Consider the following 115,343-nt stretch of genomic DNA (forward strand, 5'->3'; position numbering starts at 1 on the left):
AGACATCACCACCCCGCTGAAAAACTGTTAATGTTTATTGAACCGCCGTATGCCGAACGGCACGTACGGTGGTGTGAGAGGACAGTAAGGGAAATAATCCCTTACTTCCTACTCGATTACGCGTGCTATACTAAGCATCGTGTCTACAATCAAAATTGCTACATTTATTTAAAATATGTTGACTATGAGAAAGCTGTTCGCCTTACTGGTTGTTGTTATTGCTAATTCGCAATTGTTTGCCCAATCTTGGCAGCCTATCATTCCCAATAAAATAGCCGATAAATATATCCCTGCGCATTACCAGGATATAGGTGGCCTTTTAGGCTACCGCATGAATGTGAATTTAGAGAAAAGGCTGCTGCAGATTGATTCGGCAACGTTATTATCCGGTTTCAGGAAACGACCCGGCTCGCAAACCTGGATTGGCGAACATGTCGGCAAGTTCCTGTTCTCGGCATCAAAAACTTATGCTTACACACACGATGCGCCGATAAAGCATTTAATGGACGATATGGTGCGCAAATATATTGTTTGCCAAATGCCTGACGGGTACCTGGGTACCTACCTGTTAAAAGACCGCTGGACCGAATGGGATGTTTGGGCGCATAAATATGCCATCATCGGCCTGCTTAACTATTATGCGGTAACCGGCTATAAACCAGCTTTGCAAACTGCGGAAAGAGCCGCCGATTTAATTTTCCGCACTTTTGGCAATGAGCCCGGTAAACGCGATTTAATGATAGCAGGCGAACATAACGGCCTGGCACCGGGTAGTATCCTTGAGCCTATGGTTGATTTGTACCGCTACACCGGCAACAAGCGCTATCTCGATTTTTGCAATTACATTTTCAGGGCCTTTGAGCAATCTTCCGGGCCGAAAATTGTCAGCCAGCTTGAGAAATATGGCGATGTAACCAAAGTGGGGGATGCCAAAGCCTATGAAATGTTATCCTGTTTTTTGGGGATACTGAAATATTATAAACTAACCGGGCAGGAGAAATACCTTACCCTTTTACAGACTGCCTGGAAAGATATCACCAAAAACAGGCTGTACATCACCGGCACATCAAGCGACAACGAAATCTTCAGGGAGCCGGGCATTTTACGGGCGGAGAATAAGGACAAGATGGGTGAGGGGTGTGTTACCGTTACCTGGACACAGTTTAACCTGCAACTGCTGCAAATAACCGGCGAGCCCAAATATGCGGAGGAAATGGAGCGGTCGGTATACAACCATTTATTGGCCGCAGAGAACCCGCAAACAGGCTGTGTAAGTTACTATACGGCATTGCAAGGCGCCAAGCCCTACCGTTGCGATCAGGGGTTCTCCTGCTGCCTGTCGAGCGTGCCGCGGGGGATTTCGCTTATTCCGGAAATGATGGGCGGAAAGATCAACGGCGCGTTTACCGTTTTAATGTATGAAAACGGCGAAGCTAAAGCCACTATTCGTACAAAAGATAATGCCAGCATCAATGTTACGTTAAAATCGGAAACTAAATTTCCGCTGGACGGGCGGGTTGATCTTAGTATAACCACATCAAGGGCGGCCATGTTTACCATAAATTTCCGCGTGCCGGAATGGGCCGAAAATTTTACCGCTAAAACAGGAGGCGAGGTATTCCGCGGAAAAAAAGGCCAATTATTGGCCATCAACAGAAAGTGGAGCCCGGGCGACCATCTTGCTATAACTTTTGATATGCCGTTGCAGGTTATTCCCGGGGGGATATCATATCCGAACTCCGTAGCATTTAAGCGCGGCCCGCAAATATTGGCTGTTGACCAGGGGCTAAATCCCGGACTGACAGCGCTAAATAATGTTGTATATACAAAAACTAATGAACCGTTAACTGATGCGAAAGCAATGTTGCCTTCAGACTGGGACTGGAAAGAGGCGTACGGCGTTGAAATGAAGGTTAACAATTCACTGCGCAAAGTTGTCATGGTGCCGTTTTCAGAGGCTGGGCAAAAATCTGCGGAGATTGCCGTTTGGGTGAATAAGTAGTGGATGCTTAACTGCGCAAGCGTTCCATTTTTGCACGTGGAACACCCGGAACGCTGTGAAACATGTTGATTATCAATTGATTCATATTTTGCCGTTATTTGTGTCGGCACCAACAACCGGTGATGTTGTGGTTTGCAGGATACCCTATGCCTGTCAATCCTTGTCCCGTTCTTCACAAAACAAACGAGGCCAAAGCGATGGGCGCCGCCTGTCACCATAAATGTTGATGGAATTGCGTGATAGTTTGAATTATGTAACTTTGCATTATGGGACCGACGGAAACAATGGAAGATTTTTATAAGAATAAATTGAATTGGCTGCCTGAAAACCTTGGTCAGGATATCGGGCATTTTAATATTTTCAGGAAAGAGGATTTTCAAAAGCACCACAAAGCACCCTTGAAATACAGCCGCCGCGATTTTTATAAAATCAGTCTGTTCAGGGGCAAAGCAATTTATCATTATGCCGATAAAAGTATAGAAGTGGATGGTACTTCGCTGCTGTTTTTTAACCCGCAGGTGCCCTATACAATTGAAGCTCTGACAGACGAAGGTACCGGGTATTTCTGCATTTTTAAAGAATCGTTTTTTACAGAGATGCTACGGAGCAACATGCATGATTTGCCCATGTTTGCCGTATCAGGCAGGCCGTCGTATTCATTAAATAATGTACAGCAGGAGTATGTAAGCGCAGTATTTGAGAAAATGCTGGATGAAATTAAATCAGACTATAAATTTAAATACGACCTGCTGCGTAACTATGTTACCGAGCTGATCCATTATGCCCTAAAGGTGTCGCCGATCGAAACGCTGTACCAGCATACCGATGCAAACTCGCGTTTAACTTCCGTTTTTACCGAGTTGCTGGAGCGGCAGTTTCCTATCGAGTCACCCTCGCAAAGATTTACCCTGCGATCAGCAAAAGATTATGCGGAACAGCTTGCCGTGCATGTTAACCACCTTAACAGGGCCATCAGGCAAACAACGGGCAAAACTACTACTGCACATATTTTTGAGCGACTTACCGGCGAGGCTATAGCGTTGCTAAAACATACCAACTGGAATATATCCGAAATAAGCTACTGCCTGGGTTTTGATGAGCCGGCGCATTTCAATAATTTTTTCAAAAAACAAACTTCAAATACGCCATCTATTTATCGGGTTGTTTGAATTTTGTAAGTATTGGTTTGAATGATGCAAGCGGTTGCCTTTTTGGCACTGTAATTTTGTTTTCATGAAAAACACCAATAATAATGAAAACAAAAAAGTATGGTTTATTACAGGCGCATCTAAAGGTCTTGGGTTAAGCCTTGTTAAACAACTGCTGGCCGACGGCCAAAAAGTGGCGGCAACATCAAGATATGTAGCCAGCCTGGTAAAAGCAACCGGCGAGACATCGGAGAATTTTTTGCCCCTGCATGTGAACCTGGCGGACGAAAACAGCGTTGCCGAAGCCATACAGGCAACTTATAACACATTTAACCGGATTGATGTGGTCATCAACAATGCTGGGTATGGTATAGGCGGCAGCATTGAAGAATTGACTGACGAGGAGGCCCGCGAGAGTTTTGATATCAATGTATTCGGTACGTTAAACGTAATCCGCGCGGTAATGCCTTTTATGCGGGCACAGCGTTGGGGGCATATCATCAACATTTCATCTATTGCAGGTATAGCATCCGGAACAGGCTGGGCGCTTTATGCAGCCACCAAATTTGCAGTGATTGGCTTATCGGAAGTTTTAGCAGAGGATGTTAAGGAATTTGGGATAAAAGTTACCGTGGTAGCTCCCGGTGCTTTCCGTACCAATTTTCTTGCTGCCGATTCACTGGTACTGACCCAAAGCCCGATTGACGCCTATCAGGATGTTAGAAACACCCATGCAAGATATTTGCAAATGGATGGCCAGCAAATTGGCGACCCTGAAAAAGCAGCCGCTGCAATGATTAAGATAGCGGATGATGAAAATCCTCCGCTCCACTTACTTTTGGGAGAAGACGCGTACAACCGGGCGATGGCCAAACTGCTTGTGCTTGATAAGGAATTCAGATTAAACGAAGAATTGTCAAAATCAATGGCTTACCAGGGCTAGTGTTATTTCACTCGAAAATTGACGGTTAGTCTTGAGTCGAAAGTCTTAAGTTATAAGTCAGAAAAAGCAAGAATTCGACTTAGGACTTCCGACCAAAGACTATTGACTTAACACTAGTACTATTTTAAAGAAGGTATTTAATACTTTTGCTTTCACTATGGTAATAAGTATTTTAGGCTGTGGCTGGTACGGTAAGGCGTTGGCAAAAACGTTGTTAGCAAACGGCTTTATTGTTAAAGGCTCGGCAACATCCGCAGAGAAAGCTGCGCTATTACCGGACGCTGGGATCTCGCCTTTCTTAATCGATTTTAAGGCTGATAGCCAAACGTACAATCCGGATTTTTTTAATTGCGATGTATTGATTGTATGCATCCCCCCAAAAACACGCCAGGGTGGTGGTGGCGATTATCTGCCTAAAATAGGGAGCATCATTAGTGCTGCTAAGAAGCAGGGGGGTAACAAGGTAATTTATATCAGCTCAACAGCCGTTTATGGCGATAACAATACGGAATTGACGGAGCTAAATCCGCCCGAACCGGATACCGAAAGTGGAAAAATACTACTTGAAGCCGAAAAGTTGTTTAGCGACCAGGCTGCTTTTAAAACAACCATTCTTCGTTTTGCTGGCCTTGTTGGTCCCGGAAGGCATCCTGGACGGTTTTTCGCAGGCAAAACAGACGTTCCAAACGGCCTGGCGCCGGTAAACCTGATACACTTAAACGATTGTATCGGTATTACAACAGCTATAATTGATCAAAATGCATTTGGCCGGGTGTTTAATGGCGTATCGCCACATCACCCGACCAAATCAGCTTTCTATCGCGAAGCATCACTGCAGGCGGGGCTTGCCGCCCCGGAATTTATCAATCAACTCGATAGTTGGAAGCTTATCGATAGCCTGAATGTTCCGGACATTTTGAGCTACAACTTTGTTGTGCCCGATTGGAACAGCTGCACCTTTGATTAATTATTGTGAGCTCCACATAAGCAAATAGTCGCCTCACCCCAAACCCCTCTCCAAAGGAGAGGGGCCTAAAAAAGAGATCCGATCAGCGAGCGAAGCCCAAGTCCTCTCCTTTGGAGAGGATTTAGGTGAGGCAAACCAAAAGTTTGCGCTTACCAATCCTTATTGAACTGACGTTAATTATTGAAAAGTTTTAACCTGCGCTTTTATTACCGAATCTTTTTGAGCATTGGTATACTTATGGTTAAAAATTGCGTTTTCCCAATCGCCATAGCCGGCATTTGGGATAACGATGTATTTGGTGCCAAATTTTTTCTTCAGTTGTTCGGTGACTTCGTTCCGGCTTTGTTCGGTAAAGGGCGCATCATACAGCGCGTCAAAATCGGGCAGGTTATCGCCGCAAAGCAACACAATTTCGTGTGTTTTTAATACTTCAAGCCGGCGTGTTTGTTTGCTGGATGTGGTCGTTTTTAAAATAAGATGGGTATCGTCGTTATAAGGCAAATTGTATAGTTTAAGATTTTTTGCTGTGCCTGCACGTTCATCTTCATCGCGGTTTGTAATATAGTAAACCGCCACGCCTTTTGACGCTGCATATTTTAAAAATGACGGCGCGCCCGGCACGGTATCACAAATGCCTTTCGCGGTCCACTGTTTCCATGTGGTTACTTCAAAGTCCTGGTTGTTGATTGCCCTGCCTGCTGTATAAGGACTGTTATCAAGCAAGGTTTCATCAATATCGGTAACTACGGCATAAGGTTTTGCATGGTGCTTTTTTAACGCCGCATCGAGCCGCAACCGGGCAATATTATAAGCCTGGAAACACAGCGCCTTGTATTCGGCCGCGCGTTGCTGGTAAAGTGATGCCCATACTTTGCCATTGTTTGCTATTGAGGCGGGTGCTGGTTGCCCGTTTTGAGCAAAAACGGAACAAAATGAAAGCATTAATAATGCTAGTGAGGTTAATTTTTTCATATGATTTGGTTAAGTATTTGTAAAGATATCATTTCCGAAACTGTTTAAGTCGTTTTATTGCTGTTTTTTAAGTTGACGTTGGTATAGATATTGTATTACATTGTAAGGCAAATTACTTAGCCGGGAGCATGAAAATATATCAGCAAACATTGCAATTGAAAGAACGCAGAAGGGGTTTTCATCTTATTACTTCCGAAATTACCCTGGCGCTGCCGCAAATAAGTGATTTAGCAGTTGGCGTTTGCCAGGTATTTATACAACACACATCGGCATCACTAACCATCAATGAGAACGCCGACCCGACTGTACGTCAGGATCTTGAGATGTATTTTAATAAGACCGTACGCGAGAACGACCCTGATTATCGGCATGACGACGAAGGCCCGGATGATATGCCAGCGCACCTGAAAGCGGCCTTGCTGGGCAGTTCGGTAACCATACCTATCCGTAACGGGCGTTTGGCTTTGGGTATCTGGCAGGGCATTTATCTTTGCGAGCACCGCAACAATGCCGAGCCGCGTAACCTGGTGGTTACCGCCTGGGGTACCGAAGACCAATCTATTGGGTAAAGTTTTTCGTAGTTTTGGTTATAACTACCACTATGAAAAAAATATTCGCCTTACTTCTTCTATTTATAACCACGCATAGCTATGCGCAGGATTCACTCAAAGCCTTCAACTATTCAAGAAATAATGTCACCTCCACCGGGATGACGGTTTTAGGCAGCTGGGCAATTGCCAATATCGGTGTTGGCGCTGCCGGCTGGGCAAACTCGAAAGGTGGTCAAAATAAATACTTCTACCAAATGACCACCATTTGGGGTGCAGCCAACCTGGGTGCTGCAATATTAGGATATACCGGCGCGAAAAATAATGAAGGTAAGCAGCTCACCGCTGCCGAAAGCCTGAAAGCCCAACAGAAAATAGAACGCATCTTTTTAATAAACGGCGGACTCGATTTGGCGTATATCGGCACAGGGATCATTCTTAAAAATCGCGGAGATAACCGCAATTCTGGCCAGTTAAAGGGTTATGGCTCATCGTTAATAATCCAGGGTGCGTTTTTATTGCTGTTTGACGGTACCATGTACAGCACTCACCGAAGCAATGGTAACAAACTGCGGCGGTTTCTGGAAAAGAATCCCATCGGCTTTAACGGCAAAAGTATCGGCATCAATTTACGCATGTAACACTCTGTGCCATTGTAATATTTGTGCTAATGCTTTCAACCTGTTGTAATTCGGTTAAATTTGAGTTATGAATGCAGCAGTTAAAACCTTCGTCGCGCTTGCGGTTATCTATTTACAGGTCAATATAGTAAACGCTCAGCAAGCTGCTATTGGTAAAACCGAAATTACCAAATGGCAATACGGCAAAAATGGAGCAGTATCACTTACTTATGATGATGGCTCTATTAACCAATTTAAGCACGCATTGCCTATAATGGAGCGGCTTAAATTGCCCGCAACATTTTTTGTGATAACCGGGGGCATTCCAGGTTCAAAATATTATGGAAAGTTTATCGGCAGACCGGTAAAAACCATCATTAAAGAATCGGCGACTATCCCAACAAACGAAAAAAATTTTTTTGAACGGTGCTCTGCAGGAGGGTACTTAGGTTATAAGGGAACCATTTCCTACGTTACCAAAGCTGTTGGTTTATATGATAACGTAAAAAGGCGTGAGCATGCTTTTAAAGTAATGGACACACTTTATCAAAAAGTTCGAAATGGCGATTTTCAGCCCGGTTACCAGCCCTGCGACGAGGTGCTGCAGGAGGATGGCCTTACCTGGGACGATTTAAGAAGCTACAGCGGCCGCGGATACGAAATCGCGAGTCATTCCATCACCCATGCGAGCATGCCGGGTTTGGATTCGGTTAATATCTCGTACGAGCTTGAAAAAAGTAAAGAGGAGATCAGGGATAAAATGGGGGTGAGGTCTACTTTCTCAACAGAGGTACCTTACGGTTACGAAGACGAACGGGTGATGAAAATTGCTTATAAAATTTACCCGGTGCTGCGTAACCGAATGCCTGAACCTTGGTTAAAGGAAATTGACCGGGCAAGCAAACAAACGCCCTGTACAACTACTAAAGACTATATCCAATGGCAGCGTGGGGCCACCACCAAAACACCGCTGTCGCTAATGGAATCGTGGGTTGATACTGCGGTTGCAAAAAATAACACCTGGCTCGTCCTTGTATTTCACGGCGTGGATAACCTCGGTTACGAAGCGTTGCCACACACCATGCTCGATGAATATTTTCAGTATATCAAAAACAATCAAAAAGATTTATGGATTGCTACCTTTGGCGATGTAGCAAGATACATGCGCCAAAAGGAATATACTAAATTGGAAGAAGGTAAGACGGGGGATAAGCTTATCATCAATCTTTCCTCTCCTCTTTACAGAGGCTTGTACGATTTACCCTTAACCCTCAAAACCTATGTATCGCCCGAATGGAAGCGCGTGTGGGTTTGGCAAGGCAAGCGCATGCAGCGTGTTGATGCAACAACGGATGACAAAGGCAGTTATGTTTTATACCAGGCGTATCCCTGGACTCCATTAACGCTGGCGGGAAAGGAGAATTGAGGCAGTTCATAGTTGATGGTTAATGGTTAATAGTTCATGGCCGGAGAGTATAAAAACCAAGAGTAAACCCTGGTTGCCAGCTTCTGTAGCTGCCATGAACTATCAACTATATGCCAATAAGAAACGCCATTGTATCCACATTATCCGCATAATCCCATAACGCGGGTTGTTGGCTTTTGCCGAAAGGCACCAGTTGATTTGTTAGATTCAGTTTGACATTACTCACTACACACTGAATGCTATCTGTTTGTTGCTGTAGAAGCCTTTCAGCCGATTCCACGTCATCGTAGTACTCATAAAATATAACCGCAAGTGGTGACGACAGCGAAGGATTTTCCTTCAATAATAAAAAGTTATTATCTAAATGCTGCTCGTTGCCTACCAGGTATATCGACCGGTTGTATCCATAATTGTTATTGTATTTATTATGATGGATAATTGGTTCGAATGTTTGTATCGACTCAAAAAAGAAATTGAAATTATAGCCTTTCGGTACCATCAGTTTTGACACGTTACGACAACCAAGGCCGAAGTAGTCAAAAATATCGTGCCCTAAGTTGTTAAGCTGTTCAGTGGTTTCGTCACCAGTTAGCACGGCCACGCTGTTCCTGTTTTTGCGGATGATATTAGGCACTTTGCCAAAGTAATAATCAAAATAGCGCGACGTGTTGTTGCTGCCAGTGGCAATAACCGCATCAAAGTTTTCGAGCCGTTCAACAAACTCGTATTGCTGGCTATATGCAGGTTCAATATCAGCCAGCATTTGTAAAATATGCTTTATCAATCGTGAATCCTGTGATGAGGCCTTTATTAGCGCAAAGTTTCCGGTTGCCAGCACGCACAAAACATCGTGGAAGCCAACTAAAGGTATATTTCCAGCTAATATCAGTCCAATTTTTTTTGCGGACCGGTTTTCAGTTAACTTATAGCTGTTAAGCCATTCCGTTAAATCTGCCCGGTTTAGCATTTTGCTGATGGATGTTATCGCCTGCAAAACGTTTTCGGGGGTAAACCATGCGTTATATTGTCTTTCGGTTTCTATGATTGCTTCCAGTTCCGGACCTGGGTTTGTTAGACTTTTGCCGAGCGTGCTAAATACTTCAATTAGCTTTGTTTTATCAAAATTTGACATATATATGGTAAGGATTTAAACCCTTAAAATCTTTTTTTGTTATATTTGCGAGCTTGTTAATAGCGGGCAAAGTTAATTGAGATTATAAGATTAAAGAAATATGGCGATTAAAATCACCGATGAATGTATAAATTGCGGAGCTTGCGAGCCTGAATGCCCTAATAACGCCATTTACGATGCCGGCGCTGCCTGGCGTTTTTCGGATGGGACGGGGCTGAAGGGGCTAATAGATTTTGGCGATGGCAATACACTTAACGCAGAGGAAACACAAGCTGCGTTATCTGATGATATCTATTATATAGTACCTGATAAATGTACCGAATGTGTTGGCTTTCACGACGAACCCCAGTGTGCTGCTGTTTGCCCTGTTGATTGCTGCGTGGACGACGAAGATATACGTGAAACCAAAGAAGAGTTACTTGCAAAAAAGGAATGGCTCCATATGGGAGAGTAACAAGTCTGTTACAAATATAAAAAGGGGACAGTTTAATAAACTTTCCCCTTTTTTTTGTATGTTGTAACAATAACCAATTAAACCCGTACTAAGCCTTTCTAATATGGAATACGGTATCTGTAATCTTTCTGTTATCCCCATGCGGGCCGAAGCAAGCGATAAAAGCGAGCAGGTGTCGCAGGTTTTATTTGGGGAAACCTTTGAGATTACCGAGTGGAAAGATAACTGGGTGAAAATTATTACTTCAATTGATGATTACCCGGGTTGGATAGGGCGACTGCAGTTCAATATGCTGGGCCATCTTGCTTATAAACGCATCAAACAAACACCGCCGCCGACAACGCACAGGGCCGTGACCCAAGCCTGGAAAATAAACAATAACAGCATTCTTTATCTCCCAATGGGTAGTTCACTTTCGTTTTTAGAAGGCACTACCTGTCGGATAGGTGATGAGAAATTTGAAATTATCGGCGAAATTGGCGAAACCGAAAATATGGCTATAACCGCCACTTCATTTTTAAACACCCCTTATTTATGGGGCGGGCGCACACATTTCGGCATTGATTGTTCTGGCTTTACCCAGGCGGTGTTCCGTTCGCAGGGATTTAATTTATTGCGCGACGCCCGGATGCAGGAGGGGCAGGGTTATGCCTTGAACTCATTGGATGATGCTAAACTGGGCGACCTTGCCTTTTTTGAAAATGCCGACGGCGCAATCGTGCACGTAGGTATTATGCTGAATAACGAAAAGATCATCCATGCTTCTGGCAAGGTGAAAATTGACGCTATTGACGAAAAGGGAATCTTTTCGGACGAGTTGAAACGCTACACCCACAAATTAACTACGGTTAAAAGAATATTTTAACTGCCGAAGTTAACTTCCCAAACAATTACTTTCTTATCATCGCTTACTGATAACAGCTGATTGCCATTCCAGGCAAGCTTGTTTATTGATAGCTGGTGGCTTGCATAGCCCTTTTCGCGGCTGATATTTTTATAAAGTTTAAAGTCATCGGCCCCCCAAATTTTGATGGTTTTATCCATGCTGCCGGTGGCAAAATAGGGTTGCTCCTTATGGAAGGCGATGCTATTCACCGCAAATAGATGGGCAGGGATGTTGTGTAAAAGTTTGTATGATACAGTATCCCATACTTTTACCTGTGCATCACGACCGCCGGATACTAAGTGAGTACTATCCGGCGAGTATTGTAGTGAAAAAACCGACATGGTGTGCCCATCTAACGTTTTCAGCAGCGAATAATCTTCCAAATCATAGATGTGAATGTGATTGTTCCGGCAGCCAAAGGCCACCTGTTTTTCATCAGGGGATATAGCGATACACCTTATCGTATCGTTCGAAACCTTTATGGTGTGCAGTAATTCAAAGGTCTCCATGCTCCAGACCGATACTGTGCCATCCTCAGAAGCAACCAGCAGTTCCCTTTTTTTATCTACCGACTTTATATCAAATATTGGTTTTTGATGATGTTTAAGCGCAGGCTGCAGTTGCTGCTTCATGAAATCAAATACAAGTACGTCGCCATTTCGCAATCCGGTAAATAACAGGGGAAGCCCCACCGGTCCATGTATCGCATAAATAGAGGCAGCTACCGGGAACATCACCTTTATAAATGAATTGTCTTTCAGGCTCCATTCAACAAGGCCTTTATCGTTGCCACCGGTAAATAGTATCCCGGGCTTTTGTGAAAGCTCGAGGGTAAATATCGGGTTGCCGTGGCCGGTAAGTTCAGCTGTTTTTTCTACGGTCATGATTTTAGTCGATAGACCATAGACCATAGTCCATAGCCGCCACATTTTACTATGGACTATGGACTATCGACTATGGACTTATTTATGTCTTCCTTCTAAATTTTTTGCAATCTGCTCAAGGCTTAGGCCTTTTTCGCGCAGTAGTACCAGCAGGTGGAATACAAGGTCGGATGATTCGTTTATCAAATCGGTTTCAGTTTCGGCGAGGGCTGCTATAACCGTTTCCACACCTTCTTCGCCAACTTTTTGGGCTATTTTGTTCAGTCCTTTATTCCGTAGCTTATTGATGTACGAACCTTCCTGCGGGTTTTCATACCTGTCGGCAACAATGGCTTCCAGTTGCAGTATAAAGTTCTGGTTGTATTCTGTTTTAAAACAGCTTCGCGACCCGGTATGGCAGGTGGGGCCATCTGCTTTTACCTTTATCAGCAAGGTGTCGTTATCGCAATCGATATCGATGCTTTTTACATGCAAAAAGTTATTGCTGGTTTCGCCTTTTGTCCACAAACGACTTTTCGAGCGCGAGTAAAACGTTACAATATTTTCCTGGACGGTTTTATCGTAGGCTTCCTGGTTCATGTAGCCAAGCATCAGCACTTCAAGGGTTTGCTCGTCCTGTATTATTACGGGTACTAACCCGTCTGACTTGTTGAAATCGATGTTCATTATAATTTAATTTCCTATAATACCCGTGCCTGTGTCCCCACAGGCAACATTTGTCCACTAATATTGGCTGTGAAGACACAGCCAATGGTTGAGTTGGTTATACTTCCCTCACCTCAATATTATTCGCCTTCAAAACCTTCTTTAAATCCGGTATCAATATCTCTCCATAGTGAAACACCGAAGCTGCTAACGCCGCATCAACATTGCTTTGTTTGAATACGTCTATAAAATCCTGCACGGAGCCGGCACCACCGGAAGCAATTACCGGAATGTTTACTGCGTTGTTTACTTCCTTTAAAAAGCGATTATCAAACCCGGCTTTGGTACCATCATGATCCATGGACGTTAGCAGTATTTCGCCCGCGCCACGGCTTTCGGCTTCCAATATCCAATCCAATGTTTCCTTTTCTGTTGGTAAACGGCCGCCGTTTAAGTGAACAATGTTTTTACCTGCAATTGCTCTTGTGTCAACAGCTATTACCACAAACTGAACACCAAATGCTTTTGCCAGTTCATCAATCAAAGCCGGATTACGAACCGCTGCGGAATTGATAGAAATTTTATCTGCCCCTGCATTTAAAAGCGCATCAGCATCAGCAATTTCATTTATACCACCGCCAATTGTAAACGGTATATTGATTTGGCGGGCAACTGACTTCACCAGTTCGACCATGGTTTTACGGCGTTCAACAGTCGCGGTGATATCTAAAAAAACCAGTTCATCCGCTCCCTGTTGCGAGTAATTCCACGCAAGCTCAACAGGGTCGCCTGCGTCACGCAAGTCGACGAAGTTAACGCCCTTAACTGTACGCCCATCCTTTACATCTAAACAGGGGATTATACGCTTCGTGAGCCCCCCCCGCCCCCTGAAGGGGGAGCTAAGAGTCTGTTTTATAATATCCAATACTTTTTCCAAATGATTAAATATTTCCTCATTTTTAAAACGGAGAAATATCATGCCATCTCTTTCGAGATTTATCTGTCGCTCTAAATCGTTTTTAATGATTTCAGGCAGATTGTGAATGTTTCCGTCAATTTCAATGACAAGTTTGTGTTGATGACAATAAAAGTCTGCAATGTAAATTCCTAATGGATGCTGCCTCCTAAATTTTGCCCCAAGTTGACTGCCCTTCAAATATCCCCAAAGCACCATTTCTGCTGGTGTCAAATTATTTCGAAGTGCTTCGGCGTTTTTAAATATCAAACTATTGGCACCCAAAAACATCTGTTTTTTCATTATCAAACTATAGTTCCCCCTTTAGGGGGTTAGGGGGCTCTTAGATTGATATCAGCGATTCGAGGTTCCAGTGTTTCACATCCTCAATAGTAATATGCCCCTCATAAATAGCTTTACCCACCACGCACGATTCAACCTTGATATTGCTCAATTGCTCAATATCATCCATCGAGCTTACACCGCCCGATGCAATAAGTTTAATGAAAGGGGAGTGGTCAAGCAGCTTTTCGTAAAGCTTTATGCCTGCGCCGCCGAGTTTGCCGTCTTTATCAATATCGGTACATAAAAAACGGAAAAAGCCAAGCTGAAGGCATTTATCAACGTAATCCATCAGCTTAATGGGCGAGCTTTCCATCCAGCCAGAGTATTTGATTACTTCATCCAACACATCGATAGCGATTACCACCTGGTCGGAACATTTATCCTTGCCACAAACTGCTTTGCTTAGTTCTGGTAAAAATGAAGGGTTAGTTAGTGCTTGTGTACCAACAATAACGCGGTGAACGCCGGAATCAATCAGCTCTTTAACTTTTTCGATACTGCGGATGCCGCCACCGTACTGAACCTTCATATCGGTTTTGTGAATTACGTCAAACAGGTACTCCTGGTTGCTGAAATCGTTTTTGGCGCCGTTAAGGTCGATGATGTGGATGAAGTTTGTACCATTCGATTGATATCTTTCTATCATCTCTTCCAGGGAAACATCATATTCTGTTACCTGGTTATAGTCGCCTTCACGCAGGCGCACAACCTTTTTGTTTAAAATATCAATTGCCGGGATAATGTACATGTCTTTTTAAATTTTAGAAAAGTTTTTTAGTAAGGTTTCACCATACGCGCCTGATTTTTCGGGATGGAATTGCACTCCATAAAAATTATCCCGCATAATTGATGCCGAAAATTTGTTTATGTAATTTGTTGACGATAAAGTGTATGTAACATTATACTCAATAAAGTATGAATGTACAAAGTAAAAATGTGAACCGTTAGGAATATTTTCAAAAAGTGCATTTCCCATTTCCGGAAAAACCTGGTTCCAACCGGTATGCGGTACTTTGAAATTAGTATCGCCTGCAAATTTCAAAGTCTTTATCGGGAATAAATCGAGCAACTTCGAATCGCCCTCTTCGGAATACGAGGTAAGTAACTGCATGCCCACACAAATGCCCAAAACAGGCTTTTTAAGCGCTTTGATCGACGGCACCAGCCCTGTGTGCTCCAATTTAGCCATTGCGGCACCAGCATGTCCAACGCCGGGAATTATGTAGCGGTCATATTGTTCAAAATCTTCTTCCTTATTTATCATTCCATACGGAATACCCAACCGCTCCAAAGCAGCAGTTAAGGAGAAGATGTTTCCGGCGCCGTATTGTATTATTCCAATGCCCCCCGGCCCCCTAAAGGGAGAGGTGTCTCGCAAATTACTTTCCTGCTTTATTTCATTCATGCTAATCAAAATTCCCCCTTTAGGGGGTTAGTGGGCCTCTACAGTATGCCTTTAGTGCTTGGTAAAACCATATTATTTACATCACGTTTTACAGCCATTTTTATTGCTTTAGCAAAGGCCTTAAATATAGCCTCAATTTTATGATGCTCGTTATCGCCTTCGGCTTTTATGTTCAGGTTGGCCTTTGCCGCATCGCTGAACGATTTAAAAAAGTGGAAGAACATTTCCGTCGGCATTTCGCCGATTTTTTCTCGTTTAAATTCTGCATCCCAAACAATCCAGTTGCGGCCGCCAAAATCAATAGCAACCTGTGCCAGGCAATCGTCCATCGGCAGGCAAAATCCATAGCGTTCAATGCCTTTTTTATTGCCTAAGGCTAATGCAAATACTTCACCAAGGGCAATGCCTGTATCCTCGATGGTGTGGTGTTCATCAATATGCAAATCGCCATTGGCAACAATTTCCAAATCAATATTTCCATGGCGGGCAATCTGGTCAAGCATATGGTCGAAAAAGTGGACGCCGGTTGATACCTTTGCGTCACCTTTGCCGTCCAGGTTTATTTTTATATAGATGTCAGTTTCTTTTGTGCTGCGGCGATGCTCAAACACGCGTTGGCCAAGCTTTAAAAACTCGTAAACCTTCTGCCAGTCGGTGGTTTGCAGCACAGCGGTTTGGTGTACAATTTCTTCTTCGTCCGCTTTAAACTCGTTGCCACCCATGTTCGAGCCATCGTTCAGCCAGATAGATTTTGCGCCGAGGTTATGCCCAAGCAACACATCGTTTTTACGGTCTCCAATGGTAAACGAGTTTTTTAAATCGTATTTTTCAGCATCAAAATACTGGGTAAGCATGCCGGTGCCGGGCTTACGGGTAGGCGCATTTTCAGCAGGAAAAGTCCGGTCGACGCAAATATTAGAAAATACAACACCTTCGTTAGCAAATGTTTTTATCACCATGTTTTGCACCGGCCAAAAGGAGTCTTCAGGATAGGATGCAGTACCTAAACCATCCTGGTTGGTAACCATCACTAGTTCAAAATCCAGCTCTTTGGCTATCTTAGGCAGGTATTGCAACGCACCAGGGTAAAAGGTAAGCTTCGCAAATGAATCAATTTGCTCGTCGGGCGTTTCCTCAATCATTGTACCATCTCGGTCAATAAACAGTATTTTTTGCGGCTTGCTCATTTAAAATTTTGTAAGGTTTCGAGTAATATGTTGTTTTCGGCAGGGGTACCAACGGTTATGCGCAGGCAACCCTCACAAAGTTCAACTTTTGAACGGTTTCGTACAATAATGCCCTGGTTAACCAAATAGTTATAAATGCCGTTGGCATCAGTTGTTTTTACCAGGATGAAGTTGGCATCCGACGGGTAAATATCAACTACAAAATCAAAGTGCTTCAAACCAAGCACCAGGTTATCTCTTTGTATCAAAGTCTCCTTAATCCAATTGTTTATTTGTTCAATATTTCCCAGCGCCTGTAATGCCAGCTGTTGCGATGCCTCGTTAATGTTATAAGGAGGTTTGACCTTATTCATTACCTCTATGATCTCTTCACTCGCAAATGCCATTCCCACGCGCAAACCTGCAAGCCCCCATGCTTTGGACAGCGTTTGCAACACAACAAGGTTTGCGTACTCTGTAAGCTCCTGTATAAATGTTTTTTGGCGACTGAAATTTATATAAGCTTCATCAACCACCACAATGCCGCTAAAGTTGGCCAGTAAGGTTTCAACATCTGTACGATCTATCGAATTACCGGTAGGGTTATTTGGCGAACAGATAAATATCAACTTGGTATGTTCATCAATCGCCTCAGCAATGCCTTCCAAATTCAATTGAAATTCTTCAGTAAGCGGTACATTCTTTACTGCGATATCATTGATATTGGCTGATACCTGGTACATACCATAAGTAGGCGGAACCAGGATAACGTTATCTACTCCTGGATTACAAAAGCTGCGGAAAAGGATATCTATCGCCTCATCGCTGCCGTTGCCCAAAAATATATTGCGCGGTGGCACGCCTTTTATTTGGCTTAAGCGCTTTTTAACTTCAAATTGTAACGGGTCGGGGTAACGGTTGTACTGCTGCTCCAACGGCGAGCCAAACGCATTTTCGTTGGCGTCAAGGAACACGCTGGCCTCGCCCTGGTACTCATCTCGTGCCGAGGAGTAGGGGGTGAGGTTTTTTATATTTTCTCTGAGTAGGCCCCCTAGCCCCCTAAAGGGGGAATTGCCATCGGCCGTACTGTAAAACTGTTTGTTTATTTCTTCACTCATGTTATAATATTCTTAAGGACATAACTCCCCTTTAGGGGGTTTGGGGGCTTATTCTTACACTCACTGCATTTTTATGGGCATGTAGTCCTTCTAATTCCGCCAATATTTCAACTGATGGCCCGATATTTTGCAACCCTTCTTTAGTTAGATATTGAAACGTTATTTTTTTTACAAATGAATCAACCGATACACCTGAATAGGCCCTTGCATACGAACTTGTCGGCAACGTATGGTTCGTACCGGATGCGTAATCCCCGGCACTCTCAGGCGTTAAGTTGCCGAGGAATACCGAGCCCGCATTGATAATGTTTGCGGTTATTCGCTGCCAGTTTGCAGTTGCTAATATCAAATGCTCCGGTGCGTATTGGTTGCTGAAATCCATAGCCTCATCCAAATTGCCTGTTACCACGATGTACGAGTTTTCAATGGCAACTTTTGCAATTTCGGCCCTTGGTAAAACGGCGAGTTGTTTATCAAGCTCGTTTAAAACTTCTTCCGCAATTTGTTTCGACGTACAAACCAAAATCGACTGGCTGTCCATGCCGTGCTCTGCTTGTGCCAGCAAATCGGCGGCAACAAAAACCGGGTTGGCGGTTTCATCGGCTATAACCAGCACCTCTGACGGCCCGGCTGGCATATCGATAGCGGTTGTTGTGTTCGACTGGATGATGGTTTTAGCCTTGGTTACAAACTGGTTGCCCGGCCCGAATATTTTATCCACCCTTGCAATGGTTTCAGTGCCGTAAGCCATGGCCGCAATAGCCTGTGAACCGCCTGCGAGAAAAATCTTTTCTATCCCCAGCAACAGCGCCACATAAGCTATAAACGCATTTACCTTACCATTTTTTTGCGGCGGCGAACAAACCACAATTTCGTGGCAGCCTGCTATCTGAGCCGGTATACCCAGCATTAAAAACGTGCTTGGTAATACTGCAGAGCCACCCGGGATATACAATCCCACCTTTTCAATCGGCCGCAATTCGCGCCAGCAGGTAACACCGGGCATGGTTTCAACCTCGTCCTCAGCTTTTATTTGTGCCTGGTGAAATTTGTAGATGTTATTATAAGCCACCTTTAACGCGGCTTTCTGTTCATCAGAAACTGACGAAGCAATTTCAGTTAGCTCGGCTTTATCCAGGTAAAGTTTTTCCAGTTCAACTTTGTCAAACTTATGGGCATAGTCAAACAAAGCACTATCACCGTTTTGCTGAACATGTGCAATTACATCTTCAACAATACCACGTATTTCATTGGCAGGGTCAATATTGCGTTGAACCAACTGCTGAATGTCGCTTTTACTTAAATCTGAATAGTTAAATACCTTCATAGCTCAGGCCCCCAAATCCCCTAAAGGGGAGTTATGTCCGCTTTGCCCCCAAACCCCCTAAAGGGGGCTTAAAAGCGCTTTTTGTTAGTTAATTATCTCACCCTTCCTTTTTGCTCCTCCGCTATTTAGCGGAGGCCGGGGGGCTTCGCCTACAATATTATCTTCTCAATCGGCATTACTACAATGCCCTGTGCGCCTGCTTGTTTTAGCTGGCTTATCCTGTCCCAAAAATCGCGTTCAGGGATTACGGTGTGTACCGCCACCCAATTTTCTTCGGCTAAAGGAACTACTGAAGGGCTTTTTACGCCCGGCAGCAATGCGATTATAGCAGCTAAATTATCCCTGTGCACATTTAATACCACGTATTTGGTTTCCTTAGCCCGTAATACGGATTGGATTCGTTGTATCAATTCCAATACCAAATCTTCGGTTTCGCTGCCTTTGCGACCGATAAGAACGGCTTCTGAGGACATTACATCGGCAAATGGCTTTAAACCATTACTTTTTAACGTTCCACCGGTTGATACCAGGTCGCAAATAGCATCGGCTAAGCCCAGTCCGGGCGATATTTCAACAGAGCCGGAAATGGTACGAATGTCTGACTGTATCCCATTTTCCTTCAGGAACTTGCCCAAAATAACAGGGTACGTAGTAGCTATTGATTTACCGTTTAGTCCGGCAAGACTTTGAATGTCGTCGTTATTAGGAACGGCAATTTTGAGCGAGCATTTGCCAAAGCCAAGGCGCTGCAGGTAGCTTACTTCAACTTCGGTTTCCTGTATCACGTTTTCGCCAACAATACCCAGGTCGGCAATGCCGTCCTGAACATATTCGGGGATATCATCATCACGCAGAAAAAGAATTTCCAGCGGGAAATTTGAAACGGGGGAGATAAGCGAGCTTTTGTAGTTTTCGAAACTTAAGCCACAATTTTTTAATAATTCAACGGATTTTTCGTTGAGCCGGCCAGATTTCTGGATAGCTATTTTGAGTGTTTTCACTGATTGGTTTTAAAGGAACTATAATAAAAATATAAACGGAGGGTTGTTATTTCGCGTAGAAACATACATTATCTAATCACCACATAGTGGTGATGGTGCAGGTGCAGATGATATAATGTATAACCGTTCATTTTTTTTTTGTATAGTAAAACGATAGATATTGCGTGCAAAGATAGGGAATGGATTATTAAATCAAAATTTTATTTCGATTTGCTTATTTCGGAATTGTTAGTGCAGAATTAAATTTTGACTATTCCTCAGAGATTTGACAATTTTTTGAATGTTGTCGAATCTAACCTACAAAGCGTGATCGGCATGTAAATCGCCGCCTTTCAATATTCTTTTAGAGCTCCAATCTTCATAGCCACTACTCCAAAATACGTCAGATTCCGGCAATCCTAGTGGTAGTAAAATAGCTGAGCACAAGTACAAACTGCCCGTGGAAATATACGTTTCGGCTAACGACGGCTGATGTCCGTAAACCCCGATCCGCAGCCAGCCATTCTCATCAAACAGATCTTTAGTATTGGTCACTTTTTCAATAACAGCAGTTAGCGCGCAGCGCACCTGTGCAGGGTTTAACTCTTTTGGCAACTGCTGGCGGTAAGCCATATTTGCCAAATGATGAAATGCCCCGGTACGGTAGGTTATCGAGCGGCCTATGATTGGGTAAGTACCATCGACTCCAATTAGACGTTCCTGAATCTGACTATAACGAAGATTGCGGCATAGAACCTGTTTTCTAATAGGTTCAAAGGCATCATCTTTAGTTGCAGCAATCTTTAAAACATCGTACAAATAAGGATGAATTACAAAGCTGTTGTAATAATCCCAGTGAAATTCTGCACCATCGCCGTACATTCCATCACCTTTATACCAAAGCTGATGCTGCTTAACGGCATAATCAATCCTTGCCATTTCAAAAGGCTGATTTATGGTGATAAAAAAAGCCTCAATTATTGCCGCAAACAACAGCCAGTTATTTTCGGGAGGTTTTATTTTCCGGGTTTTAAGTAAACATGCTACTACGTTTTGTTGTACTTTACTATCCAAAGCTTCCCACAATTTAGGACAGCGGATTAGGCCATAAGCAAAAAAAGAAGCATCTACCAATGGTTGCCCACCTTCATCGCCCCAGTTCATGTAATCTTTTGCGGCGGGATTGGTGGCGTTTTCAATTCCTTTTACCGCGAGTTTAAAATACCTGTTTTGCAGTTGGCTTTCCGCTTCATTAATATGTTCGGCATGTAGCCAAGGGGCAATGCCGCATAAAAGGCGACCAAAAGCCTCAAGATGTGTGTATTTTGCCCGGTCGTTTATTAACGATGACTCTTTAGCTTCAACGGGCATTTTTTGTTTGAGCTGATCGGCGGCAAGGGAGGTTAATACTGGTTCGGCTAATTTTTGAAGATAGTTTAGCCAAAGCTTACGGGTGGTGGTGTTAACGGGAATATCTTCGGTGGTGTTAGTAGGCAGAGCGGTGGTCAACAATGGTGAAATGCCGAGCATACCGGCATTTTGTATGAATCTTCTTCTTTTCATCTTTCGGAACTATTAAAAAAGAATTTGTTATTGCGAGTGAGGAACGAACGCGGCAATCTAGTCGCCGTTCATGTTGGCGAGATATGGCGACGAGATTGCTTCGTTCTTCGCAATGACAAAGTTTTATTGTTTTAATTATCAATAAGATAATTAATATTTATACTATTTTTCCTCACACAAATAAATATCGCCCTCTTTGGCGCTGCCAATCTTTACCAGTTTTTTGTTCTTCATAATATCCGATAGGCTTACCAGCTCGGTATTATATAGATTAGTGAACCAGATCAGGTAAAAACGCTTTTGCGCATAAAATCTCTGTACATCGCCTTTATTATCTTTATGGGGGATAACGGTAGACGACATCCGGGTGAAGAGATAAACAGCTTCGTCGGCATCAGTATAAATAGGGATGCCCGGCTTAAACATATTTTGATGATGGCGCAGGTACACTATAAATTCCGATTTGTTCCAATCATCATCACTGTAGCCGGGTACGCCATAATCGCATTCGTCATCATAGCGCTGGTAATCGGTCCGCACGGTATGGTACTCAAAAGCCAGCATCAAAAGTATAGCAACACCAGCCAAGGCATATTTTGCTTTCGATTTCACAAGCAGCAGTACATCGGGCACCCAGCTTGTACAGGCAATCAATAGCGGTATAAACATGGGCGACAGTAAACGACTGTTAATCCGTTCATACCGGGATATACTGGCCGATATCACTATAAAAAGACCATAAACAATGGCAAAGGCAATCACGATATTTTCGTAGCTGTTTATACGGCCTTTAAATGCCTTCCATAACAATATGCCGATCAGCGCCAGCAAAACTACTGCAGTAATCACAGCCGCGTATGGATAGGCTGCTTTGCTTAAGCTGCCCCAATCGCAAATTACGGTTCCGAAATAATATAGATTATCAACAAATGGGGTTATTGAAGGATACCGCGTGCCGGTGCTTAAGCCGGAGTTAATTCTGTTCATCAACAGGTTGCCGGCCAATAACGAAATACCTATTACACCAAATAGAAGGATATGTCCAACTTTCTTTTTAATCGTAAGCTGATTATTCAGCAACAGCATTAATCCGCCTGCGCCAATAACGGTTACACCGGCATAACGTGTAATACAGCTGACAGCGGCAATCAAGGCCACCCAAACCAGCGCCTTGGTACTGTGTGTTTGCAGGTAGCGCCAGTAAGCAATGATAAACAACAGTATTTCGAAAATAAACAAGGTTTCAGACCACAGGTAGGTGTAAATCTCCAACAAACCAGGGCTTAGGATAATGGCAATCAGTATCAGCCACTTGTAAATTCGCGAATGCGAAATAAACTTTTCCATTATCCAGCCGCTGGTGAATATTACGGCTGCAAAAAGCGCAGCGTTAATCATCGCCCCGGCCTCAATGGGGTCTACGCGTGTAATAAACTGGATAACTGCTAAAAAGAAGGGATAAAAAACCGGGAAAAACACCAGCGGACCTTTATTGAAAGTAATAATGGTGCCATGTGCCTGTAGGTTACTGGCGGTGCTGGCATACATAATGGAATCGGGCGATATGCCCACACCGCTATATTTTGTAAACAGGTAAATAACAACGAAACCAATAATGGCTGCTATTAATGAATCGAGATTGGTTAAATAGCGTTTGTTGAGCATTGTTGGAAAGTTGTAAAGTTGTAAAGTTAGTAAATCTAAGCAATCTGATAATTCCTTCAATCCTCCACTTCGTCTTTCGGACTACCTCAGTCAATCAAATCCAAAACCTCGCTAATCGGCTGGTCGCTGTTTATTAAAATGCCTTTTACACCGGCTGCGGTTCCTGCTTCTACATCACGGTCGCGGTCGCCAATAAAGTATGATTTTGCCGGGTCGAGGTTGTATTTTTCAATGCCCTGTAACAGCAGCCCTGGTTTTGGTTTGCGGCAATCACAGTCGCCGGTAAAATTGGGATGGTGCGGACAGTAGAAAAAGTCGGTTATTTCAACGCCGTGCGCGTGGTAAGTTTCTTTCAGACTAAGGTGCATTTTGGCAAGCTCATCTTCGGTGTACCAACCTTTGGCCAAGCCGCCCTGGTTAGTGGCCACCAACAACAAATAGCCCTTGTTCTGTAAAATTTTCAGGGCATCAAAATTATCAAGGATATGGAAATCTTCAATCCGGCGCACGTAGTCGCCCATTTCGCGGTTCAATACGCCATCACGGTCTAAAAAAACAGCTTTATTCTTTTGCAGCATTTAAATCAAATTTTTGCAAAGGTAACAAATCCTTAAATATGGTTTTTGCGATGGCATGCCCGTGAAAAACAAAAGGCACGATAACCGGAGTTATTATGCCTTTTTATGCCGAACGCACACTTGTTGCGCTGTTAAAATTTTACTTACTGGTAAAATTATAAGGTACTTTATTGAATCCACCACCCGAAATTACGGCTATCGACACCGAAATTATGTTACCGTGGGTATCATAGTTGTTTACCAGTGTAGTAAAGCTAAAGGTGCCTGTCATCTCTCTCTTTACCGAATCGATAGCGGTTACCACCACTGTACCGGAGCCGGGGGCAACGGCGCCATTTGGAACGTAAACAATAGCTCCGGCATCGTTTCTTTTCGGTGTTGAAAATGCTAACGCTACATTTGGTGTGCTATCAACAATATAAGTACCTAACGGAAATCCGCTGGTGTTGCTGCCACTAGCCTTTGTGAGTGACAGGGTTACCTTTCTGTTAAATGCAGTACCCTCGCAGGTAAAAGTTTTTGTTTTGGCAATTGAATTGTATACTAATGATGAGGCTACAGTATCGGTAAACCATGTACTGTCTTTTATGTTGGCTATCATTAAGTTGGTAGCGGTGGCGGTTGCTACAACTGTGTCTTTTTTACAATTTTCAAGAAATAAAATACCCGATAACAAAATAGCAATAAGTGAAATTTTCTTCATATATATTTATTTAGCAAAGGAACGACTTTTACCTAAATTTAATATAAAGTATTTCGTTTTTTACATTTTTTAACACTTCGGGCGTTTTAGGTCGTATTTATTAACATTTTGGGCGCCTCGCTGAACGGGGCGCCCAATGAGGTTTTCTACTTAAAATACGATAGTGGAATCTCTTTCCACATGCCATGAGAGAGCCCGCCGGTAAGCAATTCGTAAATTAAATACAGAGGCCAAAATATGTAGCTGAGTAACAGGTATATGATGTTATGGTTATAGTGCCAGTTTATCATTAGTGTGTAAATCCCCAACACTAAGTAAAGGATGCTTGAGTCTCTTCTTTTCATGATTTTAACAGAGTTTAAGTATAAATTCTTTTCAATATTAACAAATTAAGGTAACTATATGGCAAATTTGTTTGCATAAATAAAAGCAGGTTTAATTATAGGTTTACACATTGTTAATAACTATTACTGAACTCAGGTTAAGTTAAATTTGTTTGTTAAGCATAATTATATAACTTGGCATCCGGTATTCAAAAATATCATACTATAAAACCTATTTAAAAACAAAATGCCCTTACAAGGGTTTACTTAAAAAAAACAAAACTTATCATGGCAACAACAAGTGGTATTACTGCGTATTCAGTAAAAACAAAAACTAAAAATGTACCAATGATCGATCCTGTAATTGATATTAAATCAGGAAGGTACATCGCAACAGGAAAAGACGCCGAAGGCAACAAAATGGCTGCAATTATGGGTAAGGCAACTGCCGAAGAGCACATAAAAGCAGGCAATGCTAAAAAAGGTTCTGGCTGGTAGTCGGTACTGTTGTACGTATTAAAATCATTGGTTTTATATAAATCTGATGATACAAAAATGCCTGGCATAAGTTTTATGTTTAACAAAACGTAATTGCTTATGCCAGGCGTTTGCTTTTAAGCTCAAAAAAGATAGCGGGCAGATCGAAATGATTTCAATCAATAGTATTTAAAGGACACTATCATTATCCATGCCTTTTATTTGTTCCTTGTAAGCATTTGGCAACAAGGTGTTTTTGAAAGGTTTCTCCAACCCCGCCCACTTTAGCATTTTATACAAAACTACCGCCGGGCTTATCCATTTGGTACTTCCAATCGGCAGCAATGCTTTGACTTCGGCAGGCACAAGTATTACCTGTACCTGTTTTAGTATCGCATATCTTAACATGCCCAGATGTTTTTTATATTGTTGGTATAAGTCTATAGTAAATTTGCTGCTGATAAGGTTTTGCTCAAGGTGTTCTGCCCGCATTATACAATACTCGTCGTAGTTTCCGGGCAGTCCGGCTAAATTCATCCTGTTGCCCACCCGATAAAACACCTGGAAAACTTCCTTTTTTTCTGCGATATCAAGCTTGCGCTCCAGTAACTCAAACGACCGGATAGAGTAGTCGATCAGCAAGAATAAAACATCGCGATAGGCCCAATCAGGAATTTGGGCACCTCGATTTTTTTCAACGCCTTTGTGTATGGCAGCAATCTGGTCTATGGAGTTTAAGGCTGTTTTCTCGCCTGAAAAAATGATCTGCCGTGAATAGGTGACGGTCGAAAACAGGCGGCCAAGCGGATCAGCAGGTAACCGTCCCGTAAAATACAGCCAGTCCACCGCTTTATTCAGTGCGAACTCCGCGGCCGCCCCGGCGAAAATAAACAACACGGTATCGGCCTTTCCCCATATCTTCCGTACTATTGAATCTTTATCAACAAAAGAACGTTCCATTTTAATTTAAAAGTTTTTCATGCTTAGCCTTAAATTCTCAATCACAATTACCAGGCCTATGCCAAGCGTATATGCCAGCAAATCAGTAAACGAAAAAGAAGTACCCAACATTATTTTAGCAAGTTTTGAATGTTGCATCCCCAGCAAGGTTACCAAATGAAAATATTGCGAAATCTCCACCAGGTAGGAGAATAATAAAACTCCCAGAGCTGTACTGACAATGGGTGTATTAATAAAACTTTTTATAAAGCAGTAAATAAGGATTACTACCAGAAAATCACCGCCATAGGGGCGTATAATGGCGTCGTGAAAATCGGCTCCGATTATAAATTCAATGGAAAATAACAATAACATCAGGACGAAATACCAGTGGTTAAACCTAAACTTATCTAACATATAAAAGTACTTTGAAATGCAAAGTAATCGAAAATAGTTTACATTTACAACAGCAGGCAGCGAGATTCCCGATTTAGTTACATGCACACCGAACACCATATTCTTGACAAAACACTCATTTTTTACTACCTTTGTGTCATTCCAGCCCGTTTTGATATATAACTTTTCGGCTTACAACCACACTTGGTGGTTAGGCAACGGGTGTTTCTATTCTAAAATTTTAATATATATGGCAAAGTCACAGGCGACCTTCATGAAGAAGCAACTCGAAAAAAACAGGCAGAAGAAAAAAGAAGATAAAGAGCAACGTAAGCTTGACCGCCAGCAGAACGCAGGCAGTAGCGATTTAGACAGTATGATGGCTTACGTAAACGAATTTGGCGAGATTGTTTCGACCCCGCCTGACAATTTTAAAAAACCACAGGAATAAAATTCCTGCTTTATATGTAGATTAGTAATTCATTACTAATCTGCATGAAAAAAGCCCTGCTTCTCTTATTTTTGATCGTCTTCCAATCAGCTTATTCCCAGGATATTGTTGGTAATTCCATTGTTTTGGGGCACACAGATAGCATCCAATCAAAAATACTTAACGAGAAACGCACCATCTGGGTGCATTTGCCTGCCGGGGCGGCCAGCAAAAACAACACTTCGCGTTATCCCGTAGTTTATGTGCTTGACGGTTCTGAGCATTTTGCTTCTGTATCGGGTATTATTCAATACCTGAGCGAAGCAAATGGTAATATGTTTTGCCCGGATATGATAGTGGTGGGTATAAACAACACAGACCGCACGCGTGACCTTACGCCAACCTATGGCGCGTTCGACTACGAAAACAAGCCAACAAATTCCTTCAAAACCTCCGGCGGTGGAGAGAAGTTCACAGCATTTATCGAAAAAGAGCTGATGCCATATATCGAAGCGAAATATCCCACCGCGCCGTTCAGGATGCTGATTGGACACTCATTCGGCGGGCTTACTGCTGTAAATATCCTGGTAAATCATACCGAACTTTTTAACGCCTACACTATTGTTGATCCGAGTATGTGGTGGGACAGGTACAAGTTGTTAAAACAGGCGCACGATGTTTTAAAACAAAAAAACTTTACAGGTAGATATGTTTTTATGGGGATAGCCAACACCATGCCCCCCGGCGATGACACGTTACATGCCCATCACGATACTTCAGCAAAAATAAATCATATCCGTTCGATATTAAACCTGGCCGATGAATTCAAAGCCAATCCTGGCAATGGCCTAACTTTCAACTATAAATTTTATAATGATGACAACCATAACTCATCGCCGCTGATAACGGAATATGATGCCTTCCGGTTTCTATTCAGTTATTATAAACTGCCAAAGGAAACTGATGAGGCACTATTTGATGCAAACGCCAAAATTGATGTGGCGGCAGTTATTGAAAATCATTATGCTGATGTTTCCGGGCGTATGGGCTACAGGGTGATGCCGCCGGAAACCATATTGGATGCCATGGGCCACGATTATATCGAAGTGAATTTGCCGGACAGGGCTCTGGCGGTATTCTCGCTGAACGTTAAATATTACCCCAATAGTGCAGGGGCGTATGCCGCGATCGGCGATTATTACAGCGCGCAAAAGAACAAAATGAAGGCTGCGGAGTTTTACAATAAGTCGTTAACGATCATCGAAAATAAGACCACGAGAGATAAGTTGATCAAGCTTAAGGATTTAAAATAATTGTCAAATTAATGGCTGCCAAACATATCAAAATTCTAAAAAATGCGAAAACCATACTCCTTATCGACTGCCCGGATAAAAGTGTGCCGATGGCGCTATTGAAAGCTGGTTTTATGGTGATAGGATATTCGCCGGATAAGTACACATTGATATCTTAAAAAATTGATTATGCTGAAGACAATCTCGTTTTCAACGACCTTGAAGGCACACCAGGCGAAGTTGAAATTGTAAACATTTTCGAGCCTGAAGCTGAGCATGCGGATATCATTGAGCGGCATATGTTACCTTTAAAAGCTAAAGCGGTTTGGCTGCAACCACCCGTAACTTCATCAAAAACAGCTAAGCTGGCAAAAAAACACGACTTAATATTTGTGAAAGGTTATGATATCGCTTCAGCAGCCGCTGAATTGTCCATTAATAATTGAGCTCTCTCAACAAAAAAGGATGCAGCCATTGGCCGCACCCCTCCTAATTAACTATAAACTGACTGCTTTATTCATCTTTTATATTGAAGTGAGGCTTTCCGCATTTTTAAACGCTCATGTCGACGTGCTTTGTTCGTTCAACCGCTAACCATGTTGACAATGCCGCGCTATCTGAATTATCGGCTGTAAACCGGGCGCTTATGAGGTGTCCCAGTAGCTGCCGGTATGGTGTGGCGCTTATTTTTCCGCCGACACTGCTCGAATGTGAAAAGGTGCCGGTCGGGCCAATTACACCCTGGGTGCCGTTGGTGCTTTGTACCTTAACTCCGTCATCGTCCCCGCACGATGAGGCGAGCAACACGATGGCTGCCAGCAGTAAAAATAAATTATCGATCCTTTTCATGAGCGCAAATGTTAAATAATGGTTTTCTGATGCTTCGTTGTTCAAAAACGGAAACCTTTCAACATCCCAAAATTCAACAAACAGCGATCAATAGCATTCAGGACAAATACCTGAATCAGCAAGTAAATACACCTGATTTTGTATGCGTATTATTTACTATTATGATGCGTATTTCTACGCTGTTTGAATGTATTACCTCAATAACTTCTTGTTTTAAGCTACAGGTGATTTAAATGCATGTGTAAGGGGGGACTAAATTTGTTATTTGTAAAATATTGAATTCGCCCAAGTCACGGTCCCTGAAAATTGTCCGAATAAGTTTATATTGCAGCCTTAATCTAAAGCCGAATGATCACTAATCACAACCCCGAAATCAATCCGAAAGCTTTTTTAAGAATGATTACCATAATTTATGGCGCGTTATTGGTCGGCCAAACCTTATTTGCCGTTGTGGTCTATTCAATAGCTATTAACCCTGTTCTGAATTTGAAACCCGTTAATGACATATTTTTTTATTTAGTGCCGGTATTCGTTATAGCCATGGGGTTTACCGGGAGTTTATTATACAAGAAAAGGATTGAGAATGCGAGGGGTGCGGCGACTGTTAAAGAAAAGATTGCGGGCTACCAGACTGCGGTAATAACAAGACTTGCGCCGTCTGAAGGAGCCACATTGTTTGCCATTGTTATTTTTATGCAAGGGTGGAACTTGTATTACCTGGCAATTGCAGCCCTTAATATTATCTATTTTTTAGTTCTTAGGCCGAGCCGGGCAAAAATAGAAGAAGATTTGAACTTGAGCTACGACGAAAAGGTACAGATCTAAACAAAAAATGCTTACCGGTATTTATGGTAAGCATTTTTTTGTAACTGTTTCGCACTTTAGATTTTCCTGTAATGCGGGTTTAACATCCGCAATGCCATTTTTGGCTTGTGCATATTGGCAATAGCATCTGCCCGGTATTTTTCATAAAAAGCGTTCGTCATTAAGTTAACCTGGTAAGGGTAGTTTTTGCGGTTGATAGCGTATTTGGTTAATCTGCTTACAAATGCCTCGCTAAAATCCCCTGGCTTATAGTTCTCCAAATCGGCGTTTTTTGCCTTCTTTTCATCTATCCAGAGACCGCAGTATTTAGGATCTTTCCATTTATCGAGTTGTTTTTGAGTCGGCCTGCTGGGGGGAGGTGGGGGCGGCAGGTAGTAAAAAGTAATGGTTTGCTGGTCTTGTTGCGATGCACTCATTTGCCTGAAAATTGGCTCCAGTTTTTCCCGGTCTTCTTCCGTGATTTTATCGGGGTGCTTTATTGCGCGGTCTGCATTTTCTTCATATTTGGCTGTAATGGCCATGTATTCTTTTAGTTTTTCTTCAGAAACGCCGTCTTTGGTATACGGATAGTCGCTAAACCTTAGCCTGGGCGGTACTTTGGTTCTGACTTTACTGCCAGGTGCCGCAGTGTCGGTAGGTTTGTTTTTTGCGGCGGGTTTAGTCGCAGGTGGTGTTTGCAATGCTTCAGTTTTAGTACAAAACAAAATGAAAGCGATTGCCAATACCGGGACAATGGCAAGCCTGGCAAGCATTGCTGCTGCTGTTGAGGTGGTTTTAGTCATCATAATTAAGCGTTTTTTGGTTACAGAATAATTGAATTGGCTGGTGATGGTTAAGCTTTTACCATAGCCCAGTTTGCTGAATAGCAATTGCTGGTAGTCCGTAATGCTGTTATTTCCTGCAAGTACTGCAGCGTCGGCTATAAACTCGTGGTTGAGCTGTACGGCCTTGCGGTATAGCGGTATAAAAGGTTAAACCAGCAGAAAATTTGCAACAGCTCTATAAAAATTACATCTGCCGAGTGGCGCTGGCAGGCGTGAGCCAATTCGTGTTTTAAAACACTATCTTCTATTTGCTTGTTGGCATACTCATCTTTATTTAAAAAAATATAGTTTAAAAATGTGTGTGGGGTAAGTTTTTCGTTAACCAAAACCAGCCGGGTACTCAAATAATCAACCTGGGTATTACGCCGCACAGACAAACTGATTGTAATTAGATTCCGGGCAAAACGATAAAGCAGCAGTAAACATACAATAGCATATATTGTAACTAAGCAATAAAGCGGGTAGTTAACGTAGTGGGGAACCGCATTAACAACAGGTACATTGGCATAAACCGGTGTTTGCGTCTGGACGCCGTTAGCCGGCAGGAATTGCAGTTTTTCTGTAACCGGTTGTATTGCCGGGATTACTTGCGGCACCCTTTTAACCGCAATAAATGGAGTTGCCAGCGAAAATACTAAACTCGCTAAGAGGTAAAACCTGTTGAATTTATAGGTGGTTTTATTCTTAAGCAGCAGGTGGTATGCGAGCAGCAGCATGGCCGAGCATAATGTGAAGTTTATAAGGTAGGTTATCATGATTTTTTCTTTTTAAGCTGGTTATCGATAATTTTTTTCAGGTCCTCCAGTTCTGTATCAGTTAGGTTGGTTTCTGTAGTAAAAAACGAGGCAAACTGCATGGCAGAACTGCCGAAAAAGTCTTTTATCAAACTGTTGACGTGTTTTGAAAAGTAGTCGGATTTTTTTACCAGCGGATAGTATTGCCTGGAGTTGCCCATTAATTTATAGCCTACAAAACCCTTGTTCTGCATCCGCTTTAGTAAAGTCGCCAGTGTTGTAGTTGCGGGTTTAGGGTCGGGGAAGCTTTCGATGATGTCTTTCATATACAGCTCCTGCTTATCCCAAATAAGTTCCATTAATTGCTCTTCGGCTGCGGTAAGTTTCATTTATGTTCTATAAGTTTAGAGTTTACTCTACAAATGTAGAGTAATGAATTGAATTTGCAACAAAAACGCAAAAAATATTTTTAACGCCCGGATATGCACTTTAAATCTTTGCTTTATTTTTTTGGCATGGTGTTAGTGCATTTTATTTAACAATTTTAATTTACCATGTGGAAGCAAACCGACAATAAGCTTTATAAATCTTTCCAATTCAAAGATTTCATTACAGCCTTTTCATTTATGACAAAGGTGGCCCTGCTTGCTGAAAAAAGCAACCATCACCCAACCTGGACAAATACTTATAACAAAGTAGAAATTTGGTTGTCGACCCATGATGCCGGCGATATCGTTACCGACAAAGACAAACTGCTTGCGGAAGAGATAGACGCAGTGGTGTAAGTGAATTTGAAATCTTTAATTATCACTAACTCAATCAACTTAATCTAGCCTAATCAACCTATCAACATATCGTCAACTTTTCCACAATCCTGCTAAACACCGGGCAATGCATTAACTTTACCCACCTATTAAAAAGGAGCAAACCGTTTGGCAAAAGACAATAGTAAAGAGACGCCCTTAATGCAGCAGTACAACCAGATAAAGGTAAAGTACCCCGGTGCATTATTGTTGTTTCGTGTGGGAGATTTTTATGAGACTTTTGGCGAAGACGCCATCAAGGCAGCCGGTATTTTGGGTATCGTGCTTACACGTCGTGCAAATGGGGCGGCGACACATATTGAGCTGGCGGGTTTTCCGCACCACTCGCTGGATACTTACCTACCCAAACTGGTGAGGGCCGGGCAGCGGGTAGCCATTTGCGACCAGCTAGAAGACCCCAAAGCCACCAAAACTATTGTTAAGCGTGGCGTTACTGAATTGGTTACTCCTGGTGTGGCCATCAGCGACAATATCCTAAATCAAAAAAGCAATAATTACCTCGCTTCTTTATACTTCGAGAAAAACAGCCTGGGTATCGCCTTAATCGATATTTCGACGGGCGAGTTTTTAACCGCCCAGGGCAATAGTGACTATATCGATAAGCTGTTGCAAAGTTTCGCGCCATCCGAGGTCATCTATCCAAAAAGCCGGCAGCGCGATTTTAAAGACACCTATGGCGACCGCTTTTATACCTACACACTTGACGAGTGGCCATACAGCGGGGATTATGCGCAGGAGGTATTGCTAAAGCATTTCGGCGTAAAATCATTAAAGGGTTTCGGTATTGACAAGTTGAACCTCGGTATTATAGCCGCAGGTGTTGCGCTGCATTATTTAAATGAAACCGAACATCGCAACCTGCAGCATATCTCGGCCATCGGCAGGATAGAAGAAGACCGCTACCTTTGGCTCGACAGATACAGCGTACGCAACCTTGAACTGGTTGGCTCAGCAAACGAAAATGCATTAACGCTGGTTGACGTGCTCGACCATACCTGTTCGCCAATGGGAGCACGCCTGCTACGCCGCTGGATTGTAATGCCGTTAAAAGAATTGAAACCAATAAACGACCGACTTGGCGTTGTTGAATATTTGATCGAGCAGGAAGACTTGCGCGAATCACTCAAACAAAATATAAGGCTGATTGGTGATTTAGAGCGACTAATATCAAAAATTGGCCTGCATAAAGCTAATCCGCGCGAGGTTTGCCAGCTTAAAAAAGCCTTGCTGGCCATTGATGTAATTAAAAAAATTGGCGAAACATCGGTTAGCCTGCCGCTGCAGGCAATTGCAGCTCAATTAAATCCATGCACGCTCATTAGTGATAAAATTGAGAAGGAGTTAAATCCAGAGCCTCCAGTTATGCTGGTGAAAGGCAGCGTGATGAGTGACGGGATAAATGAAGAATTGGACAGGCTTCGTAAAATTGCTTTTGGCGGAAAGGGTTATTTGCTGGAGATACAAAAGCGCGAGGCCGAACAAACCGGCATACCCTCGCTTAAAGTATCGTTTAATAACGTATTTGGCTATTACCTTGAGGTTACCCACAGCCACCGTGATAAGGTGCCCGCTGAATGGATACGCAAACAAACACTGGTAAATGCCGAGCGGTACATTACGCCCGAGTTAAAGGAATACGAGGAGCAAATATTAGGCGCGGAAGAAAAAATACTGGCCCTGGAAACCAGGCTGTATAACGACCTGCTTTACTCGCTTGCAGAGTACATCAAGCCTATACAACTGAATGCACAATTGGTGGCCCGTTTGGATGTGCTGCTAAACTTTGCTACTATTTCCATTAAAAACTATTATGTTAAGCCGGAGATGAACGATAGCCGGGTTATCGATATAAAAGGTGGCCGCCACCCGGTTATTGAAAAGAATTTGCCGTTGGGCGAGGAATATATCACCAATGATGTGTTCCTCGATTCGGAAACCCAGCAGATAATTATTATTACCGGGCCAAACATGGCCGGTAAATCGGCATTGCTAAGGCAAACCGGGCTGATAGTGCTGATGGCACAGATGGGCTGTTTCGTGCCTGCGAAAGCCGCTTCGATTGGTTTGGTTGATAAGATATTTACACGCGTTGGCGCATCTGATAACCTGTCGTCCGGCGAATCGACCTTTATGGTGGAGATGAACGAAACCGCAAGTATCCTGAATAACCTGTCGGACCGCAGCCTGATTTTGCTTGATGAAATTGGCCGCGGAACATCTACTTATGATGGTATTTCCATCGCCTGGTCAATTGCTGAATTTTTGCATAACCAACCAACGGCAAGGGCTAAAACCTTGTTTGCTACCCACTACCACGAACTGAACGAGTTGAGCAACTCATTTAACCGCATCAAAAACTTTAACGTATCGGTAAAAGAAGTTGGCCACCAGATTATATTTTTACGTAAGCTGGTGCCCGGCGGCAGCGAACATAGCTTTGGTATCCACGTGGCCAAGCTTGCGGGCATGCCACAAAAAGTATTAAGCCGCGCCAACGAAATATTAAAGAAACTGGAAAACGAGCGGACAGGGGGGGAGCATATCAAAGAAAGTATCCGTAAGGTGCAAAAGCAAGCTGTACAAATGCAGATGTTTAGTATTGACGACCCGGTGCTTGTAAAAATACGCGATACGCTGAATAACCTCGATGTAAATACCCTTACGCCTGTTGAAGCCCTGATGAAGCTGGATGAGATACAACGGGTGATAAAAGGGTAGTGATAAAAGGTTGGAGAATAGAGATTAGGTGGAGATTGAAGATGCCAATAGTGTTTTACTATGGTAAAATATTGTATCTTAGTTGTTTATCAACCTGCCGGTTATGCGTTTTAATAAATCACAATTGTTTATCTTATCGGCTATAATTGCCGTTGCGGTACTTTCATCTTGCAGCGCGCTAAAACGAGCAACTACACAGCCATTGGTACTGAATAGTCCAATACCGGATGCGCCCGGTAAATCAATCGTGATTAATAATGTGCCTGTAAAGCAGGTACTAAAGCACCGGCCACCCTATGTTATGGTACCGCCTGCCGATAGCATCGCAAAAAAATACGCGACAATTTTAGACGTAAGAAAAGCGGAGATACAAAACGGAAGACTTTACGATTTTATAGATCAGTGGGTAGGTGCGCCGTACCGATTTGGCGGCCTTGCGCGCGATGGTGTTGATTGCTCGGGCTTTGTGTACCTGTTGCAGCAGCAGGTTTATGACATTGCCGATATACCACGCTCAACCAACCTGCAAATAAACTACATCAATCAAAAGCCTGAAAACGAACTCAAAGAGGGCGATTTGGTCTTTTTTGATTTTGACGGAAAGCAGTTTAGCCATGTGGGCGTCTACCTGTTAAACGGCTACGTAGTGCATGCCAGTACCAGCAAGGGCGTTATTATCTTGAAACTACATTCGCCGTCGTTGTTTAAATATTTCTCACGTGCCGGTTCGGTGATTGACCCTGCGGATTTGCCGCCCGCAGAGAATTGAGGGTGGAAATACTAATCATAGGCCCTCTATTTTTCCAGTCTTACTGACTTTCCCGGCTTTCGGAATGCCAATTGTTAATATGTTAAAAACATCCGCAATTTCCACAATCCTTATTGCACTTACCTTTATGGTATGAATAAAATAAATTACCTGTTTTGTTTATTAGCCGTTACTACTATTCTTTCGTCGTGCCATAGCCGCAGGGTCGCCATGCGCGGGCAACCAGGCCAGATTGTACAGCCCGAAGGCAGTATTGCCGATAAATATGCCGGTATATTAGGGGTTGATAAGAGCCAGATCCAAAACGGTCGTTTATATGCCTTTATCGAGCAGTGGATGGGCACTCCGTACCGGTTTGGCGGAGAAGATAAAAGCGGCGTTGATTGTTCGGGGCTGACACAGCTATTGGAGCAGGAAGTTTACGGAATAAGCATCCCGCGCTCAACCAGTCAGCAGATAAACGTGATTAAGCGCAAATATGAGGAAGAACTGGTAGAAGGCGATTTGTTGTTTTTTGATTATGATGGCAAAAAATTCAGCCATGTGGCGGTGTACCTGCAAAATGGTTACTATGTTCACGCCAGCTCTTCAAAAGGGGTTATTATAACCAAACTTCACGATCCATACACCTATAAGTATTTTTCAAGATGTGGCTCAATCCTGCCCGATACCGGTTATGCAGCTTCGGGCGGGAGTAAATAAGAAGGCTTATTTATATAGGTATTCAACAGGGTAATATGTTCCACCGGCACTCTCCATCGTTTTTGATGAGCGACTTTAAATTGAAATCCGTAATTTTGTCCCATCATGTCAACACCCAAAGAAGATACATCTTTCTGGACCAAGTATAAGCGTTTCGCCAGTACCGAAATATTGCTTTATGTAATTATGATTGTCGGGATTATATTAGGGATAATTATTTTTAGTTAATTACCGCTTTTTACAAGTACCACATTATATTCATCGGCATCAACCACCGCCTGGAAAAAATCAACCACATCCGGATAAATAGCTTTATTATAGGTGCCGCCGATAAGCTGGAACTTGCGCTTATAAGTTAGTTTGTCGCCCTTTAATTCCATAGTTGCTGTGAAGTTTCCAAATGGTTTATCCAGCTTTTCGTTTAGTACCATCTTTTCAAGGCGGTAGCCTTTTGGAATGGTGTAGGTAATTTCGTCGTTGTCAGTATATCCTTCATTAAAATAAACATCCGTTGTGCGGTTGCGGACCTGCCGCGGCACATACCCTTTTCGATTAATGGGGTTTAGAGAGAAGTATATTTTTCCATCATTTAAAGTCGCAAAATCCCTGGCATGTAGTTTTAACTTTTCTGTTGTTGCGGGGTCGAAGCTTTTATCCTGGTTAAGTTCAAAATCATCAATATCCATGTTGTTAATTTGGTACACTCTTGGCAATATTTTATATTGCTCCATTTTGGGTTCTTTAAGGAAATAATCGCGATCTGTATACTGAACTCCTTTAAAAATTGTCGACATGGTTCCGGACAATTCACCATCATCACTTATAGAAAAGTCGGCTTTCCGATTTCTTAAATTGGTTTCTACTGTATATTTTGGCGTGTGCAACAACTTTCCACCTTCAGGGGTAACAGCAAGTACAGTACGGTCATCAGTGAAGTCGCCAAGGTAGCCGAATGGTAAGGTTTGACTTGTGCAATCTGCCCAGGTGGTATCGTTTTTAAAAGGAACGCACAAAATTATATGGTTGCCCTGCATACACGGAAAGTCGTGCGCAAAACTAATCTTGTAATCGGCGTCGGCTTCAACTTCGCAATAATATGATTCAATATTGACTGCTTTTAGCAGGGCTCGCGTGTAATTTACCAGCGCTTTGCAGTCGCCATAGTTTTGCCGGTCAACATCCGATGCAAGGAATGGCTGCCAGCCGCCTACACCAACCTGCACACTTACATAATGTGTTTTGGATTGCATGTACTCGTATATCTTTTTTGCCTTTAATTTGGGGTCGGAAATGCTGGCTGTTAGGTTTTTTACGTATTGGATTGTTTCGTAAGGTAGTTCATCACGTTTGGCCACCAGGTTATCGTATTCCCATTTGCCGAGTTCTTTATAATTTGTAAAAGAGCCGGCCATGCCGTAGTAAAGAAATTTTTCGGGAGCTATTTTAACGGAGCTAAGATAGTCGTCATCGTTTGGGTTTAACGGCTCGTCTTTAACCGCTTTTATTCCCGACATCTGCCAATAATAACTTTTTAATCCCTGGGCATTACTACTGATGTTTACTTTACCCGGCATATTAATTTCTTTTAGCCTGATTTTAAAATCAGGTTTGCATAAAAATGTGTAAGAACTTTTTTCGAGCGCGACGCCGAAATGCGGATTTGGTTCCCATCCGGGTATATATAACGTTTGTTTTAAACGCTGCTCGTATTCATAAACAACAGTGTAAGGGTATTCGCTAACTACTGGCCTGTAGCTTTTAATTTTGGTGTCTAAAAACAGCGAGAACCCGTCCCATGCATTTGCCTCATCAAAATCACTTTCCGAAATTTTTTTAACTGTAATTCCGAAACTGTTGTAAATTATCCCTTTTATGTATTTAATAGAAGTGCTTTTATCATGATCAACGTAAAGATTAGCCATCTGGTCACCATTTTTATTTAAAACAGTTATGGCTTTTTTTACGTGATAAACCATATTATCCAAATCCTTCACCTCGATGGTCACCTCTTCATTTCGCACTACCGAACTTGCGTAGGGCAGCAATTCCTTAGGTATAAGGCTGGCGTCATAATTTTGTTGTGCATTAACAGAAACCCAGCATACAGTTAAAAAACCTGCAATAATAAATCCTCTCATCATTTCTTCTTCAAAACCATTTCGGTTTTTTGCGACTGTATAATTTTATTGTAAAACTCTTTTATGCTTGGGAATTCTTCGGTGCCATAAACCGATTTGTTAAATTGGGTAAGATAAATGAAACTGAACGAGTTGTCACCCGGTTCGTAACTGCTGATGTACTTACCTCCATTATTGGGTATAGATATTGCCATAGTTTGCGGCGGGGTGTCGACCATATAGCCGGCGGGCAGGTGCACAGTTATTGCATAACGGTCTTCTGATGCCATGCCCATATCGATAGGGAAGGAGCGCTCGTTTAATTTGAAGGGATTGGTTGTCATTCTGTGTATATAATACGGGCTAAATGTCGCCTTTTTGGTTTCGCCCAATTTATCATAAACTTTTATTTCAACATCATATTGCTCTACCACGGGCATATCAAGGCTGTCGAGGTTGCGAACCTCCGACTTCGTGAATTTCCATTTCGGCAATTTACCGTTCAGGTTTTCAACATACTCATCAATACTGTTGAATTTCTTAATGGCCACTCTTCTTTTATAGGCTTCGTAGCCTGTTGAGTAGTTTACTAACGTACCCTTCAATTTGCCATCATCCTGTAGGGTAACATCGAGTATGTAACTGCTTTTTTCGCGCTGGGGCAGGCTCATATCCATAAAGTACGATGGTTTGTCAAGGCTGAATACCCTGCCTTTGTCGTTGAGGCACTTAAACGGCAGCACACCAAACGGCAGCAGCGGGTCGGTAGCATCCAGTAAATAGGCCTGGTCGCCAATATTAACCTTGGCAACCACATAGTCAAAATCGCCAATTACAGGGTAGAGGGTATTCAAAGCCCCATTGTCGCGGGTTGATAGTAAAACTACTTCAGTATTTAAACCAGCCGTGCTTAAGGCAGTGGCAAGGGAAAGGTTTATATCAGCAATATCACCGCTATGCTTGTCAATAGCTTTGCTTATGCTTTCGCTATAAATAGACCAGAAGCCATCCCATTTAAACCATTTTTGCCAGTGTTGATAAATTGCTTTGGCTTTTGCCAGATCATCCGGTTTTCCGGCTATTATCGCTGCAACCTTGTCTTTAAGTAATCCTTTCCGTTTCAGCTGCCCACCGAAATTTGGTTCAGTTTTAAGTGAGTAGTCAATATCCCGCCACTCTTTGGTTTCTTTATGTTTGGAGCCATCGTAAGGGCTTTGCCAATCCACCAACTCAAAATTTATAGCCGACAGAAAGTTTTTTGGCGAAGTCATGTAATCATCTTCTTTAAACGCGGGTATATCCGCCATACCGTAATTTATAAGCGAACAATCGGCTTTGGCGCCACGTGCCTCAAAACAAGTCGATTCAACAGAAGATGTATTTTTAGTAAGCTTTAAATAACCTTTAATGGAAGCATTAAAGTTGAAAAACGCCGGGATGTGTACTTCGTATTCTGAATATAGTTTTGGAATATCATCCTGGAACTCCCACGACCTCAATTTGTACCAACGGAATGATTCAACACGGTATTTATACTCTATAATACAGCCGTCGCGCAACCCGGGCATGGCAAATTTATGGCTTGCCCAGTATTTATTTTCTTTCACAGGATAAACCTTTTTGTCTTCAAGCTCGGCTTTTTGTGTAAAGCCGTTATCATCCTTGTAGTAGGTTACGCCTTTTATGTTCGACACGTCTTCGTAAGCATCGTTTTTATCGTTACTGTAAAGCATTATTTTTACCGTGCCCTTATTAAAAGCCTTGGCATCAAATATTTTTATTTTAACGTGATATTCGTAAAACTGCTTAAGATTGTCATCACTGCCAATATTTATACTCGATTTACCGAACTCCTGTAATACAACCGCATGCGCAGAAGTATCCTTGGCGTAGTTTTTCATATTCATTTCTTCGGTGGTTACTGCACCGAAAGGGAAATCCTGGGCTGAGGCGAAAGCAAGTGCGTTGAACAGGAAAAACAGGATAAGTAAAGGTCTTTTCATTCTTTAAAGTGTAAATCAAATTAGGAAGCTACAAATTATAACTTTTATCTTAGAAATTAAATAAATTTAAAAATTTATAGTTACAGTTCTTTTTAACACTTTTGCGACCTTTGCCAAACTGATTGAAATTACCGGTAAATTACCCAAAAAAGGGCAGTTTGATTTGTGTACATTCAAACCGGCAAATAATAGCTTTTTTAAAAATGAAATTAAACTTAAAACGCCCTCTTGCATTTTTCGACATCGAATCGACCGGAACAAATATCGGGGCAGACCGTATTGTCGAACTATCTGTTATCAAATTACATCCTGATGGCAGCGAGGAGGTGAAAACCTGGCGCGTAAACCCCGGTATGCCCATTCCCCTTGAATCATCACTGGTACACGGCATTTATGATGAAGATATAAAAGACGAACCTCTTTTTAAAGATATAGCAGCACTTGTTGCTGAATTTATTGATGTAAGCGACCTTGCCGGGTATAACTCTAATAAGTTTGATATCCCAATGCTAATGGAGGAGTTTTTGCGTGCAAATGTTCAGTTTGATTTGGATAACCGCCATTTTGTGGATGTGCAAAACATATTTCACCAGATGGAGCAACGCACCCTTAAGGCTGCTTACCAGTTTTACTGCGATAAACAAATAATAAACGCCCACTCTGCCGAAGCTGATACCCGTGCCACTATGGAAGTGTTGCTGGCCCAGATAGCCAAATACGAAGGCGTAGAATGGGAGGATAAAAAAGGCGCCCGCAGCAAGCCCGTGGTAAATGATGTTGAAGCGCTGCACCATTTTACCAACCTGAACAAGCCTGTTGATTTCGCCGGCCGTATGGTTTACAACGAAAACGGTGAGGAAACCTTCAATTTCGGCAAGCATAAAGGCAAAACGGTGGAGGATGTATTGAAAATTGAGCCAAGCTATTATTCGTGGATGATGCAGGGCGATTTCCCGCTTTACACCAAACGCAAGCTGGAAGAAATACATAACCGCTGGAATGCCAAAAAGAACGCCGAGCGCATTGCCAGGCAGCAACAGCAGCAAACTGCGCCAAAACCACAGGAACCTGTAACTGAAATAAGGCCGTCCGAAAATCAACCAAAACGCGAGTTTCACAAACCCGACCATACGCGCACAAACAACTATCAAAAACCGGAAAATAAACCGTTTAAAAAGAAAGACGATGCTCCTGCTGTGCCGGTAAACGAGGATATGCTGAAGTTGCTCGCTGATAAGTTTAAGAAGGGGTAAGAAGTCCGGAAGTCGAAAATAGAGCTGAACAAGGGCCCAAACGTTAGTCGAAATAGATCCAGTACCGACCGATAAGCGTTCCACTTTTCACAACGGAACACCCGGAACGCTTTGGAACATGTTGGTTATCAGATATTTTACTTTTAGTTAAAGGGTAATCTTCTGATAATCAAATGTTACGATATTTACTGTTATGAGCATTGCTGTAATTTGCTTGTAATCAATATGTTACTGTTTTCTAATTAATTAAAATTACAGATGGAGCTGACCAGGGGGTAAGAATCTTTTTGATTGGTCTTATTTTCTACCGTTTCGCCGACACGTGAAAACATTGCATCATTGCTGGGTTCCCATCAATCGCTATTGCTCAAAAAAGAAATATTTCTTTTCAAACCGCTAAACTTTGTTCGCTTCACCGCTGAGTTTTTAAATACTTTCTGAAAAACGTCTTCGGTTATTTCCTCCCAGTCTTTTTTGTTTAATTGTAGCAAATCGGCGTGGGGAGCAAAGGATGGTTCAGTATTCAGTACAGAAAATTTGTTCCAGGGGCACACATCCTGGCAAACATCACAGCCAAACATCCAGTTATCCATTTTGCCGCTGAATTCTTTTGGGATTTCATTTTTTAGCTCGATGGTTAAATAGGATATACACCGGCTGCCGTCAACAATATAGGGCGCAACGATGGCTTCTGTCGGGCAGGCGTCGATACAGCGGGTACAGGTGCCGCAATGGTCGGCAGTAGGGGCAACATCATAGTCCAGTTCGATATCAACAATCAGTTCCGCTAAAAAAAAGAAGGAGCCAACCTTTTGATTGATCAGGTTTGTGTTTTTCCCAATCCAGCCCAAACCTGCTTTTTTTGCCCAAGCCTTGTCAAGCACCGGCGCCGAATCAACAAAAGCCCGGCCGCCAACTTCACCAATTTTTTCGTTTATTGTTTCAAGCAACTGCTTTAGTTTTCCCTTTATTACATGATGGTAATCAGCGCCGTAAGCGTATTTTGATATTTTAGGGCCCGAGGCGTCTACCTGTGCATCTTCAGTATAATAATTAAGCCCTAAGGAAATAACCGACTTTGAACCATCCACCAGTAAACGAGGGTCCAGCCGTTTATCAAAATAGTTTTCCATGTATCGCATTTCGCCATGCATGTCTTTTTTTAGCCACGCTTCCAGTCGTGGTGCTTCTTCCTCCAGGAAATCAGCCTTAGCAATACCGCAAAATATAAAGCCAAGATTTTTGGCTTCATCTTTAATAAGTTGGCTATATGCTGATTTGTTTTGTTGCATCAGCCACAAAGATAATACAAAACAAAATTGAAATACGGCGGTTCATTTTAGTCGATATTTAACCTTTGTGATATTTTTTATCACAAATAAGAATGTTTTTTAATTGTGGTGTAGTTATTGATATGAAAAAAGTAGATATGCTTCAGCTGATAAACAATTTGCCGCCTCACGTTGCCGGACTGCACGCGTTTGCCGAAGTTACTGAAACGGACTATGAGGAAGCACTTATACCAATTATTGATGAGGTGCTTAAAACAAACCGTAAGATAAATTTTGTGCTGGTGCTCGAAACCGACATCAGGAATTTTGTATCAGGTGCATGGTGTGGTAATATTAAGATAGGATTTAAATATTTTTTTAAATGGGGCCGTGTGGCTTTGGTTACCGATCAGCAGGGTGTGCTGGGCTACAGCGATCTTTTTAGGTACATCATTCCCGGTAAGTTTGAATATTTTCCGCTGGATGAGCTGGACAGGGCAATTAAGTGGGTGTCGTTAAAGTAAGCGGCAATATTGCTGCACTAAACAAAATCTAAGGGACGAAATTATTTTTGGTCAAAGAAGCCCACCTGTCGTAAAAATGCAAACTGGTCGAAATAATCTGACTCCTTTACTATTTTGCCATTTTTTATTGCGAAGACAGCGCAGTAATTCAGCATATATTTCTTCCCCTTCATATACTCCGGGGTGCCGGCCTCCGGATTTGAAAGCGTGCCGCCCGAGGTATATTCAACCACCACATTATCACCTGCATTTATAACACTCAGCACTTTGTAAACCAAGTCCGGGGTCGACGAAAAATAGCGCGTATAGGCTTCTGTCACGCCTGCGGCGCCAATTTTTGCTCCTTCCCAGTTTGGTGATAACACTTGCGCATCGTCTGAATATCCCGCGGCTATGCTTTTTACATCATGTGCAATTAATGCTCTAAAATGGTCGTCAATTAACCGGGGTGTTTGAGCACTGGCGCGGGCACATGCAACAAGCAGGGCCAAAACCAATATTGATTTGATTGCTGTTTTCATGCATTAAATATACATACTGCGCTACAAAAAAGGCCCGGTTAACAATGCAAACCGGGCCTTTTTTTAAAAAATCCCCCTTTAGGGGGTAGGGGGCTAAAAACTGTGCCTTAAGCTATTGCTGAATGTTTTTGTAGTCCAGTAACCGCTATCCAATATACGACGAACGGTAAGCAGCGGATATTCCGCATCGCGTTTGTCGGCTAACTGAAATGCCAGTTTGAAGTGATATTTGTTTAGCTCTGGTAATACCGGTTTCTTCCAAACACCAAACGGAAAGGCGAAGTATTCGATCTTTTTGCCCGTGATTTCTTCAAGCTTCTGTGTAGGTTTTGTTATCTGTACATTCCAGTCGTCCTTTTTAGGATTCGGATCATGTTTATACCTGTCAACACGATGGTGGTCCCAGGTGTGGCTGGCTATCACGCTGCCCTCGTCCGAGAGCTGCTTAACCTGTTCTTTGGTCATGTAATGCGGGCGGCCAAGCGATACGGTCATGATAAAATAAACGCCTTTGAAGCCATATTTTTTCAGCTCAGGGCGAGCTATTGTAAACTGGTCTTCGTCGGTGTCATCAAAAGTAAGCATAACAGGCTTACTTGGCAACGGCGTGCCTTTTGTAAGGTAAGCGTATAACTGGTCGGGTAATATGGTATGATAACCGCTATCCGCCAGCATTTTAATATGGTCCTTAAAAGATTGTACAGGAATGATGTAATCTTTGGCAGTTTTCGAATCTTTCGGCCGCCAGTCGCGTATCTGGTGGTAGCAAATAACCGGAACCTGTTTGCGTGCCATTATAGCGGTTGCATTACCTTGAGCAGAAGCAGCGAAGCCTAATAAACACAGGCCCGCAGCACTAAAAAGTTGTTTTATCATAATATATTTTTCAGAGGTATTAAATATTCAAACCGGGGCAAAAGTAATATTTTTTTCTTTGAGTTAATTGCCAGGATTGGAGATTAGATGGAAGAAATTGGTAAAAGTTTAGACTGTGGAAAGATTTATGAAGTCCACTTCGTTTTTTTTATTTTTTTCAAAGACCTTTTCAATGGCTTCGCTGTTTTAAAACTCAGTAGGTCTGATGTATTAATCTTTTAAATTACTCAATCATGCGGCGCTGGACGTTACATTGTTGTATCTGCCTGTTAACGGGGAATAAATAGATAACTAAACCTATATTTGATAAAAAACAACTAATAACAGATTGGCCGATTCGTTGGATAGGTTGCACCCCCTGGAATATTTTACAAAAGCAGGAAAATTGTTGGCAAGCAATAATTTAAATGAGGCTTCATTTATTTTTTACTTAGGTAGTCTAAGATATCGTTATTACAATTCAGTAAATCCAAGTTATAAAGAAAGTGAAGACGGTGCATTGTTTGCGTCATTGAATTATGCAGTCGGCGAACCGTTTTATATGTTTTTAAAAGCCAATGTAAACAATTACATAAGCATAGTTAAAAAAAGTATCGACTGGTATTCAAGCCATGAATACAAGTTTTATGTGGATAGTAAAAGCAAAGAAAAATATTTATCGACAGCAAAGGACTTGAATGAGATGATGGCCAACCTGGAGAAAAACAAAGATAAGTATGGAGAAACCTGGGCTAAAGAGAGGCAGGACTCCGAAAAAAACTTTGATGACAGATTAAAGGAACTTGATAAACAGCTGAATAATGCCGCTCAGCCGACAAAACAATAATTGATAAAGTATGGCTTATGGCGTTGTGTCATAAGTCATACTTTATCAACCGGTAACTATTACAATACTATCCGCTTTCCCTCCTTTATCGATCGCTTTGCCGCATCCAGTATCTCCATCACTATCATGTTGTATTTTAATGATGACCGGTCGTCATCAGCGCTGATAGTTTTATTTAGAAATGCATGGAAATAGGTGGTTGCATCATCATTTGGCGCTATTAATTTAGGTACGTTTCTAACGCTCCTGGTATTTTCGCGCATGCGCATTACCAGGTTGTCGCGGTCTACAGCGTGCAAATAGCCGGTATTGCCAAATACTTCCATGTCCTTAATGCCAAATGGCCAGTTCCATGATGCTTCTATTTGCCCCGTGGCAGTGGGGTATTCAACAATGATGGTGGCATCGTCTTCCACTTTTGGATAAACGGCCGGTTTATAATGACGGGCAATGGCGGTTACCGCAATTGGTTTCTGGCCGTGCATTAGCCAGGTCATCAGGTCGGCGCCATAGCAGCCAAAATCGTTCAGCGCACCAGCCCCGTTCAAAATCGGGTCGGTTAGCCAGGCTAAAAACTCGGGGCTGCAGCCTATTTCTTTCGGTCCCTGGTGCCCATCATGCACTACCATTTTATGAATAGCGCCTATACTGTCTTTAGCGATAAGATCATAAGCCGCCTGTAACGATGGGTGCCAGGTAGTTTCGTAATTCGTTAAAACTGTGGTGTGGTATTTATTGGCGAGTGCTTCCATACGTTTGGCTTGTTCCAGCGTAGCTGCCAAAGGCTTTTCAACCATAACCGGGATACCCAGGGGGGCACAAACCTCAACCACATCCACGTGGTTGCCAATTGCGTTATAGCCCAGCACTATTGCCGGTTTACGCTTGGCAACCATCGTTTTCAAATCCCCGAAAAATAAAGAATCAGGTACATGAAACTGCTTGCCGTACTTCTCCCATAAATGTTTGTTGGGCTCGGCTATACCCACAAGATTGATACGACCTTTGGCATAATCGTTTAAGATGCCATAAATATGGTCGTGGTTCAAGCCTGCAATACCAACTTTTGGGCCCGGTGCCTGCGCATGCAAGTTCAATGCCAACCCGCAGATTATTGCAGTAAAAAGGGTTGAAATTCTATTTTTCATTTGATAAAGAATAAGGAACATCGCTTGCTTTAACACCACGTTGCTTATTTGGCGTTGCCGACATGTTATAATTAATAACGCCGCCCTGCAATAACGCTTTATGGCTCAGCCAATTTAAATCATAAGGTTTACCATTAAAGTTCATGGTATTAATGTACAGGTTGCTATCGCTGTTGTTTGGCGCGTTGATAACTACTTTTTTACCATTCTCGAGGTTAATGGTCAGTTTTTTAAATAGTGGCGCTCCAAGTACATACTGATCAACTGCCGGGCAAACAGGATAAAATCCCATTGCCGAAAATACATACCATGCCGAAGTTTGGCCATTATCTTCATCCCCGCAATAACCATCTGGTGTTGCTTTGTATAGTTTATTCATTACGTCGCGTACATGGTATTGGGTTTTCCATGGTTCGCCTGCATAATTGTACAGGTAAAGCATGTGCTGTATAGGTTGGTTACCGTGTGCATATTGCCCCATGTTTACGATCTGCATTTCGCGAATTTCGTGGATCACTTCGCCGTAATAGCTGTCGTCAAAAATCGGTGGCAGTATAAATACCGAATCAAGCTTGGCTACGAATTGCTTTTTGCCGCCCATCAAATTTACGAGGCCCTGTATATCATGAAATACGCCCCAGCTATAGTGCCAGCTGTTACCTTCGGTAAAGGCATCGCCCCATTTAAAAGGATTAAAAGGCGTCTCCCATGAGCCATCCTGGTTTTTACCGCGCATCAATCCGGTTGATGGGTCGAAAAGGTTTTTATAGTTCATGCTGCGTTTTTTGAAGATATCAATCTCAGCGGCAGGTTTGTTTAATGCTTTGCCCAATTGGTAAATGGCAAAATCGTCGTAAGCATATTCCAGCGTACGTGCAGCGTTTTCGTTTATTTTAACATCATAAGGCACATATCCCAATTTGTTATAATATGCAACACCTGTACGGCCTGTTCCTGCCGGGCCTTCACCGTTGGCGCCGTGCACCAACGCTTCATATAGCGTATTTATATCGTAGCCTTTGCCGCCTTTTATATAAGCATCAGAAACTACCGAAGCAGAGTTGTTACCGATCATTACGTCTGAATAACCGGGGCTGCTCCACTCAGGCAGCCAGCCGCCTTCTTTATAGTCGTTAACAAGGCCTGCTTGCATCTCTTTATTAATGGATGGGTAAACCAGGTTAAGGAAAGGATATAACGCCCTGAAGGTATCCCAAAAGCCCGTGCCGGCAAACATATAACCCGGCATGGTTTTCCCGGTGTATGGGCTGTAGTGAATTATTTGATTATTCGCGTTAACCTCGTAAAGCTTGTTCGGGAAGAACAGCATGCGGTAAAGGCATGAGTAGAAGGTGCGTGTTTGGTCAACCGAGCCGCCTTCAACGGTTAAGCGGCTTAAAGTTTTGTTCCATACATCTTTTGCTTTTTGCTCGGTAACAATAAAGCTATCTGTTCCCTGTTCTCTTTTCAGGTTGATTTCGGCCTGCTCTATGCTTACAAACGAAGAAGACACCCGTAAGTGTACCTTTTCTCCATGGGCAGTCTTGAAGCCAATTGCTGCCATAACGTGTTTGGCATGCAGTTCCAGCGAGTCAGTCGCGGTGCTGTCGCTGTAGGTTTTTCCAAAGGTTATCGCCTTATCTACATAAATAACAAAATAGTTTTTAAAGTTTTTTAGCGGACCGCGGGCGTATTTAGTTGAATAACCAACAATCTTCCGCTCGCCGGGGATAACTTTGATATATGAACCTTTATCGAATGCGTCAATTACCACATACGAACTATCGTTTTTAGGATAAGTAAACTGAAATTGCGCGGTGCGCTCGGTAGGGGTTAGTTCAGCCAGTATATCATGGTCGGCAAGGTAAACGCTGTAATAGTACGGTTTCGCGACCTCGGCCTTATGCGAAAACCAGCTGGCACGACCATTTTGAGATACCTTTAAATGCCCGGTAACCGGCATAACGGCAAACTGCCCGTAATCATTCATCCAGGGCGATGGCTGGTGGGTTTGTTTAAAGCCGTTTATTTTATGCGCGTCATAGGTGTATTGCCAGCCGTCGCCCATTTTGCCTGTTTGCGGTGTCCAGAAGTTCATGCCCCATGGCAAAGCAATGGCAGGGTAGGTGTTACCGTTTGATAAATCGTACTTTGAATCGGTACCCATCAAAGGGTTAATGTAATCAACAAGCGAGGACTGTTTACCTGTTTGTGCGGACACGAAAATAGGGAGCAGCAGCGATAGTGCTAAAAGGATTTTTTTCATCAATAGTCAGTCAAATAAATTATCCTGTAAATATAAAAGACCGATTGGATAACCGGTCTTTTATATTGATTATTTTACTTACCAACCCGTGTTTTGGGTGAGTTTTTTATTGGTGTTTATTTCGCGTTGCGGAACCGGCCATAAAAGGTATTGCTGCTTCATGGTTACTCCCTGCTCATTGGCTGTGCTAAAGGCATCGCCGAAGGTATTGTTTGCTACGTTATATATCATGTGCGTACGCTGTATATCAAAATATGCCTTGTTTTCATAAGCAAGTTCATGGTAGCGCTCTCTCCAGATAGCCTCGCGGAACTGGTCTTTTGATAAGCCGCTTAGCGGGACGAGGTGGGCACGTGTCCTTATTGCATTAACCTGCGCATAAGCATCAGCCGTTGGGCCGTTTACTTCATTACTGGCTTCCGCGTATATCAACATCGCTTCAGGTAAACGTAAAAAGGTCCAGTTTTCGTCGCAAATACCATTGCCGGTAGCACTCTCTACATGAAAGAACTTATATAGGCAATGCTCCCCAAAAACAATTGTTTTGCTGGGATCGCCAAACTGTGGGTAGCTCGAAAAATAAAACTGGCGTTCCTGTGCCCGTAAATCGCCCGCCTCGTAGCTGGTAAAAAAGCCATTGGTCGGGATCATGGCACCCAGGTGGTCACCGTAAGCGCCTACCGGTAAGTTAAACGGCACGGTAAGCTGGGTAATCGCATTGGTAGCCACACCAACCAGGTACTGGCCCTGGAAAATCAATTCGCCCTGGTTTTTGTGGGCATTGTCATGCAAAAAGGCATAATCGGTAAATAGGGTGTAAGTACCGTCCAAAACCTTTTGGGCCTCAGCCGCAGCCAGCGCATAATTTGCAGTCTTTTGCATAGGGTAACCCGCTGTGGTAAGGTACACGCTGGCCAACAAGGTTCGCACCGCCCCTAATGATACCCTGCCAGCTGGATCGCTTGCCGGCAAACCTGATGCCTCAGCTGCCAGCAGGTCGCTTATAACCTGGTCGTATACTTGTTTGTAGTCAGTACGAGTTGGGTACAAATCCGGACTGTCAACAGTAACGGATTTTGTTATCAATGGCACATCGCCATAAAGCCTTACCAGGTGATAGTAAAAGAATGCTCTTAGAAAATAGACTTCACCCAGTAGCTTCTTTTTCGTGGCGTCATCCATTGTCACATTTGGAATCTGCTCTAACGCGAGGTTGGCATTGGCTATAGCGTTATAACTGTTTTTCCAAACGTCCTCAAATCCAGGGTTAACGGCATCGGTGCGCTGGTTAATTACGTTGCCGTTGTTAACGCTTTGGCCCAATGATGTTGCGTGTCCTGAAAATAGCTCAAGTGTAATAAAAGGCGCTTCGCCGTAGGCATCGCCGTTTTGAAAAAGATGCAGCTGTGGGTATATCCCGTTTACAAACGTTTGTGCCTGTGCGGGTGTTTTAAAGTAGTTGGTTTTCACAAAGTTGCTGTTATCCTTTTCATCGAGGTATTTTTTGCAACTGCTCGCCGTGAACATTAGGATCAGTATTAAACTTCCAACCCCGTATTTTTTTATATTAAATTTCATGATGTTTCAATTTTAAGTTTTAATTAAAAACTGGCATTTATCCCAAGCAGGTATGTGTGTGGCTTCGGATAATCATAAAAAAGTATCCCCTGCGTAAAGTTGCTCGAACCGTTGTAGGTTGAGGTTTCAGGGTCGTAACCGGTGTACTTGGTTATCAGGAACAGGTTTTGTGCTTGTGCATAAATCCTTAGCCTGCTCATTTTTAGCTTTGAAACTACTGAGCTGGGGAAGTTATAACCAAGCGTTACTGTTTTTCCACGTATAAACGAGCCATTTTCAACCTTGGTTGAATATATTTCGGTTTGATACCTTACAAAAGCAGGCCTGTCTTCGGCAATACTTGTATTCTGGTTGGTTGGTGTCCATGCGTTAAGTACGGTTGTATAGCTATTTGCCTGCCCGGTCCTGTCCTGTCCCGAGTGCCTGGTCAGGTTCATTACCTGGTTGCCATAGTTAAACTGAAGTTCGGCCGCAAAATCGAAGTTTTTGTAACGGAAGGTATTTAAAAACGTACCATATCCATCTGGTGTAGACTTGCCAAGTACAGTTTTGTCGGCAGCAGTGACCTTGCCATCTCCGTTCTTGTCCCATATTTTCAGGTCGCCTGGTAGCAGGCCGTATTTGGCGGCTTCGGTTGCTTCAGCTGTTCCCCAGGTTCCTAAAACCTTATAGCCCCAAAAGGTACCTGCCGGTAATCCAACGCGCATCAGGTTAAATTGCGATAGAAATGTAGGGTCAAGAAAGATGTCGTCGTTACTGGCGCCAAGGTTTAATATTTTATTCTTGAGGAATGAGATATTGAAACTTGAGTTCCAGCTAAAGTTTTCCGATTTGATGTTAACAGTATTTAGAGTAAGCTCTATTCCTTTGTTTTCAATACTGCCTATGTTCTTAAATACATTGGTAAATCCGCTGGTTTCGGGCAATGGTGCATTAAGTAATAGTGCTTTTGTCTTTTTTAAATATGCATCGGCTTCAACAGTTACCCGGTTATTAAACAAACCAAACGATACGCCGAAGTCGTACTCAGCGGTTTTTTCCCATTGCAGGTTATCGTTACCTATACTTGTTAAATTGGTGCCGATAGACTGGGCGCCACCAAACGGATAGTTGTTGGTGTTAATATTGGCGAGCGAGCGGTATTCACCAATTTCGGAGTTACCGGTAAGACCATAGCTAAGCCTTAATTTTAAGTCGGATATTGTTTTGTTGTCTTTCAAAAAATCCTCCTGCGATACGCGCCACGCTACAGCTGCCGAAGGGAAGAAACCATATTTTGTTTTCGAACCGAACCTTGATGAACCATCTTCGCGACCGGTTAATGTTAGCAGGTATTTATCATTATAAGTGTAGTTCAACCTGCCGAAAAATGATTGCATTTGCCATGCATCATAATTTGATGTTGGTATACCAGGAATAGAGCCTGCGCCAAGGTTATAATATGAATAATAATTGTCTGACAGGCCTTGGGTTGAGCCGTATGAACTTAACTGGCTGAAGTTTTGGCGTTCATAACCCGCTACAACATTCAACGAATGAACTTTATTAAACTTTTTGGTGTAGGTCAGATAATTTTGCCATTGCCAGAAAACATTATTGTATTGGTTGATTGATGCCGAACTATAGCTTTGGTTGATGGTTGAACCGCCAACCAACCCGGTCTGCGAGTGCGGATCGGTATTACTCGAGGTGGTAACACCGATGGTTGTGCGGAAATCAAGTCCCGGGAAGAAATTTATGTTTGCATAGCCATTACCGCTAAAAACACGTCTGTAATGCAATGATACAACTTCGTTAGCCTGGGCTACCGGGTTATCGCCGCCTTCCATGTTAGGGTAGTCGGTACGTTTTGCATAACTGCCATCAGGGTAACGGATCGGGAATATTGACGGCATTTCCACCAACATACGCGGGATATTGTTGCCGCCGGTGCCATCGTCCTGTGTGCGGATTTCGCGGTAGTCGTAGTTTAACGTGGCGCCTACTTTTAACCATGGTTTTACCTGGTTGTCCAAAGTCAGGCGTGCATTATAGCGTTTTTGGTAGCTGTTGATGATAATCCCCTCGTCATCGCCGTAATTTAAAAACAGGCCATAGTTCATTTTTTCATTTCCGTCGGTAAACGACAGGTTGTGATTTTGACTGAATGCATGGCGTGTTGTAGCGTCCTGCCAGTCGGTATTGTACAGTGGGTTCAAATTACTGTCGAATAATTTACCGATAAGCGCTGTGCGGATCTTTACGGGATCATCGTCGGCATATTTACCAGCAGCCCAGCCGGTGGGGTCGTATTTTTTAATGTTGGCGTATGATATGTCTTCAACCTGTAAAAACTGTTTTGAGTCCAAAACCTTCAATTTTCGGGCTAAAACACCTACACTGGCATAAGCATCGTAATTAACAGTTCCGCCTTTTGTTTTGGTACCGCGTTTTGTGGTTACTAAAATAACCCCGTTAGCACCACGTGTGCCGTAAATAGCAGTCGATGACGCGTCTTTCAATACATCGATAGATGCCACGTCGTTAGGATTGATCGATGCACCACCTTCAGTCCAAACCACGCCATCAACAACGTATAACGGGTCGGTGTTTGAGTTGATGGAGCTGTAACCACGGATACGTATTTTGGTTGCGCCACCGGGTGCACCAGAGTTGGTTGATACATTTACACCGGCAATTTTACCTGCCAGCTCTTGTTCAAGATTTATAGCCGGGCGTTCCTGTAGTTGTTTTTCATTAACGCTGCCCACAGCTCCGGTAAGGTCAACACGTTTTGATGTACCGTAGCCAACTACCACTACTTCGCTTAACGATCTCTGGCTTTCAACCAGTTTTACGTCAACTGTTTCGCGGTTATTTATGGCAATTTCCTGTGTATTATAGCCTACAAAGCTAAAAACCAGGGTTGCGCCGCCATCAATATCGTTTAAAACGTATTTGCCGTTTACATCGGTTATAGTGCCTATGGTGGTACCTTTTATCTTCACATTAACACCGGGCAACGGGCCTTTGGCGTCGGTTACTGTACCCTGTACCTTTTGGGCGATTTCAATTACGGGTTTAGACTCGTCCTTTGCCTTCACAACAATAGTTTGCTGGAAAATACGGTAGGTGAGGGGCTGATTTTTAAAACAAAGGTTCAGCGCTTCTTCAATAGAGATATTGGTTACGTCGATATTTACTTTTGATGTTTTGGCCACAGCGTCTTCATCATAAAAATAGTTGTAGCCGCTTTGTTTTTTTATCAGCTTCAGTATTTTATCAACGGATACATTGTTCTGGTGAATGCTTACACTTTGGCTGTATGTTCTAGCGCTTACATTTAAAAGGGCTGCAAATATGAAAACTGCAGTTAGCTTCATAGCTAATAGAATTTTGAACAGGCGACGCCGTTTTAAAGGCCCCACCATAAAATTAAATTTCATAGTTTTGTATGTTTGGGTTAAAAACTTAATATTTCAATTTCGCGATTGTGGATAGGAGGTAACCCGGACATTGACCCGGGAAAGCGCGCCAACGCTTCCCGGATTTTTTTTGCCAGTATTTTATGTTGCCATAAAAACATTACCTCAAGCTTCAGGGGGCCCTTAGTATTGGTTTTCTCATTGGGAGTTTATTTTATATGGTTAAACAATTGGTTGATTTACACATAAATATGCCGCCGCCATTGGCAGCAACATTGAATTTTTGCCGGGCAGGTAAACCCGGCAATATTGTTTTTCAATAGTTTATAATGGTCCAGTATAAATCAGGAGGTAACCACAATGGTTTTACCTGCTATTTTAAAATTTATGCCGGTGTATTTTAACATCTTCAATAATTCAGACAGGTTTACACTGCGCGATATGCTGCCTGTAAACCGCCGTTTTGGAATCTCGCCCTCATACTTAATGTCAACATCATACCATCGCGCAGCCTCACGCATTATCGATGGTATTTCGGCCTTTTCGAACTGGAAATTGCCGGTCGTCCATGCTAACACGTTATCTGTGTCAACTGTATTTATGCTGATTTTATTATTAAATAAGCTTGATTGCTGCTCTGGTTTAAGAATGGCAGTTTGCGCATCGGCAGAAATTTTTACACTTCCCTCGATAAGTGTGGTTTTAATTGCGCTTTCGTCGGTATAAGCATTTATGTTGAAGTGGGTTCCTAAAACTTCCACTATTTGCCGACCTGTTACAACCTTAAAAGGCTTGTTTTTGTTTTTAGCTATTTCAAAGTAGGCTTCGCCTGTTATAGTAACTTTCCTTTCGGTTTTTGAAAATGCGGCCGGGAAGGTTATTGACGATGCAGAGTTAAGCCAAACTTTGCTGCCATCGCTTAATACCACCTGGAACTGGCCGCCCCTTGGAGTGGTTATAGTATTAAATATGGCCGATGAATCGACTCCTTTGGCGCCTGGCACTTCGTAAATGATCCGACCGTCTTTGTCTTTTTTAAGCACGGTTTGCCCCTGGCTGGCCAATACGCCGTTTTTTACATCGCTTAAATTTATTTTACTGCCGTTGGCAAGGGTTAAAATTGCTTTGTTCCCACCCGGGCCGGCATCATTTTTTAAAGGTTTTTGCTGCTGAGTTAATACGTTGGATTTAACCGCCCGGTGAGTTTGCAGATAGTAGCAAATAAAGCATCCGGCAAACAATAGTATGCTGGCTGCATAGCGTAGCCACATTGGCATTATTTTCTTGACGCGACTATCATCTTTCTTTATTTCGCGGTTTATTTTATTTAGTATCCGCTGTTTTAGTGCCTCGTCGTTTTCTGCAAAAGTTGGTGGAATTTCAATGGGGTTATCCTGACCTTTATTATACCACGCGGCAAACTCAGCCTGTTCGGCAGGCGTTATGGTGTTGTTAAGCCATTTTTTTGCTAATTCGTGGTAGCGGTTTTCCATTCAGGATGCATTGGTTAGTAATAGGTACCCTAACCAGTAGCAATCCCTTAGTGTAGTTGAAAATATTTTTTAATATTTTTTGATGGATTGGGTTCACAGCAAAAAACTACTTAACCGTGTACGTAGCGTTTTAAGTGCTTTTCCCAAATGCGCCTCAACTGTTTTTTCGGAAATGCCAAGTTCTGTGGCAATTTGTTTTTGCGAGAAGCCCGACTCGCGGCTGAGGCGATAAACCAGGCGACATTTTTCGGGCAGGTCGGCAACAAATGTGGCCAGGCGGCCTCTCAACTCCTCAAAGTCGAGCCATTGTTGCGTGGTATCGTCGGTTAAGCTGGCGATATGCTGTGTATAGTCCGAGTATTTTTGCTGATGACCGCGCTTTGCCAATACTTTAATAACACGGTATTTAACAGATACAGCAAGATAGGGGCCTAATGTATTTATGGTATCCAATTCATTGCGCCTTTTCCATAGTGAAACAAATATGTCCTGTACTATTTCTTCGGCTTCATCCAGGTCGCTTATTTTGTTGGCAGCCACTGCGAATAGCTTTGTCCAGTACCTGTTATAAATTTCGGTAAAAGCAAGCTCATCGCCGTTTTGCAGCAGGCCGGTAAGTTCCTTGTCATCCAGAATAGTATAATTGTACATATTAAAAATAAAAGGCTAATCTATTTTAATATTGGCTGCAGGAAAAAACACGACGATTCAGGATAAGTTTTTACTTATCCTGAATGAATAATATTTTCACCAGGCAGAACGGTTTATAAATTCAAATGTAGTAACTATTGGTTAAAAGAGCGAAGGATTTCCGCCAGTTTTTATTTTCCCAAGATGTTTGTAGGCATTTTCGGTAACCTCGCGACCGCGGGCAGTGCGCATCAAAAAGCCCTCTTGAATTAAAAATGGCTCGTAAACTTCTTCAATAGTGCCCTCATCTTCGCCAACAGCGGTAGCAATTGTTTTCAGACCCACAGGGCCGCCTTTAAACTTGTCAATAATGGTGTTCAGGATTTTGTTATCCATTTCGTCCAATCCATGCTCATCAACATTCAACGCATTTAAAGCATATTTCGCAATGGCGGTATCAATATTGCCATCGCCTTTTATCTGGGCAAAATCGCGGGTGCGACGGAGGAGCGCATTGGCGATACGTGGGGTGCCGCGGCTACGGCGTGCAATTTCATAAGCACCTTCGTCGCTGATCGGCGTTTTTAATATGGATGAAGAGCGCAATACAATCGTGGTTAACAATTTTGCATCGTAATATTCAAGTCGCGAGTTTATTCCAAACCTGGCCCTTAGCGGCGCAGTAAGCAGGCCGGAGCGTGTAGTAGCGCCAATGAGCGTAAAAGGGTTAAGCGATATTTGCACCGAGCGCGCGTTTGGCCCGCTCTCCAACATAATATCTATCTTAAAATCCTCCATCGCCGAATACAAATATTCTTCAACCAGCGGACTAAGCCTGTGTATTTCGTCAATAAACAAAATATCGCCCGTTTCGAGGTTGGTGAGCAAGCCGGCAAGATCGCCGGGTTTGTCAAGTACCGGGCCCGAGGTTATTTTTATACCCACCCCCATCTCGTTGGCAATAATGTAGGAGAGTGTAGTTTTGCCCAATCCCGGGGGGCCATGCAGCAACACATGGTCAAGTGCTTCGCCACGCTGGCGGGCAGCCTGCACAAATACTTTTAAGTTAGCTAATATTTTATGCTGACCGGTAAAGTCCTCAAATGCCTGCGGCCGCAAAACTTTTTCAATATCACGTTCTGCAGGCGAAAGGCGTTCACGGTCGGGGTCTAAATTCTCGTTCATTACCAACGAAATTAGTATTTTATTTTGGTATGCGGAATGCCGAATGCGGAATTAAGATGTTGAAAGTAATTAAAAATGCTTTTCATTCCGCAATTGAACTTCCGCAATCCGCATTCAAAATCATCCTTCCGGGTACTTCCTGAAAATAGAATTGATCTTCATCTGTATCACCCCAAAAAAGGCTTCTCTGAAAATGCTGGTCGACATTTTTGAGGTACCAGCGGTGCGGTCTGTAAATATAATCGGGACTTCCACCAGTTTGAAGCCATGTTTAATGGTGGTATATTTCATTTCGATCTGGAAAGCATAGCCCACAAATTTTACTTTGCTTAACTCGATAGTTTCTAAAACTTTCCGCTTGTAACACATAAAGCCGGCGGTTGCGTCGCGTACGTCGATGCCAGTAATAAACCTAACGTATACCGAAGCAAAATAACTCATCAGCACACGGCTCATGGGCCAGTTAACCACGTTTACCCCGTTAATATAACGCGATCCAATTACAGCATCGGCGCCCTCAATACAGGCGTCGCGCAATTTCAGCAAATCATCCGGGTTATGCGAAAAATCGGCGTCCATTTCGAAAATATAGTCGTACTGGTGCGCTATCGACCATTTAAAGCCATGTATATAAGCCGTGCCAAGACCTTGTTTGCCGGCGCGTTCCTCTAAAAACAATTTCTCGGGATATTCAAGCTGTAGTTGCTTAACTATATTTTGCGTGCCGTCGGGTGATCCATCGTCAATAATAAGAATATGGAAATCGTGCTGAAGGGAGAACACTTTACGAATCATACGTTCGATGTTTTCCTTTTCGTTATACGTGGGAATGATTACTATACTGTCAGGCACTTGCAAAAATATCAGGGTAGTGAGTCGGCAAAAATAATTGATTTTAAACTGCCTTGAAAATAAAAAAGCAGTTAAGTACAAATGCCCAACTGCTTTTTTTGTTAAATTATGTTATTTATAAATTTTGAGTGTCTGCAAGTACCTGGTTATCAATATATGGGTCGGTGATATAATTGCGCTCCTTAAGCCGCGGCGAAACAAACATGAATACTATTATAAATATGCTGATAAACGCCACAAAGAACCATTCGTAGTTAGCACCTTTAAGGTTTTTGGCCCACCATCCGCCATCTTCAATAAGACCGTTAACAAGGGCGGTAATAAGATTGCCAAACGATACTACCAGGAACCAGATGCCGGTCATAGTACTCTTCATTGATTTTGGCGAATGTGTATAAGCATACTCAAGTCCGGTGATAGATACCAATACTTCGGCTGCTGAAAGTATCATGAACGCCAGCACCTCCCAAAATATTGATGGCTTTTCGCCTTGTTCTATACCATTATGGATAAAAGCGATAACAATAAATGATAAAACCGTTAATACCAGTCCCGTACCAAGCCTGCGTAGTGGGGTGGTTTTTAATCCGATCTTATCAAACCACGGATACACTACATAGTTAAACAGCGGAATGAATAGTAGCAGGAATACAGTATTCACTGTAGACAATTGGCCCGGAAAAACGGTTATCTTAGTGAACCCAAGGTTAATAACACGATTCATTTTCTCGGCGTACAGCGTCCATTCAGACAAACACTGATCCCAAACAGCCCAAAATGCGAGCGCGAAAAAGAACACGGACATAACCCGGTAAACTGCCTTAACACCTTCAACGCGTTCGGGGTCGTACGGACCTTTGGCAACATCGAGCATAGATTGCCCTGGTTTTCGTTGGCTCAAATGAGTTAACGCGTACCAGGTTATAAACACAAGGTTATTACGGTTAACACCCTGCGGAGGGACTTTTACATACATTTTGCGGCCCGAAAAAAATATGATGGTAGCCAGAGCCATCAGGATACCGGGAACACCGAAAGCCCACTTAGGGCCAAAATGATCATAAGTCCATGGAATGGCAAGAGTTGAAATTGTAGAGCCGGCATTGATACTGAAATAGAACCAGCCGTAAACTTTTGACAGTAAATCCTGGTTAGTCGCATCAAACTGATCGCCAACATTAGCTGATACGCACGACTTAATACCGCCTGCGCCAATTGCGACCACAAGCAAACCCAGTTCAAAACCACCAAGGCCGCCATCTAACATCGCCAGCATTAAATGCCCTACACAGTAAACCATCGATACATATAAAATAAGCTTGTATTTGCCGGTGAACCAGTCGGCCACCATGCCGCCTACAAACGGTAAAGCATAGGCCACCATTACAAATAAGTGGTGTAACTTATTGGCATGTGCATTTGCCTGGTCTGTTAACGCCGCATTGTCGGTAGGGTTAAAAAAATGTTGTACCAGAAACAGCGAGAGTATTGAACGCATTCCATAAAAGCTGAAACGCTCGGCGGCTTCGTTACCGATAATAAATGGGACTGCTTTAGGGAACCTTGATTTTTTGGGAGGGGTTACAATAGCGCTATCTTGCATTAATTTGAAAGTTAAAAATTTTACTAAAGTAATACAATTCCCGTAAATCAAAATTTAATACTGAAAGTGTTACAAATAATGCGTGTGTATTTTGTACGCTATGCTTTTTTTAAACTATTAAATGGAATGGAAATTGCAGACGGTTATGGGGGCCGCTAATATTTTGAAGCTCGTTTTTGTACAGATTACCTGATTGGTTTTTTCTCTGCGGCAATATTACGGGACAATTTTAATTATATTTTTTAGCAACTGTTTAGTATTTGCCCCAAATTTTTAGCCAACTTTACCCACGGATAATTGCGAAAAACCTTTATGGACATCGATTTTAACAAGAATGAAGATATAAACAAACAGCTTGTTTATGAGTTGAAAACCCGTCTTAAAAAAGTTCACCAGGGCGGGGGCGAAAAGGCTGCTGCCAAACAAAAGGAAAAAGGCAAAATGCTGGCCCGCGAACGCGTAGCCTACCTTATAGATAAAGATAAACCCTGGCTCGAAATGGGTGCTTTTGTAGCCGAGGGTTTGTACGCTGAGCATGGCGGTTGCCCGTCGGGCGGGGTGGTGTGTGGCATTGGGTATGTATCGGGCAGGCAATGCGTCGTGGTAGCCAATGATGCCACCGTAAAAGCCGGCGCGTGGTTCCCGATAACAGCCAAGAAAAACCTGCGTGCGCAGGAAATAGCGATGGAGAACCGCTTGCCAATTATTTACCTTGTCGATTCGGCTGGTGTGTTTTTGCCTTTGCAGGACGAGATTTTCCCCGACAAAGAGCATTTCGGGCGCATATTCCGCAACAACGCGATAATGAGCAGCATGGGTATTATCCAGATTGCGGCCATTATGGGCTCGTGTGTGGCCGGTGGGGCGTATTTGCCAATTATGAGCGATGAAGCGATGATTGTGGAAGGCACAGGCTCGGTGTTTTTAGCGGGCTCTTACCTCGTAAAGTCGGCGATAGGAGAGGATGTAGATAACGAAACGCTGGGCGGGGCCACTACGCAATGCGAAATTTCGGGCGTTACGGATTACAAACACCCTAATGATAAAGCCTGTTTAGATTCTATCCGCAATATTATGAGCATGACCGGGGATTTTGCCAAGGCCGGTTTCGACAGGATAAAAGCAGCGGCCCCCAAATATGATCCGAAAGATATTTACGGCATATTGCCTATAAGCCGCGAGGCTGCTTATGATATGAACGAGATTATTTTGCGCCTGCTGGATAATTCGGAATTTGAAGAATATAAGGCCGGTTACGGGCAGTCCATCATCTGCGGGCTTGGCCGGGTGGATGGCTGGGCAGTGGGTGTTGTGGCCAACCAGCGCAAGGTAATCAAATCAAAAAAAGGCGAAATGCAGTTTGGTGGCGTAATTTATTCCGATTCTGCCGATAAGGCCACCCGCTTTATTATGAACTGCAATCAAAAGAAAATCCCGCTGGTTTTTTTGCAGGACGTCACCGGCTTTATGGTGGGCAGCCGCGCCGAACATGGCGGCATCATAAAAGATGGCGCCAAAATGGTAAATGCCGTTGCAAATTCGGTAGTTCCTAAGTTTACCATTGTTATAGGAAATTCGTACGGTGCAGGCCACTACGCCATGTGCGGCAAGGCTTACGATCCCCGCCTGATTTATGCCTGGCCGACAGCCAAAATTGCGGTAATGGGTGGCGGTTCTGCGGCAAAAACATTGGTGCAGATACAGGCAGCCGGCCTGAAAGCAAAAGGCGAAGAAGTAAACCAGGAGCGGGAAGACCAGTTATTAAAAGAAACCACCGATCGCTACAACGCACAAACTACTCCCTATTATGCTGCTGCAAGGCTTTGGGTTGATGGGATTATCGACCCGCTGGAAACCCGTAAGGTAATATCAATGGGGATTGAGGCGGCAAATCATGCACCGATAGAAAAGGCGTTTAATGTGGGGATAATACAAACTTAGATTAATTTGATGATGTGTTGATTTGAAAATTTGAAGATGAGAAAAGATTTGAAAATGTGTTGATTTGAAAATTTGAAGATAAAAGCAGAGATTCATTTTAAAGCTTCAAATTACCAAATCTTGAAACTAAAATATCGATTATGAATGTAAATTACGATGAGTTAATATTATTAGCCGGCGGTGCTTTTTTAGTGGTTTGGGGCAACTGGAAAAAGACGGAACGAACGAAATTACTATCGTCGGGAATAAAAGCAGAAGGGACAGTGATTGAAATAAAAACAAATCCCAGCTCTAATAATGTCTCTGTTGGCACGCCTGTCATAAAATTCGAGACTTTGAACAACGAGTGGATAACCAAAGAATATGGTTTCGGAAGCAGCACATTACGCTACAAAATTGGCGATAGTGTAGTTGTTATTTATGATGCTTCGGATGCAAAGCATTTTATTATCGACAATAAACAAACCCAACTGCTTGGTCCGGTTGTCATGAGTGTAGGATTGGCGTTGATAATTGGTGCTGTTATTTATTTCTTTGTCAATCAATATCCGTCGTTGTAGTGGAAGAAATAGAATACTCTTGTTAAAAGCTAATTTAACGAAACATTAACCTATCTCAAAAAATCCTGCATATATTAGTTTAAAATAAACTTCGTGTCACCTATTTAATCTGCACACATCTGTGATAAAAAAACTCATACTTCCCCTGCTGCTGTTATCAACCGTAATTACTTCGGCCCAATCCCCTATGGAAATTCATCAAAAAGCCACCCTGATTGATACCCATAACGATATCCTTTCCAATATTTTAATTACCAAACAGGACGCTGGAAAGCTGCAAAGCACCGGTAATTTCGATTTGGTGCGGGCCAAGCAGGGTGGATTAGACGGGCAGATTTTTTCGATATGGTGCGGCGAAGAATATGGAACAGGTAAAGCTTTTGCCATGGCTAACCGCGAAATTGACTCGTTGTATGCATTGATTGCGCGTTACCCCGATAAAATTACGCTGGTTCACAATTCAAAGGAATTGCAAAAAGCAGTTAAGCAACAAAAAATGGCCGCCATGATTGGTGTTGAAGGCGGGCACATGATTGAGGACAGTATGGACTACATTGACAGCCTTGCCAAGCGCGGGATGAACTACCTTACGCTGACCTGGAACAACAGCACATCGTGGGCTACATCTGCACGTGATGAGGTCACCAAAAAAGATTCATTAAAGCACCTGGGGCTTACTGATTACGGTAAGCAAATAGTAAAACACCTGAATGAGCTTGGTGTAATGGTTGATGTATCACATGTTGGCGAACGTACTTTTTATGATGTAATTGCGACTAGCACCAAGCCGGTTATTGCCTCACATAGCTGCGCCTATGCGCTTGACCCGAGCAGGCGAAACATGAAGGATGACCAGCTTAAAGCACTTGCCAAAAACGGGGGGGTGATATGCCTTAATTTTTACAGTGGATTTGTGGACAGCACGTATTCGCCAAAAGTGGCTGCGTTTTTACATCAGCATAAAAAAGAACTGGACTCGCTTACGCAGGTTTACCACGACGGCGACCTGGCCAATATTCGCCTGAATGCGATTTACCGGAACGAAAGCGACAAAATACGCCCGCCATTGAGCCTGCTGATCAAGCACATCGACTACATAGTGAAATTAATTGGCGTTGACCACGTTGGCATTGGGTCGGATTTTGACGGTGCGGAATCATATCCGCTTGGGTTAGACAGCGTTGCTGATTATCCGAAAATTACCGAAGAGCTGCTTAAACTGGGCTATAGTGAAAAAGATATCGATAAAATATTGGGTAGTAATGTTTTAAGGGTGTTTAAAGCAAATACGGGGAAATAATTATATTAGATTTTAACGTTTATCAAATGGCTAAAAAGCAAATTTTTCTGTGGTTCCATTTGTTTATTTGTGTTTATGCAAATGCACAAACTACATTCAAAGTATATCTTAATGCAGATGGCGAAAAAATTACAGACAGCGCTAAAGCCGCTTATTATTTATTGATGACTGAGATCCCAAAAGATTCTGTTTGGTCTGTGCAACAATATGATATAAAAGGCACCATATTAACTTCAGGGTATTACAAGGACGCTCAGTTGAGCATTCCTCACGGTAAATTTGAATATTATAAGGTTTTTGAAGGTTTTACCAATACGCAGTATAATTATGGAAAACATAAAATGGACACCTTGATAATGCCAAGGGTAAATTATGTTCAATACACGGGATATTATGTTAATGGGAAAAAAAGTGGTAAATGGGAAGAATATTCTACAAAAGGAAAGTTACTTAATATATCTACCTACAAAGACGACGTGCTCAATGGATTATACCAGATATACGATGTTAATAGCGGGATGTTATTATCAGAAGGTAACATGATTAATAATGTAAGAGAAGGGGAATGGAGTACTCTTTCTTATAAAGGCGAAAAACTCACTTCGAGCTTTTACAAAAACGGAAAAGTAATAAGAAATGTCTCTTATTTATCAGATAAAAAATTTCAAAATAATGTAATCGATGCAAAAACTGATTATGACCTTTTAAAATATCTCAACAACGCTTTATCAACGCAGCGCTTTTCAAAGCCAGGCAAATTTGCAACAATTTACGATTTTACTTTGGCCACAGATGGTCACTTAATTAAACCATCAGTTATCAATGGTTCCAGCCTTGAAGTAGATACTGCTGTAGTGAATTCGTTTCTGGCTTCCCCGGCTTGGATACCGGCTATTGAAAATAATCATGCTATAACAACCTTTATAGCCATACAGTTAGATATCGAAATTGACGATGATAAGAGAATTCATGTAACATTTCATCCGTCTCTACATGAGAGAAACGACCAGAAAATGATGAGGCAATTTGAGCGGGTATATAACCTTGATAATTAACTTTTACCGCCTACTGACTAATAAAACCCTATTTTTGCGTAAATTTGTACTTCAATTTTAAAAATAAAAATGTCTGCTGATATTGAACATGTAAAATGCCTTATAATAGGCTCGGGTCCTGCGGGGTATACTGCTGCTATTTACGCTTCGCGTGCCGATTTAAAACCTGTAATGTATACCGGTTTGCTTGCGGGCGGCCAGCTTACACAAACTACCGATGTTGAAAATTACCCCGGTTACCCGCACGGTATTATGGGGCCTGAAATGATGGAAAATTTCCGTCAGCAGGCAGAAAGACTTGGCACCGATATCCGCTTTGGTTATGTGAGCTCGGTTGATTTTAGCAGCTTGCCGCATAAAGTGGTGGTTGATGAAAGGAAGACCATTACCGCGGATACCGTTATAATATCTACCGGCGCGTCGGCTAAATGGCTTGGGTTGGATTCTGAACAAAAATACAGTGGCTTTGGAGTTTCGGCGTGTGCTACCTGCGACGGGTTCTTTTTTAAAGGAGAAGACGTTGCCATAGTAGGCGCGGGCGATACTGCGGCCGAAGAAGCAACCTATCTTGCCAAGTTATGTAAAAAAGTAACCATGATAGTTAGGCGTGACGAGTTTCGTGCATCAAAAGCAATGATGCACCGTGTTTTAAATACGCCCAACATTGAAATATTATACAATACCGAAACCAAAGAGATTGTGGGGGACGGCCAAAGTGTTACAGGCGTAACAGTCATAAACAATGTAACCAACCAGGAAACCACCATCCCGGTTGCAGGCTTTTTTGTGGCGATAGGTCATCACCCCAATACCGAAATATTCAAAGGCTGGATACACATGGACGAAACCGGCTACATCAAAACAACGCCCGGTTCAACCACTACTAATATTGAAGGTGTATTTTGCTGCGGGGATGCCCAGGACCATATTTACCGCCAGGCTGTAACCGCAGCCGGAAGTGGCTGTATGGCGGCGATAGATGCAGAGCGCTATTTGGCTGCGAAAGAGCATGTGGTAACAGCGTAAGTTGGTTGATTAGTTAATTTGAGATTACAAATTAAGCCTGTTGATAACAGTGTAATCATTCTCCAATCGGTGAAATCACAAATAAATAATCAACAAAATCAACGGTTTAATGTTTATATTGCGATAAGTTGAATAATCAACTACATCAATCAATAAAAATAAATCTACGATAAGACATGGGAAAAGGTGATAAAAAAACACGCAAAGGAAAAATAGCTATGGGCTCGTACGGAAAAACCCGTCCGCATGATGCTAAAAAGGCTAAACCAGCCGAAGCAGTTGCTGCAGAAACTCCTGCAAAGAAATAATCGAAAGCCATCCAACAAAACTGGGTGGCTTTTTTACTAAAAATACCGGCTACAGATTTTTTACAACTGTAAATGGGAGTTTTTTTTCAAAATCTGCTATCTTCACCATCTCATTAGCTAAACCAATAGATTTTACCGTATGTACAAAAAGATTTCGATATCGCTTTGCCTTGTTATGGCCTTTTTTACCGGCATAGTAAATGCCCAGGATGCCGACCCCAGTATGGGTATTATTCCGGCACCTGTATCTGTTAAAAAGTCGGCCGGGCAATTTACTTTGAGCCAGGAAACTGTGCTGCTGGCCGATAGTGTGAACAACAGAGCAGTTTTATTTTTAAAACACTTTTTGCTGAACGAGGCTAAGCTAAAGGTTAAATTAAGACCTAACATTGGCCCGGGTGCCGTAAACTGCATAGTGCTTACTGCTAAAGGTGCAGATAACCTGCCGGATGGTGGCTACAGTCTGGCCATCTCGCCTCAAAAAATTACCATAACCGGCAAAGGAGCAGGGCTTTTTTACGGCGTACAATCGCTGATACAATTATTGCCCTTAGATATGGGCGGCACTGCAAAAATACCGTGTGCCCAAATTGATGATTACCCGCGATTTGGTTATCGCGGATTGATGCTTGATGTTAGCCGTCATTTCTTTTCGGTGGAATTCGTTAAAAAGTATATCGACCTGATGGCGGCCTATAAACTAAATAATTTTCACTGGCATTTAACTGACGACCAGGGCTGGCGCATTGAAATAAAAAAATATCCCAAACTAACACAAGTGAGCAGCCAGCGCGCGCAAACCGTTATTGGTAATTACCACGATCGTACGCCACAGCAATTTGATAATACCCCCTATGGCGGTTACTATACCCAGGAACAAATCAAAGCCGTGGTAAAGTACGCCTCGGACCGTTATATTAACATCGTACCCGAAATTGAAATGCCCGGCCACTCTGAAGCTGTTTTGGCTGCTTACCCGGAACTTAGCTGCGATCCATCATTAACAACATATAAGGTGGCCGAAACTTGGGGCGTGTTTAAAAATATTTACGAGCCGAGCGACAAGACATTTGCATTTATACAGGACGTTTTAACTGAAGTTATGGCCTTGTTCCCCAGTAAATACATACACGTAGGTGGCGATGAAGTGCCAAAAGACGCCTGGAAAAAGTCGCAATTTTGCCAGGACCTGATTAAGAAACTTGGCCTTACTGACGAAAAAGATTCTCCTAAAGAAGATAAATTGCAAAGCTATTTTATACAGAGGATTGAAAAGTTTGTAAACTCAAAAGGGCGCAGCATTATTGGTTGGGACGAGATATTGGAAGGCGGCTTATCGCCAAATGCTACTGTAATGAGCTGGAGGGGCGAAGCCGGTGGTATTGCTGCTGCTAAGCAAAATCATAATGTAGTAATGACACCCGGAAGCGGAGGCCTTTATATTGACCATGCGCAAGGCAAGGATGAACCGCTAAGTATTGGCGGTAACGAGCCTTTAACAAAAATATACAGCTACAATCCCACACCTGCGGAATTAACGGCAGATCAGCAAAAATACATTTTAGGTGTTCAGGCCAATTTATGGACCGAGTATATTCCTACCGAGAACAAGGTGGAGTATATGATATTGCCAAGGATCCTGGCACTTTCAGAAGTGGCATGGACACCTTTGGCCAATAAAAACTATACAGATTTTGCCAATACCCGTCTGCCCGGTCACCTGGCGTGGTTTGATAAAAATAATTTTGATTACCGGGTACCAACAGCAATTGGTGGAAAAGACACCATTATGTTTGGTAGCCAGTTAAATGTAAACCTAAAAAGCCCGGTTGAAGGCGCAAAGGTTTATTACACCATCGACGGCTATACACCGCGCGAAACGGATATGGAGTACACAGTACCTATGACTTATAATGTGCCGGCAGATCAATACCGTGAACTGAAAACCATAGTTATTACGCCGACAGGCAAACGCAGCCAGGTAACCCGCGCAATAATGTATAACAAAACACCTTTACCGGCTGTTAATGGTACAAATACCAACAAAGGCTTGAAATATAAAGTTTATACCGGTGAGTTTACCAGTGTGAGCCAGCTAGATAAAGCCGCAGTAATTGACACCGGCGTGGCCGTTAGTTTTAATACAGCCGACATCAAAAAAAATATAAAGGGCTATGGCGTAATATATACCGGCTTAATTCGTATTGATAACGACGGGGTTTACGGATTTTCAACTTCTTCGGGAAATGGCTCGACGTTGTTGATTGACGGTCAGCCGGTTGTTGATAACGATGGGAAGCATTCGGTTTACGACCAGGGTGGTGCGGTGCCTTTGCAAAAAGGTTATCATAAAATCACCATAAAATATTTTGACGCCGCCAGCAATGGTAACTTAAGAGTTTTTATAACCACACCTGGTAAGCCTAAAGCAGAGTTAAGCCCGGAAGTAATGTTTAATTAAAATAAGAATCAAGAGCCAAGTACCAAGAGCCACGATAGGAGCCAAGCAGTTTGTTAAGTTTTGAATTGATTTTCTTTTCTTGACTCTTGGTTCTTGACTTTCGGCTCTTAACACTCCTAACAATACGGTAATGAAGTTTAAATGCCATTTTTATTTTTTTACCCTGATAGCCGGTATGCTGATGGCAGGCTGCTCGGACGATAAGAAACCGCAAACTACAGCCGTGGTATCTAAAAAGCCCGCTGTGATGGATCCTTTCAGGTATCATAAATTGATCGAGGTTTCGCCGGGACAGGACTATGATGTGTTAAGCTGGGGCCGCGGCTCGAAAATTGCAGGTGCATTTGAAATTTTGCATTCAGATTCGTCGGCGGTAAAATATACCACCACAACGGGCGATTTGGACGGAGTAATTGTGGATAGCTACAATTCGGATATGGACCTTGATGGCAACCCGGAGATACTTATACAGGCCAAAGGCCGCGACACCATAAACTATACCAATATTTACGCTTTTGAATTTAGCAACAGCGGCGCCCGTAAACTTGATTTTCCCAAGCTCACCAAAAGCCAGCGTGCTGGTTACCGGGGTGACGATAACTTTTACATTAAAGAAGGTAAGCTTGTACGCGAATTCCCGATTTACGACGGCAACACAAAAACGGCAAAACCTACCGGGGCAAAACGCCAGTTTGAATATGGTTTACGGAATAATGAGTTTACCATAAAGCAGTTGAGCAAGGATTCGACGACCAATAAAACAGCGTCGGCTACAACAGCCCCTGCAAAAACTTCAAATTCGGATAACAAGGAGTCGACTTCCAAAAAATCTAAAACCCACAAAGAAGAGCATCATAAAAAGAAAAAAAGGCGGCACCGAAGCGAGGAGTAGGTATTAATAATTGAAAATATTAATAAAGATAAAGTCAATCGTATTGCACGATTGACTTTTATTTTGAAATAAAAAGGAGTTGAAGTTATTACCCAATGAGCACCTTACGCCTTCGTCGATTTTTTGACAATAGCGATGTGTGCCATCTTATTTTTGCAGGGTTTCTTTTTTGAATAAACTTTTTGCTGGTCGGCGCGGGCAAAAAGGTCGTATTTAGCGGACTGCCCGTTGTCTAAAAGCGAGTGCAACACTATCGTCGAGGTAACGGTGATAAATATGCTTGCTTTCATGCTGGTCGGTTTTATAAATATATGACGCAGCAACTTTTAAATAGTTACAGCGAAATTTATACAAATTAAATTTAATTACGCGTGGACAAAAGCAATGTCTCATCACTTATGCTCACGCGGTAATTTTATTCTGTTTTTAGGCTTTTTATAGGGTTAGCTAACGCCGCTTTTATTGACTGAAAACTTACAGTGAACAACGTAATTGCTATTGCTGCGAGCCCGGTGAACACAAATATCCAGCCCGAAATTGACGAGCGGTAATCAAAATTCTGTAGCCAGCAGGCCATTAAATACCAGGCAAACGGTGTGGCAATCGCGATTGCAATTGTTATCAGGACGATAAAATCTGTCGACAACAAACGCCATAAAGTAAATACAGAAGCACCAAGAACCTTACGCACGCCGATTTCTTTAACCCGCTGTTCGGCCATAAATGATGCCATGCCAAATAAGCCAAGACAGCTGATTAGAATGGCCAGGCTGGCAAAGAATGCTGCCAGTTTGCCGATGCGTTGTTCGTTGCCGAATTTCTGAGCGTATATCTGGTCGACAAAGCTATATTCAAATGGTTGTTCGGGATTAAATCGTTTAAATATCGGCCCTATTTTTTCGATAGCGGCACTTGCACTTACCCGTGGATTTATCCGGAGCAAAACTGTACTTGCCGCACCCTTGTTGAAGAAATAAACAGATGGTTTTACCTGTCCGTAAGGCGAATCGACAATAATATCCTTAATTACACCGATAACTTTAAACTTGTTACCATAATAGGTTAGGTTTTCACTTAGCGGATTTTTTAACCCCATGAATTTTACGGCCGCCTCGTTGATCACAACGGCCGACGAATCGGTTAAAAATTCCTTCGAGAAATCGCGGCCTTGTTTGAAATGCCAGCCCGCTGTTTTGCCATATTCGGCTGATACCCCGGCCTGCTGAAAATCAACGCTCAGGTTAGGGTCTTTATCTCGCCACTCGATAGCGCTGGTGCTGCCTGCAGATGAGGTAGGGGCAACGTCGCCCTCGGCCATTGATATTATCGCGCCTGTTTTGAAAACCTCGTCCTTTACTGCTTCGTAGTTTTTATGGATATCATTGGTGCCAATACCGATTGACACTAACCCATCGCGGCTATAGCCAACGGGGCGATTTTTGGCGAATTGTATTTGTTTGAAAACCACCACGGTGCCAATAATAAGCGTGATTGAGGCCGTAAATTGTACCACTACCAATATTTTACGCGGCAGTGCGGCAAACCTGCCCACCCTGAACGTGCCTTTCAATACTTTTACGGGCTCAAAAGACGAAAGGTAAAACGCAGGGTAGCTGCCTGCAATTAATCCTGTAAACAAGCTGAACCCGATGCCCAAGGCCCAAAATAATGGGGAAGTCCATAGGATGTTCATTTGTTTATCGGCCACTTCATTGAAAAACGGCAGGCTGAATTGAACCAGAATTAAGGCCACCAAAAAAGCAACCGTTACGCAAAGCAGCGACTCGCTAAAAAACTGGTATATGAGTTGCCCGCGCAATGATCCAATTGCTTTGCGGATGCCTACTTCCTTGGCTCGTTTCTCGGATCTGGCGGTGCTCAGGTTCATGAAATTGATGCAGGCAAGCAGCAATACAAACATGCCGATAATGCCAAACATCCATACGTATTGAATGCGGCCGCCGGTGTTTTTACCGTCTTTAAATTCATCGTATAGATGCCACCTTTTCATGGGTCGTAAAAACAATGCAGGCTTCTTTTTAGCGAGCACCTGGCTTACTTTATTAAGTTTTGCATCCCTTATTTTTAACGAAACTGCTGCCATATCAGCATTATCAGCCATTTGCACATATAGGGTTGTGAAATTCGGGCGCCATGGCTCACGCATCGATTTAATGTCGTTGGCATTGTAAAACATTTCCCACGAACCTATAAATGTTAAATCGGCAAAGGTGGAGTTTCGGGGGAAATCGGCGTATACTCCTGCTACTTTAGCAATAACCTGGTTGTCAATCTTCAGGGTTTTTTCCATGGGGTCGCCATCACCAAAAAATGCTTTGGCTGTTGATGCCGATATAAGTATAGATGTAGGGTCTTTGAGTGCGGTGCGTGTGCCCTTGAGCATTTCAAGGGTGAACATCTCCGGGCCTTCGTTTTCCATAAAGCCACCGCCCCGGCTCAGCTTTTTATTGTCGAGCGCTACAATGTGGCCGCCCATGTTGGCCATCATTACAATCTGTTTAAAATTGCTTCCGTAGGTTTTACGCAGCTCGGCAGCCAGTGGATAAGGTACCGAACGCCAGGTTTGTACTTCGCCGTTATTGGTAACATTTTGTATTACCTGGGCAATATTGTCGTGGTTTTTGGTGAACTTATCAAACGAAAGTTCGTCCCAAATCCAAAGCCCTATCAGCATGGCTACAGCCATGCCAACGGATAGGCCCACGATATTGATAAACGAGTTCACCTTGTTCTTAATAAGATTACGCCAGGCGGTTTTGAAGTAATTTTTTATCATGACATGATAGTTTGATTGGTGATGGGGCTGAAATTTCATGCCATATTTATAAATATTTAATGATCAATTATTTACGATGTTTTTTATGTGTAATGATGTATCGTTTTCGTACGGTGGATGTGCGGTTTTATCCCTTTGGGCCTGCGATACTTTAAAACCTGGTTGTCAACAACGGGCAGCAAATGTTACTGTTTCCATTACATTTCGTATGTTATTGCTATTCTAAGCTAAAATTATTAACTTAGTCTCAATGAAGAATCTTAAGCCTGCCTCCCTCTTAATATTGGTAATATTCCTTTTTTCGGCATGTAAAAAGGACGCTGTAGATTATAGTGCTTATAATGCCGAACACGGTACGCACATAGGTAGTGGTACGGGCGGCACTGATAGCGGTACGACAACAGCTGTGTACTATTTTAAGGGTACGCTTGGTGGCAAAACTTTAGACTGGATTGTGGACGCTGAAGAATCAAAAGGCTGGAGTTCCGGTTCTGCATCAAATAGGTCGAGCGATAAGGGGGTAAACACTGGTAGCTTGACGGCAATCATTGATGCCACCCAAGGTCAAAATCCAAACATAGGTGTGGAGTTCCGCACCATGCAATATAACTTTGATGCCGACAAACCAGCCTTTCTGAAAGCATTTGTTGCAACCGGCGCCTGGACGTTCGACACTGACAATAGCTTTACAGTGGGTACTAAAACAATATCTATACAATATACTGATGCTGCGGGAAACCAATATTCAAGCGACGGCGTTCAAACCGGCAGCGCTAATGTAGTTTCTGCAGATGTGTTAGCTCCTGAGCTTGGGCGTAACGACGGACTGAAAATTAAAGTTACTTTCAGCTGCACCCTATATGCTTTAGATGGCACCAGCCCTTCAATTCAGCTAACAAATGCAGAAGCCGTTATGCGGCTTGAAGATTTGTTATAATTCACTGCGAAAAAACACCGTCTCGATCCCGAAATTTTTGCTATCTTTTTTCGTTTAAAATTCCTTATTAAAAAGGATTTAAACATAATAGATTTGTTTGCGTTTATAAGTTCAGATTTGGGCCGCAAAAAAGATATCAATAATAACGAATGAGCAAAGTATTTACTATAACACAGGGGCTTGAAAATATGGGTGCGCTGCGCACCGGCGGCCAGGGTTCTGTATACAAAGGCAGGCGGATAGGCCCCATCATTACTGCTGTAAAGCTGTTGCCAACCCCCATACACAGCGAAAGCAAAGAAGATAAAAATTACCGCAACTTTTTAAACGAGGTTGAAAAGCTGAAAAAAGTAAACGAAATACCTAATCCAAATGTGGTTAAGATATTAAATTCGGGTATTACTGAAAGCGGCTCGTTTCCTTTTATCGAAATGGAGTTTATTGAAGGCCCCGACCTGGAAGAACTGCTTAAACCACCTCACGAAAAAATTTTCACCATAAAAGAAGTTATAAAACTTGCTGACCAGCTTGCTTGCGCGCTATCACACTGCCATAAGGTAGGCGTAAAACACGGCGATATAAAAAGTAATAATGTAAAGTTTAATAACCAAACCGGCAATTACGTACTGCTGGATTTTGGACTCTCCGTAATGTCGGACGAGCAGCGTCGGAGCAGTATGCGCCATGCCGGGGCCATCGAGTTTATGGCGCCGGAGCAAAACGAGGGCAAAATGCTGTTCCAAACGGATATTTACAGTTATGGTGTAATCCTATATGAACTGCTTGCCGGCCAGGTGCCTTTCCCACTAAAAGATAATGGCGAAACATCGCGCAACCATGTAATGCTTTCGCATATGGAGTCGCCGGTGCCTGATTTATTGGAGTTGCGTAAAGAAAACCTGCCCAAGGGATGGCCGCAACGCGAAATGCAGGTGCCCGATTGGTTGCTGGAGATGATTGCGACCTGCCTTGAAAAATCGCCTGAGGCCAGGTATGCCAATGGCCTTGAATTGCATGAAGTAGTTGCCGACAGCAGTGTACGTGAAGTAAGGGTGGAAGTTATAAAAGAAGTTCCGGTGGCAACGGTTGTACCACCTGCGCCGATAATGATCGATAAATCAAATTTGATAAACCAGCCTGGTATTATCAGGATCTCGTCGTCGGTATTTGCCGGGTTGATGATCTTAATGGCCGGGTTTATGGCTTATTCAGCTTATTCATTATTCAAGCCGGTTTCGAAACCTGTAAAGCCCATTAATATTGTAGCGGTGGATACCGCCCGTATAGTTGACAGCGTGCGCCAGGCCGATAAGGCACGCAACGAAGCGATAAGGGCCAAACGCATACAAACCGATTCGGCTGCCAAGAGTGCGATAAACAGCGCACTTAACAGGCAAAAACCAGATAGTACCAAAACAGATTCAACAGGCAATCAATAATTTTCGAAAAATACATGGAGCAAAAACCTTCTATCTGGCAGCGCATGGGTATACAGGACTGGTTTTTAACCAGCCCCGACAATGCCAAAGCAAAAACACAAGCCGCGCTAACGCCCGATGATGTTTATAATTACGTTATCGCAAAATTTAACGATTCTGTTCGTGAGCTCTCTTTTGCCGGCAGAGTTGTTTTTTATCACGAATATATCATCAGCTTTAATGTTGAAGACTACAAACAATTTTTGGATAATAAACAAGGTCTGTTTGGTTTGATAGTGAACGAAACCGTTAAGAAGTTCTACGAACTGCTCGGTCAGTACCGCGCCGCTGGTAAAACGGTTGTGCCGTCGAGTTCCAAATGGGTATTCAGACTGGTATCGCACCCTGACTATGAAAGAGGGGACATTGGATTTATAGGCAAATTGATGCCCGGCAGCAACAAAAAAGAGGAGAATCTTAGGGTAACCTTTATTCCCCGCCAAACAGGGATAGCGCAGACGTTTGATATAAGCGACGATGTAATGAAAGCCTTTAACTACTACAGCGAAGGCTACTACGAGCTACCTTATCTGGAGGACCTTGAGTACGATGAAAAAGGCGCGGTGAAGTCTGGTAAAAAATACCACGCACGTTTTGAAACAATACTCCCCGAAAAGCAGTTTGCAGGTAAGAAAGTTGAGTATTTGATGAATGATGACGAAATAATTGTATCAGGTGAAGATGAGGAGCGCGAAGATTCGAACATATTTAAAATACCTACCGAATGGGTTAACTCGCCGCATTTACGGATACGGTATAATAAAAGCGATGGGAAATTTTACCTTTCATCGTTCGGTGAGCTTACTATACTGAACGAACAGGACGTCCCCCGGAGTGATATAAACTCGCCGTCGTGGGTGGAGTTGCCGGTAAACTCAAAGATATTGCTAAACGGAATTGTTGGCGTAAACTTATTTAAATCGTAGTTACTATGTCGCAAATCTTATCGGCCGTTTTATTGGTAATTTGTACAGGGCTATTGATAACGCATTTCATCGAAATAAAAAAATCACGCAAACCAAATGACTGACCAATATTTCGGCATAACCGATACCGGAAAGGCGCGGCAAAATAACGAGGACGCCTTTATTGCCCGGCAGGACGCGGGCAACCGGTTTATTATTGCTTGTGTGATTGATGGTGTTGGCGGATACGCCGGCGGGGAAGTTGCAGCCGGGATTGCACGTGAGGCTATATTGAAACGCCTGGAAAAACCCTCGGGCGAAATCATATCAATGATTATTGATTGTTTCGACATTGCAAACCAACGTATTATTGAAGAAAAGCAGCGCAACAAAGAATATGAAATGATGAGCTGCGTATCGACGCTGGCCATTGCCGATATTGCAAACAACCAGTTTTACTTTGCCCATGTGGGCGATACCCGTTTGTATTTGCTGAGAGATAATTCGCTGGTAAAAATCTCGCACGACCAGTCTTTCGTTGGTTTCCTGGAGGAGTCGGGCAGGCTATCGGAGGCAGATGCAATGAGCCACCCCAAACGCAATGAAATAAATAAGGCGCTGGGCTTTGAACCTAATCTTGGTAAAAACACTGACTACATAGAAACTGGGCAGTCGCCCTTCCTTTCGGGTGATATGTTGTTGTTATGCAGCGATGGGCTTACCGATATGGTTGGGACTGCAGAGATAACGCAGATATTGACCTGTGGGGCCACCCTTAAGGATAAAGGGAAACAATTAATTGAAGCCGCTAATCATTATGGCGGTAAGGATAACGTAACCGTGGTGCTTGTACACAACAATAAAACACCACAGCAACACTCTGCAACGGCAGTTAAGCAACGCGAACCATCGTCAAACGGGTTAGCCAATCACGTTGCCGAAAAACCAAAACGCGACGACCCTGAACCTGCCCGCAGAAAAAGCAACAATGGGTTAATTGCCCTTCTGGTTGTTTTAGTACTGGCTTTTGCCGGGGCAAGCATCTACTTATACCTGAAAGGCGGGCCTCAAAATAATATTGCCGTGCAGCCTCAGCCAGTGGTCCCGGTAAAAAGACAACCCGGGACGTTGCAGCTAAAATTGCAAAAGGAAATAGATAATTTAAAAGGCAACGTATTGCTATTGGCGGACACAGCTTACAAAACGCCAATAATTATCAGCGAGGCTATTCAAATTAACCGCGATACGTTGCTGATTAAATCGAAGGGCAATATTGTATTTCAAAGCGATTCGGGATATGATGGGGCTGCAATAAAACTGGCTGCCAGGTGCAAACTCGTTACACTTGATAGCCTGTCGTTCCACAATTTTAAAACGGGGATAAGCTTTGCCAACAATAACCTTGCTTTACGGCATGTGCAATTTGTAAATTGTAAGCAAAACCTGGAAAACGAAGCAAGCTTTGCCGATGGCAAATTTATAAGCGGCAAAACGGCCCCGATAACTATGAAAACAGACTCCTTACCTCTCATCAAAAAATAAAATGGGCGCAAGGAAAAAAGAACGCGTATTCCTGTTACTAACTACCATATTGCTGGCTTTACTGTTTGGCAGGCTATTTATTGTTCAGCAGCAAAACTTTGCCGATGTTGATAAACGGTTAAAAGATGGCACCATGGTTAACCTGAATGCACCTAAACCCGCTCAAAACTTAGCTTCATTATTGCGTAAGGGTTATTATTTTGATGACGAAAAAGACATCAGCCTGATTGAGAAAACGGTAGCCGAACGCAATAAAACGGAAAGTAAATTCGACAACATCGGCGAGATCAACAAGCTGAAATATAATGTAGATGCCGATGCGGCCTTTGCCGATGGCGGCAAATCATATAAAGACAGGGTACAGGTATCGCGCATGTTGCTGGGCTACACCGGCGATGATTCGGTGAGGTTTACCCAGGAAAGAACAGGCCCGCCATCTTTGCCGGCAACTACCGATCTTGGGTTAGCGGGCAATAGCATATCGGGCAAAATATTGAATAAAGATGCTCCGGTAGCTGGCGTATTGGTGCGGCTGCAAATGATTGTACCGCAGGATAGCATTTTTAATGATGAGGAAAGCGAGGTCGTAAAAACCAAAATACAAACAGGCAACGGGTTTAAGCTAACTTATATTGCCGACGAAAAAGGTATTAACCACCTGCAAACCTTAACAGCTTACGCCCGCACAGGCTCCCAGGGCGAATATAGTTTTACCAACCTGCCTGCAAATAAAGCATTTAATGTTTTGCCATTACAGCCGGGCTTTCAGTTCGGCAGGTCGCAGGGTACTGAAAACCTTGACAGGGACGAGGCATTTAATTTTTATCAGTCACCGCATACCATCAGGCTGATATCATCAAAAGATTTTAATATTCTTAAGAAAGAAAAGGCGCTGATTATTCGTACGCCGGATGAATATAATTTGTGGTACTGGATTATAGCCGGTTGTTTTTTTGCCTGCTTCTTCATTATCCATTTAGTATTGAGCGGCAAATTTCCCGATGCCGACCAGGTAGTGCTGCCGCTGGTAATGATCCTTACCGGGATTTCGTTTATTATGCTGCTAAGTCTGCAAGACCCCTTGCGTGATCGTTTCTTTGCGAAAGATTCCCTGGTTTATTTAGGGATGGGCTTTGCGGCAATGCTATTGCTGTTGTTTTTAAAGCTACGCCGTTTTACGCCGGATTCGGGTTTGTACCGCATGTTTGTCTTTAAAAACAGTCAGAAAGCAGCAAATGGCTGGCCGTGGATCATTGCTGCGATGGGATTGTTATTACTGACCATTCGATTTGGTACAGGTCCGGAAGGAAGCGGTGTTAAAGTAAACCTCTTCGGTTTTCAACCCAGCGAGATTGTTAAATATTTGATCATATTTTTCCTGGCGGGATTTTTTGCCATTAACGAGCGTTTTATCAGCGAATATGCCAGCTGGCGTAAGCGGTGGTCATTCTTTTCGTTCGCTGTGATCGCCATCGCATTTACGTTACTATTGTTCCTGATGCTGGGTGATATGGGGCCGGCCATAGTGATCTGTTTTACATTCATTATCCTGTTTTCCTTTTCGCGCGGCGATTTTATGTTTATGGCGTTGTCGGTAGTGTTTTATGTGCTGATCACCTGGGTTTTTAAAAACGTCTGGTTGTCAACACTACTCACGGTAATAATGTTGGCACTCAATTTTCTCTCTAAACGCCGGACACTGAGCGAATCGGCAATAATGGCCTTGATAATTATTTCTGGTTTTTTAACGATAGATAAAATCCCATATTTAGATAAGCTGGTGCCGGGCCCGGTGCAACGATTGGTAGACCGGAAGGCAATCTGGCAAGACGCCTGGAACAACGAAGTTTATGGCGGCGACCAGGTGGCTAACGGCCTTTGGGCCATGTCTGGCGGGGGCATAACCGGCCAGGGTGTGGGTGAGTCGTTCGCTAAAACCATCCCCGAGGCGCACACTGATATGATATTACCCGCCATCGGCGAAAACTTTGGCTGGACGGGGATTGTAAGTATATTCCTGCTGTTTTTGCTGTACCTGCACCGATCGATAATTATCGGGCGGCAAACTGGAACGCCGTTCCTGTTCTATTTATGTGCAGGGATAGGCATTTGTACGTTTATACAATTTTTATTGATAGCGGGTGGCTCAACAGGCGCCCTGCCATTGTCAGGCGTGGCGCTTCCCTTCGAAAGCTATGGCGGTTCCTCATTGGTAGCCAACTTTTTAGCCGCCGGATTTTTGTTGTCAGCCTCACTTGTAAAAGGTACGCCGGTGCAAATGAGCTTCATCACCAAACAGCAGGACCGTAACCTTGTGCCTGCATTACTTGTTGCCTGTATTGGTATTATATTATTGGTGGTGAACATATCGAGCTATTTGTTCGACAGTAAAAAATGGATCGTAAAACCAGCGCTGGTCGCCGACAGGAGTGGTGCGCGCATGTTTAGCTATAACCCACGGATAGCGATATTAATGAACAAACTGCAGGCGGGTACACTGTTTGACAGGCAAGGCAGAATATTGGCTACCAGTAACCCGGTCTTGATAAAAAAACAGCAGAGCGCCATGAATGCGGCAGGAGCCGGAGGTTTCGATGTCGACTCTGCTATGCATAAACGTTTAACCCGTTATTACCCCTTTGAAGAGCAAATGTTTTTTTGGACGGGTGATGATAATACAGGTGTTTTCAACGGCAGCACCAACGGCTATTTTGCCGAGTATGAACATGCAGCCGAGTTACGTGGCTTCAAAATGCCCGTTGTGAGCTTTAACGCACATGCCAGCCGGTTTAAAGAAGATCGCTTTTTGCCGATGGGGGTAAAAGAAATGTCGGTTAGTAAACGCGATTATGGCGCCCTTGCTCCGTTATTGCTCGCAGGTATTAACAGCCCGGCGGTTGAAGCCTTCAAAAAGCGCAACCGTGATGTGCAGCTTACTGTTGATGCTCAACTGCAAACGGGCATACAGCAGGCAATGGCGGCAGACACCGCTTTACAGGATAACCGGGTGTCGGTAGTTATTATGCTGCCCCAAACCGGCGATGTGCTGGCTTCGGCTGTTTACCCGCTGCCGCCTGTGCACAACTACGATCAGTTAACAATGCCGCAGCAGGAGCAAAATAAACTTTCGCAGTGGATGACTACAAGCGATTTAGGCTTTACTTATGCCACACAGCCGGGTTCAACCGCCAAGGTTTTAACAGCCATGGCATCGTTCAATAAACTGGGTTTAGCGGCTAACGATGTGAAATTTCATGTAAGCATGGAAGAGCGTATCCGTACTAAAGGCATCGAGCCGGATGAAACGGGGATTATCACTTTGGAGCAGGCGATAGCAAAATCAAACAACGTGTATTTTATTAAGCTTGCCAATGAAAAACAATTACAGGAAGATATGGCTACGCTTTATATGAAAGCGGGAATGTTTTTGCATGGCGTAGGCGGTTACTATTACAATAAAAAGCCCGAAAATACAGACCAGGAAAATAAATGGCGTGACTTTTGGCGTAAAACGGAGTTTAACACCAGGCCACGTTACGACCCGAACAACATTCATAAAACCCGTGCAAAAGGTATATCAGGTATGGCATGGGGGCAGGGCGAACTGATTGCTACGCCTGCTGCGGTTGCCAGGCTGGTTTCGAGCGTAGCTAATGGCGGATCGCTGGTGGCCAACAGGTTTGTATTGAAAGTAAACGATACTGTGCAGCCCGTTAAAAGCAGCATACAACTGGCTAACGACCCTAAATATGCAGCATTGCTTACAAAATACATGATTGAGCAAAGTGCGCCGAAAGAACCGATATTAAATTTAAAGGTTGCGGGCAAAACCGGTACACCCGAAAGAATTTGGAAAGGCAACAGCATAAACGACGGCTGGTACGTGTTTTTTGCCCCGCTGGCAAAAGGCAAGGGCAATATTGTAGTGTGTATCCGAATCGAATCGACCAAGGGGTCGTCGGATGCTGTGCACTTTGCGGGGCGTACGGTTATTCCACTATTACGCAAGGCTGGTTACATAAAAGATATTCAGCCGGTTAGTGAAACCGAAACACCTGTTGAGTAGTTGTGTATTAGAGATTAGTCGGGAAAAAAATAAGATGGTATTGACTTTATGTCCGAATGCCAGTCACAGTAAATAAAAAAAATAGTTTGTTATATGTTTAACCTGTTTAAAAAGAGTGAAAGCAATGCCCCGGATGATGTGAAGGGCTTAAGGGACGCGCTGCTACGGCTGGTGAAAGATCAGTTACAAAAGTCGGAGGGGGGCGAAGGGCGCCATATAAAGGGTATACACATTTTTATAAATGCAGGCACGGCCGACCGGCATTTGTATGAGGGAGCCGTTTACCTGGATGAGCAGGAGAAATTTAAAGAAGAAATTCAACGCATTGCCGATGATTTTGCACTCGATTTACCTGCTAATTGGGCGATGGAAATTGCATTTACTGATGAGTTTCCGCCCGATGCAATTAAAGCAGATGGGCTTAGTGCAGCGATATTTATCCGCACAAAAGAGCACAATATCCAGCGTTCGGGTTCGGCGCGGATAACTATTTTAAACGGGAAAGCTGAAAAGGTAGCTTACGAAATAACATCAGCCGATGGCAAAATAAATATCGGCCGCGAGGCCAAAGCGCAGGTAAGTGATGGCTTTTTCAGGTTGAACCAAATTGCGTTCCCGGGCGACAGCAAAAACGAAAGTAACAAATTTATCAGCAGGCAACACGCGCACATTGAATGGAACAATGAGAGCGGCTGTTTTATTTTGTTTGCTGATGAAGGCGGGGTGCCTCCTGGCAACAAAATAAAGATAAAAACACCCGGTGTAGAAAATTTAACGAAGTTGCACTCAACCCAAATTGGGCACAAACTAAACGAGGGCGACCAGGTGATATTGGGCGAGTCGGCGGTGTTTGAATTTAGCTATCACACGTCGTAACGATGAGCAAGATATTTACCATAACTGAAGGTTTGGAGAACATGGGCGCGCTGCGCACCGGCGGGCAGGGCTCTGTGTATAAAGGCAGGCGGGTTGGCCCAATTATAAGTGCGGTTAAGCTGCTACCTACGCCCATCCACACCGAAAGCATGGACGACTTAAACTACCGGAATTTTATAAACGAGGTAGAAAAGTTGAAAAAGGTAAATGAAATACCTAACCCAAATGTTGTTAAAATAGTGAACTCAGGTATAACCGAAAGCGGCTCGTTGCCGTTTATCGAAATGGAGTTTATTGAAGGGCCGGACTTGGGTGAGTTACTGAAACCACCGCACGAGAAGATTTTCACCATAAAAGAAGTGATAAAACTGGCCGACCAACTGGCGTGTGCGCTATCGCATTGCCACAAGGTGGGGGTAAAGCATGGGGATATAAAAAGCAATAACGTAAAGTATAACATCCATTCGGGTAATTATGTGCTGCTGGATTTTGGTCTGTCGGTTATGTCCGACGAGCAGCGGCGCAGCAGTATGCGGCATGCAGGGGCCATTGAGTTTATGGCGCCGGAGCAAAACGAAGGGCAAATGTTATTCCAAACTGACATTTACAGTTTTGGGGTTGTGTTATACGAATTGCTGGGTGGACGGGTGCCTTTCCCGCTGGAAGATAACGGGGAGACTGCCCGCAACCATATCATGCTGTCGCATATGGAATCGCCGGTACCTGATGTGATGGAACTGCGCGAAGAAAACATGCCTGAAGTTTGGCCTGAGCGCGAAATGCAAGTGCCTGCCTGGTTGTTGCACCTGATTGCAAAATGTCTTGAAAAATCGCCTGAAAAACGATATGCGGACGGGATAGCCTTGCACGATGCAATTAACGAAACTATGGTGGCCGAAAGCCAGGAAGATGCAGCTGATGCTATCACGGCACTCCAGGCGGAAAACGACAGGTTGCTGGAAGAGCTAACTCACTATCGCCAAAAACAGGCCAGTGGAAAGTCGACTGTGACCATTTCGAAGAGTTTAATGGCCGGCCTTGTGGTATTACTTTTGGGTTCTGTTGCTTTTGGATTGTTTAAATCGCCTTCGGCAAAAACTGTTCCTCCCTTGCAAATAACCGATACCCCGTTTTATGCGCAAAAAAAACTGATAGTTAATAAAATAGTTCCGAAAAAGAAACACATAATTCCAAAGGATACAGTTAATAAAGATACTGCCAGCGTGGATACCACGAAGTCCTTAAAGCCGGTTCACAAAAAAAAGGTGGTGCACAAAAAGAAAAAGAAATTCCTTGGGATTTTTTAATATCGGCAACCTTTTTTTAGACATTTTACCGGGTTAATTGGCTATTTCGCAGTATAAAATGCAGTTGTTTAACTAGCTTTACGTTAAGCTTAGTGCCCCTAATAATAATACACTGCGTTGTCTAAAAAAGTAATCCTGATATTTACCTGTTTGAGTACATTTTTTGCCGCGAATTTATTATTCGGGCAGGATACGTTATTTAACGGCAGGAAATACAAAATAGGTTTTGCAACCGGCGCTGGTTTCCAGTACATTGGGCAATTAACGGGCAGCAATAGCCATTCCATCGCACTTAACACCGACTACTACTATCAGGTTAAATTTTACCAGCTGCAATATTCCATCGCCATTTCCCGAAAAAGGAATTTTGGGATTGAATTACTGGCACAGCCACAGTATAATACTACCAAGTACAAAATGTACCCGCATGATGATACTAAGGATTACCTTACCGGCTACGAATATGGGCTAAACATCGGTTTCCTGTTCCGAAAAAATGTGGCGAACGATTTATTAAGTTTTTATATGATGCTAAGCTCCGGGCCACATTATGCTTCGGGCACACCACACAGGCAGGCTAATGGTTTTGTGTTTTCAAACAACTTATGCGCCGGGATAAATCTCCGGATTTATAAAAGCCTGTACCTGGACGTAAGGCCCGGTATCAGGCATATTAGTAACGCAAAGTTCAGAATCCCCAATGCCGGGTTGAATGATATAACATTAACCGAAGGCGTTTTTGTTGCCTTTTGACTAATTATATCGCAACAACAAACATTTCCTCTGTCAGTCGAAAAGTCTTAAAAAATGTTAAAAAAGACCATTTTCATTTCAACTACAGATTTGAACGGTATTATTGTTGTTGTAACTGATAATTTACAATCAGAAATTCAGGAAATATGTCGGGTTCGTCGGCATGACGGGCCTGGTAGTCCATACTCATACGTTTGAAACGTGGGATAGCAATATTTAAAGGTAATTAAGGACAATGATTTTAAATTAAAAATGGACAGAAAAGAATTTCTTTCGGCAATTGGTGTAAGCGCGGCAGCTTTCACCGTTATGAATTGTGTAGCCTGTTCAAAAGGCTCAAACCCCGGTTCATCAAATTCGGTAAACGGACCTACAGGCGTAGATTTTACAATTGATTTAACAGCGACCGCTAACTCGGCGTTGCTTGCAAATGGCGGCTACCTGGCTCAAAATAATATTATTATAGCCAAAACAACCGCCGGTGCTTACATAGCCGTACAACAATCATGCACACACGAAAATTATCCGCTGGTATACCAGGGCAGCAGCCAACAATTTTACTGTAATAATCACGGGTCGGCATTTACGGAGGCGGGAGTTGTTAAAAATTCACCGGCGCGTCAAAATCTTACCGTGTACAATACTACATTAACCGGAGCATCGTTAAGAATTCATTCATAAACTATTAAATATTATATGAAATTATTATTTGCATCATTTATAATCGGCCTGTTTTCACAGGTTACCTGGCTTGGTGATTTTAACCAGGCTACTACTGAAGCTTCTAAAACACATAAACTAATATTGGTAAACTTCTCAGGATCTGACTGGTGCGGCCCTTGCATAAGGGAGCGCAAGGAAATTCTGGAGACTTCGGCATTTGAAGATTTTGCGTCGTCTCACCTGGTATTGGTTCGTGCAGATTTTCCGCGCCAAAAGAAAAATATGCTAAGCAAGGAGCAAACGAAACTGAACGAACAGCTGGCAGAAAAGTATAACCCCGATGGTAAGTTTCCTTATACATTACTAATTGACGAGCACGGCAAGGTATTAAAAGAGTGGGACGGCTTCCCTAATGAATCGCCCGAAAAATTTGTTGAACAAATAAACCCTTTTACCACTCCGGGCAGCTAATACTATGTTAGGAATAGTTACGGTTCATAAACGCGTGCTTCGCTTAATGGGTAACCGTTTTGAGATCAGTGTTGTGAGCGATGACGAACACTGGGCTCACAAATGTATTGACGCTGCAGTTGAAGAAATCAGCAGGATAGAAAAGCTGTTAACAACTTTTAGCGATGACAGCCAAACCAACCAGGTAAACCGAAATGCAGGCGTACAGCCTATAAAGGTTGATCGCGAAGTTTATGAATTGGTTGAGCGCGCTTTAAAAATATCGGGGTTGACACAGGGCGCGTTTGATATCAGTTACGGTGGAATTGACAAAAGCCTGTGGAACTTTGATTTAAGTATGACAGCGCTGCCCGACCCTGAAGTAGCCCGTGAGTCGGTTCGGCTCATCAATTATAATAATGTAATACTTGATGAAGGCGACTGCACTATATTTTTAAAAGAAGAGGGCATGAGAATAGGATTTGGCGGGATTGGCAAAGGCTACGCGGCAGACAAGGCTAGGGCTTTGTTGCAGAACCTGGGTGTTACCAGTGGTATTGTAAACGCCGCAGGCGACCTGGTTACCTGGGGCACCCAACCGAATGGTAAACCCTGGACCATTGCTATAGCCGACCCGGATAAAAGCATCACGCCTTTTAGTACGCTAAATATCAGCAATATGGCAATTGCCACATCGGGCAATTACGAAAAATACGTGATGATAGGGGGCAGAAAATACTCGCATACCATTGACCCGAAAACAGGTTTGCCAGTTACAGGCATAAAAAGCGTAAGTATCATCAGCCCGAGTGCTGAGCTGGCGGATGCGATGGCAACGCCGGTGATGGTAATGGGGGTAAGGGTGGGGCTCGATTTAATAAATCAGCTAAAACAAATTGCCTGTATAGTTATTGATGATAATAATCAAATACACTGTTCGAAAAATATAAATATAAAAAACTGATCCGGATGAAAAGAATGCCCCTGTTAATATTAACGTTTACAATAATTGCCTGCAGCATGTCGGCCTGCAGTTCGGTAAAAGCTTACCAAAAAAACCGGATAAACGATTCGGAAATGGAGCTTTCGGCCCGTAAATCGCAAAAGTTTGAACAAAGTTTCCAGTTATACCGCGAGGGCGGTTCGGGAGCAAATGGCGGAAAGAGTGGCGGCGGCTGCGGTTGTAATTAATAACAAAAAAGAATTTATTGTAAATGAGAAAAATATACCTGGGCGTATTAGCCCTTTACTTGGGTATCCTGTCATCACATGCCCAAACCGCTGCTCCTGTTAAGGATACCAGCAACTACGAAACCCGTAAGTTAAAGGTTGATGAAGTGAATTTTGTATCGGCATATTACCATCAAAACGGAAACAATTCGGCAGTTACAGGTGGCATTGGCACCGAAAATTTGACTGATTTTGCAAACACACTTGATGTGCAGCTTTCAAAGCTTACCGGCAACGGGCATAAAAATACTTTTAATTTTGAGTTAGGTGTCGATCATTATACTTCAGCATCGTCGGATAAAATTGATCCTTATAGCGTTTCTTCTGCTTCAAGACAAGATACCCGGGTATATCCTTCGATAAACTGGACGAATTCAAATGAAAAAACGGGCAATGCCTATGGCTTTTCCCTTTCCTACTCGCACGAATTTGATTACCAATCTAAAGGGTTTGGTTTTAACCTGACAAGGGTGTTTAATAATAAAAATACCCAGTTTGATTTCAAAGCCCAGGCTTTTTTAGATACCTGGAAGGTAATACTTCCGGTTGAACTGCGACCGCCAGGCTATGGATCCGGGTCGAACCGCGATGAGAGGAACCCCGTGCCTAATGCACCGAGAAACTCGTTTAGTACCTCGTTCTCGCTGTCGCAGGTGATAAGTACGCGACTGCAGGCCGCGTTAATAGTTGAGCCTTCGTATCAAAAAGGTTTGCTGGCCACAAAATACCAACGCGATTATTTTACTGATGGCAGTGAACGTGTTGAGAACCTGCCCGGTGGCCGCTATAAGCTACCGGTAGCTATAAGACTTAATTACTTTTTAGATGACCATTTTGTAATCCGTACGTTTTACAGGTATTATATGGACAATTGGGGCATAAGGGCTCATACTGCCGAAATTGAAGTACCTATTAAGTTTTCATCATTTGCATCTATAAGTCCGTTTTACCGCTATAATACCCAGCAGGGTACGCGTTATTTCACGCCGTACGGTTTGCATAACCCAACTGATGTTTTTTATACCAGTGATTATGACCTGTCAACATTGCACAGCAATTTTATAGGCGCAAACCTGCGATTGTCGCCGCCAAACGGAATATTTGGCTGGCAGCATTTAAATACGCTTGAGTTAAGGTACGGGCATTACATGCGTTCAACCGGCTTAAACTCTGATATTTTAACATTGGCCTTAAAATTTAAATAATTGGTAATTTTAGGATGGCAAAGCGTATATTGGATGAACTAAAATAAAGGCTTTACCGCAATACCGGATATCAAAAAAAACTTAATTTTATGCACAGCGAACATCACGTAGAAAGTTCAGAAACCATCAGGGATATCGTTATTGGTATGTCTGATGGTTTAACCGTTCCATTTGCACTTGCAGCAGGCTTAAGCGGCGCTGTAAGTTCATCAACGCTTGTTGTTACGGCAGGTATTGCCGAAATAGTGGCGGGCTCGATAGCGATGGGGCTTGGTGGGTTTTTAGCCGGCCGTACCGAGCAAGATCATTACGATTCTGAACTACAGCGCGAATATGAGGAGGTAAAACGGGTGCCCGAGCAGGAAAAGATGGAAGTTAAAGAGGTTTTTGCCGGCTTTGGTCTATCCGAAACGCTGCAACAGCAGATAGCCGACGAAATGGCTAAAGACGAACATAAATGGGTTGACTTTATGATGAGGTATGAACTCGGCCTGGAAAAACCCAACCCAAACAGGGCGAGGAAAAGCGCTATCACCATTGGGTTATCTTACATTGTAGGGGGCGTCATCCCATTGTCGCCATACTTCTTTATCAATAATTCGGAGCAGGCGCTGTATTATTCATGCGCGGTGACTTTGGTTTGCCTTTTTGTTTTCGGGTACTTTAAAAGTAAGTTTACCGGGCAGCCACCGTTTTCAGGAGCACTAAAAGTGGTTGTGATTGGCGCGCTTGCTGCCGCGGCTGCATTTGTTATGGCAAAGCTGATTACCAGCCATTAAAACCGGCGACCAATTATTATTTTGAATATAGCTTTGTCAGTAGCTTTCGTAAATCCATAGCCGATGCCGCCGTTAAACTCCCAGTCGGCGCTGTAGGTTAAATCGGTAGCCACAAATAATTGGTGTTGCTGTTGTTGAAACGAGTCGTAGTGAAAAAACGGGCCGGTACTGCCGTAGTATTCCAGTCCAAGTGCTACAACTTTGCTTACGTCATAACTCCCCTTTACGTTTGGCGAAAATATAAATCCGGCATCTTTGTCGGGCCCGGCAAAGCTCTTATCTATGGTTGGGTTTACCGCAACGTAAAGTTTATCCCATTTTTTATCAACTATCGGTCTTATTTCCAGGGTACAGGTGTTGGCAGAAAAGGCCTTTTTTTGAAATCCAAATTCGGTAGAAATACTTACCCCCACAGGCCATTTCCATTCGGCAGGGGCGGCTACCCTTGGCCTGATGTGCGAGCCAACATAAGCTGTGCGGCCCTCGCTGCCTATTGAATTAAAAATATAAAAACCTGTTTCGAACCAGCTTGTCCAGCCGTGGGTAATTTCGATGGTTTCGTGAAAAACGTGGTTGTCGGGAAGTTCACCGTTCTCGCTGTCTTTAAAGCCATCGGCTGTAAAATTGCTGTGCAGCTCAAGCATTGTGCGGCTTTTCTCTACGGTTTCTGAACCGTACACTTGTATTTCGTAGTTATCCTGGGCCTTAATAGCAATTGAAAATAGGAGCAGCAGCGTAAAAAATGGTATCGACTTTAACATTAAACAAGCATTAGGCATCAAAATTTAAAAGTATTATTTAGTTTTAAGAATATCCTGCACGAAATTATCCGTAACATAAAAAATACAATCAGGCGCCTTCATTGCCGCCGTTTATCATGTCAGAAACTATGCCTTTCGAGTCTTTTCTTTCGGCTAGAAATACGCCGGCAAGGTGAACGGCAATAAATGCTAAAACCAGGTACATACAAAAACTGTGAACCTCTTTAACACTGTGTCTTATTGCTTTATATGCCCTCAGTTCGTCCTCAAACGCCAGGAATAACCCGGTTACCACCATAATTACCAATAGCACGTAGAATACGGAATATATCAGCTTTACGGTAAGCTCGTGCCGCGCCGTCTTCCTGTCTTTTTGTACGGCGTTATACTTCATGTACGCACTTTTTATACGCCTGATGAATTTCTGGTCGGCTAGCTCAAAATACTCCAATATCAGCCTGAATAATAAAAGGCCGGCAAGGCAATAGCCAAAATACTTGTGGATATCCCAAACGCTGTCGCTAAGTGCATGGGCTGCTGACCGAACCTGGTCGTCATTAGCTTTTACGCCCGAGTTTTGAAGTTCAGTTTTAATTATGGCTGACGAGGTTTGATCGTCTGTAATAGTAGCGTTGATCAGTACCGTTATTAGCGAGCCACTGATCACTATCATATTTACCCAATGCCAAAGCCGCAAGGACGGCGAATACTTTTTAACCTTTCCTGGTCGAACTATGTCCATCCTTACTGGTTCTATCACTGCCATAATTTTTGTGTTTGTTAGTTTATTATTAATTAAGTGGAATGTTGAGATATTGTTTTTGCTACAAGATATAAAGCATTCTAAAATTATAAAGCTATTTTGAAGTAATTCTGTAGTTTGCTTTTATTTACTGAAATAAACTTCAGTATTTCTTCAATTTCAAAGTTTATATTTGATAAAAACCCCCGGTGAAACTTTTGATTATTGAGGATGAAAAAAGCCTCTGCGATAACATCTTCAATTACTTTAACGAGGAAGGCAATATTTGTGAAAGTTGCAATTCGTTAACGACAGCCATTGACAAGTTGTCGGCATATAAATACGACTGCATTTTGCTTGATATTGGCTTGCCTGACGGCGATGGCTTTGGCGTTTTGGATTACCTGAGAGAAAATAACCGTAACGAAGCGGTATTAATCATATCTGCCCGGAACTCGTTAAATGATAAAATATTGGGCTTAAACACCGGGGCCGATGATTATATTACGAAACCATTTCACCTGGCCGAACTTAAAGCAAGGGTTGTGGCCACTTACAGGCGCAAAACGTTTAACACCAATAATAAACTTATATTTAACGAAATAACTATAAACCTGCTTGGGCGAACAGTTTCAGTAAACGACACAGTAATTATTTTAACGCGCAAAGAGTATGATATACTGTTGTACTTTATAGCAAATAAAGGAAAGGTTATATCTAAAAACGCCATTGCCGAGCACATGTGGGGCGATGAGATGGATATGCACGATAATTTTGATTTTATTTACACGCACATAAAAAACCTTCGTAAAAAGCTTTTGGACGCCCAATGTGCTGACTACATTAAATCGATTTACGGAATTGGATATAAATTTATAGCCGAATGAAACTGGCTACCCATTATAACAGGGCGAGCATTTTTATCACTATAGTAGTGTTAATGGCTGGCGCCTTAATATATTATTTCGCCATCCGCCAAATAACCAGGGACCAGCTCGACCGCGAAATTGCCGAAGAAATTGCAGAACGTATTGACTATGTTAACCGGAATGGTAAAATCCCCAAAAATGATTTTGATGATAATTTAACAGAATTTATAAAAATTAATTCCAGGGATTTCACGACAAGATTTTTTGATTCGGTTTATTACAACGGACCTGGTAAAATGCCCGAAAACAGGCGGGCAGCAGCGGCATTAATAACTGTTGCAGGGCAGAATTACAAGCTAATAATCACCGAATCGTACTCGGGAATTAATAACCTGCTGCAAATAATTACATTGATAACGGTTGTGCTGCTCATCGTGTTGTTGCTTATACTTTTAATAACAAATAAATATGTACTTACCAATTTGTGGCTTCCGTTTTATAACATTTTACATGAATTAAAAACATTTAACGTAGCCGACCCCAAGGACTTCTCGTCGAAGCCGAACGGCGTTGATGAGTTTAATGAACTCAACACCGCTGTCCAAATAATGGCATCGCGGGTAAAAAATGATTACCTGCACCTCAAGCAGTTTACCGAAAATGCTTCGCACGAAATGATGACGCCCCTGGCGGTTATTACCACCAAGCTTGATACGCTGATACAGGATGAAAATTTAAATGCCGATCAATACACGCAAATAAATGATATTTATTCGGCGGCGGCTAAGCTGTCAAGGCTGAACCATGCATTGCTGCTGCTTGTTAAAATTGAAAATAACCTGGTTAACGACGAGGAGGCATTAAACCTGCAGTCGCTGATTACTCAAAAGCTGCAGCAGTTTAAGGAGTTAATTGCTGTAAAAGACATCACAGTAATTGAGGTTTTAAAAGAAAACAGAATTGTGGCAAGTAAAACGCTCATTGATATTTTGTTGAATAACTTATTCAGCAATGCGATAAGGCATAACATTGAGCACGGTAAATTGCTGATTACCTTAACAAAGGAAAAGCTTGTTTTTGAAAACCCGGGAGCCGATAAACCACTGGATAAGGATATGTTGTTCGAGCGTTTTCAAAAAGCACCCGGATCTGACGGGGTAGGGCTAGGCTTAACCATTGTAAAAAACATTTGCCAGCTTTATCACTGGGATATTAACTATAGTCACCAGGGCTCGTTGCACCGGTTCGAAATAGTGTTTAACAAGGATATGGAAACCGTTGTTAAAAAGTAAAAATCCCTTATTTTTACGACAGGTAAAGTGCGTTGTATTAACAAGGTACCTTACAATATTCCCTGGTAATGAAACTTAAACACCCACTATTCTATTTATCTGCAATTTTATTGCTGCTGATCTTCTCATCCTGTGGTTCGCTTAAGCCGCTTGCCCCTGCAACTGCCGATGCTGATATCCCCAAGCTTGTGCAACCCATATCAAACATTGAAGTGCCGGTTACGGTCGACTTAAAAAATTATTTTATCCAGGCCGAAAATTCGGTTCCCAATAAGTATGCAGGAAAACAGGATGCATGCGAGGGCTTAAGCTATGCTTATACCTTTACGCGGACGCCTTTTGTGATTACCGGAGGCGCTAATACGGTCAATTTGAAATTCACCGGTAGTTATGGGTTCACGGCATCGTACTGTGCCAAATGTACAACGATTTTGGGTGGGGTGGGGCATTGCCTGGTGCCAACCATAACAGGGCAATGCGGCACGGGCGACGAGCCGCCACGCCGGATGGAAATATCCTATAAATCAGTAATCAATATTACGCCGGATTACCACCTGGTGTCGAAAACCATGCTGTCATCCTCACCCAAACCCATCGACCGTTGTAATGTGCTCCTGGGCAACATAGATGTCACCGACAAGCTAATACAATATGTAACCGGCCCGCTAAATGATTTGGGCAAACAGGTGGACGCCAAAATTGCAGCCTACGATATTAAAACCATAATTACCCAGTTATGGAACAACATTGCAAGTGAAACAAAGGTGGGCGATGTGGGTTATGTGTCGGCAAACCCGCAGGCAGTAAGGTTAAGCGGGTTTAATTTAAATGGGTCGGTGCTTAGTTTTTCGGTGGGGTTATCTGCCCGGCCGGTTGTAACCACCGTAAGCGCGCGGCCACTGCTAACGCCTTTGCCAAATTTAACTGCCTATAAACCGGCAAGCGGCTTTAATGTTTACCTGGATTTGCTCGAGAACTACGACCACCTGACCAATATGGTAAACCAGCAGGTAGCCGGGCAGGTAACCAATGTTGCCGGCAACGAATTTATTGTTGAGAAAGCCAGGGTTTTTGGTATTGGTAAACAGGTTGTTATGCAGCTTGACTTTAAAGGAACCAATACCGGGACAATTTACCTTGTCGGCACACCCACCTACGACCCGGCAACACATATACTTACTTTCCCCGACCTAAGTTTCGACCTGCAAACAAAAGCCTGGATGCTTAAAGTTGCCAAATGGATGTTCAACGGTAAGATAACCGATAAGATACGCCAGAAAGCCAGCTACAACTTTACCCAGTTTATTGCCGATAGCAAAATCCGCCTGCAAAAAGAATTAAGCCGCGATATGACCAATAACACCCGCTCGGATGTGAGCATTAAAGATTTGGATATCATGGCTATTTATCCAACGAAAGATAAATTGATTATTCGTACGTTATCTAACGGGGATGTTAAGGTGAAGGTGGTGATGTAAAAAACGGTAAATAGCCGGGGTATTCTTGGCAGAGATGGAATTGTTAAATTTGGGGATCAGTGGAGATGGGCAATACTAAGTGCACGTTATGAAAATAAAAAGGTTTCTGCTTTTTGTAATCTTCGGCTTTATTACAGCGTGTACTAATCCAAAAGGCAATTGGAAAACAATTGAATTGGGCCGTTACTTGCTTGACGTACCGCAAGACTTTAAGGTTGAGCTTCAGAGTGGTATCGATTCGAAAGGTGGTTTGATAACAAACGGTATTGTTAAGCTTAATATGGATTTTGGGTATTATACCGATACTTTACTTCAAACTCCGGATGAATATTTAAGCCAGCGCTGGTTTGTTGTTGACGCTGGAGATCAGTTTATGAAACCCGGTATCACCTACGACGCCGATAATAGTCCGAAAATAAATGTTGTGTCCATTCGGCCATCAACTAAGAAAGACAGCGATAAAATTGGCTTTTTCAGTGGTTCGGATTATATCGCTGTGTGTAGGCATGATGGTAAAATGTTTAACTGGCCGGTAAGGCTACCCGAAAATGTCAAACGGCATACCATTAGGATAGATACCTTTAACCACCTGTATAGGCGTATTGAGATGCCGAAACAAGGGTATAGGGGAGAAACAGCCATTTATATGCGCGATAAACGAAGCTTTAATATTAATCGGGGCAACTTTTACGGTATCGTAATAGGCGCCAATTCACTTACTACGAAACAGCAGGCATTGGTATTAAAGATTTTTGAAACGCTTAGGCCTTGCTCTAAAAATCAAGCGACTCAATAAAATATAATGAAAAAAAAATTGTTGTTAATATGCCTTATGTTGTTGTGCGCGTTCGGTCCATGCAAGCAGCTTACTTGGGGGGCTATCGGCGATTCCATTACTTACCATAACGGGAAATCCCGCCTGTCCAGCGTGCCACCTGGACACACAGAAATTTAAACACCCGTTTAAATAAAACAAACTGTGGATATAATTTAATTTTCAGCGACTAACCAAAAAGCTTATAAAAAGTCATTCAATAATTTAAGCGGGACGCTTAAATTATTGGCATTCAGGCAGGATGCCTGAACGGGCGGGTGATTTTCGTTCTGGCGCGTATCAGGGACTGCAAAAGAGGTGGGCTTGTGCCCCGTTGTACATAGTTGTTCTGTAAATTTGAACGGGGGTTTACAGGTGTAAAGGCCTTTTATATTATAATATATTGGATGCCAGTAATTTACCATGGGTCGGGCTATACTGTAAACCCCGTCTGTAAACCCCCGATTAATACGCTGACTATCAATATATTATTAAAAGACAAAACTAAATATAGCTGATAATCAGGATGTTTCATAGCGTTCGGGGTGTTCCGCGTGCAAAATTGGAACGCTTAGTGGTTTTTACCATTGCTTAGATGCCGGGCTATCCGGCAACCACGCCACGCTTCTTAAACGCTTCAGATAAAATAATCGATGTATTGGTCTCCCCAAATTGCTGCAACTGCCCGATAATCAATTCCGGCGGGCCAATCGTCTCATATTATTCTGTGGTTTTTGTGCCTTTTCGGTGTACCTGTTAATTGAAATTACCGAAGCGCACATCAAATCAGATATTGCTCAATAACATCGTCCGGAATTTTAGCGCCGCGGCCGGTTGCCATATCGATCATTACATAATCAAAATAGCCATCGCAGCATAGCTTACCGGTACCTTTGTTGGTGATGCTGAATTTTACGCGGCAGCCTTTTTCGTCGATGGATTCGATGCCGGTTTTTACGATGAAATAATCGCCCAGTGTGAGGGCGCGTTTATAGTCGACATACGCGGTGCGCACCACCCAGCCAAAGCCTCGCTCCATAAATTTATCCATTGCCATGCCGTAACAGCGTTCCATCTGGTCGTACCGGGCAGCCAGCACGTAATCAAAATACTTGCTATTATGCACGTGCTGAAACATATCGATATCATCGGGTCGCACGCGGAATTCGGTTTCGAAGGTGGAGAGAGTAGGGTGGTTCATATTTTATGGAGGGATGTTTTTTGTTTATTTGTTCGTAAAATTACAGCGTAATTAACGCAGAATGAAAATTTCAGACAAAACGGATAAGCTGCTAAGTCTTGGTTTGAACAAAGATATATTAAATCATTACCTCGAACCGCACAGATTTTATCATACACTGGAGCATTTGGACGACATCTGCGACCAACTGGACAAAAAAGGATATGGGGATAATGATGCATTATTGTTAGCAACTGTATTTCATGATATTATATACGACCCGAGATCTCCAACCAATGAAGAAGATTCCGCATCGTATTTTAATAAAGTGTTTTCCGGGAGCCAGGCTTTAAAGGACGATGTAACTCAAATAATTTTAGATACTAAAACTCATCAGGCTCAAAGTGAGTTGTCTGCAATATTTTGTGAAGCAGACCTTAATATTCTGCAACAGCCATTTCATAGATTACTGGAGTACGAACAACAAATATTTAAGGAATTTCAGTTTGTTGATTATTCCGTTTACAAACAAAAAAGGATTGAGGCGCTTGAAGACCTGGCGCTAAAAGCAAACAGCCCCGACCTGGCGTATTTAATTGATTATGTAAGGGCGCGCAAACCAAATATCGCGGTTTACCCGGGCAGTTTTAATCCTTTTCACAAAGGGCATTACAACATATTGCAAAAGGCAGAACAAATATTTGACAAGGTAATTATTGCCCGTGGCTTTAATCCCGGAAAAGAAAAGGCATCTTATGAATTGCCCGATGCTCTAAAATGCCGGCAGACAGCAACGTATGAAGGATTGCTTACTGAATTCACAAATAACCTCGGATATGATGTTACAATAATCCGTGGGCTAAGAAATGGCTCCGACTTACATTATGAATTAAATCAATATCGCTACCTACAGGAATTAAGTGATAAACATATAAACGTGGTAGCTATTTTTTGCGACATGGAATTTGAGCACATTTCCAGCACAGGTATAAGGCAATTGGAAAAATATGGGAAAGCAAGTGAATATTTGATTTAGCGAATTTACAACCTCTCCAGCAACTACAACTTATTCAACCAATCCCTTGCAATTCCCACAAACAAACCATACCTTTGCACCCACAATTAATAGAATTATTTACGCTTTAATATTATTCAGGTAATGTATTTAAGTTCAGAAGCAAAAGCAGAGATTTTTGCAAAACATGGTAAAAGCGCCGCCGACACTGGCACAGCTGAAGGTCAGGTAGCTTTGTTTACCTATCGCATTGCACATTTAACAGGTCACTTGAAAAAAAACAAACACGATTTTTCAACCCAGTTATCACTGCAAAAATTAGTAGGTAAACGCCGCGCATTGCTGGCATACCTATTCAAAAAAGACATTGAAAGATATCGTGCTATCATCAAAGCTTTACAGCTAAGGGATATCATCAAATAACTTTTATGAAGTTTTAACAAAAAGCCGTCCGATTTATCAGGATGGCTTTTTTACTTTGAATACATTATAAGTTACCTGTAAAATAACGTTTAAAGCTTATAATTTTTTAGTTGCCGCTTTAAGGCAATTTAAAGCACGAAATAATATACACACACATAAAAACCGGTGCGCTCCGAAAGATGAAAAGTGCACCAAAACGAAAAAAAGATGAGTTTAAATGTAATTAAAAAGGTTATCGATTTAGGTGACGGCCGCACCATTGAGATTGAAACCGGTAAACTGGCCAAACAAGCCGATGGCTCTGTAGTAATTAAAATGGGTGATACCATGTTATTGGCTACTGTAGTATCATCGTTAGAAGCAAAAGAAGGGGTTGACTTTTTACCCCTATCAGTTGATTACCAGGAGAAATACGCGGCTACAGGCCGTATCCCCGGTGGTTTTTTACGCCGCGAGGCTCGTTTGTCAGACTACGAGGTTTTAATCTCGCGTTTGGTCGACCGCGCTTTGCGCCCTATGTTCCCTTCTGATTATCACGCTGATACGCAAGTGATGATCTCGCTTATTTCTGCTGATAAAGACATTATGCCCGACTGCCTTGCAGGTTTGGCGGCATCAGCAGCATTATCTGTATCAAACATTCCTTTTAATGGCCCTATTTCTGAAGTGCGTGTTGCTAAAGTTGATGGCCAGTTAATTATCAACCCAACGTTGAGCCAGCTGGCTAATGCTACTTTAGAATTTATCGTAGCGGGTAGTGAGCATGACATCAACATGGTTGAAGGTGAATCGAAAGAGATCCAGGAAGCTGAGTTGGTTGAGGCAATTAAATTTGCGCACACGGCTATCAAAATCCAGTGTTTAGCCCAAAAAGAATTGACCATTGAAGTTGGCAAGACCGAAAAACGCGCCTACAGCCACGAGCACAGCAACGAGGATTTGAAAAAAGCTATCTATGCTGCTACTTATGACCAGGTTTACGCTATCGCCGGTTCAGCTTCTGCAAAAGACGAGCGTTCAGTTAAATTTAAGGAAGTACGTGACGCTTACATCGCTACTTTAGGCGAGATCGATGACATCACTAAATCACTTGCTAAGAAATATTACCACGATGTGGAGTATGACGCTATCCGTAACCTCGTATTAGATGAAGGCAAACGTTTAGATGGCCGTACCACTACCCAGATCCGCCCGATATGGAGCGAGATCGGCTACTTGCCGTCTGCCCACGGTTCTGCAGTATTTACCCGCGGCGAAACACAAGCATTAACTACTGTTACCTTGGGCGCTAAGGATGATGAGCAAATGATTGACGGCGCATTCATTAATGGCTACCAGAAATTCCTGTTACATTACAATTTCCCTGGTTTCTCAACCGGTGAGGTTCGCCCTAACAGGGGTGCAGGCCGTCGCGAGATCGGTCACGGTAACCTGGCTATGCGTTCGTTAAAACGCGTATTGCCTGCCGAAGATGCCAATCCATACACTATCCGTATCGTATCCGATATCCTGGAGTCAAATGGTTCATCGTCAATGGCTACGGTTTGTGCCGGTACATTGGCTTTGATGGATGCAGGTGTAAAAATTACATCACCGGTATCTGGTATCGCAATGGGATTGATCACTAACGAAATGGGTACCAAATATGCTATCCTTTCGGATATTTTGGGTGATGAAGACCACCTGGGCGATATGGACTTTAAAGTTACAGGCACCAAAAACGGTATTGTTGCCGTGCAAATGGACCTTAAAATAAATGGCTTATCATACGAGGTATTAACCAACGCGTTAAACCAGGCGAAAGATGGCCGTTTACATATCCTCGGCGAAATGGCTAAAACCATTACCGAGCCGCGTGAAGATTACAAACCACATGCGCCGCGTATTATTACCATCCGTATCGATAAGGAATTTATCGGCGCGGTAATTGGTCCCGGTGGTAAGATCATCCAGGAAATGCAACGTGAAACCGGTGCTACTATCTCTATCGAGGAAGTTGGCAACCAGGGTGTTGTTCAGATATTTGCCGATAACAAAGAATCTATCGATAAAGCAGTTACCCGTATTAAAAACATCGCTTCGAAACCAGAGGTTGGTGAAATTTACGAAGGTAAAGTAAAATCGATAATGCCTTTTGGTGCATTTGTTGAAATTATGCCAGGTAAAGACGGTTTGCTGCACATATCGGAAATTGACCACAAAAGGTTTGAAACCATGGATGGCATTTTCGAAATTGGCGACGAAGTACGTGTAAAACTGCTTGAGGTTGACAAACAAGGCAAATTGAAGCTTTCGCGTAAAGCTTTATTGCCACGACCAGAAAATAAATAAGTTGAGTTGAATAAGTTGATGAGGATGAAAGAGTTAGCCTTTTTGTAACTAAATCAATTTAATAAACAGTTTACTTAATTAACTATACAATAGTAAAACCCTCGTTATGAGGGTTTTACTATTTAAATGAAATTATTTTCATTTTTTTAAAACAAAAAGTACTTTTTTGAACTTCATATTAATTAATGTTAAGCTGATAAAACCCTTAAGTCCGATCCCTACTATAAAATGACTTCTACTAATAGCGATCCTTTAGATTTTATAAATAATAATTCGGGTATACAGTCGGGCTCACAAGCGGATTTAGTGCAATTGTTATTATACGAAATTATCAGGGTTAAAGAACTTATCACCTATTACGATTCTATCCCCAATGGCGGCGGCCAGCTCGGCTCTTCCATCTTAAATGAGCTTGTTTCTGAAGCTTATAACTCCCTTGTTAACTATGACACCGTGCTGATGCAGAAGTATTATGATTTGCTGCTGAATTGCGATTGATTTAGGGCTAAAGTCCGAGAAGTCCTAAAGGCGAAAGGATCGGACATCTGCAGTATTTACAAGTCCTACAACCCTCCTGAAGCTTTTTACACGCCTGCAGCTTGTTGCCAAAAACCTGTATAATCCATAGAACCTGTTACATTATGGTTAAAAACAATTTCAAGCTAGTGTAAGTGTTATAATTGTAACCTCAACAGTAATTCTTTGTGCTATAAAGGCTGCGCTGATGAACCCGGTAAATAAGTTTGAAGAATGAGTAGACTAAATCCTTTAAACAAACTTACGAAGCCTTAAGGCTTCGTAAGTTTGTTTAACACGCGTCTAATCGTTCGGGCAATCTACATACCAACCGTGCAATGGCGAGCACATGTTGTTAGTAAGCCCCGCTACGCAGCCCGCAAAACGAGAGTAGTCTGTGGTAAAATGGCCACATGAAGCATGGCATTGCTGATAGGCTGTATTACAATCAACCCCACCACCTTTTACTTTTGACATTTCTGCCCTGCTTAGTGGTGCAATACCGCTTTCTTTAAGATTTTTCATACTTTTTATTGTTTAAGGTTTTAAATTTTAATAAAAATATAAATTAAATAGATTTGGTAACTAATAATTATTGAATTTCCTGCAGGTTAATAAAAAACCCCAACGGGGCGAAATCCGTCAGTGCAGGTCGCAGGCCCGCGCCAAATGGCATAAGCGCTTTTTTAACGTGAATGACCAAACCCGCCTTTCACATAAAAAAACAAGTCATACACATAAAATAACAACCGGCTCACGGTTTTTGTGGTAAATTAGTTTATTCAACAATATGCTAAATCACTACGGCCGCAAACGGCGGGTTTACTATTTAATATTTGCTATAGCATTTGCCTTTGTATGGTACCTGTTTAAGCTGGGTGGGTTCCCCAAACCACTGAGGGCTTTATTTTCTACTATAATCGATATCACCTTTAGCATTACGGCACTGGTTGTTACCGTTGAGTTACTATTGCCTAAATTCTTTTACAAAAAAAAATACCTGCAGTTTACCGCAGGGTTTTTAATAGTGAGTTTGGCTGCTGCATTGCTGATTATTACCTGCCAGGTTGGCCTGATGGGTTACACCCTTGCTGGGTATTATCAAAAAAACCTCACTCAATACAGGGAGCATTTTTACTATTGGTTTTGGTCCGATTTGGTGCTGGGGTCATATTTCCTGGTATCGTTTATATCGCTGGGTGGTTTTGCTATCCGGCTCTCGTTCGACCGTATACTTGCTACCCGGCAAATGGAAACCCTTGAGAAAGAACGCAATATTGCCGAACTGGAAACCCTGAAAAATCAGATAAATCCGCATTTTTTGTTTAATGCCCTTAATACCATTTATTATAAAATTGACCGTGTAAACACTCCTGCCAGGCTGATGGTTGAACAGTTTTCATCCTTATTAAGGTATCAGCTTTATGAGTGTGATGTAACTGAAGTGGAGATTGAAAAAGAATTGAAGTTTATTATTAATTATGTCGAACTTCAAAAAGAAAGGTTAAGCGAATCCACTACGGTTGGTTACGATGGGCTCGATGACATAGAAGGATTTTCAATTGCCCCCTTTATTCTAATGCCGGTAGTTGAAAACTGTTTTAAACATGTATCACAAATTAAAGATGGTGAAAACGTTATTGAAATTAGCGCCGCTATGAAGGATGGCTGGTTTTGTTTTGAAACAATCAACACTGTCAATGCAATGGTTAGCTCAGAAAAAAAAGGTATTGGGCTACGTAATGTAAAGAAACGACTGGAACTGATTTATCCCGGCAATTTTTCAATTACCATTGATAAAGCGAACGAAAAATTTAAGCTGACGTTAACTGTCAAAATTAAATGAAACTGAATTGTTTAATAGTTGATGACGAACCCATTGCCCGCAACGGCCTTGCCGCCGACGTAAAGGAATTTGATTTTTTGCACGTCGCCGGACTCGCCGAAGACGCATTCCGCGCGCTCCAGTTGTTGAATAGCGATGACCGTGTAGATATTCTTTTCCTGGATATTGATATGCCCGGCTTAAGCGGCCTGGATTTTTTAAAGCTGGTGCGGGTTAAACCTGTGGTAATTATAACCACAGCTTACCCACAATATGCCATTGATGGTTTTGAATTGGGTGTTGTTGATTACTTATTGAAACCAATTTCGACAGATCGCCTGGCTATCGCTATTGACAAGGCCCGGAAGTGGCTGTCGCTAAATAACGATCCTGCACCGCAAAGCAGGACCAATGAGTTCCTGTACGTTAAATGCAATGGTAGTTTCGAAAAAATATTGTTCAGGGACATATTATATGTTGAGGCTGCTAATAATTATGTTTTTATTCACACAGCGGAAAAACGGTTTATCACCTACAATACTTTAAAAGGGCTTGAAGCACAATTGCCGGCAAACGGTTTTGTTAAAGTTCATAAATCATACCTCGTTTCACGCAATCATATCGGGCAGGTAAAAGGAAATGAGGTTATAGTCAATGGGGCGCACATTCCGCTCAGCCGCAATTTTAAAGACGCTTTTCAAAAAGAAGTTATCTCGGGTCATTCACTTCGAAAAGACTAAATTTCTACAACCTGTTTTATTGGCGAAATGTACAAAATGCACTTTCACCACGTAAATAGCACCACTTAAATAATTAATTACATCTGTCGTAAAATGTTGTATATGTTTATGTTATGAACAGAAAAGTATTTATACGTACGGCCGGGGTTGGTGCAGCATTAAACCTTGCAGGCGGCAACTTAATGGCGCAAAAAAGCACTGCGAAAGATGACGTACCGCCCTTGCCGATATCGCTGGTAAAAGAGTTTGTAATAGCAGGGCATGCTAATTTTGATAAGGTGAAAAGCATGCTGCTGGAAACCCCTAACTTAATTTACAGCCAGTTTGATTGGGGGAATGGCGACTTTGAAGCTGCCATTGAAGGAGCAGGGCACCTGGGCAATAAAGACATTGCCAACTACCTGCTGGAAGCGGGGTCACGTACAACCATTTTTGTAATGACCATGCTCGGCAAAACCGACCTGGTAAAGCCTATCCTTGAAAAATACCCGCGCTTTATGACCACCAAAGGCCCGCATGGCTTTACCCTGTTGCACCACGCAAAAGTTGGTGGTAAAGATTCGGAGGAACTATACACCTACCTGCAGGAGAAAGGCATTAAAGACGATTGGGTGAAGCTGAAGTAGTTAATTAGAGGTTGGTGATTAGCGATTAGTTAGATCTTGCGGCTCCTAATCACCAGTCTCTAATCACTAATCACTCGGAACGCAAACTCTTCACCGGGTTCATCAGGGCTGCTTTAATGGCCTGGTAACTTACCGTGATAACCGCAATAGCTATTGCTGCAAAGCCTGCAAAAACAAATGTCATCAAACTGATATCAATGCGGTACGCAAAACCCTGTAACCATTTGCTCATGGCCCACCATGCAATTGGCGATGAGATAAATATAGAAACGATAACCAATTTTACAAAATCAACCGATAGCATCGCCGCAATATTTGCGATGCCGGCGCCCAGCACCTTGCGAATGCCAATCTCTTTGATCCGTTGTTTAGCCGAATAGGAAGACAGGCCTAATAACCCCAGGCAGGCAAGCGCAATTGCTATTCCTGCAAAAATATTGAGCACTTTACCCAATCGTAATTCTGAGCTATACAGGCGGTTAAAATCATCATCCATAAAATGAAATTCAAAAGGTTTGTAGGGCACAAGTTGTTTCCATTTGCTTTCTAAAAATCCAATTGTTTGGGTAATATTAGTGCCACTAATTTTTACAAGCATAGTGCGTCCCCATACTTCCGGAAACAACACCAAAGGTTTAATAGCAACATGCATCGACTCAAAATTGAAATCCTTTACTACTCCTCTTACATAGCCCGGACGCGATGCATCTAAAAACATGCGTTTACCAACAGCCTCCTCCGGTTTCCAGCCCAATTGCTTTGCGGCTGACTCGTTTAAAATAAAATGGTAGCTTTTTTTACTTTGGTCATCGTTCGAAATGTCAAGCATATCCTGTTGTGTTAACCCGCTGCCGGCAACAATCTGTAACCCGGTAGCAGCGATATAGTCTTCATCAATCTGGTTACCGGCAACGGCAATCTGCTGGTTTTCGGGCATAGCTGCCGACCGCATGTTAAAGCCGCCAACAATACTCACAGGTGGACTGGAACATTTCGAAACATCAAGCACATTACTGTTTAATTTAAATTGCTGCTTTATAACGGGCAAATCTTTAAGTGTACGACTGTCAAGCTGCAACACCAGAACATGCTCGCGATTGTAGCCCAGTTTTTTGTTCTGTACATAGCTTAATTGCTTTTGTATAATAAATGTAGATATGATAAGCACCACCGAGATGGAGAATTGAAACACAATCAGCGATTTACGCAGCCATTGCCCCGAACCCGTATTTTTAAACGAACCCTTCAATACCTTTACCGGCTGGAAATTAGAAAGCACCAGAGCCGGGTAGCTGCCGGCTGCAAGGCTCACTGTTAAAATAAGTAGCCCTGCCGCAGCGGCAAACTGCCATGAAAAAAATGCGCTTACCTGCAATTGTTTCTCAGATAGTTGGTTAAAATAAGGCAACGACAAAGTTGCTGCTACCGAGCTAAGTAGCGTAGCGATTGTGCACAGTAATGCCGATTCGCCTATAAATTGCCAGAAAAGCTGCTTGCTGCCGGCACCAATAACCTTGCGTACACCAACTTCCTTTGCCCGTTCTATTGAGCGGGCAGTATTCAGGTTTACATAAGTAAAGCAGGCTATTACCAGTATCATTAATGCCACAGCTTCGAGAATATAGATGTAGGTAATACTGTTATTTGGTTCAAAACCATCGTACTCTGAATAAAGATGTACCCGGGTAAACGGCTCAAGTAAAAAGTCGACTGTGGCGCCCTGGCCCTGCATCTCTTTTTGCATAAAAGGGGTGATCTTTGACTGTAACGATGTAATAGAGTTTTTATCTTTTAACAGCACATATGTGGTATAATTGGCGTCCCAATATGTTTTCTCGTATTCCGCAAGCCCAAGCGACGAAAATGAAGCCAGGAAATCAAATTTTATCTGCGAGTTTGAGGGGCAATCCTGTATTACGCCGGTTACCTGGTAAAGTGTGCCATCGCCGCCTACTTTCAGCGTTTTACCGACAGGGTTTTCGTTAGCAAAATATCTTTTGGCGGTCGACTCAGTAACTATCAACTGGTTAGGGGCTGTGAGCATCTTGTCTTTTTCGCCTGATAGCAGCTTAAATGAAAATATTTTGAAAAAGCTGGGGTCGGCATACATAAATGCCTTTTCGTTGATTAATTTGTCGTTGTAGCTAATAACCTGCCTGCTGTTCGTCATACGCACAGCATCGCTAATCTCGGGGAAGGTTTTTTTAAACACAGGGGCAACACGCACGCTGGTATAGTTTCCTTTTTTGAATTCGCTTCCGCCATCAAATTTATACTCCATTATTACACGCGCTACACGGTTCCCGTTCAGCTGAAAGTTATCGTAGCTTAACTCGTGTTGGATATAGATGCCGATAAGCAGGCAGCAAGTTAAACCAATAGTAAGGCCCAAAATGTTTATTAATGATGACGCCTTATTTTTCCAGAGATTACGGAATGCGGTTTTGAAGTAGTTTTTTAACATGGGTGTCTCAATTCAGGGTCAGAGAAAAAAACTGGGCAATAGGCTATTTATTGCTATATCACTTACAACAAGACGAATCATTTTCTGAAACGTTACAGGGAAAAAGATGAAAATAGTTGTAATGGTTGTATTGGTTGTAATGATGAACATGGTAACGACGATATTGATAATATTTGCTAAACCATTTTATCAAAAAAGAGGTGTTTTTCTTTTCTGACTTTACCGACTTTCCGGACTTCGGACTAAAAAAGCTATCTTTACACCCATGAACCACCTGATAGCCCCATCTATTCTAGCGGCTGATTTTGCCAATTTGCAGCGCGATATTGAAATGATAAACAATAGCGATGGCGATTGGATACATGTCGACATTATGGACGGCATGTTTGTGCCTAATATTTCCTTTGGCTTCCCTGTGGTTAGCGCTGTGAAAAAATATGCCAAAAAGGATTTGGACGTTCATTTGATGATTGTTGACCCGGACCGTTATTTAAAAGCTTTTAAAGACGCGGGTGCAGCAAGTATCACGGTACATTATGAGGCATGCCCCAATTTGCATCGCACAGTTCAATATATAAAAGAGCTGGGTTGCCGTGCATCAGTTGCCGTTAATCCGCATACACCCGTTTTATTGCTCGAAGATATAGTGGCCGATTTGGATATGGTGCTGATAATGTCGGTGAATCCTGGTTTTGGCGGGCAAAAGTTTATTCCGAATACCTATAAAAAACTGGCCGATATAAAAGAGCTGGCTGCTCGTAAAAACCCCGGTTTGTACATCGAAGTTGATGGGGGAGTGGATGGCAGTAACGCGGCAAAACTGGTTAAAGCCGGGGCCACCGTCCTGGTTGCAGGTAACTCGGTTTTTTCGGCGCTAAACCCTGTACAGGCAATAGCTGATTTAAAAAGTTCGGGGTTGTAACTTCAGCCCGGATGTTAGGCTGATAATAAAAACCCTTAATTTTTTTAATATTTAAAATTCAAAGCTGCAATTGTAATCGAATTGTATCATTTTTCAAAAAAAGCAAATATTCTCTATTAATATTGTCAAATTAATTAACTTCGGCCCGTCTTAATACCGATTTGTTAATTAATCAATAATTCAACAAAACCAATTTGTAAACCAGATGATATCGTCACCAGCCATCGCACAAATGCAGAAAGGGCTTTTGAGGGCGTTACCAATTATCGAAAAAATTAAATAAAATGAAACATAATTTTGGCGCCGGACCAGGCATCTTACCACACGAAGTTTTAAAACAGGCAGCAGCTGCGGTTGTTGATTTTGGCGGAATCGGACTTTCTATATTGGAAATATCGCACCGCTCGGCTGAGTTTGAATCGGTGCTTGATGAGGCGGTAAAGCTGGTTAAAGAACTTTTCGAAGTGCCGGAAGGCTATTCCGTTTTATTTTTACAAGGCGGCGCCAGCACACAGTTTGCTTTAGCTCCTTACAACCTGCTGCCCGAAGGCGGCAAAGCTGCATACCTCGAAACAGGTGTTTGGGCAAACAAAGCGCTTAAAGAAGCTAAGTTTTTTGGCGATGTTGAAATTGTAGCTACATCAAAAGAAAAAAACTTTACTTATATACCTAAGGATTACAAAATACCAACTGATGCGGCTTACTTCCACATCACTTCGAACAATACCATTTACGGTACGCAGATGCAGGAGTTCCCTAAATCGCCGATACCAATGGTTTGCGATATGTCGTCTGACATATTCAGCCGTAAGGTTAACGTTGCTGATTTTGGTTTGATATACGCTGGCGCCCAGAAAAATATGGGCCCGGCTGGTGTAACGCTGGTAATTGTTAAAGATTCGCTTTTGGGCAAAACTGGCCGTAAAATACCGGCTATGTTTAACTACCATGTGCAGATTGAAGGCGGCTCGATGTACAACACCCCACCGGTGTTTGCTATTTATGTATCGATGCTTACGCTTAATTGGTTAAAATCAAAAGGCGGCGTTGAGGCGATCGAAAAAGAGAACATTGCCAAAGCTCGTGTATTGTACGAGGAAATTGACCGCAACCCGCTATTTAAACCGGTTTGCGCTGTTGAAGACCGTTCGCACATGAACGTCTGCTTCGTAATGGAAAACCCTGAGCTTGAAAAAGCATTCCTGAAACTTTGCGACGACAAAGAAATCATCGGCATAAAGGGCCATAGGAGCGTAGGCGGTTTCCGCGCATCAATTTACAACGCATTAACCATCAACAGCGTGTACGTGCTGATTGATGCCATGCAGGAATTTGCAGAAAAAAATAAATAGCCCCCTAACCCCCTAAAGGGGGAATTAGTGGCGCATAAATTTAAAGGCATTCCCTAAATGCCTAAATCAAAAAAAAAGCTCCCCCTTTAGGGGGCCGGGGGGCTCTTCGACATGATAAAAATACTAGCCAATGATGGCATCGACCCGATAGGCAAAAAAATGCTGGAGGATGCCGGTTTTTTTGTAGATACCAATAACATTCCGCAGGATGAACTGGCTGTACGTTTGCAGGAATATGATGCTATTACCGTCCGCAGTGCAACTAAAGTACGTAAAGCCTTAATTGATGCCTGCCCCAACCTTAAACTGATAGGCCGCGGTGGCGTAGGTGTTGACAATATTGATGTGGAATATGCCAAAGAAAAATGCATAGGCGTTTACAACACCCCTGCATCGTCATCATTATCAGTAGCCGAACTGGTGTTTGCCCAGCTATTTGGTTGCGTTCGTTTTTTGCCTGATAGCAACCGCAAAATGCCGGTTGAAGGCAATTCCAAATTTAACGATTTGAAAAAAGCTTATGCCAAAGGCATTGAGCTGCGCGATAAAACTTTAGGTATAGTAGGCTTTGGTCGTATAGGCCGCGAGGTGGCGAAAATCGCCATCGGTGTGGGCATGAATGTGCTGGCTTATGACCTTTATCCCTTCAGCCCTGAACTGGAATTGACTTTAGGCGCCGGTACCAAAGTGAAAGTTTCGGTAACAGCTGCAACCCTTGAAGAAATAATAAAATCGGCAGATTTCATTACCCTACATACGCCGTTTGTTGACAAAGCGCTTATTGGTGCTGAAGAACTTGCCCAAATGAAAAAAGGCGTAGGCCTGGTGAATATATCACGCGGCGGTTTAATTGATGAATTAGCCCTTTTAGATGCCTTAAACAGCGGCCAGGTATCATTTGCAGCACTGGATGTTTTCGACAACGAGCCTACACCACGCGAAGAAATAATTAAACACCCCAAAATATCATTAACCCCGCACATCGGTGCCGCCACCAACGAAGCGCAGGAGCGTATTGGTGTTGAGCTGGCAAGCTTGATAATTGGGCATTTTAATAAATAATTGACACTAATTGTCACAAATTGAATCGAATTACACTAATCTGCTTTGATAGTGTAATTCGATTTTTTATTTTGATCAATATTCTACGGAATTTCACTCCCAAAGCGCAGATCAAATTCGTAAAATTCGATTAAATTCGTGAAAATACGTGTTAATTCAATTCGTATTTAATTCCCTTTTCCGGTATCGTAACCACATACCCCTCACTTTCCACTGCATCCGCAAAAGCCTGCATGCTCGACGTCTCACCGTGCACGAGGAATACGTTTTTTAGCCTGGTCTTATCCTGGTGTTTAACCACGTCTAAAAGGTCCTGATGATCGCCGTGAGCGCTTAAAACATCGGTTTGTTTAATAGTGGCATAAACAGCCAGTTCACGGTCTTTGATATGGACAATAGGGTCGCCACGTAATAAACGGTGGCCCAGTGTGCCTTTGGCGCAATAGCCTATAAACAGGATGGTGCAGTAATAATTTTGAATGTTATAATACAGGTGATCCTGTATGCGGCCGCCTTCCAGCATGCCTGCCGACGAAATTATAATACAAGGCTCAAAGTAATTGGATACCTGCCTGCTGTCTTTCAGCGACTCAACATACTCTAAATTCTCAAACTCAAACTCATCGCCCTGCTTGTTGTAAAACTCCTGCGCTTCCTGGTTTACCAGGTTATGGTATTTGCGGAATACCTGTGTGGCCCGGGTAGCCATCGGGCTATCAACGAACACTTTTACCGGCGGAAGCAATCCGCTGCTGAAAATTTTATTTAATGAATAGACCAGCGATTGCGTACGCCCAATACTGAATGCAGGTATAATCAACCGGCCTTGTTCTTTAACACAAGCTTTTTCAATAGTTTCAACCAGCGCCTGTTCAACGGTTTTGTCTTTGGTATGCAGCCGTCCGCCGTAAGTGCTTTCGGTCACCAGGTAATCAACCGGGGGGAGTTGCTGCGGGTCATCCAATACCGGGTAGTTTTTGCGGCCAATATCACCGGTAAAAGCAATCGACCTTTCAGTTCCTCCCTCGTTCACCTTAAAAACAGCAGCCGCAGCGCCCAATAAGTGGCCTACTGGTATAAAGGTCAGCTCGATATCGCCATTGATTCTGAATGGCCTGTTAAAGCCTATGGTTACAAACCGGTCCATTGCATCCATCACATGTTTTTGCAGGTAGAGTGGTTGTGCGGCGGTATTGAATTTTCCTTTGCCCCGACGGTGTTTACGGCCCTTGTCGGCCTTGTGCATAAATATGTTTACGGAGTCAAGTAATAGTAACTCCGTTAAATCGGCAGTGGGAGGAGTGCATAATACCTGGCCATTAAAACCAAGCCGCACCAGCGTAGGTAAGTTGCCCGAGTGGTCGATGTGGGCGTGGGTTAGCACCACCACATCTATTTCTTCCGGTCTGAAAGGGAAGTTTTCATTTGCTTGTATATTGCGGTCCTTTTCGTAATCAAGTCCACAATCTATTAATATTTTAAACTGGCCCACCTGCAATAAATGCATGCTTCCTGTTACCTGCCGCGCCGCCCCGTATATAGTTAAATTCATCTTTCGAAATCGTTCATTTGTTCACTGGTTCATTGGTGTAGCTTTGATAAATTGTTAACGTCGGCAAAAGTTGTTATACCCGCGCCAACACCAATGAACTATTGAACTAATGAGCCAGTGAACCAATAAATGCAAACTTATTATTATTGTTGTAACATTTTATGCTGAAATGGCATTACAGGCAAAGTTTTTGTGTAGCTTACAGTGATTTGATAAATTACCTATTTTAGTAGAATTATACAACAGCCATGATCAAACAAGCAACCTACCATTTAAATACAATTGACGGGCCGGTAGAACTTACCATTACCCCAATTAATGAGCAGTTACCTGGCGGAGATTACTTCGCAACAGGTGTGTACAAACTTACCGATGGCGTAGTTGGTATGGGCGAAATAGTTTTTGATGAAACCATGACCGACTGGGAATACAACGGCATGGACGAACTTACCTGGGACCAGGCCGCCGAAGTGGCGGATTTTATTAAAAGATATAAAGACCCAGCTGGCGCAGATCCCGATTTATTGCAGTCGCCTGAATAATTGTATAATAAACAATAATAAATATCCGGTTTAGGTACAATTTGTTGGATTAGTGTTTAAATTTAACCACCAATTTCACTAACCCAATACCTGTATGCCTAAAAAGATCCTGCTGTTTAACCTATTGCTTTTAATCTGTATAAAAGCTTTTTCCCAAAACTCCGGGGCAGTGTTGTTTGACGACAACTGGAAGTTTTACCGCGGCGGTGCATTAAGCGCCGAAAACGTAAACTACGACGATTCAAAATGGCGTAAAGTTGATTTGCCACACGATTGGAGTATCGAAGATCTTCCGGGGACGGAATCACCGTTTACCCAAAACGCTATCAGCCAGGTTGGTGGTGGTTTTTCGGTAGGAGGGACAGCCTGGTACCGTAAAACATTTGATGTTCCGGCCGCTCAAAATGGCAGACGTATAAAAATACAGTTCGATGGTGTGTATATGAACGCTACAGTGTTTATCAACGGACATAATATTGGGACACATCCGTATGGCTATACCAGTTTTTGGTTCGATTTAACGGATAAAATAAAGTATGGCGGCAAAAACACTGTCGCTGTTGAAGTGAAAAACGAGGGGCAAAATAGCCGCTGGTACTCAGGCTCGGGCATTTACCGGCACGTGTGGCTGCGGGTTGCTGAGCCGGTTCAAATAGGGCAGTGGGGGACTTGTATCACTACGCCCGAAGTTAGCACAGCTTCGGCTAGGGTTAATGTCAAAACCAATGTTTTAAATGACAGTAAGTCCGATCAAAAAGTTAAGGTAATTACGAAGATACTCGACCCGCAAAATAAGGAAGTTGCCTCGGTACAAAGCGAAGAATTGATAAATGCAGGAACATCAAATGAATTTAAAAAAGATATGGACGTCGCTGCGCCTGTACTATGGTCGTGCGAATCGCCATCTTTATACATCGCGATTACCCAGGTTTACATTAGCGGAATATTGACGGATGAACAACGTAGCACTTTTGGCATCCGCAAAATATCATTCAATACAGAAAACGGTTTCCAGCTAAATGGCAAAACTATTAAGCTAAAAGGTGGATGCGTACATAATGACAATGGCCCGCTCGGCTCAAAGGCATACGATAGGGCCGAAGAGCGCCGCGTGGAAATATTAAAAGCCAGCGGTTACAACGCCATTCGCTGCGCGCATAATCCGCCAAGTCCCGCATTTTTGGATGCCTGTGACCGCCTGGGCATGCTGGTAATTGATGAAGCTTTTGATTGCTGGAAATATGGCAAAAATCCATACGATTACCATTTATACTTTGCAGATTGGTGGAAAAAAGACATCGAAAGCATGGTAATGCGCGACAGGAACCATCCCGCTATAATTATGTGGAGCATTGGTAACGAGGTGCCCGAAAAAGGAACACCCGAAGGCGTAGAGGAAGCCGGGCAATTGGCTGCTTATGTTCGTGAGCTTGACCCAACGCGTCCTGTTACCGCGGCGGTTGATGATATTAACCCGGCAAAAGACCCCTACTTTGCAAAGCTCGATGTTAGTGGCTACAACTACCCGGTTAGAAATTACGGGCACGATGGCAATACCTATGAAACCGACCACAAACGCGTACCCGGCAGGATAATGTTTTGCACCGAGTCATTCGCCATAGAATCATTCGGCAGCTGGATGGAAGTAATAGACCATCCATATGTGTTAGGGGATTTTGTTTGGACATCCTTCGATTATATTGGCGAAGCCAGCATCGGTTGGTTAGGTTATCCGGTGGGCACCAGTTTTTATCCATGGAATTTAGCATACTGCGGAGATATTGATATTTGCGGGTGGAAGCGTGCCCAGTCCTATTACCGGGATGCACTTTGGAAAGAAAACCAGCTTTCAATTTTTGTACAATCGCCCAAACCTTCGTTTGCTTTAAATAACAAAACTGCCGATTGGTCAAAATGGAACTGGCACGATGTAGTTGCCGACTGGAATTGGGCAGGTTATGAAAACAAGTCATTAGCCGTAAATATTTACTCATCGTGCCCTGAAGTTGAGCTGTTTTTAAACAATAGGTCGCTGGGGAAGAAACCGACCAACCGGGCTACTAAATTTACGGCGGTTTGGGATGTACCTTATCAACCCGGCGAGTTAAAGGCGGTTGGCTATGATGGTAATAAAAAAGTGAATATTTCTGTACTGCATACGGCTTCAATGCCAATGCAAATTCACTTGTCGGCAGATAGGATTCAATTGAAGGCCAATAACCAGGACCTAAGCTATGTTACCGTTGAATTATTGGATGCCAAAGGAACTTTAAACCCGCGTGCAAACAATCTTATTCATTTTAAGGTTGATGGACCCGGGGAAATTATAGCCGTAGGTAATGCCAACCCGGTAAGCGTGGAAAGCGACCAGTTACCACAACGAAAAGCGTGGCGTGGCAAATGTATGGTCATCATAAAATCAACCCATAAGTCGGGCAATATAACATTAACTGCAAGTGCAGATAAGTTAACAGGCAAAAACGTAATTTTACACGTCGAATAATTAAAATACCCCTTTACAACATGGACGAAATAGAAAACTTTTCCGAAAAAATTCACGAACAAAGCAACGAGCATGCACATCACGCATTATCGGAGGGCAAAGATAAATGGGTGCTGTATGTGGCTCTTACCACTGCTGTATTTGCTGTTTTAGCTGCCATAGCTGGTTTAATGGCCGGAGCACATGCAGACGAGGCCATGCTGTCGCAAATGCGTTCATCTGACCAATGGGCGTTTTACCAGGCAAAAGGTATCAAGTCGGAGATATTAACCACATCAAACAAAATATTGGTGGCGGTTGGTAAAACACCTGTTGCCGAGGATGCTGAAAAGGTAAAGGAAAACAAAACCGAGCAGGCCAAAATTATGGCCGAAGCCAAGGCATTTCAAAAAGAGAGTGATGAGCATACCGCCAAACATTCCGTATTGGCTAAATGTATAACGTTGTTCCAGGTGGCAATAGCCATTGGTGCCATATCCATCATCACCAAGCGAAAGGCGTTGTGGTGGGCAAGCATGGTTTTCGCAGCTATCGGGCTGTTCTTTTTGGTGAGCGGGTTGTTGTAGAAACAGTAGCAGGCTGTGATTTGTCTACTACGCAAGTTGCCCCAGCGGGGAAAAATATCGGTAGAGTAGAAAGAAAGAGATTTTGCGCGCCGCACGTGCGGTACCCAACGTTATCGTTTTGATAGCTTGATAAGTATTATCCATAGCGATGGGTTTTAAACTCATCACTATGGATAAGCCAGATATAGGATTTAAAAGTGCCAACCTGACTTTCCGTCCGCCTGCGCTTTTATTCCGTATCTTTGCGCCAAATGATAAAACAAGCGCTCGAAAAGCTAAAAATTACCGAACTGAACCAAATGCAGCATGCTGCGCTTGAAGCTGCAAAAAAAGGGGATGTACTGTTACTATCGCCCACCGGGTCTGGTAAAACCCTTGGGTTTTTATTGCCGTTGTTAGGTTTATTAGACGCGAAAATCCCGACGGTTCAGGCTCTTATCCTGGTGCCATCGCGGGAACTGGCGTTACAGATTGAACAGGTTTTTAAAACAATCGGCAGCGGATTTAAAGTGAATGTTTGTTATGGTGGCCACCCGGTAAAAATCGAACGCAACAACCTGTCGCAGCCACCCGCGGTTTTGGTAGGCACACCTGGCCGGATAGCCCACCATTTACGCCGCGAAAGCTTCACAACTGATACTATCAAAACGTTAATACTTGATGAGTTTGACAAGGCACTGGAGTTCGGTTTCCAGGAGGATATGACGTATATTATTCGCCAACTGGGGCATCTTAATAAACGAATACTTACCTCGGCCACTAAAATGGATGAGATACCTGCGTTTACAGGTATTCATAACCCCAAGGAAGTCGACTTCCTTCAAAATCAAACCAATGCCCCCGACCTTAAATTAAAAGCTGTTATTTCGCCTGCGGCGGATAAATTGGATACGTTGTTTTCATTACTGTGCAAAATAGGAGATAAGGCCACGCTGGTGTTTTGTAACCATCGCGATGCGGTTGAGCGGATCAGCGATTTGCTTTGGGATAGGGGCCTGGTGCACGATATCTTTCATGGCAAAATGGAGCAGGAAGACAGGGAACGCGCTTTGCTGAAATTCAGGAATGGCAGCCATAGGCTATTAATTACGACTGATTTAGCCTCACGTGGACTTGATATTCCAGAAATTGAATACGTAGTACACTATCAATT

At 42.9% G+C, this 115,343-nt stretch carries 106 protein-coding genes and 1 pseudogene (1 of these 107 running past the window's edge); 62 read left to right on the forward strand and 45 right to left on the reverse strand.

The window, feature by feature from the left end:
• Window positions 1–184 precede the first annotated feature (184 nt).
• The 4 genes from NAF19_RS18905 to NAF19_RS18920 all read left to right on the forward strand — a co-directional run bounded on the left by NAF19_RS18905 (window position 185) and on the right by NAF19_RS18920 (window position 5,060).
• Window positions 185–2,002, forward strand: a complete 1,818-nt coding sequence (locus tag NAF19_RS18905; protein ID WP_252791896.1) for a beta-L-arabinofuranosidase domain-containing protein — start codon at window positions 185–187, stop codon at window positions 2,000–2,002.
• 266 nt (window positions 2,003–2,268) lie between these two features.
• Window positions 2,269–3,171, forward strand: coding sequence for a helix-turn-helix domain-containing protein (locus NAF19_RS18910; RefSeq protein ID WP_252791897.1), 903 nt, complete (start codon window positions 2,269–2,271; stop codon window positions 3,169–3,171).
• A gap of 64 nt (window positions 3,172–3,235) precedes the next feature.
• Entirely contained in the window at window positions 3,236–4,093 is an 858-nt protein-coding gene (locus NAF19_RS18915) for an SDR family NAD(P)-dependent oxidoreductase (protein WP_252791898.1), read from the forward strand.
• A gap of 157 nt (window positions 4,094–4,250) precedes the next feature.
• Window positions 4,251–5,060, forward strand: coding sequence for an SDR family oxidoreductase (locus NAF19_RS18920; RefSeq protein ID WP_252791899.1), 810 nt, complete (start codon window positions 4,251–4,253; stop codon window positions 5,058–5,060).
• A 177-nt stretch (window positions 5,061–5,237) separates the two neighbouring features.
• On the opposite strand, the gene NAF19_RS18925 is transcribed toward NAF19_RS18920, so the two are convergent.
• The gene (locus tag NAF19_RS18925; RefSeq protein WP_252791900.1) at window positions 5,238–6,032 is read right to left on the reverse strand and encodes a 5'-nucleotidase, lipoprotein e(P4) family; all 795 of its coding nucleotides are present in this window, start codon (window positions 6,030–6,032) and stop codon (window positions 5,238–5,240) included.
• Between the two features lie 128 nt (window positions 6,033–6,160).
• Here NAF19_RS18925 and NAF19_RS18930 point away from each other — a divergent pair, with 128 nt between their 5' ends.
• The 3 genes from NAF19_RS18930 to NAF19_RS18940 all read left to right on the forward strand — a co-directional run bounded on the left by NAF19_RS18930 (window position 6,161) and on the right by NAF19_RS18940 (window position 8,626).
• On the forward strand, window positions 6,161–6,601 hold the full coding sequence (locus NAF19_RS18930; protein ID WP_252791901.1) for a secondary thiamine-phosphate synthase enzyme YjbQ: 441 nt from the start codon (window positions 6,161–6,163) through the stop codon (window positions 6,599–6,601).
• Between the two features lie 32 nt (window positions 6,602–6,633).
• Entirely contained in the window at window positions 6,634–7,221 is a 588-nt protein-coding gene (locus NAF19_RS18935; protein ID WP_252791902.1) for a DUF6992 family protein, read from the forward strand.
• Between the two features lie 67 nt (window positions 7,222–7,288).
• A complete protein-coding gene (locus NAF19_RS18940) occupies window positions 7,289–8,626 on the forward strand; it encodes a polysaccharide deacetylase family protein (protein WP_252791903.1) in 1,338 nt (445 codons plus the stop codon).
• A gap of 106 nt (window positions 8,627–8,732) precedes the next feature.
• On the opposite strand, the gene NAF19_RS18945 is transcribed toward NAF19_RS18940, so the two are convergent.
• Window positions 8,733–9,758, reverse strand: coding sequence for an acyl-CoA reductase (locus NAF19_RS18945; RefSeq protein WP_252791904.1), 1,026 nt, complete (start codon window positions 9,756–9,758; stop codon window positions 8,733–8,735).
• A 100-nt stretch (window positions 9,759–9,858) separates the two neighbouring features.
• On the opposite strand from NAF19_RS18945, the gene NAF19_RS18950 reads away from it, so the two are divergent.
• Together NAF19_RS18950 and NAF19_RS18955 are read left to right on the forward strand one after the other, a co-directional pair.
• Window positions 9,859–10,212: a 4Fe-4S dicluster domain-containing protein gene (locus tag NAF19_RS18950; protein WP_252791905.1), complete on the forward strand. Its 354-nt coding sequence runs from the start codon at window positions 9,859–9,861 to the stop codon at window positions 10,210–10,212.
• 103 nt (window positions 10,213–10,315) lie between these two features.
• Window positions 10,316–11,077, forward strand: a complete 762-nt coding sequence (locus NAF19_RS18955) for a C40 family peptidase (protein WP_252791906.1) — start codon at window positions 10,316–10,318, stop codon at window positions 11,075–11,077.
• Here the strand turns inward: NAF19_RS18955 and NAF19_RS18960 are convergent.
• The 15 genes and pseudogenes from NAF19_RS18960 to NAF19_RS19030 form a co-directional block, all read right to left on the reverse strand.
• A complete protein-coding gene (locus NAF19_RS18960) occupies window positions 11,074–11,982 on the reverse strand; it encodes a WD40 repeat domain-containing protein (RefSeq protein WP_252791907.1) in 909 nt (302 codons plus the stop codon). The two genes, NAF19_RS18955 and NAF19_RS18960, sit on opposite strands and share 4 nt — an antisense overlap.
• 78 nt (window positions 11,983–12,060) lie before the next feature.
• Window positions 12,061–12,648 carry a bifunctional phosphoribosyl-AMP cyclohydrolase/phosphoribosyl-ATP diphosphatase HisIE gene (hisIE, locus tag NAF19_RS18965; RefSeq protein ID WP_252791908.1) on the reverse strand — a complete coding sequence of 196 codons (588 nt, stop codon included), beginning with the start codon at window positions 12,646–12,648 and terminating at the stop codon, window positions 12,061–12,063.
• Window positions 12,649–12,745: 97 nt separating this feature from the next.
• Window positions 12,746–13,543 carry an imidazole glycerol phosphate synthase subunit HisF gene (hisF, locus tag NAF19_RS18970; RefSeq protein WP_252792042.1) on the reverse strand — a complete coding sequence of 266 codons (798 nt, stop codon included), beginning with the start codon at window positions 13,541–13,543 and terminating at the stop codon, window positions 12,746–12,748.
• Window positions 13,541–13,885, reverse strand: a pseudogene (locus NAF19_RS30600) (endonuclease domain-containing protein); the annotation flags it as partial. The pseudogene NAF19_RS30600 and the gene hisF, both read right to left, overlap by 3 nt.
• Before the next feature lie 40 nt (window positions 13,886–13,925).
• Window positions 13,926–14,675: a 1-(5-phosphoribosyl)-5-[(5-phosphoribosylamino)methylideneamino]imidazole-4-carboxamide isomerase gene (locus NAF19_RS18980; protein WP_252791909.1), complete on the reverse strand. Its 750-nt coding sequence runs from the start codon at window positions 14,673–14,675 to the stop codon at window positions 13,926–13,928.
• A 6-nt stretch (window positions 14,676–14,681) separates the two neighbouring features.
• Window positions 14,682–15,332: an imidazole glycerol phosphate synthase subunit HisH gene (hisH, locus tag NAF19_RS18985; RefSeq protein WP_252791910.1), complete on the reverse strand. Its 651-nt coding sequence runs from the start codon at window positions 15,330–15,332 to the stop codon at window positions 14,682–14,684.
• A gap of 38 nt (window positions 15,333–15,370) precedes the next feature.
• Window positions 15,371–16,519 (reverse strand): bifunctional histidinol-phosphatase/imidazoleglycerol-phosphate dehydratase HisB, encoded by a 1,149-nt coding sequence (gene hisB / locus NAF19_RS18990; protein WP_252791911.1) that lies wholly within the window; start codon window positions 16,517–16,519, stop codon window positions 15,371–15,373.
• Entirely contained in the window at window positions 16,516–17,616 is a 1,101-nt protein-coding gene (gene hisC, locus NAF19_RS18995) for a histidinol-phosphate transaminase (RefSeq protein WP_252791912.1), read from the reverse strand. Before hisC ends, hisB begins: the two co-directional genes overlap by 4 nt.
• 31 nt (window positions 17,617–17,647) lie before the next feature.
• On the reverse strand, window positions 17,648–18,943 hold the full coding sequence (gene hisD / locus NAF19_RS19000) for a histidinol dehydrogenase (protein ID WP_252791913.1): 1,296 nt from the start codon (window positions 18,941–18,943) through the stop codon (window positions 17,648–17,650).
• Window positions 18,944–19,092: 149 nt separating this feature from the next.
• Window positions 19,093–19,944, reverse strand: coding sequence for an ATP phosphoribosyltransferase (hisG, locus tag NAF19_RS19005; protein ID WP_252791914.1), 852 nt, complete (start codon window positions 19,942–19,944; stop codon window positions 19,093–19,095).
• A 297-nt stretch (window positions 19,945–20,241) separates the two neighbouring features.
• Window positions 20,242–21,486, reverse strand: coding sequence for a DUF2264 domain-containing protein (locus tag NAF19_RS19010; protein WP_252791915.1), 1,245 nt, complete (start codon window positions 21,484–21,486; stop codon window positions 20,242–20,244).
• A 162-nt stretch (window positions 21,487–21,648) separates the two neighbouring features.
• Window positions 21,649–23,151 carry a glycosyltransferase family protein gene (locus tag NAF19_RS19015; RefSeq protein WP_252791916.1) on the reverse strand — a complete coding sequence of 501 codons (1,503 nt, stop codon included), beginning with the start codon at window positions 23,149–23,151 and terminating at the stop codon, window positions 21,649–21,651.
• 86 nt (window positions 23,152–23,237) lie between these two features.
• Window positions 23,238–23,729 (reverse strand): D-glycero-alpha-D-manno-heptose-1,7-bisphosphate 7-phosphatase, encoded by a 492-nt coding sequence (locus tag NAF19_RS19020; protein ID WP_252791917.1) that lies wholly within the window; start codon window positions 23,727–23,729, stop codon window positions 23,238–23,240.
• 139 nt (window positions 23,730–23,868) lie between these two features.
• Entirely contained in the window at window positions 23,869–24,432 is a 564-nt protein-coding gene (locus NAF19_RS19025; protein WP_252791918.1) for a DUF6252 domain-containing protein, read from the reverse strand.
• A gap of 146 nt (window positions 24,433–24,578) precedes the next feature.
• The gene (locus NAF19_RS19030) at window positions 24,579–24,776 is read right to left on the reverse strand and encodes a hypothetical protein (protein WP_252791919.1); all 198 of its coding nucleotides are present in this window, start codon (window positions 24,774–24,776) and stop codon (window positions 24,579–24,581) included.
• A 267-nt stretch (window positions 24,777–25,043) separates the two neighbouring features.
• Between NAF19_RS19030 and NAF19_RS19035 the strand changes: the two genes are divergently transcribed.
• Complete coding sequence (locus NAF19_RS19035) at window positions 25,044–25,253, forward strand: hypothetical protein (protein WP_252791920.1); 210 nt, start codon at window positions 25,044–25,046, stop codon at window positions 25,251–25,253.
• 168 nt (window positions 25,254–25,421) lie between these two features.
• On the opposite strand, the gene NAF19_RS19040 is transcribed toward NAF19_RS19035, so the two are convergent.
• Window positions 25,422–26,192: an oxygenase MpaB family protein gene (locus NAF19_RS19040; RefSeq protein WP_252791921.1), complete on the reverse strand. Its 771-nt coding sequence runs from the start codon at window positions 26,190–26,192 to the stop codon at window positions 25,422–25,424.
• A gap of 6 nt (window positions 26,193–26,198) precedes the next feature.
• Window positions 26,199–26,588, reverse strand: coding sequence for a ribosomal maturation YjgA family protein (locus tag NAF19_RS19045; protein WP_252791922.1), 390 nt, complete (start codon window positions 26,586–26,588; stop codon window positions 26,199–26,201).
• Between the two features lie 229 nt (window positions 26,589–26,817).
• Between NAF19_RS19045 and NAF19_RS19050 the strand changes: the two genes are divergently transcribed.
• The 4 genes from NAF19_RS19050 to NAF19_RS19065 are packed head-to-tail and all read left to right on the forward strand — an operon-like array spanning window position 26,818 to window position 28,735.
• On the forward strand, window positions 26,818–27,018 hold the full coding sequence (locus NAF19_RS19050; protein WP_252791923.1) for a hypothetical protein: 201 nt from the start codon (window positions 26,818–26,820) through the stop codon (window positions 27,016–27,018).
• 44 nt (window positions 27,019–27,062) lie between these two features.
• Complete coding sequence (locus NAF19_RS19055) at window positions 27,063–28,310, forward strand: alpha/beta hydrolase (protein ID WP_252791924.1); 1,248 nt, start codon at window positions 27,063–27,065, stop codon at window positions 28,308–28,310.
• Between the two features lie 11 nt (window positions 28,311–28,321).
• Window positions 28,322–28,468: a hypothetical protein gene (locus NAF19_RS19060; RefSeq protein ID WP_252791925.1), complete on the forward strand. Its 147-nt coding sequence runs from the start codon at window positions 28,322–28,324 to the stop codon at window positions 28,466–28,468.
• 3 nt (window positions 28,469–28,471) lie between these two features.
• Window positions 28,472–28,735: a CoA-binding protein gene (locus NAF19_RS19065; RefSeq protein WP_370362896.1), complete on the forward strand. Its 264-nt coding sequence runs from the start codon at window positions 28,472–28,474 to the stop codon at window positions 28,733–28,735.
• Between the two features lie 106 nt (window positions 28,736–28,841).
• On the opposite strand, the gene NAF19_RS19070 is transcribed toward NAF19_RS19065, so the two are convergent.
• A complete protein-coding gene (locus tag NAF19_RS19070; protein ID WP_252791926.1) occupies window positions 28,842–29,138 on the reverse strand; it encodes a hypothetical protein in 297 nt (98 codons plus the stop codon).
• Window positions 29,139–29,486: 348 nt separating this feature from the next.
• Between NAF19_RS19070 and NAF19_RS19075 the strand changes: the two genes are divergently transcribed.
• The gene (locus tag NAF19_RS19075) at window positions 29,487–29,963 is read left to right on the forward strand and encodes a hypothetical protein (protein WP_252791927.1); all 477 of its coding nucleotides are present in this window, start codon (window positions 29,487–29,489) and stop codon (window positions 29,961–29,963) included.
• Between the two features lie 56 nt (window positions 29,964–30,019).
• Here the strand turns inward: NAF19_RS19075 and NAF19_RS19080 are convergent, their stop codons facing one another.
• The 3 genes from NAF19_RS19080 to NAF19_RS19090 form a co-directional block, all read right to left on the reverse strand.
• Window positions 30,020–30,748: a hypothetical protein gene (locus NAF19_RS19080; protein ID WP_252791928.1), complete on the reverse strand. Its 729-nt coding sequence runs from the start codon at window positions 30,746–30,748 to the stop codon at window positions 30,020–30,022.
• Between the two features lie 134 nt (window positions 30,749–30,882).
• Window positions 30,883–31,542: a M48 family metalloprotease gene (locus NAF19_RS19085; protein WP_252791929.1), complete on the reverse strand. Its 660-nt coding sequence runs from the start codon at window positions 31,540–31,542 to the stop codon at window positions 30,883–30,885.
• Window positions 31,539–31,910 (reverse strand): BlaI/MecI/CopY family transcriptional regulator, encoded by a 372-nt coding sequence (locus NAF19_RS19090; protein ID WP_252791930.1) that lies wholly within the window; start codon window positions 31,908–31,910, stop codon window positions 31,539–31,541. The genes NAF19_RS19085 and NAF19_RS19090 overlap by 4 nt, the downstream gene beginning before the upstream one ends.
• A 165-nt stretch (window positions 31,911–32,075) precedes the next feature.
• Here NAF19_RS19090 and NAF19_RS19095 point away from each other — a divergent pair, with 165 nt between their 5' ends.
• The 4 genes from NAF19_RS19095 to NAF19_RS19110 all read left to right on the forward strand — a co-directional run bounded on the left by NAF19_RS19095 (window position 32,076) and on the right by NAF19_RS19110 (window position 36,534).
• A complete protein-coding gene (locus NAF19_RS19095; RefSeq protein WP_252791931.1) occupies window positions 32,076–32,306 on the forward strand; it encodes a 4a-hydroxytetrahydrobiopterin dehydratase in 231 nt (76 codons plus the stop codon).
• Between the two features lie 147 nt (window positions 32,307–32,453).
• Window positions 32,454–35,063, forward strand: coding sequence for a DNA mismatch repair protein MutS (mutS, locus tag NAF19_RS19100; RefSeq protein WP_252791932.1), 2,610 nt, complete (start codon window positions 32,454–32,456; stop codon window positions 35,061–35,063).
• A gap of 103 nt (window positions 35,064–35,166) precedes the next feature.
• Window positions 35,167–35,832, forward strand: a complete 666-nt coding sequence (locus tag NAF19_RS19105) for a C40 family peptidase (RefSeq protein ID WP_252791933.1) — start codon at window positions 35,167–35,169, stop codon at window positions 35,830–35,832.
• A 132-nt stretch (window positions 35,833–35,964) separates the two neighbouring features.
• Window positions 35,965–36,534, forward strand: a complete 570-nt coding sequence (locus NAF19_RS19110; protein ID WP_252791934.1) for a C40 family peptidase — start codon at window positions 35,965–35,967, stop codon at window positions 36,532–36,534.
• 224 nt (window positions 36,535–36,758) lie between these two features.
• Here NAF19_RS19110 and NAF19_RS19115 read toward each other — a convergent pair whose 3' ends face one another.
• A complete protein-coding gene (locus NAF19_RS19115; protein WP_252791935.1) occupies window positions 36,759–38,675 on the reverse strand; it encodes a DUF3858 domain-containing protein in 1,917 nt (638 codons plus the stop codon).
• Window positions 38,672–40,654, reverse strand: coding sequence for a DUF3858 domain-containing protein (locus tag NAF19_RS19120; protein WP_252791936.1), 1,983 nt, complete (start codon window positions 40,652–40,654; stop codon window positions 38,672–38,674). The genes NAF19_RS19115 and NAF19_RS19120 overlap by 4 nt, the downstream gene beginning before the upstream one ends.
• Before the next feature lie 203 nt (window positions 40,655–40,857).
• Here NAF19_RS19120 and NAF19_RS19125 point away from each other — a divergent pair, with 203 nt between their 5' ends.
• Complete coding sequence (locus NAF19_RS19125; RefSeq protein ID WP_252791937.1) at window positions 40,858–41,907, forward strand: 3'-5' exonuclease; 1,050 nt, start codon at window positions 40,858–40,860, stop codon at window positions 41,905–41,907.
• 353 nt (window positions 41,908–42,260) lie between these two features.
• Here the strand turns inward: NAF19_RS19125 and queG are convergent, their stop codons facing one another.
• Complete coding sequence (gene queG / locus NAF19_RS19130; RefSeq protein WP_252791938.1) at window positions 42,261–43,199, reverse strand: tRNA epoxyqueuosine(34) reductase QueG; 939 nt, start codon at window positions 43,197–43,199, stop codon at window positions 42,261–42,263.
• A 122-nt stretch (window positions 43,200–43,321) separates the two neighbouring features.
• Between queG and NAF19_RS19135 the strand changes: the two genes are divergently transcribed.
• Window positions 43,322–43,702, forward strand: coding sequence for a SpoIIAA family protein (locus tag NAF19_RS19135; protein ID WP_252791939.1), 381 nt, complete (start codon window positions 43,322–43,324; stop codon window positions 43,700–43,702).
• 41 nt (window positions 43,703–43,743) lie between these two features.
• Here NAF19_RS19135 and NAF19_RS19140 read toward each other — a convergent pair whose 3' ends face one another.
• Window positions 43,744–44,223 (reverse strand): nuclear transport factor 2 family protein, encoded by a 480-nt coding sequence (locus NAF19_RS19140; protein WP_252791940.1) that lies wholly within the window; start codon window positions 44,221–44,223, stop codon window positions 43,744–43,746.
• Window positions 44,224–44,316: 93 nt separating this feature from the next.
• Window positions 44,317–45,099 carry a polysaccharide deacetylase family protein gene (locus NAF19_RS19145; protein ID WP_252791941.1) on the reverse strand — a complete coding sequence of 261 codons (783 nt, stop codon included), beginning with the start codon at window positions 45,097–45,099 and terminating at the stop codon, window positions 44,317–44,319.
• Between the two features lie 328 nt (window positions 45,100–45,427).
• Between NAF19_RS19145 and NAF19_RS19150 the strand changes: the two genes are divergently transcribed.
• The gene (locus NAF19_RS19150) at window positions 45,428–45,925 is read left to right on the forward strand and encodes a hypothetical protein (protein WP_252791942.1); all 498 of its coding nucleotides are present in this window, start codon (window positions 45,428–45,430) and stop codon (window positions 45,923–45,925) included.
• Window positions 45,926–45,984: 59 nt separating this feature from the next.
• On the opposite strand, the gene NAF19_RS19155 is transcribed toward NAF19_RS19150, so the two are convergent.
• From NAF19_RS19155 to NAF19_RS19195, 9 genes are all read right to left on the reverse strand, one after another.
• Window positions 45,985–47,073 (reverse strand): Gfo/Idh/MocA family protein, encoded by a 1,089-nt coding sequence (locus NAF19_RS19155; RefSeq protein ID WP_252791943.1) that lies wholly within the window; start codon window positions 47,071–47,073, stop codon window positions 45,985–45,987.
• Entirely contained in the window at window positions 47,063–49,339 is a 2,277-nt protein-coding gene (locus NAF19_RS19160; RefSeq protein ID WP_252791944.1) for a GH92 family glycosyl hydrolase, read from the reverse strand. Before NAF19_RS19160 ends, NAF19_RS19155 begins: the two co-directional genes overlap by 11 nt.
• A gap of 78 nt (window positions 49,340–49,417) precedes the next feature.
• Window positions 49,418–50,917 (reverse strand): RagB/SusD family nutrient uptake outer membrane protein, encoded by a 1,500-nt coding sequence (locus NAF19_RS19165; protein WP_252791945.1) that lies wholly within the window; start codon window positions 50,915–50,917, stop codon window positions 49,418–49,420.
• A gap of 23 nt (window positions 50,918–50,940) precedes the next feature.
• Entirely contained in the window at window positions 50,941–54,342 is a 3,402-nt protein-coding gene (locus tag NAF19_RS19170) for a TonB-dependent receptor (protein WP_252791946.1), read from the reverse strand.
• Window positions 54,343–54,665: 323 nt separating this feature from the next.
• Window positions 54,666–55,814: a FecR family protein gene (locus tag NAF19_RS19175; protein WP_252791947.1), complete on the reverse strand. Its 1,149-nt coding sequence runs from the start codon at window positions 55,812–55,814 to the stop codon at window positions 54,666–54,668.
• A 93-nt stretch (window positions 55,815–55,907) separates the two neighbouring features.
• Entirely contained in the window at window positions 55,908–56,465 is a 558-nt protein-coding gene (locus NAF19_RS19180; RefSeq protein ID WP_252791948.1) for an RNA polymerase sigma-70 factor, read from the reverse strand.
• 141 nt (window positions 56,466–56,606) lie between these two features.
• A complete protein-coding gene (gene ruvB / locus NAF19_RS19185) occupies window positions 56,607–57,629 on the reverse strand; it encodes a Holliday junction branch migration DNA helicase RuvB (RefSeq protein ID WP_252791949.1) in 1,023 nt (340 codons plus the stop codon).
• Between the two features lie 120 nt (window positions 57,630–57,749).
• Complete coding sequence (locus tag NAF19_RS19190) at window positions 57,750–58,481, reverse strand: polyprenol monophosphomannose synthase (RefSeq protein ID WP_252791950.1); 732 nt, start codon at window positions 58,479–58,481, stop codon at window positions 57,750–57,752.
• Window positions 58,482–58,596: 115 nt separating this feature from the next.
• On the reverse strand, window positions 58,597–60,084 hold the full coding sequence (locus NAF19_RS19195) for a POT-type proton-dependent oligopeptide transporter (RefSeq protein WP_252791951.1): 1,488 nt from the start codon (window positions 60,082–60,084) through the stop codon (window positions 58,597–58,599).
• Window positions 60,085–60,396: 312 nt separating this feature from the next.
• On the opposite strand from NAF19_RS19195, the gene NAF19_RS19200 reads away from it, so the two are divergent.
• The 8 genes from NAF19_RS19200 to NAF19_RS19235 all read left to right on the forward strand — a co-directional run bounded on the left by NAF19_RS19200 (window position 60,397) and on the right by NAF19_RS19235 (window position 69,627).
• On the forward strand, window positions 60,397–62,025 hold the full coding sequence (locus NAF19_RS19200; protein ID WP_252791952.1) for an acyl-CoA carboxylase subunit beta: 1,629 nt from the start codon (window positions 60,397–60,399) through the stop codon (window positions 62,023–62,025).
• A 140-nt stretch (window positions 62,026–62,165) separates the two neighbouring features.
• Complete coding sequence (locus tag NAF19_RS19205; protein WP_252791953.1) at window positions 62,166–62,585, forward strand: DUF3592 domain-containing protein; 420 nt, start codon at window positions 62,166–62,168, stop codon at window positions 62,583–62,585.
• A gap of 121 nt (window positions 62,586–62,706) precedes the next feature.
• Window positions 62,707–63,885, forward strand: a complete 1,179-nt coding sequence (locus NAF19_RS19210; protein WP_252791954.1) for a dipeptidase — start codon at window positions 62,707–62,709, stop codon at window positions 63,883–63,885.
• Between the two features lie 26 nt (window positions 63,886–63,911).
• A complete protein-coding gene (locus tag NAF19_RS19215; protein WP_252791955.1) occupies window positions 63,912–64,940 on the forward strand; it encodes a toxin-antitoxin system YwqK family antitoxin in 1,029 nt (342 codons plus the stop codon).
• Window positions 64,941–65,009: 69 nt separating this feature from the next.
• Window positions 65,010–65,966 carry a thioredoxin-disulfide reductase gene (gene trxB, locus NAF19_RS19220; RefSeq protein WP_252791956.1) on the forward strand — a complete coding sequence of 319 codons (957 nt, stop codon included), beginning with the start codon at window positions 65,010–65,012 and terminating at the stop codon, window positions 65,964–65,966.
• A gap of 176 nt (window positions 65,967–66,142) precedes the next feature.
• Entirely contained in the window at window positions 66,143–66,274 is a 132-nt protein-coding gene (locus tag NAF19_RS19225; RefSeq protein WP_252791957.1) for a 30S ribosomal protein THX, read from the forward strand.
• A gap of 139 nt (window positions 66,275–66,413) precedes the next feature.
• Window positions 66,414–68,735: a family 20 glycosylhydrolase gene (locus NAF19_RS19230; RefSeq protein ID WP_252791958.1), complete on the forward strand. Its 2,322-nt coding sequence runs from the start codon at window positions 66,414–66,416 to the stop codon at window positions 68,733–68,735.
• 130 nt (window positions 68,736–68,865) lie between these two features.
• Window positions 68,866–69,627 (forward strand): hypothetical protein, encoded by a 762-nt coding sequence (locus NAF19_RS19235; protein ID WP_252791959.1) that lies wholly within the window; start codon window positions 68,866–68,868, stop codon window positions 69,625–69,627.
• Between the two features lie 104 nt (window positions 69,628–69,731).
• Here NAF19_RS19235 and NAF19_RS19240 read toward each other — a convergent pair whose 3' ends face one another.
• Both NAF19_RS19240 and NAF19_RS19245 read right to left on the reverse strand, forming a co-directional pair.
• Window positions 69,732–69,917, reverse strand: coding sequence for a hypothetical protein (locus tag NAF19_RS19240; protein ID WP_252791960.1), 186 nt, complete (start codon window positions 69,915–69,917; stop codon window positions 69,732–69,734).
• A 125-nt stretch (window positions 69,918–70,042) separates the two neighbouring features.
• Complete coding sequence (locus tag NAF19_RS19245) at window positions 70,043–72,424, reverse strand: ABC transporter permease (RefSeq protein WP_252791961.1); 2,382 nt, start codon at window positions 72,422–72,424, stop codon at window positions 70,043–70,045.
• Window positions 72,425–72,674: 250 nt separating this feature from the next.
• Here NAF19_RS19245 and NAF19_RS19250 point away from each other — a divergent pair, with 250 nt between their 5' ends.
• The 14 genes from NAF19_RS19250 to NAF19_RS19315 all read left to right on the forward strand — a co-directional run bounded on the left by NAF19_RS19250 (window position 72,675) and on the right by NAF19_RS19315 (window position 88,615).
• A complete protein-coding gene (locus tag NAF19_RS19250; RefSeq protein WP_252791962.1) occupies window positions 72,675–73,361 on the forward strand; it encodes an Ig-like domain-containing protein in 687 nt (228 codons plus the stop codon).
• 149 nt (window positions 73,362–73,510) lie between these two features.
• Window positions 73,511–74,800: a serine/threonine protein kinase gene (locus NAF19_RS19255; RefSeq protein WP_252791963.1), complete on the forward strand. Its 1,290-nt coding sequence runs from the start codon at window positions 73,511–73,513 to the stop codon at window positions 74,798–74,800.
• A 14-nt stretch (window positions 74,801–74,814) separates the two neighbouring features.
• Entirely contained in the window at window positions 74,815–75,765 is a 951-nt protein-coding gene (locus tag NAF19_RS19260) for a hypothetical protein (protein WP_252791964.1), read from the forward strand.
• A gap of 96 nt (window positions 75,766–75,861) precedes the next feature.
• Window positions 75,862–77,286, forward strand: a complete 1,425-nt coding sequence (locus tag NAF19_RS19265; protein ID WP_252791965.1) for a PP2C family protein-serine/threonine phosphatase — start codon at window positions 75,862–75,864, stop codon at window positions 77,284–77,286.
• Between the two features lies 1 nt (window position 77,287).
• Entirely contained in the window at window positions 77,288–81,352 is a 4,065-nt protein-coding gene (locus tag NAF19_RS19270) for an FtsW/RodA/SpoVE family cell cycle protein (RefSeq protein ID WP_252791966.1), read from the forward strand.
• A 93-nt stretch (window positions 81,353–81,445) separates the two neighbouring features.
• Window positions 81,446–82,228, forward strand: coding sequence for an FHA domain-containing protein (locus NAF19_RS19275; protein ID WP_252791967.1), 783 nt, complete (start codon window positions 81,446–81,448; stop codon window positions 82,226–82,228).
• A 2-nt stretch (window positions 82,229–82,230) separates the two neighbouring features.
• Window positions 82,231–83,535 carry a serine/threonine protein kinase gene (locus tag NAF19_RS19280; protein WP_252791968.1) on the forward strand — a complete coding sequence of 435 codons (1,305 nt, stop codon included), beginning with the start codon at window positions 82,231–82,233 and terminating at the stop codon, window positions 83,533–83,535.
• A 150-nt stretch (window positions 83,536–83,685) separates the two neighbouring features.
• Entirely contained in the window at window positions 83,686–84,288 is a 603-nt protein-coding gene (locus NAF19_RS19285; protein WP_252791969.1) for an acyloxyacyl hydrolase, read from the forward strand.
• 252 nt (window positions 84,289–84,540) lie between these two features.
• Window positions 84,541–84,969 carry a QcrA and Rieske domain-containing protein gene (locus NAF19_RS19290; protein ID WP_252791970.1) on the forward strand — a complete coding sequence of 143 codons (429 nt, stop codon included), beginning with the start codon at window positions 84,541–84,543 and terminating at the stop codon, window positions 84,967–84,969.
• Between the two features lie 15 nt (window positions 84,970–84,984).
• Window positions 84,985–85,422, forward strand: coding sequence for a thioredoxin family protein (locus NAF19_RS19295; RefSeq protein WP_252791971.1), 438 nt, complete (start codon window positions 84,985–84,987; stop codon window positions 85,420–85,422).
• 4 nt (window positions 85,423–85,426) lie between these two features.
• Window positions 85,427–86,365 (forward strand): FAD:protein FMN transferase, encoded by a 939-nt coding sequence (locus NAF19_RS19300; RefSeq protein WP_252791972.1) that lies wholly within the window; start codon window positions 85,427–85,429, stop codon window positions 86,363–86,365.
• A gap of 5 nt (window positions 86,366–86,370) precedes the next feature.
• Entirely contained in the window at window positions 86,371–86,592 is a 222-nt protein-coding gene (locus NAF19_RS19305; RefSeq protein ID WP_252791973.1) for a DUF4266 domain-containing protein, read from the forward strand.
• A 23-nt stretch (window positions 86,593–86,615) separates the two neighbouring features.
• Window positions 86,616–87,836, forward strand: a complete 1,221-nt coding sequence (locus NAF19_RS19310) for a DUF3570 domain-containing protein (RefSeq protein WP_252791974.1) — start codon at window positions 86,616–86,618, stop codon at window positions 87,834–87,836.
• Window positions 87,837–87,925: 89 nt separating this feature from the next.
• Entirely contained in the window at window positions 87,926–88,615 is a 690-nt protein-coding gene (locus NAF19_RS19315; RefSeq protein ID WP_252791975.1) for a VIT1/CCC1 transporter family protein, read from the forward strand.
• Here NAF19_RS19315 and NAF19_RS19320 read toward each other — a convergent pair.
• Together NAF19_RS19320 and NAF19_RS19325 are read right to left on the reverse strand one after the other, a co-directional pair.
• A complete protein-coding gene (locus NAF19_RS19320; RefSeq protein WP_252791976.1) occupies window positions 88,612–89,376 on the reverse strand; it encodes a hypothetical protein in 765 nt (254 codons plus the stop codon). The two genes, NAF19_RS19315 and NAF19_RS19320, sit on opposite strands and share 4 nt — an antisense overlap.
• 88 nt (window positions 89,377–89,464) lie before the next feature.
• Window positions 89,465–90,142: a cytochrome b/b6 domain-containing protein gene (locus NAF19_RS19325; protein ID WP_252791977.1), complete on the reverse strand. Its 678-nt coding sequence runs from the start codon at window positions 90,140–90,142 to the stop codon at window positions 89,465–89,467.
• Window positions 90,143–90,327: 185 nt separating this feature from the next.
• On the opposite strand from NAF19_RS19325, the gene NAF19_RS19330 reads away from it, so the two are divergent.
• From NAF19_RS19330 to NAF19_RS19345, 4 genes are all read left to right on the forward strand, one after another.
• A complete protein-coding gene (locus NAF19_RS19330) occupies window positions 90,328–91,005 on the forward strand; it encodes a response regulator transcription factor (protein ID WP_252791978.1) in 678 nt (225 codons plus the stop codon).
• A complete protein-coding gene (locus NAF19_RS19335; RefSeq protein ID WP_252791979.1) occupies window positions 91,002–92,279 on the forward strand; it encodes a sensor histidine kinase in 1,278 nt (425 codons plus the stop codon). Before NAF19_RS19330 ends, NAF19_RS19335 begins: the two co-directional genes overlap by 4 nt.
• Window positions 92,280–92,347: 68 nt before the next feature.
• Window positions 92,348–93,757 (forward strand): DUF4403 family protein, encoded by a 1,410-nt coding sequence (locus NAF19_RS19340; RefSeq protein ID WP_252791980.1) that lies wholly within the window; start codon window positions 92,348–92,350, stop codon window positions 93,755–93,757.
• Between the two features lie 88 nt (window positions 93,758–93,845).
• Window positions 93,846–94,553, forward strand: a complete 708-nt coding sequence (locus tag NAF19_RS19345; protein ID WP_252791981.1) for a hypothetical protein — start codon at window positions 93,846–93,848, stop codon at window positions 94,551–94,553.
• Window positions 94,554–95,352: 799 nt separating this feature from the next.
• Here the strand turns inward: NAF19_RS19345 and NAF19_RS19350 are convergent.
• On the reverse strand, window positions 95,353–95,772 hold the full coding sequence (locus NAF19_RS19350; protein ID WP_252791982.1) for an acyl-CoA thioesterase: 420 nt from the start codon (window positions 95,770–95,772) through the stop codon (window positions 95,353–95,355).
• A 61-nt stretch (window positions 95,773–95,833) separates the two neighbouring features.
• On the opposite strand from NAF19_RS19350, the gene NAF19_RS19355 reads away from it, so the two are divergent.
• The 4 genes from NAF19_RS19355 (at window position 95,834) to NAF19_RS19370 (ending at window position 100,018) form a co-directional block, all read left to right on the forward strand.
• Window positions 95,834–96,787: an adenylyltransferase/cytidyltransferase family protein gene (locus NAF19_RS19355; RefSeq protein ID WP_252791983.1), complete on the forward strand. Its 954-nt coding sequence runs from the start codon at window positions 95,834–95,836 to the stop codon at window positions 96,785–96,787.
• A 123-nt stretch (window positions 96,788–96,910) separates the two neighbouring features.
• Complete coding sequence (gene rpsO / locus NAF19_RS19360; RefSeq protein WP_073400969.1) at window positions 96,911–97,189, forward strand: 30S ribosomal protein S15; 279 nt, start codon at window positions 96,911–96,913, stop codon at window positions 97,187–97,189.
• A gap of 207 nt (window positions 97,190–97,396) precedes the next feature.
• On the forward strand, window positions 97,397–99,520 hold the full coding sequence (locus tag NAF19_RS19365; RefSeq protein WP_252791984.1) for a polyribonucleotide nucleotidyltransferase: 2,124 nt from the start codon (window positions 97,397–97,399) through the stop codon (window positions 99,518–99,520).
• Between the two features lie 228 nt (window positions 99,521–99,748).
• Window positions 99,749–100,018, forward strand: coding sequence for a hypothetical protein (locus NAF19_RS19370; protein ID WP_252791985.1), 270 nt, complete (start codon window positions 99,749–99,751; stop codon window positions 100,016–100,018).
• Between the two features lie 321 nt (window positions 100,019–100,339).
• Here NAF19_RS19370 and NAF19_RS19375 read toward each other — a convergent pair whose 3' ends face one another.
• Window positions 100,340–100,561 carry a hypothetical protein gene (locus NAF19_RS19375; RefSeq protein WP_252791986.1) on the reverse strand — a complete coding sequence of 74 codons (222 nt, stop codon included), beginning with the start codon at window positions 100,559–100,561 and terminating at the stop codon, window positions 100,340–100,342.
• A 265-nt stretch (window positions 100,562–100,826) separates the two neighbouring features.
• Here NAF19_RS19375 and NAF19_RS19380 point away from each other — a divergent pair, with 265 nt between their 5' ends.
• From NAF19_RS19380 to NAF19_RS19390, 3 genes are all read left to right on the forward strand, one after another.
• The gene (locus NAF19_RS19380) at window positions 100,827–101,882 is read left to right on the forward strand and encodes a sensor histidine kinase (protein ID WP_252791987.1); all 1,056 of its coding nucleotides are present in this window, start codon (window positions 100,827–100,829) and stop codon (window positions 101,880–101,882) included.
• Entirely contained in the window at window positions 101,879–102,601 is a 723-nt protein-coding gene (locus tag NAF19_RS19385) for a LytR/AlgR family response regulator transcription factor (RefSeq protein ID WP_252791988.1), read from the forward strand. Before NAF19_RS19380 ends, NAF19_RS19385 begins: the two co-directional genes overlap by 4 nt.
• A 113-nt stretch (window positions 102,602–102,714) precedes the next feature.
• Window positions 102,715–103,227 carry a hypothetical protein gene (locus NAF19_RS19390; protein WP_252791989.1) on the forward strand — a complete coding sequence of 171 codons (513 nt, stop codon included), beginning with the start codon at window positions 102,715–102,717 and terminating at the stop codon, window positions 103,225–103,227.
• Window positions 103,228–103,297: 70 nt separating this feature from the next.
• Here NAF19_RS19390 and NAF19_RS19395 read toward each other — a convergent pair whose 3' ends face one another.
• Window positions 103,298–105,691: an ABC transporter permease gene (locus tag NAF19_RS19395; RefSeq protein ID WP_252791990.1), complete on the reverse strand. Its 2,394-nt coding sequence runs from the start codon at window positions 105,689–105,691 to the stop codon at window positions 103,298–103,300.
• A 265-nt stretch (window positions 105,692–105,956) separates the two neighbouring features.
• Between NAF19_RS19395 and rpe the strand changes: the two genes are divergently transcribed.
• From rpe to NAF19_RS19410, 3 genes are all read left to right on the forward strand, one after another.
• Complete coding sequence (gene rpe, locus NAF19_RS19400) at window positions 105,957–106,613, forward strand: ribulose-phosphate 3-epimerase (RefSeq protein WP_252791991.1); 657 nt, start codon at window positions 105,957–105,959, stop codon at window positions 106,611–106,613.
• A gap of 284 nt (window positions 106,614–106,897) precedes the next feature.
• Window positions 106,898–107,965 (forward strand): 3-phosphoserine/phosphohydroxythreonine transaminase, encoded by a 1,068-nt coding sequence (gene serC / locus NAF19_RS19405; RefSeq protein WP_252791992.1) that lies wholly within the window; start codon window positions 106,898–106,900, stop codon window positions 107,963–107,965.
• A 111-nt stretch (window positions 107,966–108,076) separates the two neighbouring features.
• The gene (locus NAF19_RS19410) at window positions 108,077–109,027 is read left to right on the forward strand and encodes a D-2-hydroxyacid dehydrogenase (protein ID WP_252791993.1); all 951 of its coding nucleotides are present in this window, start codon (window positions 108,077–108,079) and stop codon (window positions 109,025–109,027) included.
• Between the two features lie 151 nt (window positions 109,028–109,178).
• On the opposite strand, the gene NAF19_RS19415 is transcribed toward NAF19_RS19410, so the two are convergent.
• Window positions 109,179–110,579 (reverse strand): MBL fold metallo-hydrolase, encoded by a 1,401-nt coding sequence (locus NAF19_RS19415; protein WP_252791994.1) that lies wholly within the window; start codon window positions 110,577–110,579, stop codon window positions 109,179–109,181.
• Between the two features lie 248 nt (window positions 110,580–110,827).
• Here NAF19_RS19415 and NAF19_RS19420 point away from each other — a divergent pair, with 248 nt between their 5' ends.
• The 4 genes from NAF19_RS19420 to NAF19_RS19435 form a co-directional block, all read left to right on the forward strand.
• Window positions 110,828–111,121: a hypothetical protein gene (locus tag NAF19_RS19420; protein ID WP_252791995.1), complete on the forward strand. Its 294-nt coding sequence runs from the start codon at window positions 110,828–110,830 to the stop codon at window positions 111,119–111,121.
• 94 nt (window positions 111,122–111,215) lie between these two features.
• Window positions 111,216–113,624: a glycoside hydrolase family 2 TIM barrel-domain containing protein gene (locus tag NAF19_RS19425; protein WP_252791996.1), complete on the forward strand. Its 2,409-nt coding sequence runs from the start codon at window positions 111,216–111,218 to the stop codon at window positions 113,622–113,624.
• 20 nt (window positions 113,625–113,644) lie between these two features.
• On the forward strand, window positions 113,645–114,190 hold the full coding sequence (locus NAF19_RS19430) for a DUF4337 domain-containing protein (RefSeq protein ID WP_252791997.1): 546 nt from the start codon (window positions 113,645–113,647) through the stop codon (window positions 114,188–114,190).
• 251 nt (window positions 114,191–114,441) lie between these two features.
• Window positions 114,442–115,343, forward strand: partial view of a DEAD/DEAH box helicase gene (locus NAF19_RS19435; protein WP_252791998.1) — the 5' portion only. The gene runs 400 nt beyond the window's last position; 902 of the gene's 1,302 nt are visible here — the first part of the coding sequence; it begins with the start codon at window positions 114,442–114,444; its stop codon lies beyond the right edge, outside the window.

Source organism: Mucilaginibacter flavidus (assembly GCF_024055575.1).
GTDB lineage: Bacteria > Bacteroidota > Bacteroidia > Sphingobacteriales > Sphingobacteriaceae > Mucilaginibacter > Mucilaginibacter flavidus.

What these genes read in the sequence shown, in the direction of transcription:
- NAF19_RS18905 (WP_252791896.1), top strand. Translation starts at nt 185, where the DNA reads ATGAGAAAGCTGTTCGCCTTACTGGTTGTTGTTATTGCTAATTCGCAA.
- NAF19_RS18910 (WP_252791897.1), top strand. Translation starts at nt 2,269, where the DNA reads ATGGGACCGACGGAAACAATGGAAGATTTTTATAAGAATAAATTGAAT.
- NAF19_RS18915 (WP_252791898.1), top strand. Translation starts at nt 3,236, where the DNA reads ATGAAAAACACCAATAATAATGAAAACAAAAAAGTATGGTTTATTACA.
- NAF19_RS18920 (WP_252791899.1), top strand. Translation starts at nt 4,251, where the DNA reads ATGGTAATAAGTATTTTAGGCTGTGGCTGGTACGGTAAGGCGTTGGCA.
- NAF19_RS18925 (WP_252791900.1), bottom strand. Translation starts at nt 6,032, where the DNA reads ATGAAAAAATTAACCTCACTAGCATTATTAATGCTTTCATTTTGTTCC.
- NAF19_RS18930 (WP_252791901.1), top strand. Translation starts at nt 6,161, where the DNA reads ATGAAAATATATCAGCAAACATTGCAATTGAAAGAACGCAGAAGGGGT.
- NAF19_RS18935 (WP_252791902.1), top strand. Translation starts at nt 6,634, where the DNA reads ATGAAAAAAATATTCGCCTTACTTCTTCTATTTATAACCACGCATAGC.
- NAF19_RS18940 (WP_252791903.1), top strand. Translation starts at nt 7,289, where the DNA reads ATGAATGCAGCAGTTAAAACCTTCGTCGCGCTTGCGGTTATCTATTTA.
- NAF19_RS18945 (WP_252791904.1), bottom strand. Translation starts at nt 9,758, where the DNA reads ATGTCAAATTTTGATAAAACAAAGCTAATTGAAGTATTTAGCACGCTC.
- NAF19_RS18950 (WP_252791905.1), top strand. Translation starts at nt 9,859, where the DNA reads ATGGCGATTAAAATCACCGATGAATGTATAAATTGCGGAGCTTGCGAG.
- NAF19_RS18955 (WP_252791906.1), top strand. Translation starts at nt 10,316, where the DNA reads ATGGAATACGGTATCTGTAATCTTTCTGTTATCCCCATGCGGGCCGAA.
- NAF19_RS18960 (WP_252791907.1), bottom strand. Translation starts at nt 11,982, where the DNA reads ATGACCGTAGAAAAAACAGCTGAACTTACCGGCCACGGCAACCCGATA.
- hisIE (WP_252791908.1), bottom strand. Translation starts at nt 12,648, where the DNA reads ATGAACATCGATTTCAACAAGTCAGACGGGTTAGTACCCGTAATAATA.
- NAF19_RS18980 (WP_252791909.1), bottom strand. Translation starts at nt 14,675, where the DNA reads ATGTACATTATCCCGGCAATTGATATTTTAAACAAAAAGGTTGTGCGC.
- hisH (WP_252791910.1), bottom strand. Translation starts at nt 15,332, where the DNA reads ATGAATGAAATAAAGCAGGAAAGTAATTTGCGAGACACCTCTCCCTTT.
- hisB (WP_252791911.1), bottom strand. Translation starts at nt 16,519, where the DNA reads ATGAGCAAGCCGCAAAAAATACTGTTTATTGACCGAGATGGTACAATG.
- hisC (WP_252791912.1), bottom strand. Translation starts at nt 17,616, where the DNA reads ATGAGTGAAGAAATAAACAAACAGTTTTACAGTACGGCCGATGGCAAT.
- hisD (WP_252791913.1), bottom strand. Translation starts at nt 18,943, where the DNA reads ATGAAGGTATTTAACTATTCAGATTTAAGTAAAAGCGACATTCAGCAG.
- NAF19_RS19010 (WP_252791915.1), bottom strand. Translation starts at nt 21,486, where the DNA reads ATGAAAAGAAGAAGATTCATACAAAATGCCGGTATGCTCGGCATTTCA.
- NAF19_RS19015 (WP_252791916.1), bottom strand. Translation starts at nt 23,151, where the DNA reads ATGCTCAACAAACGCTATTTAACCAATCTCGATTCATTAATAGCAGCC.
- NAF19_RS19020 (WP_252791917.1), bottom strand. Translation starts at nt 23,729, where the DNA reads ATGCTGCAAAAGAATAAAGCTGTTTTTTTAGACCGTGATGGCGTATTG.
- NAF19_RS19025 (WP_252791918.1), bottom strand. Translation starts at nt 24,432, where the DNA reads ATGAAGAAAATTTCACTTATTGCTATTTTGTTATCGGGTATTTTATTT.
- NAF19_RS19030 (WP_252791919.1), bottom strand. Translation starts at nt 24,776, where the DNA reads ATGAAAAGAAGAGACTCAAGCATCCTTTACTTAGTGTTGGGGATTTAC.
- NAF19_RS19035 (WP_252791920.1), top strand. Translation starts at nt 25,044, where the DNA reads ATGGCAACAACAAGTGGTATTACTGCGTATTCAGTAAAAACAAAAACT.
- NAF19_RS19040 (WP_252791921.1), bottom strand. Translation starts at nt 26,192, where the DNA reads ATGGAACGTTCTTTTGTTGATAAAGATTCAATAGTACGGAAGATATGG.
- NAF19_RS19045 (WP_252791922.1), bottom strand. Translation starts at nt 26,588, where the DNA reads ATGTTAGATAAGTTTAGGTTTAACCACTGGTATTTCGTCCTGATGTTA.
- NAF19_RS19050 (WP_252791923.1), top strand. Translation starts at nt 26,818, where the DNA reads ATGGCAAAGTCACAGGCGACCTTCATGAAGAAGCAACTCGAAAAAAAC.
- NAF19_RS19055 (WP_252791924.1), top strand. Translation starts at nt 27,063, where the DNA reads ATGAAAAAAGCCCTGCTTCTCTTATTTTTGATCGTCTTCCAATCAGCT.
- NAF19_RS19060 (WP_252791925.1), top strand. Translation starts at nt 28,322, where the DNA reads ATGGCTGCCAAACATATCAAAATTCTAAAAAATGCGAAAACCATACTC.
- NAF19_RS19070 (WP_252791926.1), bottom strand. Translation starts at nt 29,138, where the DNA reads ATGAAAAGGATCGATAATTTATTTTTACTGCTGGCAGCCATCGTGTTG.
- NAF19_RS19075 (WP_252791927.1), top strand. Translation starts at nt 29,487, where the DNA reads ATGATCACTAATCACAACCCCGAAATCAATCCGAAAGCTTTTTTAAGA.
- NAF19_RS19080 (WP_252791928.1), bottom strand. Translation starts at nt 30,748, where the DNA reads ATGATGACTAAAACCACCTCAACAGCAGCAGCAATGCTTGCCAGGCTT.
- NAF19_RS19085 (WP_252791929.1), bottom strand. Translation starts at nt 31,542, where the DNA reads ATGATAACCTACCTTATAAACTTCACATTATGCTCGGCCATGCTGCTG.
- NAF19_RS19090 (WP_252791930.1), bottom strand. Translation starts at nt 31,910, where the DNA reads ATGAAACTTACCGCAGCCGAAGAGCAATTAATGGAACTTATTTGGGAT.
- NAF19_RS19095 (WP_252791931.1), top strand. Translation starts at nt 32,076, where the DNA reads ATGTGGAAGCAAACCGACAATAAGCTTTATAAATCTTTCCAATTCAAA.
- NAF19_RS19105 (WP_252791933.1), top strand. Translation starts at nt 35,167, where the DNA reads ATGCGTTTTAATAAATCACAATTGTTTATCTTATCGGCTATAATTGCC.
- NAF19_RS19110 (WP_252791934.1), top strand. Translation starts at nt 35,965, where the DNA reads ATGAATAAAATAAATTACCTGTTTTGTTTATTAGCCGTTACTACTATT.
- NAF19_RS19115 (WP_252791935.1), bottom strand. Translation starts at nt 38,675, where the DNA reads ATGATGAGAGGATTTATTATTGCAGGTTTTTTAACTGTATGCTGGGTT.
- NAF19_RS19120 (WP_252791936.1), bottom strand. Translation starts at nt 40,654, where the DNA reads ATGAAAAGACCTTTACTTATCCTGTTTTTCCTGTTCAACGCACTTGCT.
- NAF19_RS19125 (WP_252791937.1), top strand. Translation starts at nt 40,858, where the DNA reads ATGAAATTAAACTTAAAACGCCCTCTTGCATTTTTCGACATCGAATCG.
- queG (WP_252791938.1), bottom strand. Translation starts at nt 43,199, where the DNA reads ATGCAACAAAACAAATCAGCATATAGCCAACTTATTAAAGATGAAGCC.
- NAF19_RS19135 (WP_252791939.1), top strand. Translation starts at nt 43,322, where the DNA reads ATGAAAAAAGTAGATATGCTTCAGCTGATAAACAATTTGCCGCCTCAC.
- NAF19_RS19140 (WP_252791940.1), bottom strand. Translation starts at nt 44,223, where the DNA reads ATGAAAACAGCAATCAAATCAATATTGGTTTTGGCCCTGCTTGTTGCA.
- NAF19_RS19145 (WP_252791941.1), bottom strand. Translation starts at nt 45,099, where the DNA reads ATGATAAAACAACTTTTTAGTGCTGCGGGCCTGTGTTTATTAGGCTTC.
- NAF19_RS19155 (WP_252791943.1), bottom strand. Translation starts at nt 47,073, where the DNA reads ATGAAAAATAGAATTTCAACCCTTTTTACTGCAATAATCTGCGGGTTG.
- NAF19_RS19160 (WP_252791944.1), bottom strand. Translation starts at nt 49,339, where the DNA reads ATGAAAAAAATCCTTTTAGCACTATCGCTGCTGCTCCCTATTTTCGTG.
- NAF19_RS19165 (WP_252791945.1), bottom strand. Translation starts at nt 50,917, where the DNA reads ATGAAATTTAATATAAAAAAATACGGGGTTGGAAGTTTAATACTGATC.
- NAF19_RS19170 (WP_252791946.1), bottom strand. Translation starts at nt 54,342, where the DNA reads ATGAAATTTAATTTTATGGTGGGGCCTTTAAAACGGCGTCGCCTGTTC.
- NAF19_RS19175 (WP_252791947.1), bottom strand. Translation starts at nt 55,814, where the DNA reads ATGGAAAACCGCTACCACGAATTAGCAAAAAAATGGCTTAACAACACC.
- NAF19_RS19180 (WP_252791948.1), bottom strand. Translation starts at nt 56,465, where the DNA reads ATGTACAATTATACTATTCTGGATGACAAGGAACTTACCGGCCTGCTG.
- ruvB (WP_252791949.1), bottom strand. Translation starts at nt 57,629, where the DNA reads ATGAACGAGAATTTAGACCCCGACCGTGAACGCCTTTCGCCTGCAGAA.
- NAF19_RS19195 (WP_252791951.1), bottom strand. Translation starts at nt 60,084, where the DNA reads ATGCAAGATAGCGCTATTGTAACCCCTCCCAAAAAATCAAGGTTCCCT.
- NAF19_RS19200 (WP_252791952.1), top strand. Translation starts at nt 60,397, where the DNA reads ATGGACATCGATTTTAACAAGAATGAAGATATAAACAAACAGCTTGTT.
- NAF19_RS19205 (WP_252791953.1), top strand. Translation starts at nt 62,166, where the DNA reads ATGAATGTAAATTACGATGAGTTAATATTATTAGCCGGCGGTGCTTTT.
- NAF19_RS19215 (WP_252791955.1), top strand. Translation starts at nt 63,912, where the DNA reads ATGGCTAAAAAGCAAATTTTTCTGTGGTTCCATTTGTTTATTTGTGTT.
- trxB (WP_252791956.1), top strand. Translation starts at nt 65,010, where the DNA reads ATGTCTGCTGATATTGAACATGTAAAATGCCTTATAATAGGCTCGGGT.
- NAF19_RS19225 (WP_252791957.1), top strand. Translation starts at nt 66,143, where the DNA reads ATGGGAAAAGGTGATAAAAAAACACGCAAAGGAAAAATAGCTATGGGC.
- NAF19_RS19230 (WP_252791958.1), top strand. Translation starts at nt 66,414, where the DNA reads ATGTACAAAAAGATTTCGATATCGCTTTGCCTTGTTATGGCCTTTTTT.
- NAF19_RS19235 (WP_252791959.1), top strand. Translation starts at nt 68,866, where the DNA reads ATGAAGTTTAAATGCCATTTTTATTTTTTTACCCTGATAGCCGGTATG.
- NAF19_RS19240 (WP_252791960.1), bottom strand. Translation starts at nt 69,917, where the DNA reads ATGAAAGCAAGCATATTTATCACCGTTACCTCGACGATAGTGTTGCAC.
- NAF19_RS19245 (WP_252791961.1), bottom strand. Translation starts at nt 72,424, where the DNA reads ATGATAAAAAATTACTTCAAAACCGCCTGGCGTAATCTTATTAAGAAC.
- NAF19_RS19250 (WP_252791962.1), top strand. Translation starts at nt 72,675, where the DNA reads ATGAAGAATCTTAAGCCTGCCTCCCTCTTAATATTGGTAATATTCCTT.
- NAF19_RS19255 (WP_252791963.1), top strand. Translation starts at nt 73,511, where the DNA reads ATGAGCAAAGTATTTACTATAACACAGGGGCTTGAAAATATGGGTGCG.
- NAF19_RS19260 (WP_252791964.1), top strand. Translation starts at nt 74,815, where the DNA reads ATGGAGCAAAAACCTTCTATCTGGCAGCGCATGGGTATACAGGACTGG.
- NAF19_RS19265 (WP_252791965.1), top strand. Translation starts at nt 75,862, where the DNA reads ATGACTGACCAATATTTCGGCATAACCGATACCGGAAAGGCGCGGCAA.
- NAF19_RS19270 (WP_252791966.1), top strand. Translation starts at nt 77,288, where the DNA reads ATGGGCGCAAGGAAAAAAGAACGCGTATTCCTGTTACTAACTACCATA.
- NAF19_RS19275 (WP_252791967.1), top strand. Translation starts at nt 81,446, where the DNA reads ATGTTTAACCTGTTTAAAAAGAGTGAAAGCAATGCCCCGGATGATGTG.
- NAF19_RS19280 (WP_252791968.1), top strand. Translation starts at nt 82,231, where the DNA reads ATGAGCAAGATATTTACCATAACTGAAGGTTTGGAGAACATGGGCGCG.
- NAF19_RS19290 (WP_252791970.1), top strand. Translation starts at nt 84,541, where the DNA reads ATGGACAGAAAAGAATTTCTTTCGGCAATTGGTGTAAGCGCGGCAGCT.
- NAF19_RS19295 (WP_252791971.1), top strand. Translation starts at nt 84,985, where the DNA reads ATGAAATTATTATTTGCATCATTTATAATCGGCCTGTTTTCACAGGTT.
- NAF19_RS19300 (WP_252791972.1), top strand. Translation starts at nt 85,427, where the DNA reads ATGTTAGGAATAGTTACGGTTCATAAACGCGTGCTTCGCTTAATGGGT.
- NAF19_RS19305 (WP_252791973.1), top strand. Translation starts at nt 86,371, where the DNA reads ATGAAAAGAATGCCCCTGTTAATATTAACGTTTACAATAATTGCCTGC.
- NAF19_RS19310 (WP_252791974.1), top strand. Translation starts at nt 86,616, where the DNA reads ATGAGAAAAATATACCTGGGCGTATTAGCCCTTTACTTGGGTATCCTG.
- NAF19_RS19315 (WP_252791975.1), top strand. Translation starts at nt 87,926, where the DNA reads ATGCACAGCGAACATCACGTAGAAAGTTCAGAAACCATCAGGGATATC.
- NAF19_RS19320 (WP_252791976.1), bottom strand. Translation starts at nt 89,376, where the DNA reads ATGTTAAAGTCGATACCATTTTTTACGCTGCTGCTCCTATTTTCAATT.
- NAF19_RS19325 (WP_252791977.1), bottom strand. Translation starts at nt 90,142, where the DNA reads ATGGCAGTGATAGAACCAGTAAGGATGGACATAGTTCGACCAGGAAAG.
- NAF19_RS19335 (WP_252791979.1), top strand. Translation starts at nt 91,002, where the DNA reads ATGAAACTGGCTACCCATTATAACAGGGCGAGCATTTTTATCACTATA.
- NAF19_RS19340 (WP_252791980.1), top strand. Translation starts at nt 92,348, where the DNA reads ATGAAACTTAAACACCCACTATTCTATTTATCTGCAATTTTATTGCTG.
- NAF19_RS19345 (WP_252791981.1), top strand. Translation starts at nt 93,846, where the DNA reads ATGAAAATAAAAAGGTTTCTGCTTTTTGTAATCTTCGGCTTTATTACA.
- NAF19_RS19350 (WP_252791982.1), bottom strand. Translation starts at nt 95,772, where the DNA reads ATGAACCACCCTACTCTCTCCACCTTCGAAACCGAATTCCGCGTGCGA.
- NAF19_RS19355 (WP_252791983.1), top strand. Translation starts at nt 95,834, where the DNA reads ATGAAAATTTCAGACAAAACGGATAAGCTGCTAAGTCTTGGTTTGAAC.
- rpsO (WP_073400969.1), top strand. Translation starts at nt 96,911, where the DNA reads ATGTATTTAAGTTCAGAAGCAAAAGCAGAGATTTTTGCAAAACATGGT.
- NAF19_RS19365 (WP_252791984.1), top strand. Translation starts at nt 97,397, where the DNA reads ATGAGTTTAAATGTAATTAAAAAGGTTATCGATTTAGGTGACGGCCGC.
- NAF19_RS19370 (WP_252791985.1), top strand. Translation starts at nt 99,749, where the DNA reads ATGACTTCTACTAATAGCGATCCTTTAGATTTTATAAATAATAATTCG.
- NAF19_RS19375 (WP_252791986.1), bottom strand. Translation starts at nt 100,561, where the DNA reads ATGAAAAATCTTAAAGAAAGCGGTATTGCACCACTAAGCAGGGCAGAA.
- NAF19_RS19380 (WP_252791987.1), top strand. Translation starts at nt 100,827, where the DNA reads ATGCTAAATCACTACGGCCGCAAACGGCGGGTTTACTATTTAATATTT.
- NAF19_RS19385 (WP_252791988.1), top strand. Translation starts at nt 101,879, where the DNA reads ATGAAACTGAATTGTTTAATAGTTGATGACGAACCCATTGCCCGCAAC.
- NAF19_RS19390 (WP_252791989.1), top strand. Translation starts at nt 102,715, where the DNA reads ATGAACAGAAAAGTATTTATACGTACGGCCGGGGTTGGTGCAGCATTA.
- NAF19_RS19395 (WP_252791990.1), bottom strand. Translation starts at nt 105,691, where the DNA reads ATGTTAAAAAACTACTTCAAAACCGCATTCCGTAATCTCTGGAAAAAT.
- rpe (WP_252791991.1), top strand. Translation starts at nt 105,957, where the DNA reads ATGAACCACCTGATAGCCCCATCTATTCTAGCGGCTGATTTTGCCAAT.
- serC (WP_252791992.1), top strand. Translation starts at nt 106,898, where the DNA reads ATGAAACATAATTTTGGCGCCGGACCAGGCATCTTACCACACGAAGTT.
- NAF19_RS19410 (WP_252791993.1), top strand. Translation starts at nt 108,077, where the DNA reads ATGATAAAAATACTAGCCAATGATGGCATCGACCCGATAGGCAAAAAA.
- NAF19_RS19415 (WP_252791994.1), bottom strand. Translation starts at nt 110,579, where the DNA reads ATGAATTTAACTATATACGGGGCGGCGCGGCAGGTAACAGGAAGCATG.
- NAF19_RS19420 (WP_252791995.1), top strand. Translation starts at nt 110,828, where the DNA reads ATGATCAAACAAGCAACCTACCATTTAAATACAATTGACGGGCCGGTA.
- NAF19_RS19425 (WP_252791996.1), top strand. Translation starts at nt 111,216, where the DNA reads ATGCCTAAAAAGATCCTGCTGTTTAACCTATTGCTTTTAATCTGTATA.
- NAF19_RS19430 (WP_252791997.1), top strand. Translation starts at nt 113,645, where the DNA reads ATGGACGAAATAGAAAACTTTTCCGAAAAAATTCACGAACAAAGCAAC.